The 112776-nt window shown below is 49.3% G+C and carries 120 protein-coding genes and 17 pseudogenes (2 of these 137 cut by a window edge); 105 read left to right on the top strand and 32 right to left on the bottom strand.

The window, feature by feature from the left end:
- From KWG61_RS10485 to KWG61_RS10440, 10 genes are all read left to right on the top strand, one after another.
- A protein-coding gene (locus tag KWG61_RS10485) for a hypothetical protein (RefSeq protein ID WP_242743687.1) crosses the window boundary here: on the top strand, positions 1 to 563 show its final stretch. Its footprint begins 997 nt before the window's first position; only the last 563 of its 1560 coding nucleotides appear in the window; the start codon falls outside the window, past its left edge; its stop codon occupies positions 561 to 563.
- 56 nt (positions 564 to 619) lie between these two features.
- A complete protein-coding gene (locus KWG61_RS10480) occupies positions 620 to 1072 on the top strand; it encodes a hypothetical protein (RefSeq protein WP_242743686.1) in 453 nt (150 codons plus the stop codon).
- Positions 985 to 1752 carry a hypothetical protein gene (locus KWG61_RS10475; protein ID WP_242743685.1) on the top strand — a complete coding sequence of 256 codons (768 nt, stop codon included), beginning with the start codon at positions 985 to 987 and terminating at the stop codon, positions 1750 to 1752. The genes KWG61_RS10480 and KWG61_RS10475 overlap by 88 nt, the downstream gene beginning before the upstream one ends.
- The gene (locus tag KWG61_RS10470) at positions 1749 to 3818 is read left to right on the top strand and encodes a GDSL-type esterase/lipase family protein (protein WP_242743684.1); all 2070 of its coding nucleotides are present in this window, start codon (positions 1749 to 1751) and stop codon (positions 3816 to 3818) included. Before KWG61_RS10475 ends, KWG61_RS10470 begins: the two co-directional genes overlap by 4 nt.
- Before the next feature lie 300 nt (positions 3819 to 4118).
- Positions 4119 to 4559, top strand: a complete 441-nt coding sequence (locus KWG61_RS10465) for a hypothetical protein (protein WP_242743683.1) — start codon at positions 4119 to 4121, stop codon at positions 4557 to 4559.
- Positions 4541 to 4714: a hypothetical protein gene (locus KWG61_RS10460; RefSeq protein WP_242743682.1), complete on the top strand. Its 174-nt coding sequence runs from the start codon at positions 4541 to 4543 to the stop codon at positions 4712 to 4714. Before KWG61_RS10465 ends, KWG61_RS10460 begins: the two co-directional genes overlap by 19 nt.
- Before the next feature lie 29 nt (positions 4715 to 4743).
- A complete protein-coding gene (locus KWG61_RS10455; protein WP_242743681.1) occupies positions 4744 to 5328 on the top strand; it encodes a LamG domain-containing protein in 585 nt (194 codons plus the stop codon).
- Between the two features lie 1135 nt (positions 5329 to 6463).
- Positions 6464 to 8299, top strand: a complete 1836-nt coding sequence (locus KWG61_RS10450; protein WP_242743680.1) for a GDSL-type esterase/lipase family protein — start codon at positions 6464 to 6466, stop codon at positions 8297 to 8299.
- 441 nt (positions 8300 to 8740) lie between these two features.
- Positions 8741 to 8995, top strand: coding sequence for a hypothetical protein (locus tag KWG61_RS10445; protein ID WP_242743679.1), 255 nt, complete (start codon positions 8741 to 8743; stop codon positions 8993 to 8995).
- Entirely contained in the window at positions 8992 to 9270 is a 279-nt protein-coding gene (locus KWG61_RS10440) for a hypothetical protein (RefSeq protein ID WP_242743678.1), read from the top strand. Before KWG61_RS10445 ends, KWG61_RS10440 begins: the two co-directional genes overlap by 4 nt.
- A 271-nt stretch (positions 9271 to 9541) precedes the next feature.
- Here the strand turns inward: KWG61_RS10440 and KWG61_RS10435 are convergent, their stop codons facing one another.
- Positions 9542 to 10750 carry an acetyl-CoA C-acetyltransferase gene (locus KWG61_RS10435; protein ID WP_230267894.1) on the bottom strand — a complete coding sequence of 403 codons (1209 nt, stop codon included), beginning with the start codon at positions 10748 to 10750 and terminating at the stop codon, positions 9542 to 9544.
- 1346 nt (positions 10751 to 12096) lie between these two features.
- Between KWG61_RS10435 and KWG61_RS10430 the strand changes: the two are divergent.
- The 7 genes and pseudogenes from KWG61_RS10430 (at position 12097) to KWG61_RS10400 (ending at position 18753) form a co-directional block, all read left to right on the top strand.
- A pseudogene (locus KWG61_RS10430) lies at positions 12097 to 13235 on the top strand (acyl-CoA dehydrogenase).
- 21 nt (positions 13236 to 13256) lie between these two features.
- A complete protein-coding gene (locus KWG61_RS10425; protein WP_230267896.1) occupies positions 13257 to 14054 on the top strand; it encodes an electron transfer flavoprotein subunit beta/FixA family protein in 798 nt (265 codons plus the stop codon).
- Between the two features lie 11 nt (positions 14055 to 14065).
- Entirely contained in the window at positions 14066 to 15127 is a 1062-nt protein-coding gene (locus tag KWG61_RS10420; protein ID WP_230267897.1) for an electron transfer flavoprotein subunit alpha/FixB family protein, read from the top strand.
- A 244-nt stretch (positions 15128 to 15371) separates the two neighbouring features.
- Positions 15372 to 15810, top strand: a pseudogene (locus KWG61_RS17580) (3-hydroxyacyl-CoA dehydrogenase family protein); the annotation flags it as partial.
- A 96-nt stretch (positions 15811 to 15906) separates the two neighbouring features.
- Positions 15907 to 16176 (top strand): 3-hydroxyacyl-CoA dehydrogenase family protein, encoded by a 270-nt coding sequence (locus KWG61_RS17575; RefSeq protein ID WP_242745660.1) that lies wholly within the window; start codon positions 15907 to 15909, stop codon positions 16174 to 16176.
- A gap of 233 nt (positions 16177 to 16409) precedes the next feature.
- Positions 16410 to 17189, top strand: a complete 780-nt coding sequence (locus tag KWG61_RS10405) for an enoyl-CoA hydratase-related protein (RefSeq protein WP_230267899.1) — start codon at positions 16410 to 16412, stop codon at positions 17187 to 17189.
- A 15-nt stretch (positions 17190 to 17204) separates the two neighbouring features.
- Positions 17205 to 18753: pseudogene (locus KWG61_RS10400) on the top strand (acyl CoA:acetate/3-ketoacid CoA transferase).
- Between the two features lie 850 nt (positions 18754 to 19603).
- Here KWG61_RS10400 and KWG61_RS10395 read toward each other — a convergent pair.
- On the bottom strand, positions 19604 to 20473 hold the full coding sequence (locus tag KWG61_RS10395) for a transposase (protein ID WP_242743677.1): 870 nt from the start codon (positions 20471 to 20473) through the stop codon (positions 19604 to 19606).
- Positions 20470 to 20913: a hypothetical protein gene (locus KWG61_RS10390; protein ID WP_242743450.1), complete on the bottom strand. Its 444-nt coding sequence runs from the start codon at positions 20911 to 20913 to the stop codon at positions 20470 to 20472. Before KWG61_RS10390 ends, KWG61_RS10395 begins: the two co-directional genes overlap by 4 nt.
- Positions 20914 to 21195: 282 nt before the next feature.
- On the opposite strand from KWG61_RS10390, the gene KWG61_RS10385 reads away from it, so the two are divergent.
- The 5 genes from KWG61_RS10385 (at position 21196) to KWG61_RS10365 (ending at position 25981) form a co-directional block, all read left to right on the top strand.
- Entirely contained in the window at positions 21196 to 22806 is a 1611-nt protein-coding gene (locus tag KWG61_RS10385; protein WP_230267370.1) for an alpha-amylase family glycosyl hydrolase, read from the top strand.
- Positions 22807 to 23137: 331 nt separating this feature from the next.
- A complete protein-coding gene (locus KWG61_RS10380; RefSeq protein WP_242743676.1) occupies positions 23138 to 23977 on the top strand; it encodes a low specificity L-threonine aldolase in 840 nt (279 codons plus the stop codon).
- Entirely contained in the window at positions 23974 to 24234 is a 261-nt protein-coding gene (locus KWG61_RS10375) for a hypothetical protein (RefSeq protein WP_242743675.1), read from the top strand. Before KWG61_RS10380 ends, KWG61_RS10375 begins: the two co-directional genes overlap by 4 nt.
- Positions 24235 to 24596: 362 nt before the next feature.
- The gene (locus tag KWG61_RS10370) at positions 24597 to 25370 is read left to right on the top strand and encodes a threonine/serine exporter family protein (protein ID WP_242743674.1); all 774 of its coding nucleotides are present in this window, start codon (positions 24597 to 24599) and stop codon (positions 25368 to 25370) included.
- Positions 25367 to 25981 carry a threonine/serine exporter family protein gene (locus KWG61_RS10365; RefSeq protein ID WP_242743673.1) on the top strand — a complete coding sequence of 205 codons (615 nt, stop codon included), beginning with the start codon at positions 25367 to 25369 and terminating at the stop codon, positions 25979 to 25981. Before KWG61_RS10370 ends, KWG61_RS10365 begins: the two co-directional genes overlap by 4 nt.
- Positions 25982 to 26195: 214 nt before the next feature.
- Here KWG61_RS10365 and KWG61_RS10360 read toward each other — a convergent pair whose 3' ends face one another.
- The 6 genes from KWG61_RS10360 to KWG61_RS10335 form a co-directional block, all read right to left on the bottom strand.
- On the bottom strand, positions 26196 to 26918 hold the full coding sequence (locus KWG61_RS10360; protein ID WP_242743672.1) for a hypothetical protein: 723 nt from the start codon (positions 26916 to 26918) through the stop codon (positions 26196 to 26198).
- Positions 26888 to 27307, bottom strand: coding sequence for a metallophosphoesterase (locus tag KWG61_RS10355; RefSeq protein ID WP_242743671.1), 420 nt, complete (start codon positions 27305 to 27307; stop codon positions 26888 to 26890). Before KWG61_RS10355 ends, KWG61_RS10360 begins: the two co-directional genes overlap by 31 nt.
- On the bottom strand, positions 27304 to 28062 hold the full coding sequence (locus KWG61_RS10350) for an alpha/beta hydrolase (protein WP_230267380.1): 759 nt from the start codon (positions 28060 to 28062) through the stop codon (positions 27304 to 27306). The genes KWG61_RS10355 and KWG61_RS10350 overlap by 4 nt, the downstream gene beginning before the upstream one ends.
- 5 nt (positions 28063 to 28067) lie before the next feature.
- Positions 28068 to 29219, bottom strand: a complete 1152-nt coding sequence (locus KWG61_RS10345) for an acetyl-CoA carboxylase biotin carboxylase subunit family protein (RefSeq protein ID WP_242743670.1) — start codon at positions 29217 to 29219, stop codon at positions 28068 to 28070.
- A gap of 179 nt (positions 29220 to 29398) precedes the next feature.
- Entirely contained in the window at positions 29399 to 29836 is a 438-nt protein-coding gene (locus KWG61_RS10340) for an NUDIX hydrolase (RefSeq protein WP_242743669.1), read from the bottom strand.
- Between the two features lie 393 nt (positions 29837 to 30229).
- Positions 30230 to 30955 carry an N-acetylmuramoyl-L-alanine amidase gene (locus KWG61_RS10335; RefSeq protein ID WP_230267384.1) on the bottom strand — a complete coding sequence of 242 codons (726 nt, stop codon included), beginning with the start codon at positions 30953 to 30955 and terminating at the stop codon, positions 30230 to 30232.
- 423 nt (positions 30956 to 31378) lie between these two features.
- Here KWG61_RS10335 and scpB point away from each other — a divergent pair, with 423 nt between their 5' ends.
- The 14 genes and pseudogenes from scpB to KWG61_RS10280 all read left to right on the top strand — a co-directional run bounded on the left by scpB (position 31379) and on the right by KWG61_RS10280 (position 41588).
- Positions 31379 to 32845, top strand: coding sequence for an SMC-Scp complex subunit ScpB (gene scpB / locus KWG61_RS10330; protein WP_242743668.1), 1467 nt, complete (start codon positions 31379 to 31381; stop codon positions 32843 to 32845).
- A 153-nt stretch (positions 32846 to 32998) separates the two neighbouring features.
- Entirely contained in the window at positions 32999 to 33736 is a 738-nt protein-coding gene (locus KWG61_RS10325) for a pseudouridine synthase (RefSeq protein ID WP_230267390.1), read from the top strand.
- Positions 33733 to 33954: a hypothetical protein gene (locus KWG61_RS10320; RefSeq protein WP_242743667.1), complete on the top strand. Its 222-nt coding sequence runs from the start codon at positions 33733 to 33735 to the stop codon at positions 33952 to 33954. Before KWG61_RS10325 ends, KWG61_RS10320 begins: the two co-directional genes overlap by 4 nt.
- Positions 33951 to 34474 (top strand): annotated as a pseudogene (locus KWG61_RS17570) (16S rRNA (uracil(1498)-N(3))-methyltransferase). The gene KWG61_RS10320 and the pseudogene KWG61_RS17570 overlap by 4 nt, the downstream one beginning before the upstream one ends.
- Positions 34475 to 34562: 88 nt before the next feature.
- The gene (gene mtaB, locus KWG61_RS10310; RefSeq protein ID WP_230267393.1) at positions 34563 to 35927 is read left to right on the top strand and encodes a tRNA (N(6)-L-threonylcarbamoyladenosine(37)-C(2))-methylthiotransferase MtaB; all 1365 of its coding nucleotides are present in this window, start codon (positions 34563 to 34565) and stop codon (positions 35925 to 35927) included.
- A 107-nt stretch (positions 35928 to 36034) separates the two neighbouring features.
- Positions 36035 to 36376: a Mur ligase domain-containing protein gene (locus KWG61_RS17565; RefSeq protein WP_367614197.1), complete on the top strand. Its 342-nt coding sequence runs from the start codon at positions 36035 to 36037 to the stop codon at positions 36374 to 36376.
- Entirely contained in the window at positions 36364 to 37227 is an 864-nt protein-coding gene (locus tag KWG61_RS17560; RefSeq protein ID WP_367614196.1) for a Mur ligase family protein, read from the top strand. Before KWG61_RS17565 ends, KWG61_RS17560 begins: the two co-directional genes overlap by 13 nt.
- Positions 37196 to 37411, top strand: coding sequence for a hypothetical protein (locus KWG61_RS17555; protein WP_367614195.1), 216 nt, complete (start codon positions 37196 to 37198; stop codon positions 37409 to 37411). Before KWG61_RS17560 ends, KWG61_RS17555 begins: the two co-directional genes overlap by 32 nt.
- Positions 37412 to 37814: 403 nt before the next feature.
- Positions 37815 to 37994 (top strand): 30S ribosomal protein S21, encoded by a 180-nt coding sequence (gene rpsU, locus KWG61_RS10300; protein ID WP_230267396.1) that lies wholly within the window; start codon positions 37815 to 37817, stop codon positions 37992 to 37994.
- A gap of 221 nt (positions 37995 to 38215) precedes the next feature.
- Positions 38216 to 38626, top strand: a complete 411-nt coding sequence (locus KWG61_RS17550; protein WP_367614194.1) for a hypothetical protein — start codon at positions 38216 to 38218, stop codon at positions 38624 to 38626.
- Positions 38605 to 39174 (top strand): PhoH family protein, encoded by a 570-nt coding sequence (locus KWG61_RS17545; RefSeq protein WP_367614368.1) that lies wholly within the window; start codon positions 38605 to 38607, stop codon positions 39172 to 39174. The genes KWG61_RS17550 and KWG61_RS17545 overlap by 22 nt, the downstream gene beginning before the upstream one ends.
- A 170-nt stretch (positions 39175 to 39344) precedes the next feature.
- Positions 39345 to 39509: a hypothetical protein gene (locus KWG61_RS10290; protein ID WP_242743666.1), complete on the top strand. Its 165-nt coding sequence runs from the start codon at positions 39345 to 39347 to the stop codon at positions 39507 to 39509.
- The gene (amrA, locus tag KWG61_RS10285) at positions 39455 to 40771 is read left to right on the top strand and encodes an AmmeMemoRadiSam system protein A (RefSeq protein ID WP_367614367.1); all 1317 of its coding nucleotides are present in this window, start codon (positions 39455 to 39457) and stop codon (positions 40769 to 40771) included. Before KWG61_RS10290 ends, amrA begins: the two co-directional genes overlap by 55 nt.
- Before the next feature lie 106 nt (positions 40772 to 40877).
- A complete protein-coding gene (locus KWG61_RS10280) occupies positions 40878 to 41588 on the top strand; it encodes a radical SAM protein (protein WP_367614366.1) in 711 nt (236 codons plus the stop codon).
- 97 nt (positions 41589 to 41685) lie between these two features.
- On the opposite strand, the gene KWG61_RS10275 is transcribed toward KWG61_RS10280, so the two are convergent.
- Positions 41686 to 41994, bottom strand: coding sequence for an ArsC/Spx/MgsR family protein (locus tag KWG61_RS10275; RefSeq protein ID WP_242745653.1), 309 nt, complete (start codon positions 41992 to 41994; stop codon positions 41686 to 41688).
- Between the two features lie 404 nt (positions 41995 to 42398).
- On the opposite strand from KWG61_RS10275, the pseudogene KWG61_RS10270 reads away from it, so the two are divergent.
- A pseudogene (locus KWG61_RS10270) lies at positions 42399 to 43120 on the top strand (YebC/PmpR family DNA-binding transcriptional regulator).
- 84 nt (positions 43121 to 43204) lie between these two features.
- Here KWG61_RS10270 and KWG61_RS10265 read toward each other — a convergent pair.
- Positions 43205 to 44101, bottom strand: coding sequence for a tRNA 2-thiocytidine biosynthesis TtcA family protein (locus KWG61_RS10265; RefSeq protein WP_242743665.1), 897 nt, complete (start codon positions 44099 to 44101; stop codon positions 43205 to 43207).
- 212 nt (positions 44102 to 44313) lie between these two features.
- Here KWG61_RS10265 and truB point away from each other — a divergent pair, with 212 nt between their 5' ends.
- The 32 genes and pseudogenes from truB (at position 44314) to KWG61_RS10105 (ending at position 65811) form a co-directional block, all read left to right on the top strand.
- A complete protein-coding gene (gene truB, locus KWG61_RS10260) occupies positions 44314 to 44967 on the top strand; it encodes a tRNA pseudouridine(55) synthase TruB (protein ID WP_242743664.1) in 654 nt (217 codons plus the stop codon).
- Between the two features lie 20 nt (positions 44968 to 44987).
- Complete coding sequence (locus KWG61_RS10255) at positions 44988 to 45266, top strand: hypothetical protein (protein ID WP_242743663.1); 279 nt, start codon at positions 44988 to 44990, stop codon at positions 45264 to 45266.
- A pseudogene (locus KWG61_RS10250) lies at positions 45208 to 46241 on the top strand (bifunctional riboflavin kinase/FAD synthetase). Before KWG61_RS10255 ends, KWG61_RS10250 begins: the two are co-directional and overlap by 59 nt.
- 14 nt (positions 46242 to 46255) lie before the next feature.
- Positions 46256 to 46789, top strand: coding sequence for a hypothetical protein (locus tag KWG61_RS10245; protein ID WP_242743661.1), 534 nt, complete (start codon positions 46256 to 46258; stop codon positions 46787 to 46789).
- Positions 46750 to 47202, top strand: coding sequence for a transcription antitermination factor NusB (locus KWG61_RS10240; protein WP_242743660.1), 453 nt, complete (start codon positions 46750 to 46752; stop codon positions 47200 to 47202). Before KWG61_RS10245 ends, KWG61_RS10240 begins: the two co-directional genes overlap by 40 nt.
- Complete coding sequence (locus KWG61_RS10235) at positions 47199 to 47618, top strand: exodeoxyribonuclease VII large subunit (RefSeq protein ID WP_242743659.1); 420 nt, start codon at positions 47199 to 47201, stop codon at positions 47616 to 47618. The genes KWG61_RS10240 and KWG61_RS10235 overlap by 4 nt, the downstream gene beginning before the upstream one ends.
- Positions 47597 to 48625, top strand: a complete 1029-nt coding sequence (gene xseA / locus KWG61_RS10230) for an exodeoxyribonuclease VII large subunit (protein ID WP_367614365.1) — start codon at positions 47597 to 47599, stop codon at positions 48623 to 48625. The genes KWG61_RS10235 and xseA overlap by 22 nt, the downstream gene beginning before the upstream one ends.
- A gap of 203 nt (positions 48626 to 48828) precedes the next feature.
- Complete coding sequence (gene xseB / locus KWG61_RS10225; RefSeq protein ID WP_242743658.1) at positions 48829 to 49032, top strand: exodeoxyribonuclease VII small subunit; 204 nt, start codon at positions 48829 to 48831, stop codon at positions 49030 to 49032.
- The gene (locus tag KWG61_RS10220; RefSeq protein WP_242743657.1) at positions 49022 to 49951 is read left to right on the top strand and encodes a polyprenyl synthetase family protein; all 930 of its coding nucleotides are present in this window, start codon (positions 49022 to 49024) and stop codon (positions 49949 to 49951) included. Before xseB ends, KWG61_RS10220 begins: the two co-directional genes overlap by 11 nt.
- A gap of 17 nt (positions 49952 to 49968) precedes the next feature.
- Positions 49969 to 50916, top strand: a complete 948-nt coding sequence (locus KWG61_RS17540) for a 1-deoxy-D-xylulose-5-phosphate synthase N-terminal domain-containing protein (RefSeq protein WP_367614193.1) — start codon at positions 49969 to 49971, stop codon at positions 50914 to 50916.
- Positions 50820 to 51721 (top strand): annotated as a pseudogene (locus KWG61_RS17535) (hypothetical protein). The gene KWG61_RS17540 and the pseudogene KWG61_RS17535 overlap by 97 nt, the downstream one beginning before the upstream one ends.
- 95 nt (positions 51722 to 51816) lie before the next feature.
- A complete protein-coding gene (locus tag KWG61_RS10210; protein WP_242743656.1) occupies positions 51817 to 52392 on the top strand; it encodes a TlyA family RNA methyltransferase in 576 nt (191 codons plus the stop codon).
- A gap of 52 nt (positions 52393 to 52444) precedes the next feature.
- Positions 52445 to 52585, top strand: coding sequence for a hypothetical protein (locus KWG61_RS10205; RefSeq protein WP_242743655.1), 141 nt, complete (start codon positions 52445 to 52447; stop codon positions 52583 to 52585).
- Between the two features lie 221 nt (positions 52586 to 52806).
- Complete coding sequence (locus tag KWG61_RS10200) at positions 52807 to 53370, top strand: AAA family ATPase (RefSeq protein WP_242743654.1); 564 nt, start codon at positions 52807 to 52809, stop codon at positions 53368 to 53370.
- Positions 53371 to 53477: 107 nt separating this feature from the next.
- Positions 53478 to 53657: a hypothetical protein gene (locus KWG61_RS10195; protein WP_242743653.1), complete on the top strand. Its 180-nt coding sequence runs from the start codon at positions 53478 to 53480 to the stop codon at positions 53655 to 53657.
- Positions 53654 to 54445 carry a hypothetical protein gene (locus KWG61_RS10190; RefSeq protein WP_242743652.1) on the top strand — a complete coding sequence of 264 codons (792 nt, stop codon included), beginning with the start codon at positions 53654 to 53656 and terminating at the stop codon, positions 54443 to 54445. Before KWG61_RS10195 ends, KWG61_RS10190 begins: the two co-directional genes overlap by 4 nt.
- The gene (dinB, locus tag KWG61_RS10185) at positions 54438 to 55664 is read left to right on the top strand and encodes a DNA polymerase IV (protein ID WP_242743651.1); all 1227 of its coding nucleotides are present in this window, start codon (positions 54438 to 54440) and stop codon (positions 55662 to 55664) included. The genes KWG61_RS10190 and dinB overlap by 8 nt, the downstream gene beginning before the upstream one ends.
- 253 nt (positions 55665 to 55917) lie before the next feature.
- Positions 55918 to 56595: a methyltransferase gene (locus KWG61_RS10180; protein WP_242743650.1), complete on the top strand. Its 678-nt coding sequence runs from the start codon at positions 55918 to 55920 to the stop codon at positions 56593 to 56595.
- Positions 56579 to 56824: a hypothetical protein gene (locus tag KWG61_RS10175; protein WP_242743649.1), complete on the top strand. Its 246-nt coding sequence runs from the start codon at positions 56579 to 56581 to the stop codon at positions 56822 to 56824. The genes KWG61_RS10180 and KWG61_RS10175 overlap by 17 nt, the downstream gene beginning before the upstream one ends.
- Positions 56825 to 56841: 17 nt before the next feature.
- Entirely contained in the window at positions 56842 to 57807 is a 966-nt protein-coding gene (locus KWG61_RS10170; protein WP_242743648.1) for a tyrosine-type recombinase/integrase, read from the top strand.
- A 308-nt stretch (positions 57808 to 58115) separates the two neighbouring features.
- Positions 58116 to 58864: pseudogene (locus KWG61_RS17530) on the top strand (Mrp/NBP35 family ATP-binding protein).
- A gap of 404 nt (positions 58865 to 59268) precedes the next feature.
- The gene (locus KWG61_RS10155; protein WP_242743646.1) at positions 59269 to 59703 is read left to right on the top strand and encodes a TetR/AcrR family transcriptional regulator; all 435 of its coding nucleotides are present in this window, start codon (positions 59269 to 59271) and stop codon (positions 59701 to 59703) included.
- Positions 59704 to 59711: 8 nt separating this feature from the next.
- Entirely contained in the window at positions 59712 to 59834 is a 123-nt protein-coding gene (locus KWG61_RS16320) for a hypothetical protein (protein WP_256460665.1), read from the top strand.
- Positions 59797 to 60447 (top strand): TetR/AcrR family transcriptional regulator, encoded by a 651-nt coding sequence (locus tag KWG61_RS10150; protein ID WP_242743645.1) that lies wholly within the window; start codon positions 59797 to 59799, stop codon positions 60445 to 60447. Before KWG61_RS16320 ends, KWG61_RS10150 begins: the two co-directional genes overlap by 38 nt.
- Before the next feature lie 225 nt (positions 60448 to 60672).
- Positions 60673 to 61191: a hypothetical protein gene (locus tag KWG61_RS10145; RefSeq protein WP_242743644.1), complete on the top strand. Its 519-nt coding sequence runs from the start codon at positions 60673 to 60675 to the stop codon at positions 61189 to 61191.
- 110 nt (positions 61192 to 61301) lie between these two features.
- Entirely contained in the window at positions 61302 to 61754 is a 453-nt protein-coding gene (locus KWG61_RS10140; protein WP_230267433.1) for a DUF3284 domain-containing protein, read from the top strand.
- Between the two features lie 225 nt (positions 61755 to 61979).
- Entirely contained in the window at positions 61980 to 62483 is a 504-nt protein-coding gene (locus KWG61_RS10135; RefSeq protein WP_242743643.1) for an exonuclease domain-containing protein, read from the top strand.
- Between the two features lie 5 nt (positions 62484 to 62488).
- On the top strand, positions 62489 to 63232 hold the full coding sequence (locus KWG61_RS10130; protein ID WP_242743642.1) for a hypothetical protein: 744 nt from the start codon (positions 62489 to 62491) through the stop codon (positions 63230 to 63232).
- Positions 63233 to 63884: 652 nt separating this feature from the next.
- Positions 63885 to 64025 carry a GntR family transcriptional regulator gene (locus tag KWG61_RS10125; protein ID WP_242743641.1) on the top strand — a complete coding sequence of 47 codons (141 nt, stop codon included), beginning with the start codon at positions 63885 to 63887 and terminating at the stop codon, positions 64023 to 64025.
- On the top strand, positions 64016 to 64582 hold the full coding sequence (locus tag KWG61_RS10120; protein WP_242743640.1) for a GntR family transcriptional regulator: 567 nt from the start codon (positions 64016 to 64018) through the stop codon (positions 64580 to 64582). Before KWG61_RS10125 ends, KWG61_RS10120 begins: the two co-directional genes overlap by 10 nt.
- A 114-nt stretch (positions 64583 to 64696) precedes the next feature.
- Positions 64697 to 65031, top strand: a pseudogene (locus KWG61_RS10115) (PTS lactose/cellobiose transporter subunit IIA).
- A 450-nt stretch (positions 65032 to 65481) separates the two neighbouring features.
- Entirely contained in the window at positions 65482 to 65811 is a 330-nt protein-coding gene (locus KWG61_RS10105; RefSeq protein ID WP_242743638.1) for a patatin-like phospholipase family protein, read from the top strand.
- Here the strand turns inward: KWG61_RS10105 and KWG61_RS10100 are convergent.
- Positions 65808 to 65990 carry a hypothetical protein gene (locus tag KWG61_RS10100; RefSeq protein ID WP_242743637.1) on the bottom strand — a complete coding sequence of 61 codons (183 nt, stop codon included), beginning with the start codon at positions 65988 to 65990 and terminating at the stop codon, positions 65808 to 65810. The genes KWG61_RS10105 and KWG61_RS10100 overlap by 4 nt on opposite strands.
- A 75-nt stretch (positions 65991 to 66065) precedes the next feature.
- Between KWG61_RS10100 and KWG61_RS10095 the strand changes: the two genes are divergently transcribed.
- The 5 genes and pseudogenes from KWG61_RS10095 to KWG61_RS10085 all read left to right on the top strand — a co-directional run bounded on the left by KWG61_RS10095 (position 66066) and on the right by KWG61_RS10085 (position 68595).
- On the top strand, positions 66066 to 66305 hold the full coding sequence (locus KWG61_RS10095) for a hypothetical protein (protein ID WP_242743636.1): 240 nt from the start codon (positions 66066 to 66068) through the stop codon (positions 66303 to 66305).
- A 227-nt stretch (positions 66306 to 66532) separates the two neighbouring features.
- Complete coding sequence (locus KWG61_RS10090; protein ID WP_367614192.1) at positions 66533 to 67516, top strand: Mur ligase family protein; 984 nt, start codon at positions 66533 to 66535, stop codon at positions 67514 to 67516.
- A pseudogene (locus tag KWG61_RS17525) lies at positions 67513 to 67847 on the top strand (DUF1727 domain-containing protein). The gene KWG61_RS10090 and the pseudogene KWG61_RS17525 overlap by 4 nt, the downstream one beginning before the upstream one ends.
- The gene (locus KWG61_RS17520) at positions 67844 to 68047 is read left to right on the top strand and encodes a hypothetical protein (protein ID WP_367614191.1); all 204 of its coding nucleotides are present in this window, start codon (positions 67844 to 67846) and stop codon (positions 68045 to 68047) included. Before KWG61_RS17525 ends, KWG61_RS17520 begins: the two are co-directional and overlap by 4 nt.
- A complete protein-coding gene (locus KWG61_RS10085; RefSeq protein WP_367614190.1) occupies positions 68011 to 68595 on the top strand; it encodes a type 1 glutamine amidotransferase in 585 nt (194 codons plus the stop codon). Before KWG61_RS17520 ends, KWG61_RS10085 begins: the two co-directional genes overlap by 37 nt.
- Positions 68596 to 68802: 207 nt before the next feature.
- Here the strand turns inward: KWG61_RS10085 and KWG61_RS10080 are convergent, their stop codons facing one another.
- Positions 68803 to 69369, bottom strand: coding sequence for a DUF1836 domain-containing protein (locus KWG61_RS10080; protein ID WP_230267443.1), 567 nt, complete (start codon positions 69367 to 69369; stop codon positions 68803 to 68805).
- Between the two features lie 343 nt (positions 69370 to 69712).
- On the opposite strand from KWG61_RS10080, the gene KWG61_RS10075 reads away from it, so the two are divergent.
- Positions 69713 to 70627, top strand: a complete 915-nt coding sequence (locus KWG61_RS10075) for a hypothetical protein (RefSeq protein ID WP_242743635.1) — start codon at positions 69713 to 69715, stop codon at positions 70625 to 70627.
- Positions 70628 to 71040: 413 nt separating this feature from the next.
- On the opposite strand, the gene KWG61_RS10070 is transcribed toward KWG61_RS10075, so the two are convergent.
- Both KWG61_RS10070 and KWG61_RS10065 read right to left on the bottom strand, forming a co-directional pair.
- Complete coding sequence (locus KWG61_RS10070) at positions 71041 to 71499, bottom strand: hypothetical protein (protein ID WP_242743634.1); 459 nt, start codon at positions 71497 to 71499, stop codon at positions 71041 to 71043.
- 2 nt (positions 71500 to 71501) lie between these two features.
- The gene (locus KWG61_RS10065; protein ID WP_242743633.1) at positions 71502 to 72152 is read right to left on the bottom strand and encodes a mechanosensitive ion channel family protein; all 651 of its coding nucleotides are present in this window, start codon (positions 72150 to 72152) and stop codon (positions 71502 to 71504) included.
- A gap of 777 nt (positions 72153 to 72929) precedes the next feature.
- On the opposite strand from KWG61_RS10065, the gene KWG61_RS10060 reads away from it, so the two are divergent.
- From KWG61_RS10060 to KWG61_RS10050, 3 genes are all read left to right on the top strand, one after another.
- The gene (locus KWG61_RS10060) at positions 72930 to 73364 is read left to right on the top strand and encodes a hypothetical protein (protein WP_242743632.1); all 435 of its coding nucleotides are present in this window, start codon (positions 72930 to 72932) and stop codon (positions 73362 to 73364) included.
- The gene (locus KWG61_RS10055) at positions 73352 to 74275 is read left to right on the top strand and encodes a transposase (protein WP_242743631.1); all 924 of its coding nucleotides are present in this window, start codon (positions 73352 to 73354) and stop codon (positions 74273 to 74275) included. Before KWG61_RS10060 ends, KWG61_RS10055 begins: the two co-directional genes overlap by 13 nt.
- 345 nt (positions 74276 to 74620) lie before the next feature.
- A complete protein-coding gene (locus KWG61_RS10050) occupies positions 74621 to 74875 on the top strand; it encodes a hypothetical protein (RefSeq protein ID WP_230267986.1) in 255 nt (84 codons plus the stop codon).
- A gap of 226 nt (positions 74876 to 75101) precedes the next feature.
- On the opposite strand, the pseudogene KWG61_RS10045 reads toward KWG61_RS10050, so the two are convergent.
- Positions 75102 to 77684, bottom strand: a pseudogene (locus KWG61_RS10045) (ATP-binding cassette domain-containing protein).
- Positions 77685 to 78484: 800 nt separating this feature from the next.
- Between KWG61_RS10045 and KWG61_RS10040 the strand changes: the two are divergent.
- A complete protein-coding gene (locus tag KWG61_RS10040) occupies positions 78485 to 79552 on the top strand; it encodes a discoidin domain-containing protein (protein ID WP_242743630.1) in 1068 nt (355 codons plus the stop codon).
- Here the strand turns inward: KWG61_RS10040 and KWG61_RS10035 are convergent.
- Positions 79549 to 79869 (bottom strand): hypothetical protein, encoded by a 321-nt coding sequence (locus tag KWG61_RS10035; protein ID WP_242743629.1) that lies wholly within the window; start codon positions 79867 to 79869, stop codon positions 79549 to 79551. The two genes, KWG61_RS10040 and KWG61_RS10035, sit on opposite strands and share 4 nt — an antisense overlap.
- A 123-nt stretch (positions 79870 to 79992) precedes the next feature.
- Between KWG61_RS10035 and KWG61_RS10030 the strand changes: the two genes are divergently transcribed.
- The 4 genes and pseudogenes from KWG61_RS10030 to KWG61_RS10020 all read left to right on the top strand — a co-directional run bounded on the left by KWG61_RS10030 (position 79993) and on the right by KWG61_RS10020 (position 84749).
- Positions 79993 to 81768: a LamG domain-containing protein gene (locus KWG61_RS10030; RefSeq protein ID WP_242743628.1), complete on the top strand. Its 1776-nt coding sequence runs from the start codon at positions 79993 to 79995 to the stop codon at positions 81766 to 81768.
- Positions 81746 to 83818: an InlB B-repeat-containing protein gene (locus tag KWG61_RS10025; RefSeq protein WP_242743627.1), complete on the top strand. Its 2073-nt coding sequence runs from the start codon at positions 81746 to 81748 to the stop codon at positions 83816 to 83818. The genes KWG61_RS10030 and KWG61_RS10025 overlap by 23 nt, the downstream gene beginning before the upstream one ends.
- Positions 83761 to 84039, top strand: a pseudogene (locus tag KWG61_RS17515) (InlB B-repeat-containing protein); the annotation flags it as partial. The gene KWG61_RS10025 and the pseudogene KWG61_RS17515, both read left to right, overlap by 58 nt.
- A 29-nt stretch (positions 84040 to 84068) precedes the next feature.
- Positions 84069 to 84749 carry an InlB B-repeat-containing protein gene (locus KWG61_RS10020; protein ID WP_367614364.1) on the top strand — a complete coding sequence of 227 codons (681 nt, stop codon included), beginning with the start codon at positions 84069 to 84071 and terminating at the stop codon, positions 84747 to 84749.
- 338 nt (positions 84750 to 85087) lie between these two features.
- On the opposite strand, the gene KWG61_RS10015 is transcribed toward KWG61_RS10020, so the two are convergent.
- The 4 genes and pseudogenes from KWG61_RS10015 to KWG61_RS10000 all read right to left on the bottom strand — a co-directional run bounded on the left by KWG61_RS10015 (position 85088) and on the right by KWG61_RS10000 (position 88157).
- Positions 85088 to 85603, bottom strand: a complete 516-nt coding sequence (locus KWG61_RS10015; protein ID WP_242743625.1) for a DUF3267 domain-containing protein — start codon at positions 85601 to 85603, stop codon at positions 85088 to 85090.
- The gene (locus tag KWG61_RS10010) at positions 85603 to 85770 is read right to left on the bottom strand and encodes a hypothetical protein (protein WP_242743624.1); all 168 of its coding nucleotides are present in this window, start codon (positions 85768 to 85770) and stop codon (positions 85603 to 85605) included. The genes KWG61_RS10015 and KWG61_RS10010 overlap by 1 nt, the downstream gene beginning before the upstream one ends.
- A 186-nt stretch (positions 85771 to 85956) precedes the next feature.
- Positions 85957 to 86723 (bottom strand): annotated as a pseudogene (locus tag KWG61_RS10005) (HAD hydrolase family protein).
- A 459-nt stretch (positions 86724 to 87182) separates the two neighbouring features.
- Complete coding sequence (locus tag KWG61_RS10000; RefSeq protein ID WP_230267980.1) at positions 87183 to 88157, bottom strand: diaminopimelate dehydrogenase; 975 nt, start codon at positions 88155 to 88157, stop codon at positions 87183 to 87185.
- Positions 88158 to 88690: 533 nt separating this feature from the next.
- On the opposite strand from KWG61_RS10000, the gene KWG61_RS09995 reads away from it, so the two are divergent.
- The 12 genes from KWG61_RS09995 (at position 88691) to KWG61_RS09945 (ending at position 98532) form a co-directional block, all read left to right on the top strand.
- Positions 88691 to 90640: an SNF2-related protein gene (locus tag KWG61_RS09995; protein WP_242743623.1), complete on the top strand. Its 1950-nt coding sequence runs from the start codon at positions 88691 to 88693 to the stop codon at positions 90638 to 90640.
- A gap of 2 nt (positions 90641 to 90642) precedes the next feature.
- Positions 90643 to 91509 (top strand): helicase-related protein, encoded by an 867-nt coding sequence (locus tag KWG61_RS09990; protein ID WP_242743622.1) that lies wholly within the window; start codon positions 90643 to 90645, stop codon positions 91507 to 91509.
- Positions 91506 to 91979, top strand: coding sequence for a hypothetical protein (locus KWG61_RS09985; protein ID WP_242743621.1), 474 nt, complete (start codon positions 91506 to 91508; stop codon positions 91977 to 91979). The genes KWG61_RS09990 and KWG61_RS09985 overlap by 4 nt, the downstream gene beginning before the upstream one ends.
- Before the next feature lie 22 nt (positions 91980 to 92001).
- Positions 92002 to 93087, top strand: a complete 1086-nt coding sequence (locus KWG61_RS09980; protein ID WP_242743620.1) for an ATP-binding protein — start codon at positions 92002 to 92004, stop codon at positions 93085 to 93087.
- Between the two features lie 128 nt (positions 93088 to 93215).
- Positions 93216 to 93824 (top strand): hypothetical protein, encoded by a 609-nt coding sequence (locus KWG61_RS09975; protein WP_242743619.1) that lies wholly within the window; start codon positions 93216 to 93218, stop codon positions 93822 to 93824.
- Entirely contained in the window at positions 93809 to 94927 is a 1119-nt protein-coding gene (locus KWG61_RS09970; RefSeq protein WP_242743618.1) for a VWA-like domain-containing protein, read from the top strand. Before KWG61_RS09975 ends, KWG61_RS09970 begins: the two co-directional genes overlap by 16 nt.
- Before the next feature lie 302 nt (positions 94928 to 95229).
- A complete protein-coding gene (locus KWG61_RS09965; RefSeq protein ID WP_230267976.1) occupies positions 95230 to 95748 on the top strand; it encodes a TRAP transporter TatT component family protein in 519 nt (172 codons plus the stop codon).
- 175 nt (positions 95749 to 95923) lie between these two features.
- Positions 95924 to 96133: a DUF6353 family protein gene (locus tag KWG61_RS17510; RefSeq protein WP_367614189.1), complete on the top strand. Its 210-nt coding sequence runs from the start codon at positions 95924 to 95926 to the stop codon at positions 96131 to 96133.
- A 68-nt stretch (positions 96134 to 96201) separates the two neighbouring features.
- On the top strand, positions 96202 to 96834 hold the full coding sequence (locus KWG61_RS09960; protein WP_230267974.1) for a hypothetical protein: 633 nt from the start codon (positions 96202 to 96204) through the stop codon (positions 96832 to 96834).
- Between the two features lie 22 nt (positions 96835 to 96856).
- Positions 96857 to 97375, top strand: a complete 519-nt coding sequence (locus KWG61_RS09955) for a hypothetical protein (RefSeq protein WP_230267973.1) — start codon at positions 96857 to 96859, stop codon at positions 97373 to 97375.
- Between the two features lie 332 nt (positions 97376 to 97707).
- Entirely contained in the window at positions 97708 to 98037 is a 330-nt protein-coding gene (locus KWG61_RS09950; RefSeq protein WP_242743617.1) for a hypothetical protein, read from the top strand.
- A gap of 180 nt (positions 98038 to 98217) precedes the next feature.
- Positions 98218 to 98532 (top strand): SH3 domain-containing protein, encoded by a 315-nt coding sequence (locus tag KWG61_RS09945; RefSeq protein ID WP_242743616.1) that lies wholly within the window; start codon positions 98218 to 98220, stop codon positions 98530 to 98532.
- Positions 98533 to 98748: 216 nt separating this feature from the next.
- Here KWG61_RS09945 and KWG61_RS09940 read toward each other — a convergent pair whose 3' ends face one another.
- Positions 98749 to 98967 carry a hypothetical protein gene (locus tag KWG61_RS09940; RefSeq protein WP_242743615.1) on the bottom strand — a complete coding sequence of 73 codons (219 nt, stop codon included), beginning with the start codon at positions 98965 to 98967 and terminating at the stop codon, positions 98749 to 98751.
- A gap of 99 nt (positions 98968 to 99066) precedes the next feature.
- Positions 99067 to 99705: a hypothetical protein gene (locus tag KWG61_RS09935; RefSeq protein ID WP_230267970.1), complete on the bottom strand. Its 639-nt coding sequence runs from the start codon at positions 99703 to 99705 to the stop codon at positions 99067 to 99069.
- A 551-nt stretch (positions 99706 to 100256) separates the two neighbouring features.
- On the opposite strand from KWG61_RS09935, the gene tnpB reads away from it, so the two are divergent.
- Positions 100257 to 100709, top strand: coding sequence for an IS66 family insertion sequence element accessory protein TnpB (gene tnpB, locus KWG61_RS09930; RefSeq protein ID WP_242743614.1), 453 nt, complete (start codon positions 100257 to 100259; stop codon positions 100707 to 100709).
- 163 nt (positions 100710 to 100872) lie between these two features.
- Here tnpB and KWG61_RS09925 read toward each other — a convergent pair whose 3' ends face one another.
- Positions 100873 to 101253: a hypothetical protein gene (locus KWG61_RS09925; RefSeq protein WP_242743613.1), complete on the bottom strand. Its 381-nt coding sequence runs from the start codon at positions 101251 to 101253 to the stop codon at positions 100873 to 100875.
- Positions 101254 to 101584: 331 nt separating this feature from the next.
- On the opposite strand from KWG61_RS09925, the gene KWG61_RS09920 reads away from it, so the two are divergent.
- The 4 genes and pseudogenes from KWG61_RS09920 to KWG61_RS17500 all read left to right on the top strand — a co-directional run bounded on the left by KWG61_RS09920 (position 101585) and on the right by KWG61_RS17500 (position 102695).
- The gene (locus KWG61_RS09920; RefSeq protein ID WP_242743612.1) at positions 101585 to 101866 is read left to right on the top strand and encodes an HTH domain-containing protein; all 282 of its coding nucleotides are present in this window, start codon (positions 101585 to 101587) and stop codon (positions 101864 to 101866) included.
- Positions 101754 to 102359: an IS3 family transposase gene (locus KWG61_RS17505; RefSeq protein ID WP_367614188.1), complete on the top strand. Its 606-nt coding sequence runs from the start codon at positions 101754 to 101756 to the stop codon at positions 102357 to 102359. The genes KWG61_RS09920 and KWG61_RS17505 overlap by 113 nt, the downstream gene beginning before the upstream one ends.
- Positions 102260 to 102607, top strand: a pseudogene (locus KWG61_RS09910) (DDE-type integrase/transposase/recombinase); the annotation flags it as partial. The gene KWG61_RS17505 and the pseudogene KWG61_RS09910, both read left to right, overlap by 100 nt.
- Positions 102540 to 102695, top strand: a complete 156-nt coding sequence (locus KWG61_RS17500; protein WP_367614363.1) for an IS3 family transposase — start codon at positions 102540 to 102542, stop codon at positions 102693 to 102695. The pseudogene KWG61_RS09910 and the gene KWG61_RS17500, both read left to right, overlap by 68 nt.
- 636 nt (positions 102696 to 103331) lie before the next feature.
- Here the strand turns inward: KWG61_RS17500 and KWG61_RS09905 are convergent.
- From KWG61_RS09905 to KWG61_RS09890, 4 genes are all read right to left on the bottom strand, one after another.
- Positions 103332 to 103787, bottom strand: coding sequence for a hypothetical protein (locus tag KWG61_RS09905; RefSeq protein WP_242743610.1), 456 nt, complete (start codon positions 103785 to 103787; stop codon positions 103332 to 103334).
- Positions 103788 to 103792: 5 nt separating this feature from the next.
- Entirely contained in the window at positions 103793 to 104530 is a 738-nt protein-coding gene (locus KWG61_RS09900; protein WP_242743609.1) for an AAA family ATPase, read from the bottom strand.
- 392 nt (positions 104531 to 104922) lie between these two features.
- A complete protein-coding gene (locus tag KWG61_RS09895; RefSeq protein WP_230267050.1) occupies positions 104923 to 105072 on the bottom strand; it encodes a hypothetical protein in 150 nt (49 codons plus the stop codon).
- A 224-nt stretch (positions 105073 to 105296) separates the two neighbouring features.
- Entirely contained in the window at positions 105297 to 105533 is a 237-nt protein-coding gene (locus KWG61_RS09890; RefSeq protein ID WP_242743608.1) for an HD domain-containing protein, read from the bottom strand.
- A 343-nt stretch (positions 105534 to 105876) separates the two neighbouring features.
- Between KWG61_RS09890 and KWG61_RS09885 the strand changes: the two genes are divergently transcribed.
- The gene (locus tag KWG61_RS09885) at positions 105877 to 106326 is read left to right on the top strand and encodes a hypothetical protein (protein ID WP_242743607.1); all 450 of its coding nucleotides are present in this window, start codon (positions 105877 to 105879) and stop codon (positions 106324 to 106326) included.
- 464 nt (positions 106327 to 106790) lie between these two features.
- The gene (locus KWG61_RS09880) at positions 106791 to 107159 is read left to right on the top strand and encodes a hypothetical protein (RefSeq protein WP_242743606.1); all 369 of its coding nucleotides are present in this window, start codon (positions 106791 to 106793) and stop codon (positions 107157 to 107159) included.
- 217 nt (positions 107160 to 107376) lie between these two features.
- On the opposite strand, the gene KWG61_RS09875 is transcribed toward KWG61_RS09880, so the two are convergent.
- The 4 genes and pseudogenes from KWG61_RS09875 to KWG61_RS09865 all read right to left on the bottom strand — a co-directional run.
- Complete coding sequence (locus tag KWG61_RS09875) at positions 107377 to 108144, bottom strand: prolipoprotein diacylglyceryl transferase (RefSeq protein WP_230267046.1); 768 nt, start codon at positions 108142 to 108144, stop codon at positions 107377 to 107379.
- Between the two features lie 208 nt (positions 108145 to 108352).
- Complete coding sequence (locus KWG61_RS09870) at positions 108353 to 108964, bottom strand: metallophosphoesterase (RefSeq protein ID WP_242743605.1); 612 nt, start codon at positions 108962 to 108964, stop codon at positions 108353 to 108355.
- A 400-nt stretch (positions 108965 to 109364) separates the two neighbouring features.
- Positions 109365 to 109490: pseudogene (locus KWG61_RS17495) on the bottom strand (choloylglycine hydrolase); the annotation flags it as partial.
- A gap of 125 nt (positions 109491 to 109615) precedes the next feature.
- Positions 109616 to 110365 (bottom strand): annotated as a pseudogene (locus KWG61_RS09865) (linear amide C-N hydrolase); the annotation flags it as partial.
- Between the two features lie 471 nt (positions 110366 to 110836).
- On the opposite strand from KWG61_RS09865, the pseudogene KWG61_RS16310 reads away from it, so the two are divergent.
- The 3 genes and pseudogenes from KWG61_RS16310 to KWG61_RS09855 all read left to right on the top strand — a co-directional run.
- Positions 110837 to 111547, top strand: a pseudogene (locus KWG61_RS16310) (glycoside hydrolase family 2 protein); the annotation flags it as partial.
- The gene (locus tag KWG61_RS16305) at positions 111548 to 112528 is read left to right on the top strand and encodes a glycoside hydrolase family 2 TIM barrel-domain containing protein (RefSeq protein ID WP_256460865.1); all 981 of its coding nucleotides are present in this window, start codon (positions 111548 to 111550) and stop codon (positions 112526 to 112528) included. It abuts the pseudogene before it with no gap.
- Between the two features lie 59 nt (positions 112529 to 112587).
- Positions 112588 to 112776: the 5' end (the start) of a hypothetical protein gene (locus tag KWG61_RS09855; RefSeq protein WP_242743603.1), read on the top strand. It continues 1236 nt past the right edge of the window; the window shows 189 of its 1425 coding nt (coding positions 1-189); it begins with the start codon at positions 112588 to 112590; its stop codon lies off the right edge, out of view.

Genomic DNA, 112776 nt, shown 5'->3' with positions numbered 1-112776 from the left:
TCGATGGATCTTCCTATTCGTTTATTGATACCGGTCTGACCAACGAAAAAGCGTACTTTTATAAACTCCAGAATGGAAATACGATCTCGAATGCAGCCGTAACGGCCACGCCGGGCAAAACCGCCTTTATCAAAAATGCGGAAGCGCATAAAACGCTGGCCGAAAACGAACAGAGCTTTGATGGATCCCGTACTGTTTCGATGAGCGATCAGCTCGATGCCGTTAAAGATCTCGAAGACGGATCGATCATTCTCCGCTTCAAAATGGACGAAGCTGGAGCGGAACGCTATGCCTTTACCGCCTCCAGCAGCAGGAACCTCATTAACAGCGGTCTTCCCAACGCCAATAACCTGCTTTATATGGGGCACAACGACAAGGGACAGGCACGGGTGAACATCAATGCCCTGCGCGGAGCAGCCGGAAGCAATCTGAGTGATGGACAGTGGCATACCGCCGTTCTCGCTTCCGATACCGCAAGCGGATTTGATGCGTATCTGGCTGTCGATGGCAATGAGATCCTCTCTTTGCGGATACGACCGGTACCAATGCGAAAGCCTTCCTGAAGGGAATTTCTGAACTCGATCGTCTGGAAATCGGCGGCTATACCGGCGCCAGCGGTGTGGAATCCGGCTTTAAGGGCGACATCGAGTACGTTTCAATTTCTTCCCAGAAACTGACGAAGGAACAGGCCAAGGCGCTTTCGATGGAATCTTCCGCCAATCTGCGCAGGGACATGTTCTCCAATTCCACCGAAAACACCTGGCTCTTTGTCGGCGGAGCGGATACGGAAGGCGACTTTGATCAGATCGGCGATATTCGTCCGTACTCCAATCAGTTTGAAGAATTCGTTCGCTGGGACAGACGAAGCGATAACGGCTTTGCGACGATGCGTTACGTCACAAACGGTGCAGCCGCCGGAAATGATCTGAAAAAACGATCGAAAAACTCGACCGACAGCTGCAGGTCGTTCATCCGCGCGCCGTTGTGTATCTCTCATCCAAAGAAGATCTGGATGCCTATGCGACCGCTTCGGACAAAGCCGCGTGGATTGCCGGCTATAAAGCCGACCTGAAGACGCTGCTGGACAAAGCGACCGCTTCGGACGGAGTGAATACGTATCTCGTTTTACAGACACCGTATGTTACCGAGGATGCATCCAATCCCGATGCACAGAAGGTACTTGCCGATGCGATGAAAGACTTCCGCAGTTCGCTTTCCAGCGAACTGGCCGGTCATGTTCTTATCGTCGATCATTCCAGTCAGCCGCTCGCCAATTCTGCCGATCAGCCGACCGTGAAAAACGGGCTTCTGACCGGACTTGGCCAGTACCGCCTCGCTAAACAGTTCGCACAGACCGTTTATGGATCCAGCAATTTCGCCTGGGGCGAAGACTATATTGACTCGCATGTCCTTTCGGATATTCCTGTCTATAAAGCTCTTGCAACGGCTCCGTTTACAGCCGATTTCACCGGGGCTGACGGACTGAACGTGACATTAGGTAGCGCTTCGGTATTTGAAGGCAGAAACTATGTTCTCGAAGCACAGGGCGAAGATCTGAAACTTACTGTTCCGGTCGAAGCGGGAAAGACAGTCACGCTTCCTGTATCCGAGGGCACCTGGACGCTGACCTGTGTCGAATCGAACAAGAATTCCCGAACACAGTCGTATTCCATTTCCAAAGGCCAGACTGCGGCTTCGCTTGTCCCCGTTAAAATGGACGAAGCCGACAAAACGGAACTGCAGAAAAAGTGACGGCCCTGCTCGAATCGAAGACGCCGCTGACCTGGCTGTTTATCGGCGACTCGATTACCCATGGCGCGCTCCATACCCATGGATACGACTCCATTACCCAGAATTTCCAGAAGTATCTCGACGATCCAAACGGTCTGAATCGTCCGGATGATCTCGTGATCAACACGGCGGTTTCCGGAGCGAAAGCTGTCGATACGATGACGGAACCGAACCTTTCGGCACGCATTAAAAACTATACGCCGGATATCGCCATTCTCATGCTGGGCATGAACGACAGCGGCATTTCGAAAGAACAGTACAAAATCAACATGCAGGCGAACATTGACGCGGTGAAGGAAAAGAACCCGAACGCGCTGCTCGTGCTGCGCATCTGCAATACCGTTCCCGGACGTGCGTCGGTATCGAATGCGAACGACAACTATCCGCAGGCGATTCGAGAACTGGCACAGACCAACAACGCGATTGTGGTTGATCACGCGATGACATGGGATACGTACCGTTCGCTGTATGGCACAACCGCTTCGGGCGGAGCAGCCAACTTCAACAATAACAATCTCCATCCCAACGGCATCGGTCAGCGCATGATGTTTGTCGATCTCATCCAGGCACTCGGCCTGTACGATGAATCCAGCACGATCTGTACACAGCGTTATGATTTTGCGACGGAAACCTCCAGTACAAAACCGAACGTCACCAGTCCGCAGCCGGGTGTTATTCAAGTCGATCTGACCAGTCTGGCTGCTGCGGATACGATTGGAACGGCAGAAGTCACCGTTACGGTTGACGGAATTGCCTATACCAAAAGGTATAACAAACTTTCTTCCGCCAGTACGACGATCGTCTTTGACAATCTGCCCAAGGGAAAGAACGCCGCAGCCGATGTGACCATCTCGAACTCCAGCACGAAAACGATCCAGTATGCGCAAAGCGATCCAGTAACGATCACGGATACGCTGGCTCCCTTTACCGCCGTACTTACCGATGCGAAAGGCGGCTATTCCAGCGTCACCCTGACCATGGAAATTCCAGCCGGCAAGCAGGTCAGCGTTCTTCGCAGCGAAAGCCGCAGCGGAACGTATACGGAAATTGGTACGGCAAGCGAAAGTGAATACGTCGACCATTCCGTCAGCCCGGAAAAGACGTATTTCTATAAACTGAAATGGACCGATACGACCGATCACGAAACGGAAGTCAAGGAAGTACAGACGGGCATGGATGCGTACAAAGCCAGTGCCGAAGTGTATCGCGGCCTCAAAGGAGAAAGCTTTGACGGTGCCAAAGTCATTGAACTGAATGCACAGGAAGTCAGTGCCATTAAAAATATGCCAAGCGGCAGCATCTTCTTCCGCATCAAGACATCTCAGCTTGCGGATATGGCGGTCATTTCCGGAAAAGCGGCAGCAGATACGGCGGTTCTCTATCAGTCCGACCAGTCTTCCAACATTGGCCTGAAAAATCTGAACGGTACGTCCGTCCTTCGTGCCGATCTCTCCCACACACGTGCCGAAAAAGCAGCAGCCCCGCAGCTGAATGATGACGAATGGCACAATGTCGTCGTGGTGTCCAATCCAGGCACATCGAAAACGTTCTGCGTCTACATCGACGGCAAGAACATCGGCTTCGAATTTGACGGCGCGAACAACGCCGGCCTTCTCAGCAAGCTGTCGAAAATGGATCAGATCACCATCGGCGGCGTCAAAAACGGAAATACGATTCTTGGCGGCTTCAACGGTTCGATCCGGGATGTAATCTTCTCCAAAGAAGCGTTCAGCCGCGAACAGGGCATGGCCATCACGGCAGAAAAATATGTCGAAGATACCGAGCCGGAACCGGAACCAGAACTGGATAAGCGTGTTCTGAAAACCACGCTCGACAAAGCACAGGCGCTGAAAGGTACCTTTTCCAATAAGGATCAGGCGTTTACGCAGGCAGTAACGAGTGCGCAGACCGTTTACGACACCGCTGCAGAGCAGACAGCAATCGATGCCGCGGCCAAAGCCTTAAACGAAAAACTGCTCGCTCTGCGCCTCGTCCCTTCCAAAGACGCGCTCGCCTCTCTTTCCTAATCGAAGAAAACGCATCAAAGAAACAAAATTCGTTTCGATGCTTCGAAGCACGTTTCCCGATTTTTAACGGCACAAATGAACCACAAAACCCCTCGTGATTGCAGACGAAGGGGTTTTTCGGTTTTGAATAAGGAGAAAACGATGGTTTGAAACGGCAATGATTCGAATAAAAAATCTGTGTGTAACTTTTGAAAACTTTGCGAAAACGGTTTCTTCTCTCTTTTATAATCGGTTTATCTTTGGCGGATTTCCAAAATTGACGCACTGGATCCGCTCTTACGAAAAGAGAAGGAGATTTCTATGAACAGAAAAACAGCTCGAACGAAATTTTCAGTCCTGGCGCTGGCGCTTTCCATGAGCTGCACAGCCCTCGGATCGTCCATGACTCAGGTTCTTGCGGCCGAAGCGATCCCGTCGGCGGTACATACACAAACAAAAACGAATACCCGTCCGGCCGCGCAGGAAACACTTCCGGCAATTGAGGCCAAAGGCGGATATGCCCAGGTACAGATTGCGATCGACCGGGCAGAAGACGATACGAATACGTATTCCATTTTGCGTGCGGACAGCGAAAACGGTTCGTATGTTTCCATCGGGAAACGACAGAATCGATCTGGATCGATACAATGGTTCAGACGGAAACGACGTATTTTTACAAGCTTCAAAAAGGCAGCAAAATCAGCAGCACGCCCATCGAAGCTTCCACGGGCAAGGAAGCCTATTTGCATCAGAGCGTACTGAACAAAGCACTGAACGAAAGCGAATCGGTATTTGACGGTACCAGAGTGGTCGATCTGAGCGATTCGATCGGTTCCATAAAAATCTGGAAGAAGGATCCGTTTACATTCGCTTCAAATCGGAAAACGCGACCGATTCGGCGCTGCGCCATCTATTGACGTATCACAATTGTGCCAATCCGGAAGATATGAGCAATACAAACGCTTCGTATTCAACCGACAAGATTTTCTATCTGGCCCTCGATTATCGAAACGGTACGCATAAACTTCGTGCGGATCTGACCGGAGGAGCCAAAGCGACAAACGGAAGCGGCTATGGAGATGGTCAGTGGCACACGCTCGTTCTGACCAGCCGCGCCGACAATCCGACGTTTGGCGTCAGCGTGGATGGGGTGAGCGTTCTCAGTTATTCCCAGGCAGCGTTCAAAGGGCTTTTTACCCGACTTGTGAATGCGGACCAGCTGCAGATTGGCGGCTACAAACCAGCCGATACGGTCTATGAAGGGTTTAAAGGAGAAATTTCTCAGGTTGCAATCTCTTCTGAAGCGCTGACGACGGCCCAGGCCAATGCCCTCACGTCGGCTGAACAGAGCCGGTTTAAAAAGACATGTTCTCGCTCGATGAAATCGGCAATACGTGGATGTTTGTCGGAGGAGAGGAAGTTGCTGCCAATTACGAGCATGTACAGGGCCTGCGCAGTTTTGTGTATCACTTTGAAGAATACGCCCGCTGGGAAAAGCCCAGACAGATGTCCACAGCTATCGAACCTTTAAAAATAGGGCATTCGCACTTTGTCGCCAATGCGGGTAAAACGGGAAATACGCTTTCGGATACCGTATCTGCACTGCCGGACAGCCAGAATGCTTTCCACGCCAGAACGATCGTTTACACTGCTGGAATCGAAGACATTCAGGAGTATGTGGCTGCACCGGATAAAAATGTCTGGAAAAACAGCTATCAAACGGCGCTGACATCGCTGAAAAACGCTATTCCTTCCAACGGCTATCTGGTGATTCAGACGCCGCACGCCTGCAAGGATGCCCAGAAAAATGCAGCCGCAAAAGAAATCGCTGATCTGATTCAGACGCATTTTGCAGCGGATCTGGGTGCCGAACCAAATGCGCAGAACGTGTTTGTGGTCGATCAGTATACGCATTCCAATACCGATACGTTCAAATCGACCTGCCTGAATGCAGACGATCAGCTCAATGGCTATGGTCATTTTGAAATCGCCAGAATTCTGGAAAACGTGACAGGACAGTCGACGACCAGCGACTACAATGCCGGAAACCTCGATGACTGCATTCCCGTGGATCAGCCCGCCTACCATGATTTAGCCAATGGCAAGGAAGCCCTTCAGGCCTCGTTTGAAAATGCTTCGCTTGAACTAACCCTCGCTTCGTCCGACGTTCTTGGCGGATCCGACTGGATTTTGCATGCGGAAAATGGGGAAGTAGAGCTGAGTACACCCGTTCAGGCGAACGCATCCGTTTCGCTTCCTGTAAAGGATGGCTCATGGACGCTGCGCCTGATTTCGGAAGATGGAACGGCGGAGCTGCCTGCTTATTCGATTTCGAAAGGAGAGGCCTCGTTAAAACGTCAGTCGACGCTGCCCGAAGAAACCGCACTTTCCGATACCCAGAAACGGATTCGGGATTTATTGAAATCGGACAAAAAGCTGAACTGGATTTTCTATGGCGATTCCATTACTCATGGATGCCGTCATACCCGCGGCTACGATACGATCGTTCAGCTCTTTGATAAATACATGCACGCGCCGGACGGACTGAATCGACCAGACGATCTGATTCTCAATACGGCCGTGAGCGGTGCGATTGCCCAGGATACGCTGAGCGATCCCCATAAAAAGCACGCATCGAATCGTATGTTCCCGATGTGGCGATCGTCATGCTTGGAATGAACGACTGCGCGGCATCCGGTATTACACCGGACGTGTTCGAAGCGCAGCTTAAGGAAAATCTCGCCACTATCAAAAAGCAGAATCCGGATGTGGAAATCATTCTCCGGGCCTGTAACGTCACCACAGCTTCCGGGCGCGGCAATCTGAAACAGTATATCGCCAAAGTGCGAAAAGTCGCCCAGGAAGAAAACTATATTCTTGCCGATCATGCCACAACCTGGGAGGCGGCGATGGCCAGACAGACGAATGCCAATCAGGGCGGAACCGGTAATCTGAACAGCGATGGTCTCCACCCCAACGGAATCGGGCATAAAGTCATGTTTGATGATCTGACCCGGGCCATGGGAATTTACGACACGTCCAGTCCAATCTGTCGTCTGCAGTACAAGATGAACCAGAAAAGTACGCAGTCCGACAGGCAGCCGGACTGCCAGACCGGGATTGGCGAACTGTCTCTGGATCTGACCGCTCTGGTCGATCCCGGAAAAACGGCAGGTACAGCGGAAGTTACCGTAACAGCAGCCGGCTTTTCGTGGACGAAAACATATGATATTGCGAGTCCAGACGACAGGACGACCCTTCGTTTTACAAATCTTCCGGCAGGAAAATCCGCCGTCGTGAACGTGAAGATTGCGACGACCGATGCGACCGTTACGACGTATACGCCAGCCACAGTGGAAATTCCATCGAAGACGGAGCCTGCGAATATCGTATTCTCCAAAGCCGAAGGCGGCTATGCACAGGCGGTACTCGAGTTTGAAAATCCGACAAACGCATCCGTCACGATTCTTCGCTCGTCTTCCTTAAACGGAACGTATGCGGAAATCGAAACCGTACAGTCCGGATCGTATACAGACCAAGTTGAACCGGATCAGACCTGGTTTTACAAACTGCGCTGGAACGATGGAGAAGAACAGACATCCCAGGCCAGAGAAGTGAAAACCGGCATGGAGGCCTATAAAGCCAGTGCCCAAGTCTACGAAGCCCTTTCTGGCCAGACGTTTGACGGTCAGACACTGATCGATCTTTCCGATCAGGCCGATAGTGTAAAAGCCATGAATGCAGGAAGTCTCTTCTTCCGCTTTAAGACGGATGCAGCAACAGATTCCATGGCGCTTGTCTATGGAAAAGAAGCGGGTACAACGACTAGCCTGATCCAGACAGGCGGCGGTCAAATGAATCGCCATTCGATTTCCCTTCGCCCGCTGCAGGGCAAGCTGTCGCTGCGCCCGGATCTGGCCCACACCAGAGCCGATGGAAACACGGAAGATCTTGGCGATGGACAGTGGCATAACGTCGTTCTCGTCTGCACTTCCGGTCCGGATCGAACCTTTACCTGGTATATCGACGGTAAGGAAGTTCAGGCCTTTTCCGGAGCTGGCAATGCCGGCTTCTTCTCCACGCTGGCCGGCCTGAATCAGCTGACGCTTGGCGGTTATTACAACGGGAGCAATATCACGACCGTAATCAACGGCTTTAAAGGCGAAATGCGCGATGTGATTTTCTCGACGGAATGTCTGAATCAGACCCATTCCCAGAAAATTACAGACGGTCTGTACAGCGAAACGGATCCAGAACCGGAACCGACGCTCATCACGGATCTTCTGGATGCGGCACTCCAGAAAGCCGATGCTCTAAACGGCCTCTATATAAATCAGGATCAGAACTTTGACGAAAAATGCACACAGGCCAGGTCGGTTCTGGAAAATCCGCAAAGACAGAGTGAAATTGATCAGAGTGCCAAAACGCTCAATCAGGCGCTGCTCGCTCTGCGTAAAGTTCCATCCGTAAATGCGCTCAGCAATTTGAAATCCGTTCAGTAAACCCGACGGCTGGATTTCTATCCTTGCCATCCAATGCGAAGGCCGAAGGAAATCCGTCCAAAATGAAATAGAAGAAAGGAGCTTTACAAGCCGCTTTATAAAAAGACCAGTTCTTTCGGATCTCAAAATCGGATTCGATCGAGCTGGTCTTTTCCATATATTGAAGAGGGAGCCTGCATAAGAGAAGGGGAGTCAAGCCCGCTCGGACGTGCAAAATCACGATGTTTCTGAAGATTGAATCGATATGATCAAAATGATGAAAAAGCTTATCCAAAACGGATTAAAAAATTGCGTAACCTGTTGCGTGAGCACTCGAAAATGGCTTATGTACAGCCTGTGTGAAAGCGCATTACATTAAGGACGCGTTAAACTTTGCCAGGAAACCGGGTACATTTCCACAGCATTATTGGAATTCGATGTGTTTCGGTTTATTTTATTGATATGAAATCACGTTCCGTTCAGGTTTGCGACTGTGCCTGCTACCTTGCTAAAAACATTCGCAGCGCTGAAGGCGAACTGCCCAGCGCACAGAGAATTCACAACCTCCTGTATCTTGCTACACGGGAAAGCACCTGCATTTTTGGAGAAGGTCTTGTTCCCTGCACCTTCCGCTGCACCGATGACGGCGTTCTTTGTGAGAACTGCTCTCATACCGTAGTCCATTCGGGCCGATGGATTCCTGCTGCACCAAAATGACCAAAAACGTTCTGGGTATTCTGAACTCGATTCTGGCAACGTATGGATCCTGGAATGAAAGCGAACTTCGACTTCACATCCTGCAGGAAAAAAGCTGGAATCACGCCAGAGAAACCGAAGAGGACGGCATTCTCAGTCAGGAAATGATTGCAGAAGATGCACAGAAAGTTTCCAGGCTGAATGCCCTCTGGTCGATGAGCCACTGCAGCTACGATCCAGTTATTCTGGATGACGCCGATCGCAGCGGATGCCTCTGCTTTGGTCTTCAGGCGTAAAACGGGAGGTCTGTAAGGAAAGGGCGAAACAGCAGACAGCCAAAGATACGAATCACTTTATATAAAGAGAAACAGATGGATCGGAAAGTCCTGCACAGGAAACTTTCCAGAGCGTCAGAACGATGGAAAAGAGAACATCGTCTGACGCTTTTCTTTGAAGTGCCTGGAAATTTCGAAGGGAAAGAGAAACCGCAAACCCTTTGTTTTCACGAAAACAGGACATGAAAAAGCCGGATCCAGGATCCGGCTGAAGATTTGAATTCAGATCTTCTTAGTAAACCATTTTAACGATTACAGCAACACCCATGCCGCCGCCGATGCAGAGGGAAGCGAGACCATAAGTGAGGTGACGTTTAGCCATTTCGTAGATCAGGGAAACGAGGATACGGTTTCCGGAAGCGCCTACTGGGTGACCAAGAGCGATAGCGCCGCCGTTTACGTTGGTAACGGACATGAGAGCTTCGCGATCGATGCCAGTCTTTTCAACCAGTTCGTGGATTACGCCAAGGGACTGAGAAGCGAAGGCTTCGTTCAGTTCGATCAGTTCCATCTGATCCAGAGTCATGCCTGCATTTTCAAGAGCGTGCAGGATAGCCGGGGTAGGACCAAGGCCCATTGTCAGAGGATCAACACCGCCTTGACCAAAAGCAACGATTTCAGCGATTGGTTTCAGGTTGTTTTCAGCTACAGCGGATTCGCTGGCTACGATACACATGGAAGCACCGTCGTTGATTCCGGATGCGTTGCCGGCTGTAACGGTTCCGTCTTTGATGAAGGAAGGTTTCAGTTTAGCAAGGAGTTCCATGGAAGTTTTTCTTGGATGTTCGTCGGTATCGAAGATAACGGTTTTCTTGCGTTCTTTAACTTCGATTGGAACGATTTCATCTTTGAATTTTCCAGCAGCGATAGCAGCAAGTGCTTTTTCCTGGCTGGCGAAAGCGAATTCATCCTGCTGTTCGCGGGTGATGTTGTATTTCTTCGCAATGTTTTCAGCGGTTACGCCCATGTGAACGTTGTTCATAGCATCTGTCAGCGCATCGTAAATCATGGAGTCAACAACTGTCTGGTTGCCCATCTTAACGCCCTGGCGGTTTTTGCCGGAGATCAGATAAGGAGCAGCGGACATGTTTTCAACACCGCCGGCTACGAAGATGCTTCCCCATCCAGCACGAATACGGATGGCTGCTTCGATTACAGCTTCAAGACCGGAGCCGCAAACCATGTTGATGGAATGTGCCGGAACTGTGTTAGGAATGCCAGCATCGATAGAAATGTGACGTGCGATGTTCTGGCCAAGTCCGGCACCAATTACGTTACCGATGATTACTTCGTTAACCTGTTCTGGTTTTACATTTGCCTGTTCAAGAGCTGCTTTCAGAACGGTAGCACCCATATCAGCAGGGGTTACATTTTTCAGAGAGCCCATGAATGTTCCGATGGCGGTACGTTTTGCGCCAACGATATAAGCTTTTTCACTCATTACGAATGACCTCTTTCTACTCTTACGAGATTTGCGATTTCATACTAGCCCACCCGCGAAGGAATATCAAACCGTTTTGTGAAAGAAATCACAGTTTCCCGGATTCCGACGCGATTGTTCGCCTTCCCAGATCGTGAACCGCTTTCAATTTAAAAAGAAAGCCGAATTGCCTTGTTTTTGGCCTTCGAAAGGACCGGATCGAGCAGGAAAACAAACGTGCGGACTGTTTGAATCTGTCTTTATCTTATCAGAGAGCCCCAGTTTCTAAACCATCATTTTTGACCGAGCGCTCAGACCAGAGGGAAAAGCCGCCTGGTGACGCTCTGAACCGAAAGGGATTTCAGCCAGATGTCACAAATTCTCAGAAGATTTTCCGAGCAGGCACTTTAAAGGGAACGACTGGATCTGAACTCCCGTATAAGAGTGAGATCACATACAGGATCATGTCCAGGAGAAACAGAAAATTGACCGGCAGATTCGAATGCCCGGCAACGGAAGAAGAAAAGAGAACTCGCAACTTCCTGACGGGCTGATCCACGAAATGGCTTTCCCATATAGAGGAGCACGCAAGCATAGAGGCACGCAAACCCAAAACAGGGAAAAGAAAACCGGATCCTGCGGGCGCGGCGAATCCGGAAAACGAGTATGGTCTGTCAGTCATCGTATAGAGAAGAGTCCGATCCAGTCTCTTTTATATAGACGATCTTATATTGGTGATCTGTTATAGCCGATCTGTCTGTATATGGACGCTGTATGGGCTGCTTTCTTCACTGCGAAGCAATTCTGAATGAGGACAGCGAGTGAACGGGAGGCGCAATCCGTAAGAAGTGTTCCCAGAAGAACAGGGGAGTGAGTGAACCGAAGCAAAACGAAATACAGCGTTTTGTCAGGCAGCCTGACCGTTTGAGGCGTTCCTTTTCGAAGAAGAAAGCTGTTCGAATCGGATGGAAAATACGAAATTGTGGGATGGAGCGAAACGGAAAACATTGAAAAAACGGGTTAAATTCTGAATTAATAAACAAAATGCAAAATGAAAGCGATATCATGGAGGTGGACCGCAGAAATGTGGGTATATTTTGCCCGCTTCGGGCCATTCTGGTCAAGGGCATGTCTGATTCCCTTTAGGTAGGCCTTTTATGTAAAGGAATTGACAGATTTTAAATACCGGAAGAGCTCCCACACTTTTGTGCTGACGTGTGAAAGTATTCACATTTGAAATTGACAGTACTTTGGAAAGGGCTATTAAAGGGCTATTATTGTGCTTAGTACAAAGAACGGGTACGTTTTCGTACGTCTTTGTCCTGGATCCTAAGTTCTATTTGAAGAGAAAGGAGAACTTCATTTTTATGGATTTCAATTTAACAGAACAACAGAAACTGATGCAGAAGTTGTTCCGGGAAGTTGCACAGGCAGAAGTCAAAGACAATGCTGCTGATGTCGACGAAAAGAACGCTTTCCAAAAGAAAACGTTGAAATTCTTCGTCAGGCAAAAATGCTTGGAATTCCTTATCCACGGGAATACGGAGGAGCTGGCGCCGATTATCTGTCCTACATTCTGGCAGTCGAAGAACTCAGCAAAACCTGCGCTACTACAGGCGTAGTCCTCTCTGCACACACCTCCCTGGGTACCTGGCCGATCGCTCAGTACGGTACGCCGGAACAGAAGGAAAAATACCTTCGTCCGCTGGCTTCCGGTGAAAAGCTTGGCGCATTCGGTCTGACCGAGCCAAACGCCGGTACCGATGCTGCCGGTCAGCAGACAACCGCCGTTCTGGTCGGAGACGAATACGTTCTCAACGGAACAAAGATCTTTATCACCAACGCTGGCGAAGCTGATGTCTATATCATTTTTGCCATGACCGATAAGTCCAAGGGAAACAAGGGTATTTCCGCTTTCATCGTTGAAAAGGATACTCCGGGCTTCACCATTGGACAGCACGAAAAGAAACTCGGTATCCGCGGTTCCGCGACTTCCGAGCTGATCTTCAACAACGTTCGCATTCCTAAGGAAAACCTTCTGGGCGGTGAAGGAAAAGGCTTCAAAGTTGCCATGTCCACACTCGACGGCGGACGTATTGGTATCGCAGCGCAGGCTCTTGGCATTGCCGAGGGTGCTCTCGAAGAAACCATTAAATACGTTAAGGAAAGGAAGCAGTTCGGACGTCCGATCGCTAAATTCCAGAACACACAGTTTGTCATTGCTGACATGCAGACTCGCATTGATGCAGCCAAGATGCTCGTTTACCGCGCAGCTATGGCCAAAGAAGAAGGCAAACCTTATTCCGTACTGGCTGCTGAAGCCAAGCTCTTTGCTGCAGAAACAGCTATGGAAGTTACCACAAAGTGCATCCAGCTGATGGGCGGCTACGGCTATACCCGCGATCTGCCAGTTGAAAGAATGTTCCGCGATGCCAAGATTACTGAGATCTACGAAGGAACATCCGAAGTTCAGCGCATGGTTATCTCCGGCGCAGCGCTTCGCTAGTGGAAAGGAAAACGGGATACTATGAAAATTGTTGTATTAGCTAAACAGGTACCTGACTCAACCGAAATTACAGTCGACAAGAAAACCGGAACCCTCGTTCGTGACGGCGTACCTTCCATCATCAACCCCGATGACCTCGCCGGTCTGGAAGCAGCTCTTGCTCTGAAAGACAAATCGGACGATGTAGTCGTTGAAGTCCTCTCCATGGGTCCACCTCAGGCTGCCGGGATGCTCCAGGAAGCCATCGCCCGCGGCGCTGACAAAGCGTACCTTCTGACTGACCGTCGTCTTGGCGGTGCAGATACCTGCGCAACCAGCCGCACCCTTGCTGCTGCGCTCGACAAAATCGGCTATGACCTGATCATTGCCGGACGTCAGGCGATTGACGGCGATACCGCTCAGGTTGGTCCGCAGACCGCTGAACGTCTGAACCTGCCCCAGGTAACTTATGTAGATGAAATTCTCGAAGTTGCTCCGGATCATGTTCGCGTAAGAAAATCTCTCGAAGATGAAGAACAGATCGTCGCTGTTAAACTGCCGGCTGTAATCACTACGCTTTCCGGCATGAACAAGCCTCGCTACATGAACTGCAACGACATTGTTGATTCCTTCAACAAGCCGGTTGTCATCATGACTTACGATGATCTCGCTGCAGATCTTCCGCTCAGCCAGATCGGTCTGGCCGGATCTCCGACCCAGGTTTACCGCACATTCACAAAGGATGTAACGGCTGAAACGGAAACCTTCAACCTGTCCGCTGAAGAAACAGGTAAGAAAATCGCTGAAACTCTCAACGAGAAACAGCTGATCAAGAAGTAGAAAGGATTGTCATGGCTACATTTCCAGATTACAAAGATATTTACGTATTTGTAGAACAGAAAAATTCCCAGCCTGCGGAAGTCGGCTACGAACTGATTAACAAAGCTCGTGAACTCGTTGATGCTTCTCCGGAACTTGGCTACAAAGTAGTCGGCGTTCTCCTTGGCGAAAACGTAAAAGACAAAGCAGCTGACGTCATCGCTCACGGTGCTGATGAAGTTATCGTTGTCGATGATCCGAAGCTGAAAGACTACTCTACTCAGTTCTACACAGACGCTCTGACTCAGGTTATTGAAAAATTCAAACCTTCGTCTCTGCTGACCGGCGCTACCGTTCTCGGCCGCGACCTTGCACCGCGTGTTGCTGCACGTATCAACGCAGGTCTGACCGCTGACGCTACCGGTATTGAAATTGGAAAGAACATCACCCTCGGCGGCGGCGCTGCTGCTCGTCAGATCCCGGATGATGACGCTCTCCTGCTCGTTACCCGTCCTACATTCGGCGGTAACCTGTTCGGTACAATCGTTTGCCCGAATACCCGTCCGCAGATGGCGACCATCCGTCCGAAAGTATTCGACATGGCAAAACCAGATACTTCCCGCAAGGGCGAAGTCGTTGAATTCACTCCAGAATGGAACGACACAGAAGCTGCAGTTGTTGTAGAAGGCATCGAACCAAAAGAAGCTGCCGGTGTAGATATCACCAAATGCGATATCCTCGTTGGCGTTGGCCGTGGTGCTGAAGGCGCTCTGCCTCTTTGCGAAGAACTCGCAAAACTGCTCGGCGGTGAAGTTGCCGGAACCCGTGCTGCTGTTGAAGACGGCTTCCTGGCTAAAGAAAGACAGGTTGGTCAGACTGGTAAAACCGTTCGTCCTAACCTTTACATTGCCTGCGGTATCTCCGGTGCCGTTCAGCATGTAGCGGGCATGGAAAAATCCGATTACATCATCGCGATCAACCGTGACCCGGAAGCAGAAATCTTCAAAATTGCCAACCAGGGCTATGTTGGAACCGTTGAATCCGTTCTGCCGGTTCTGATTGAAGAAATCAAAGCGATCAAAGCTGCGAAGTAATAAACCTTTCTCTTCTCCATACGGTACGTTCGTACCGCATGGATCTGCTTCGCTCTTTATATGACGTACGGATTCATCTTTTCGGATCATCCGCACCCTCAGAAATTTCAGACACAGAAACTCCCCGGCCGTTATGGCCTGGGAGCCTGTCGTCTTTGTTCTCATTATCGGACGGCGATCGATGACCGTCCCTGATCAAGGAGAGTAAAAACATGAAAAAATTGGTGTAGTTGGCGCTGGAACCATGGGGCAGGGCATTGCAAACGCATTTGCATCTGCCGGCAATAAAGTTACCGTCGTTGACGTTAAAAAGAATGGGCCGAAAACGGCATCAACAAAATCTGCGCTGGCAAGGACAAACTCGTTGCCAAAGGCAAAATCACTCCGGAAGCTGCTGAAGCTGCAAAAGCCAACCTGGCTGCCGGCGTTTACGAAGATCTCGCTGACTGCGATCTGATTGTTGAAGCTGCTCTCGAACAGATGGCTCTGAAAAAGACGTATTCTCAAAGCTCGATGAAATCGTTAAAGACGATGCCATCTTCGCTACGAACACTTCTTCTCTGTCCATCACAGAAATCGCTAACGGAATCAAGCATCCGGTAATCGGCATGCATTTCTTCAACCCGGCTGACCGCATGAAACTCGTAGAAGTTATCTCTGGCGCCAACACTCCAGAAGAAGTAAAAGACGAAGTTATCGCTACAGCCAAAGAAATTGGCAAAACACCGGTTGAAGTTAAAGAAGGACCTGGATTCGTTGTTAACCGCATTCTGATCCCGATGATCAATGAAGCTACCGGCATTCTTCAGGAAGGCCTCGCTTCTGTTGAAGATATCGATACCGCTATGCAGCTTGGTGCCAACCACCCCATGGGACCTCTGGCTCTTGGCGACCTGATCGGTCTGGATGTCGTTCTGGCTATCATGAACGTTCTCTATGACGAAACCGGCGATCCCAAGTACCGTCCGACAACTCTTCTCAAGAAGATGGTTCGCGCTGGCAAACTTGGCCGCAAAACCGGCGAAGGCTTCTACAACTACAAGAAATAAGCGCTTTGTCATCAAAGGGGAGACGTTCGTTTCCCTTTCTTTACCTTTTCTTTCTCTGTAATCCCCGCATTACAGGGTTCAAATTTTACCGTAAACCATATACTCGCTCAAATTATTCGGCCTGAAGCCGCGCAGTTTTTCTCTTTCAAATTTTTGCAGACGGTTTCACAGGTATGGATCTGTTTTCAGACTGTCCTGTTTTCGAATACTGAGCCGTGAAGAAAGGATCAATCATGGATAAAGTACTTCTCGAGAAAAACGGAAACGTTGCTCTGATCACCATCAATAACCCGAAAGCGCTCAATGCTCTTTCCACTGAAGTTCTGCAGGATCTCGAAGCTGCAGTAAACGACGTTAAAAACGATGACGAAATCCGTGCCGTTGTTATTACCGGTGCTGGAAACAAATCGTTCGTTGCCGGCGCAGACATCGCCGAAATGAAAGACAAAACCGTAGAAGAAGCTGCTGAATACGGCGCCTTCGGAAACAAAGTCTTCCGCATGATCGAAACCATGGAAAAACCAGTGATCGCTGCCGTTAACGGCTTCGCACTCGGCGGCGGAAACGAGCTGGCTATGGCCTGCGACATCCGTCTTGCTGCTGATACCGCTGTATTTGGTCAGCCGGAAGTCGGCCTGGGCATCACTCCGGGCTTTGGCGGAACCCAGCGTCTGGCTCGCATCGTTCCTGTCGGCATCGCTAAGGAAATCATCTACACCGCTCGTAACATCAAAGCGCCGAAAGCCCTCGAAATTGGTCTGGTAAACGCTGTATATCCAGCCGAAGAACTCATGGCAGCTGCTATGAAGATGGCAAACGGCATCGCGAAAAACGCTCCAAAAGCCGTTGCTGCGTCTAAAGCAGCGATCAACGAAGGTCTCAACGAAACGATGGATGAAGGCATCCAGACCGAAGTAGAAAAATTCTCCGGATGCTTCGCAACCGAAGACCAGAAATACGGCATGGACTGCTTCCTTAACAAAGTCAAAGACAAACAGTTCCAGAACAAGTAGTCAGGAGGACATTCAATGTCGAAAGTTATTACTCCAGCTCAGGCAGCGGATCTCGTTAAAGACGGCGACCGCATTGTCATGAGCGGATTTATTGGCATGTGCCATCCGCAGGAAGTAACGTATGCCATTGAAAAACGCTTCCTCGAAACCGGGCATCCAAGAGATCTTGATCTTCTTTTCCCGACAAACGTCGGTGACGGAACCGACGCGCTGGGCATGAACCATCTGGCACACGATGGACTGCTTCGTTCCATCGTCGGCGGACACTGGAACCTGGTTCCTGCCCTGCAGAAACTCGTTACGGAAAATAAGGTTCAGGCCTGGAACCTGCCGATCGGTACGCTGGCACAGCTTCTTCGTGAAATCGCCGGCAACCGTCCAGGCGTAATTACCAAAATCGGTCTGAACACGTTTGTCGACCCGCGTCTGCAGGGCGGCAAAATGAACGATGTCACCAAGGACGATCTCGTTGAACTGATGGTTATCGACGGAGAAGAATATCTCCGCTACAAATCGTTCAAGAAGATCAATGTCGGTGTCATTCGCGGAACTTATGCGGATGAAAACGGTAATATGACCATGGAAAAGAAGCTGCCTTCCTGGAAGCGCTGGCTATGGCTGAAGCCGTTAAAAATACCGGCGGTATCGTCATCGCTCAGGTCGAAGACGTAGTCGCGAACGGAACGCTCAATCCAAAAGATGTCAAAGTACCTGGAATTCTGGTGGACTACATCGTAAAAGGCACTCCGGCAAACCACTGGCAGAGCTATCTTGATCCGTATAAACCGGAATTCTCCGGACAGATCAAGCGTCCTCTGGATGCCCTGGAACCCATGCCGCTGAACGCGCGTAAAGTTATCAGCCGTCGTGCGGCAATGGAACTTACGCCAAACGCGATCGTGAACCTGGGTATCGGTATTCCGGAAGGCATCGCCAATGTCGCCAACGAAGAAGGCCTCCCTGGTCTGAAAATGACCGTCGAAGCCGGAAACATCGGCGGCGTACCAGCCAGCGGCGTAGGCTTTGGCGCCTGCACCAACCCGGAATGCACCATCGATTCGCCAGCCATGTTTGACTTCTATGACGGCGGCGGACTCGATCAGGCTTTCCTCGGTCTGGCGGAATGCGACAAAACCGGAAACATCAACGTTTCCCGTTTTGGTCCAAGAATCGCGGGCTGCGGCGGATTCATTAACATCACCCAGTCCACTCCGGTCGTTGTCTTCTGCGGTACATTCACTGCCGGCGGTCTGAAAGAAAAATTGGCGACGGCAAGCTGGAAATTGTCAACGAAGGACGCATCAAGAAATTCAAGGACAGCGTAGAACAAGTTACGTTCTCTTCTGAATTTGCAAAGAAAGCCGGACAGAAAGTTCTTTACGTTACTGAACGTGCCGTATTTGAATTGAAGGACGGCGTATTCACCCTCGTCGAAATCGCTCCTGGCGTTGACCTGCAGAAAGATATTCTCGATCAGATGGAATTCAAACCGGCGATCGCGGAAGATCTCAAGCTCATGGATGAGCGCATCTTCAAGGATGAGCCCATGGGCATGGTGAAATAAGCCTTACCTAACCCAATCTTTATGAAAAACGAACCTCTGGATTTTGAAAACAATCCAGAGGTTTTTGTGTGGTGGAGTGCAGGACTTTGGTTACGCGTTTTTCTGTGCGCGTTTTCAAGCATCTTTCCTGTCTGTAAAAATAAGTCCCAGACAATCGGCATAGGATTTCGAAAGGTTTCACGTATGCCGAAGCCCCGGAATTCGAGTAAGTCAGGGAGCGAAATGCTTTGAAAACTTGCTTTATGGATTTGGCTAAATTAGGGATCTGAACAGAGGAAGGTGTCTGTAAACGCCCAATAAGAATGCCCTTACAGAAGCGGGAAGGGAAAAGAAAACTCTTCGGCAAAAATCGGGAATACATCGGCATTCGATCGAATATTGTCGCATTTCTAAATAACTGTCCGGATTTTCTAAACAGAATTGAGGATATGTCCCTTATACGCAAACGGAGTGATTCATGATTCTTTAAGAACATCAGGTATAATGAAAATATCCAAAGTTCAAAGGATCAGCGCGTTTTGACAAGCCATCGTTCTGCAAAACGGCGCACAGATTCTGGTCAGAGCTTTTGGAATCCTGTTTTTATTCCATATATGTTAGGAAGAGACCACCCGCTTGCCTTGCTTTTGCGGGTGCTTTATAAAGAATTACCAGTACTTGTAAATCACATTCAATTTTGTCTGTTCAAATATGAGGCCTCCAATGTCATTAAGTTAAGGAGGGATAAAAATCGTATACCCTGTTCATGAGCGTTGTTATTTCTTATATTTTGCGTCTCAGGCATGACGAAAAGGATGATTTTCTACCTGTTGAAAAAATCATCCTGATGACTTTTCGGTTTTCAAATCTGTCACTTCTTCTTTCTGGTATCAGCTCTTCCTTCTCTGATCGGAGATATCCTGGCCAGAAGAAGATCTTCCAGTGTACTCAAGCTGATTCTGGCTTTTTTGAACAGCCACTGTTGAATCGTTTTGATGATGAATCCGAAATCTGCCTTCTGCTTGTGCTTTTTGGCCTGAGCGATGCGCTTCTGGTGCTGACGAGATCTTTCTACCTTGTTGCGCAAACGGGAACAAAGATTGTAGAGAGTCATTTTGGCATAGATCTCTGCCTGGACCAGATCAAGCTTCCTTGAATGAGTCCATTCAAGATCGGTGTTTCGTTTCAGTCCCCTGAAGCCGACTTCAACCTGCCAGCGCAGACGGTAGATCTGCTTGATGTCCTCGGTCCCAAACTCAGCTTCCGACAGATTGGTGCAGACGGTAATGAATGATTCATTCCCTTCGCAGGCAGCTTTGAACCTCACAACCCTGATATTTAAAGGGAGTTCAGTCGTTTGACCGTCAAATTCAGGCTGCTTCCTGTACGAAGAGATGTACTTATAGACATCCCAATGGTCTTTGACATGCCTGTTGTTTTTACTGGTCAGAATCACATTGAAAGGAATGTCATACTCTTCTGACTCGGGAGTCTTATAGTACTTGAGAATGCTTGTAGATGATGTCTCGTCTTTGATACGTATGACAAAAGGGACATGTTCCTTCTGCAGGCGATAGAAAGACATAAGAGCTTCGTATCCCCGATCAGCGATGAAGATGGCTTTCTGAAATGAAGAACGCTGAGCGAGTTCAAGAAGAGCTGAATCTTCATTCTTCTCAGAGCCGGGTTGAAGCAGCGCGTCAGTAAAGACGGAGTTGAGGGCGTCGAATTCGGCATTCAAATGAACAAAGTGCCTCTTCTTGCCTTTTTAGAAGCGCCATAGGTGATGTCATTGTCCTGTTCAGGAAGAACTTGAATCTCGCTTCCATCTACAGCGAGGAGGCGATAACCCTTGAAGGTTTTAACATCAGAGCTGGAAGTTGCCTTGTTAAACCGATTGAAGACGTTTTTATAAAGTGAAGAGTTGATTTTGGAACGGGCCTGAGACACAGCAGAGGCTGAAACAGATGATCCGCCCTTAAACAGGATCCAGGGAAAGGAAGCAGCGAGGGATTCCTCTGTCAGCTGAAACGGAAGAAGGACAAGCTCATGCAGGTCAATCTGCCGCTTACGGGTGAAGGCGGACTGAGAAGTAAAATTGGCAGGGTTCGCCGTTTCTGAGCTGATGATATTGAGGAAGGTGTTTCTGAAGAAAGAACATTCTTTGGCGATAGCAGTCATAGGGAAAACTCCTTTAAGTTCTCCCCATCGGCTGCGAAGCAGCATGCGCGGCGGCAGAAATTTGTCAATAGATTTTTAGAAAAAGTGAAAAACTCGAATCATTCGAGATTTGACTTGAAGAGTAGAAAAAGACCACATCACTGCTTAACGCTGATGTGGTCTGAGAAATCTTAACTTAATGACATTGATGAGGCCTCAAACAAAAAAGACGATCGCTTTTAACAACTGGATCCGGAAAGATCCATTCCATCTTGTTTACGGCCTTCAGACCAGGGGACTTTCATGAAAAAGTTTTTAATGGCGGCCCTTTCTACGGCACTTCTCATCAGTGCGGCAGGCTGCTCGAATCAAACGAAAGAAGAACCAAAGGTGACCGCCCTCAGCGTAATGGATACGGTCAACTCGAAAAATATCGTAAATTCCGAAAGCGACATGCGCCTTTGGTATCAGGTGAATCCGGCGCTGTTTACAGACCGGGCGACCGGGGCGGCCGGAACCATTTCCAGCATTCTTACCGATATCGAATACTTGTCGGACGGCGACATGGAGACGACTAACGATCTGAACATGAGCGGAATTCTGCTGACCAATCTCTTTGCGGTCGACGACCAGAACGCGCCAAAGGATTTTGTGACGATCGATCCCAATCTGGGAATCGATGACGATCTCTCTTCGCTTTGCAATCGCGGAGCAAGTCTGAACCTTCCGGTTATGGTTTCTCTGGAAATCGGCTATATTTCGCAGGAAAATGCGGATTTTAAAGCCATGTGCGATCTTGTGAATCAGAACCCGGATCATGAAGATCTCTTCAGTCTGAACCCGGATCTTTTCGACATGTTCTTTATTGAAAAGGACCACGGCGGACAGGACGGCTGGACCCAGATTGGAACAACGGCCTACTATTACCGTTCTCTGCCGCAGACATCCATTCCAAAACTCAACATGGGCAATATCAATGTCCGTGTACAGCTGCAGACCGGACTGCGCCATCTGATCAATCTTGGTGTCAGTGGGTTCTACATTCCTGATTTTGATGCCGTATTCGGTGAAAACCAGGAACAGGGCGCGGAATTCATGACCTGGATGAGCGAAAGCGTACAGGAAATGAACCCGAACGCCAAAGTCGTTTATTCGTATACAAACTGGAACGATGCGCTTGCGCCGATCCCCGCCTACAGTGCCTGCAAAGAAGGGGAAGGCGCACAGGGCATGATCGGCAAAGCCGTAACCGGTGCGATTCCAGCCAAGGATCTTGGTCTGTGGCTCGAGTCGGCGGTTAACCAGTCCAACGGAATGAACGCTTCCTTTATCAATTCCGACCAGAATTCTCTCGATCTGCTCAAAGTGAGCAGCCGCCTGCCGCAGTATAAAATGGCGCTGGCTTTGCAGATTATGACCAGCGGGCAGATCTTTATCCTTTCCGGCGATGAACTCGGCCTGACCAGTGAACAGACCGATCTGATTGTTGACGCTATTGAAATGCCGAAAGAAGACGAAGAAGAAAACACCGATTCCGAAACCAAAGGACAGGAAATCGATCTCGAATTCGCCTCGCTTTCCGAGCAGAAAGCGGACGGAAACTCGATTCTCAATTTCGTACAGCAGGCGATTAAGCTGAGAAACTCCTGGCTCGCCATTTCCGAAGGCACCACAACGTGTCTGCAGGATCTGTCCACTGATCAGGTTCTCGTTCTCGACAAGCGCCAGTCCAACTCGGAAGCGGTTCTGGTCTTCAACCTCTCTTCCAAAGAGGCGACGGTGGATCTTTCTTCCGTAAAGATCAACAGCCTGCCTGCGGAACTGGGCGGGGAACTGCTGACGGGCACTTCTCCCGTTACGCTTGAAAACAACATTCTGACTCTGCCGGCCAATTCCATGGCGCTCCTGAAATAAAAGAGGACAGCAGGAAAACAGGCAGGAAGCCAGAAGAAATTATTCGCAGCGAAAAATCGGACCGATTTTCAAAAGGAAAGCAGATGGCCAGATCGACATCGAACAGATCTGGCCATTTCTTTTGTCTGCACCCATGATATGTCGGACGAACGATGATTTTTGCATAAAGATTCATCCAAATGGATGTCCATTTAAATCGTACAATTCTTAGAATCCGATTTCGTAAGGGGAAATTCGGAAAATCATGTCGGCATACGGCGGTTTGCCGTTATAATTTGACTGACATCACAGCAATTTTTAGCTGAATACCAATGGGAAAAAGAGGGGACTTATGTTATTTTTTCGAAACGATTACGGTGAAGGCTGCATAGAGCCTATTCTTGACCTGCTTAAACAGGCCAACGACGAATCCAACCCTGGATACGGCACCGATTCTTATTCCAAAAAGGCAGCCGAACTGATTCAGTCCAAACTGCCAGACGTACCTTCCGATATTCATTTCGTCGTTTCGGGTACGCTGACCAACATTGTCATGATTCGCCGCGTTCTTCGCGACTGGGAAGCCGTACTTTCGGTCGATACCGGACACATCATTGAACACGAAGCCGGCGCGATTGAAGCGATTGGTCACAAAATTATTTCTGTTCCAAATTCCAATGGAAAAATGACCGCCTCGGTTCTGGAAAAGACCGTTGAGCGCATGCGCAAGGATCCAAACTATCTGATTGAACCAAGACTGGTCTACATTTCCAACGCGACGGAACTCGGTACCGTCTATACAAGACAGGAGCTCGAAGCGCTGAGTGCTGTCTGCAAGAAAATGGGTCTGTATCTGATGATGGACGGGGCAAGACTCGGCGCCGCACTGATGAGCGGCATTGACTACTCTTTGAACGATATCGCCAAATGGGTCGATATTTTCTCGATTGGCGGAACGAAGAACGGTGCGCTTTTTGGAGAAGCGGTCGTTGTCGTCAATCCGGATCTGCGTCCGTATTTCCGCTACGTAGCCAAGCAGTCCGGAGCCATTTTAGCCAAGGGCTGGCTGATCGGCATGCAGTTTATCGGTCTGTTTGAAAACGACGCTTTTACAAGAACGCGGGCTACGCCAATAAGCTGGGTGCGGAAATTCAGAACCGTGCCATTGAACTGGGCTATCCGCTGTTCATGAAGACGACGACGAACCAGATTTTCCTTGTACTCAACCGTTATCAGTTTGACTATCTGCGCGATAAAGTCGATTTTGAAATCTGGACATACTGGGATGACAACGTAGTTATTCGTCTGGTCACCAGCTGGCATACCTCGCAGAACGATGTCAAAACGCTCTGCCAGTATCTTGAACTGGCCATGAGCCGCTCCCGCCGCAATGACGAAGCCGTTCTGGCTGCCGAAGCGCAGGAAGAAACGCCTGAAAAAAGCCTTTAAGCCGACTTTATCGAAGTAAGGTATTGCTCATCTGATTATCAATTCATATCGCAAGTTCATCTGGCCGTATGGAAGCTTTTGCTTCTGTACGGCTTTTCCATATGTGCAGGATCTCGTTTACGTTGATACAGATTGTACGGAAAAGCCGCACCCTGCGGCTGCGGATCCGGCTGCGTATACGATTTTCGCTCTCGGACCCGCAGCCTTTTGAACGCCAGGGAATCCCGGTTGAAGCCGAACGTTCAATCGGCTATCGTAGAAGAATCTTCTTTTTCCGACGGGCGTAAAACCGCCCGCGAAGGACCTGGCATGAAAAGATAGGAGCGGGTGATGGCGATGAAAGAAATACGAGAGTGGAGAGAGTGGGAAAACTGGCTGAATCAGGCGGAAAAAGCGCGAACTGCGTCCTGAAAGCCGGGGTTCTGCTCATGTCTTCGGGTGCCGAGGTGTACCGCGTGGAAGAGACGATGAACCGTCTTGGCAATTCGATTCCCGGCGTCGACAGCAGCGAAAGCTACGTCATGGTTACGGGAATTATCTGCTCGGTGGAAATGGGCGGACAGACTGTTACGCGAATGGCCCGCATTCACGACACGTCTCGAAATCTGCTGGTGGTCAGTGCGGTCAATGAACTGAGCCGAAAAGCCGAATCGCATCACTATACGTGCGATCAGCTTCTCGAAAAAATCGAAGCGATTGAACATCTTCCCGATTATTCGTCAGGCTGGAAAGCGCTGTGGGGCGCGATTGGCGCCGCGGGCTTCTCCCTGTTTTTTGGCGGCGGATTTTATGAGCTGGGCTTTGTTTTTCTGATCGGTCTGATCGTTCGCTTCTTTTCCGTCGTCTGCGAAAAGATCCACATCAACAGCTATTTCGTAAACATGTTTCTCGCCTTTCTGACCGCGATTCTGGCGGTACTGTTTCATTGCCTAGTTCCGGAAGCGTCGCAGGATATTATGATCATCTCTTCGATCATGCTGCTGGTACCGGGTCTGATGATTACCAACGCGCTGCGCGACTCGGTTATGGATGAACCGCTCAGCGCCGTCGTCATTTTGATGCAGGCCGTACTGATCGCCTGCGCCATCGCCATCGGCGTTCTGATCGGTCTGTACGTGATGGAGGCACTGATATGAACGAACTGTTTGTCAAATGCCTCTGGGAAGGCTTCCTGGGCGCCGGACTGGCCACAATGGGCTTTGGCGTCCTGTTCAACGTCCGCTCGAAAAATCTTCTGCTGGCCGCTTTAACGGGCGCTGCAGGCGGTGTGGTCTATATTGCTCTTTCTTCTCTGAAATGGCCGGAAGGTCTGGCCAATTTCATGGCAGCCATGGTGATCGGCACACTCGGTGAAATTTTCGCGCGCAAATGTCGGACGACGGTGACGACCTTTACGGCTCCCGCTCTCATTCCGCTCGTTCCTGGAGGAACCGCGTACGAAATGATGGTGCAGTTTGCGACCGGAGAAATCGCGACGGGCATTACCAAGCTGATCTCCATGCTATCCATATCGGGAATGCTGGCGATGGGCATTCTGGTCGTTTCCACACTCACCCGCTTTTTCTTCTATTCCAAGCGACAGGTGAAAAAACGCATGAAAAGCTTATGCGCGTCCAGCAGCAGCTGGCCGGTCAGGAATTCGTCCAAAGACGAATGTACGCAAATCGGCTGCAGCTCTTATAGACGACGAAAAGCCGAAGGACGCGGGCGGATCAAACCCATGCTGCCCTGTGATTCCGGAAAATGAACTGGATCAAAATGTCTCCAATGCAAAAGAAAGGCATTTTCGGGAAGAGGATTTTCAGACATCCCAATATAAGATTCCTGAATTCAAAGACTCTTCCTCCAATTCCGACAACTGATTTACTCCATGCAATACCACTTGCCAAGTAGCCGTCCAAAGAACGTGAAAAGCCGCTTCGAAACGCGTCGAAGCGGCTTTTGACTGTTTATAGACAAGTTCAGCTGAGATCGAGTGGTCTGGCTTTCTGCTCTTCGCTCAGTTCCAGGTTGGAAATGTCCGTCCAGCCGAGAATGCTGTTTTTCTTGATCTGCGCCTTATGACCCCAGACGTTGACGAGATGAACGGTTTCGCCGGCATTGAGCGGCATTTCGTAGTTGGTGAAATTGCTGCCTTTGCCGTCGACGAGAAATTCATTGTCGATCCAGAAGCGGCGGTGCGCTCCCGGGGAATAGACAAGCGACTGCTTCTCGCGTTTTTCTAGAATCTGCAGCTCGGAATCCGCCCATGTGACATAATACGGCGCAAAGTTTTTCGGACGGGTCGTCCGTACGGCTTTGACCCGGTCGAGCAGATCGTCGCTGACGGTTTCCATATAGTTGCGGCTGATGATTAAAGCGTTGAGCTGTCCGGCAATTTTCACTGCGTTGCCGCCGTCGATGGAAATAATGTTTTTCTGATATTCGAGGCGTACAGAAAAATCGGCGCGTCGATGACAGTATTCGCTGACCGGCATATGACCGACCACGACGATATGGGAAAAGTGATGATCTTCTTCCTCAAAGTGATAGCGGGTCATGACATAGCGGAAATCGTCCGCGATCGTCTCTTCGTTTTCGATGCCGGAATGGGCAAAAATGTACGTCGGGGTAATAAGCACATGCGGCAGATCGTTCAGAAAGGAAAGCTCCTCTAAAAGCCTTTTCGAATCGTGGCCGCCCACGAATTCATATCCTGTACGTCTTCAAACGGACCAAGATTCAGCTTTGCGGCCATTTCGTGAATCAGCGATTCTTTTCGGTTGGTTAAGACCTTTCGCAAATAGTCCAGACGATAGGAATACAAAACGTTTTTGGCTACAAAATCGCAGTTTCCCATGATCGCATACACTTCCGGATACTTGGACAGTTCCATGATGTGATGCAGAATGTCGAGATTCTGTGTTCCTTTTTCTACGAGATCGCCAAGGAGAATCAGCCGGTCTTCTCCCGGTTTGTACGAGCATTTTTCGAGCAGTCGTGTAAAGAGGGTGTCGTTTCCGTGCAGATCGGAAATGACGATGGTCCGTCCGTCAAAATCGTGCAGATGACGGATTACTGGCTTGCGGTTCATGAAACCAGAAACCTCAGAAAGGAATCCGCCAGACTTTCCCATTCCGCCTCATCGTGTTCGCCCAGAGGTTTGACATGAAATTCCATCCTGACGCCTTTGGAAAGCAGAATGTTGGCCAGTTCCGTCAGGCAGGCCGTTTCTCCGACGAACTCATGCGCGGTATTGCCTTCTCGTGCACCCCAGGAAAGATAGAGAGAACTCGGCGAGTGAATGTAAACCTGATCGGCACAATAGAGAAGACTCGAATCGCAGGGCAGAACGTACGGGGACAGAGCCACGGCTTTGGAGAAAACGGACGAGCAGGTGCACAGGGCGTAAATTGCCATCAGGCCGCCGCAGGACGAGCCGCCGATCCATGTGTGCCGGCGATCCTTGCGGGCAGGGAAGTGATGGTCGACGTACGGCTTGAGCGTATGGAGAATGAAGTCCATCGTCGCATCGCCTTTTCCGTCAATGCCTCCGCCAAATTCAGCATCATAAAAATCGAAGGGCGCGTATTCGGAAAGCCGCTCATTGCCTTCGTGACTGCATTCGATCCCAACGACAATAATGTCCTCTTCAAGGGCGTACAGATGGTTGAGCAGCCGCCACGAGCGGCCGTAGGTCGCATCTTCGTCGAAGAAGAGATTGTGTCCGTCAAACATGTAAAGGACCGGATAAGTTTTGTGACTGTTCATGTAGTCATCGGGCAAATACATGTGAATAGTCACATCGCGCTCGAGACTGCTGGAATAAAGATCGTATTTAATAATCATGTCGGTTAATCGTTTTTCGCAAAGGAGTCGATGAAGAACTCATTTCGCCTTTCAGGGGTAGTAAAACGCGCTTTGATCGTTACGTCACCCATTGCGCTCGCAAACGCAGGCGGAAGAACTTCTACGCCAATCAGTTCGCTGGCGTACTTGCTCATTAACATTTCTACCGAATTGAGATAGTTTACGCCAGTACGACGGCCGACAAAACCGGCCGAATACGGCGCGGTAAGGTCCATCTCAATCGAAGAGCCTAAAGTGACCTGCGCCCACAGACGGTAAATATCCTGATCGAACGAATAGTTGATCAGATCCGGACAGAAGCCGCCTGGCGGTCGGAAGTTCATTTCCAGCGCGCAGAGATCGCCCTTCTTTCCAAGGCCCGGCTGATCTTCGGTCAGTTCAAAGTATTCGCCGTGGAAAAAGCGGCTCTTAATGCCGAAGGCGTCGATCACGCTCTGCGCGATTGCGGCGCGTTCTGCGGGAATAGCAAAGTTGTAGTACGTTCCGATCGAATCGTGATTCTGAACGGAGTCCATGCAGTTGGAAACGTAGGACATGCCGCAAAGAAAGCGGATCTTTCCGTTCTTGTCGGCCAGACCGTCAAGGGTTGTAACATTGCCGGCGACAAACTGCTCGAGAATCATCTGCATCGACAGATGTTCGGCTTCCTGCCAGTAGCGTTCGAGCTCTTCCGGATTATGGATGTGCCAGGTATAGCTGGCGCCGACGCCATGATCCGGTTTTAAAACCAGATTGTACCCGTGTACCTCAGCAAAGCCGACCGCTTCTTCATAGGAAGTCGGCAGGATGTAGGGCGCCGTAGGGATGCCGGCTTTTTCGTAATACGCCTTCATGGCGGCCTTGGACTGGAATTCTTCAACCTGTGCCAGACTGAAGCCGGATTTCACGTTGAAATCGTCGCGCAGTCTTGCGTCCAGATCGAGCCAGGCTTCGTTGTTGGATTCGATCCAGTCGGGCTTGCCGTACTTGCAGGCGAAATAGGCGACGCCTTTGTACACTTCCGAATAGTTGTGAAAGGAAGAGACGCGATAGCACTCGTCCATGTACGCCTTGAGTTCCGGCTTGAGCGAATCGTAGTCCGTATCGATAATGCCAAGAACGCGAGCGCCCATTTCTTTCAGGCCCCGGCAGAACATCCAGTAGCTTTCCGGGTAGTTGGGGAGATGAAAATAAAGTTTTCCAAACAGGGTTCTCCTCTCTTGTTCTCTCTTTTCTTAATCTTTCTTGTCTGATTTCTATATTGCCTTGGGAAAAAGAACAGGCTGCCTCAGCCTGCAGCGATTGTGAGGTCAGCGTTTTGTCCGTTTTCTTTCCGTTAAAAGAATGCCGATGATGGTTTTGGCATCATCGATTTCCCATTTATAACCATTTCCAGCGCTTTATCGAAATCCATCCAGAACAGATGAATTTCCTCGTTTTCATCCGGATCCAGCCGGTTTCTGGCCGCTCTGGCGTTCTGTCCGAGATAGACGTGCAGCTTTTCGCTGTCGTAGCCGGGGGTCGGATAAAAGGAACAGAGCTTTTCCAGAGGATCGCAGACATAGCCGGTTTCTTCGTTAAGTTCGCGCATGGCCGTCTGTTCGGGTGTTTCGCCCGGATCGATCATGCCAGCGGGAATTTCGATCATGACCTCTCCGGATCCGGCGCGATGCTGCCGGACCAGAAGAATCTGGCTGTCTTTTAATGCGACAACGGCGGCACCGCCGACGTGACGGATCACATCGCGTTCGACTTCTTTTCCATTGAGGAGCATGCCGGTTTTGATCAGCGAGAAAATGGGTCCCTGATAGATCGTTTTTCGTCCATAACTGCCTTTCTATCTGCTCTTTTCCTGAAACGGACGGGCTGTCTAAACTGGGCAGCCGGTCCGTTTTGCGAGGAATTTGTTTTGCGCAGAATTGATTTCAGGATCCGAATGCTGATTATACAGAATGCAGACCGTGCACAGAATACCGGTTTGCGTTTTCTTTTTCTCAGCCAGGGAATTTCTGCTGTTTTTCATTTTAAGTACTTTTTGATGCGTTGTTCATCCTTTCTGATTTTCTTTTGTACATAAGGCAGATTTTCGTAAAAAAGCCGCAGGGAAAGGGATTTCCAAAATCCCGTTTTCCCTGCGGCGTATGGTCTGAGGATGTCATTGAATAGGTCAGTCGACGGTATCGAGGAAGGCCTGCGTAATGGCCTGGGCGATTCGCGTCTGGAACTTGGTATCGCTCATGCGTTCATAATCCTGCGGATTGGTAATGTAGCCGACCTGAAGCAGAACGGCGTTGATGTCATCCGACTTTAAAATGGGGAAGGAATCGTAATGATCGGTATCGTGACCTTCATAGCGCGAGTAGCTGATCCGCTCCATTTCTCTGGCGATTTCTCTGGCCAGATCGTTGAGAACCGGCTTGTCGGGTCTTGTAAACAGGGAATAGCCCTGATGCAGGGAGTTGTCCTGATTGACCTGAAGTTCGAGAATGTAGTCCGCGCCGAGTTCTTTGGCTTTGTCCATGCGGGTCTGTTCGCATTCGTCCGTGCTTGAACAGGCGGGAACGTCGTCATACCAGCGGGAATATTCCACCCGGTAGCCGGCGTTTTCGAGCGCGCTGCCGATTGTCAGCGCCATCTGCATGAGCAGATCCTTTTCGCTCGTTCCGTTCTGGTTAATGTAGCCGGTATCCGTGCCTCCGCGGGCGGGATTGATGTAAATGAGCGGAGAGGACGAACTTCTTCGCGTATCGACGTCGTTGTTAGTACGCAGCGGCTGATTTTCGTCATAAACCGGAATCTGCGTACTTTCTGGTGAAAGGGAAGCCGACAGATTTGGGTCGATGACCAGCAAAATAAACAGTGCCGCAATCAGAAAGAAAATGGCGCGTTTCATGATCTGACTTCCTCCTTTCCTTACGCTGAATGCAAAGCGGGATCCGGCTCTGGCTCGTTCGCATTTCGCAAGATGGACCGGAATCGTATATAATCACAAAGTTATCGTCTGCTTAAAGCCTAGTCTGCAGACGCACGGATAAAAAACATGGATTTGGCTTTTGTTAAACCGAATTTCAATCTTAACAAAGCCGCTCTGGCTCTGCCACTCTTTCTCTAAAAATCTATCACGCCTGCAAGCCGAATCAAGTCTGCATGCCAGACGATACCGAGGATTTCCAAAGGAAAGGGCAGATCCGCAAGCGCCGTACGTTTTAGATAAGAAACGCTTCGTATTTCGTTTCATTCTCGTTTCTTATTCGTCTCTTATTTAAAGGAAATAGGCTGTTCTGGCCTGCAGATATACTGGAAAGGAGCAAAGCGCATGGAATTTAAAGTCTGTCTCGATCAGTTTGAAGGACCGCTCGATCTGATGCTGCATCTGGTCCGCTCGTCTCAGCTCGATCTGTTTGAGCTAAATCTCGATGTGCTCGCCAGCCAGTACTGCGCCTACATTCACGAAGCGCTCAAGCAGGCGCTCGATGTCAGCAGCGAATATCTTGTCGAATTCAGCAGCCTTCTCGAATACAAGTCGAAAAAGCTGCTTCCCAAACCGTGTATCGAAGACGATCCGGAAAGTACGTACGAAGAAGATCCCGCCGAGCAGCTGGCCAGACGTCTGCGCGAATACGAAAAGTGCAAGGCGGAAGCCGAAGTTCTCGCAAGACTGTACGAAAAGCGGGAAAAGCGGCTGAGCCGGGAACCCTCCAGTCAGATCGACGAATGGGCGAGCATGGTCAGCGACGAAACGCCGCTTACGATTGCACCCAACGCACTCGCTTCGGCGTTTCTTCGCGTGCTGCGCCGTCATCAGCTGCTTCAGCCCTACCAGACGAAAGTCGAAGTCAAGGAGCTGAGCGTAGAAGAGCGCATGGCGCAGATTCTCAATATGGAAATTTTTACGCCCACGCCCTTCCGATTTGAGCAGCTGCTCGACAAAGTGACGACGCTTCATGAAGCGATCGTGACGTTTCTTGCGGTTCTCGAACTCGTGCACGAAGGCAGCGCGGCGGTCTTTCTGCAGGAAAAGACGAAATCGAAGGCGATGCGAATACTTCCGAAGGAGAACGAGCGGACGGCTCTGGAAAGGACGAAATATGGATTCAGCAGGTACCAACGAATCATTAAAAGCGCTTCTGGAAGGGCTGATTTTTGTCAGCGGCGAAGAAGGCCTGACCCTTCTGCAGATTCAGTCGGTTCTCGACTGGTGCCAGCGTTCTACGCTTTTAGAAACGCTGGAAGAAATGCAGGCGGATACAAAAAGGAAGCGCGCGGCGTGGAACTCGTCCGCTATGGCGGCAGCTGGAAATACGTCGCCAAGGAATCCGTCTATCCCCTCGCGCAGAAGCTCTATTCGAAAATTCAGAGCGCGTCGCTGACGCCGTCTGCCATGGAAGTTCTCTCGCTGGTCGCGTACCGGCAGCCGATTACCCGGGTGGAAATCGATGAAATCCGCGGCGTCTCCAGTGACGCTACGCTCAAAAAGCTCCAGGCGCGCGGGCTGATTGAAACGTGCGGCCATCTCGACACGATCGGGCGCCCGCTGCTCTATCAGGTCAGCGAATCATTTTTCGATACCCTGGGCATTTCCGCCCTTTCCGATCTGCCGGCGGTGGAAGTTGAACAGAAGGAAAGCTCTCTTTTGAACGTGAAGAGGCACTTACAGTGGAAGATAAAGAAAAACAGCCGGAATCGGCGAACACTCCGCAGGCGTCAGACTCTTCAGAAGCCGCAGAAGAATCCGCTTCAAAGGCAGACCAGACGCCCGAGAGGCCGCAACAGGGTATTGTAGAAACAGACCAGACGAAAGAGACTTCGTCTGATCCAGTTTTCGAATCCAAATAAAAAAACCGGTGGATGCATCGGTTTGTCTAAATCTTAGCCGGACGCATCGAGATCCGATGCGCCGTTTGGCTTCATAAAAACAGGAAGGCAAGATAATCATATGGAAGAACGTCTTCAGAAACTCATTGCCCAGTCCGGCATCTGCTCGCGCCGTAAAGCGGAAGAGCTGATTCTGGCGGGAAAAGTAAAAGTCAATGGAAAAGTCGTCACGACTTTAGGCACGAAAGCCAGCAGTTCGGACCGGATTACGGTCAATGGCAAGGCCATTTCCAAAGACGAAAAAGTTTACTATGTCCTCAATAAGCCGAAAGGCTGCATCACGTCCATGAAAGACGAAAAGGACCGCCCGACGGTGATGGACTATGTTCCCTCCGATGTGCGCGTCTTTCCGATCGGCCGTCTGGACTACGATACAAGCGGCGTACTGCTGCTGACTAACGACGGCGATTTTGCCAACAAGATGATGCACCCGCGCTACCATCTGCCCAAAACATACGAAATCAACTTGCAGGGCATGCTCAGCGAGGACGATGTCCGCAAACTGCGTAAAGGGTTCAGCTACAATGGCGAAACGTTTGCGCCGGCCAAAGTCTTCATTAAAAACAAGGACGTCACCCGCGATCGCATGCTCGTGGATCTGACGATTTATGAAGGCAAAAACCACCAGGTCAAAAAGATGATGGAAGCGCTCGGTCATGAAGTGCGCCGTCTGAACCGTTCGGCGTTCGGCTTTGTCCGTGTTGATGACATGCGTCCAGGCGAATGCCGTCGTCTGAAACGCTACGATGTGCGCAAGCTCGAAGCCATGAGCGAGCAGGGCGGAAACAGTTCAAAATGAAACAGATTTTTTATCCGCTCCCTTTAAATGCGGGAGACCTGGTCGAACTCGATGAAGCGACGGCCCATCATCTCTTTGATGTGCTGCGCACCGAGTCCAAAGAAGACGTCCGCCTCATTAGCGGACAGGAAGTGTATCTGGCCCATACCGAGCAGAAGCCGTATTTGCGCATTGAAAAAAGCTCGAAAGCGCGGGCCAAAGCCAGGCAGCCGAACTGACGCTTTGCGCGGCGCTGATTAAGGCCGACAAGTTTGAATGGATGCTGCAGAAAGCAGCGGAACTTGGCGTAAGCCGCATCGTACCGTTTACGTGCGCCCGCTCGATTGTTCAGATCGATCCGAAAAAGGAAGCCAAGAAGCAGGCCAGATGGAATGCCATTCTTGAACAGGCCTGCCGCCAGTCCAACCGGACGAGCCTTGTGCATCTTGAACCCGTCTGCTCGATCAATCAGCTCGAAGCCTATAAAGGCGAGGTCAATGTCTGCGCCTATGAAAAGAAGACGAACATCATGTGCTGTACGATGTCCTGAAAAATCCGTTTTCTTCGGCCTGCTTTGTGATCGGGCCGGAAGGCGGGTTTGCGCCAGGCGAAGCGGAACGCCTTGAAGAAAAAGGCTTTGCGCTCTGTTCGTTAGGTACCGGTATTTTACGCGCGGAAACCGCCGCGTGCTTCGTGCTTTCGGCTGCGCAGTATCAGCTGCAGGCCAATGCCGCCAAAGACGGTTCGTCTGCCCTTTAAGACGATTTTCCATCGGCTAATTCAGAATCAGACAGGCGCCTTCCGGCGCTTGTTTTCTTGCGGCCGCTGAAAGGAGAAACCCCTTTTCATGAATAAAACGTTTGAAATTGAAACCCTTGGATGCAAGGTCAATGAATATGAATCCGCCTATTATGCCGAACAGCTCGAAAAGGCCGGCTTTCGCAAAGTACAGCCCGGCGAAACGGCGGATGTGCTCGTCATCAATACGTGCACGGTAACCAATACAGCTGCCGCCAAATCCCGGCGCAAAATTCACCGGGTAAAGCGGGAAAATCCGCAGGCGGTTACCGCGGCGGTCGGCTGCTACGTACAGGTCAGCTCAAAAGAAGAGCGCGAAGAACTCGGCGTTGACGTTCTGATCGGCGCTGCCCATAAAGATCAGCTGGCCCAGATTCTTCTGGAAACCATGCGCCAAAAGGAAGAACAGGCGAATGAAAATTATTCTGCAGGACCAGATGCAGAGACGGCCTTCTCCTCCAGGGATGGCGTGGAGGATCTTGTGGAATCCTCACGCGATCTGACGCGCTTTGAATCGATGCCGATCGGTCATTTTGAAGGCCAGCACCGCGCCTTCCTCAAAATTCAGGACGGCTGCAACCAGTACTGCGCCTATTGTCAGATTCCATTAGCGCGCGGACCGGAACGCAGCCAGATTCCCGAGGAAGTCGTTAAGAGCGCCGTTTCCCTGGCAAAAAGTGGCCATAAGGAAATCGTACTGACCGGTATTCATACCGGCCGCTATCGCTTCCGCCAGACGGATCTCAGCCAGCTTTTAAAGCGGCTTCTGGAAAATACACCGGAAGACGTTTGCTATCGCATTTCCAGCATTGAAATTACCGAAGTCAGCGACGCGCTTCTCGATCTGATGGCTGAAAATCCGCGCATTCTGCCGCACCTTCATATTCCAATTCAGGCCGGCGATAACCGGACCCTCGCACGTATGAAACGTCCGTATACGGTCGAAGATTTTGAAAAGCGTCTCGAAGAAATCCGCGCGCGCATTCCGCACATTTCGATTTCCACCGATGTGATCTGTGGATTTGTGCAGGAAAGCGATGACGAATTTGCGACAACCGTAAAAACGCTCGAAGACTGCCGCTTTTCCTTTCTGCATGTGTTCCCGTATTCGAGACGCAAGGGAACCGCGGCGGATGCGATGACCGGCTTTATTCGCGGCGATATCGCCAAAGCCCGCACCGATCAGCTGCTCGAGCTGTCCGCAAGGCTGCGCGAAAAGGATATGGACCGCTTTGACGAGGCACAGGTTTTAGTCGAACGTGCGGACGCGAACGATCCAAACCGGTATCTTGGGTATACATCCCAGTACCATCCGATCCAGATTCTCAGCGAAACGCCGCTGAATGGCCGCGTAAATGTTAAAATGACGGAAATCCAGGACGGCCATTACCTCGCCGTTTTAAAAGAAGAGTAGAAGAAGAGTAGAAAGGGATTTATGAGACTTTCAAAAATGTTCAAGGATACCCCGACCATCAACATCGAAGGGCTGTCCTTCGATACGCGAACGATTAAAAAGGCGATATGTACTTCTGCCTGCCCGGTCTGTCGAGCGACGGTCACGACTATATCGATCAGGCGATTGAAAAAGGCGCCATCGCGATTGTGCATTCCAAGCCGGTTGTACCGTCGGCTGCCGGCGTAGTCTATATCCGTGTAGACGATACGCTCGACGCGATGAATCAGGCGGCGCGGATTTTCTACAACCGTCCAAGCGACGATCTGCGCATGTACGGCGTGACGGGAACGAACGGAAAGAGTACCGTCACCAACATTATTCGCCACCTCAGCCAGCCGCAGACCCCTGCGGCTATATCGGAACCATTGCGATTTCCTATGGCGACAAGACGCTCGTGCCGGAACTGACGACGCCGGACGCGATCACGCTGCAGCGTCTGCTTCGCGATATGGTCGACGCGGGCATGAAAGCCTGCGCCATGGAAGTTTCTTCGCACGGCCTGGCGCAGAAGCGCGTGAAAGGCATCGATTTCGATGTGGCAGTCTTTACCAACTTCACCTACGATCATCTCGACTTCCACGGAACGATGGAACGCTATTTTGAAGCCAAATCCCTGCTGTTTTCCAGGCGTGTAAAAAGCGAAGGCGTCTCCATTCTCAACGCGGACGATCCGAAATGCGCGGATCTGGCTGCGCTCAGTGCGGCTCGCGTAAAAACGTACGGCATCAATTCACCGGCCGACTACCGCGCGATCAACGTCGTGCTCACGAGCACATCGACGTCCTTTGATCTCGTGTACGGCTCCAAAACGTATCCGGTCGTTTCCAACCTCGTCGGCGATTTCAACGTAGCCAACCTTCTGGCAGCCATTGCGGCGGTGCACGAAAGCAGCGATCCGCAGTCCCTCGAAGAAATTCTGACGAAAACCGCGAACATTCCGCAGATCGCCGGACGCATGGAGCAAATCAAGGAAGGTCAGAACTTCAATGTGATCGTCGACTTCGCGCATACGCCGGACGGTCTGGAAAAGATGTTCCAGTTTGGCCGTTCCATTACCAAGCCGGGCGGATCGCTGATCGCCGTCTTCGGATCGGCGGGCAAGCGCGACAAGCCCAAACGCAAAGTGTTCGGCGAACTGGCCGATCAGTTCTGCAGCATGGTCTATCTGACCGAAGACGACCCGCGCGATGAAGATCCAAAAAATTGCGGACCAGATTCGCGAAGGCATGAAAAACGTACCGAACGTTTTTGTTTCTGACCGCTATGAAGCCATTCGGCAGGCGATCGAAGCCGCCAATGAAGGCGATACGGTTCTCATTCTTGGAAAAGGGGATGAACCCTTCATGTACTATGAAAACGGACGCGGCCCATGGGTGGGCGACAATAACGCCGCCAGAGAGTGCCTCAAGCGTCTTCAGGGTGAAACCGTCGACGAAGACTAGCACTCTTTTCCGCATCAAAACCGAGAATTCAATCCACCATACAGAGGATGACGAAAAATCGTGATCCTCTTTGTTTTTGCCAATCCTGCCATTCGGTCATTCTTCTGGCGAAATCGTGAAATCCTTTCTACTATGTTTAAACAGCGCGGACCCAGGCAGGCGGGAACGCGCTGATTTTTATGTTTCGATATCGGATAGCGTTAGAATCCGCATAGACGATCCGGATTTTGGCAGTCCGCCTGGATCCGGAATACACGCGGCGACTAGGCAAAACTCCATGAGAAAACCTGGAGAGGCGGCGCCTCGGCCGCAGCGGAAATTTTCACATTTTTGAACGTTATCAGTTGAAATCTTTTCGTAGTCACCTATAATAGTGAATGTGATTCAGGAAGGGGGTTGTAGTATGCCAAAAGTAGTTGTTAAAGAAAACGAACAGCTGGATGACGCACTTCGTCGTTTCAAACGTCAGGTCTCCCGCAACGGTACCCTTGCTGAGGCCCGTAAAAGAGAATTCTATGTTAAACCGGGCGTTAAGAAGAAACTGAAATCCGAAGCTGCACGCAAGGTTCGCCGCGGCAAGTAATGCCAAACAATCTGCTTAGAAGCAGATTTTTTTACGAATATTTCATTCCGGTTTGCTTGAATAAAGCGAAAACGCCCAAAAGGAGCGGACGGATCCAGCAGGTTTGACCCCGCGCGAATTCGATTTTCGGCTTTTTAATGCAAGAAGGAACCAACCTCTGGCCGATCGGATTAAAATCGGCTTGAGTCCATAACAGGCTGCGGTCTGAAAAGGAGATTTTTATGGAAAAACTTCTCGATTGTTCCGAACTGCCCTATGACATTCTGGTCGCTCTGCCCGGATTTCAGGATGCCAATTTCAAAGTCATTGAAAAGGCCTTTCCGGTTCAGATTTTTCTGAAAAACCAGACGCTGAAAATTGTCGGTTCTTTGGATGCGGCGATTGAGAAAACCGAACAGGTTCTCGATGCCATGGTACAGTCGCTCGATCGAAACGGGCACATCGATCTTGATGAGGTGGAACGCCTCTGCTTCCTTTCCTCCAAGGGACAGACCGCGCTGATTGTCGACGGCGCAGAAGAAGCACCGATTGCCCGTACGCGCGCCGGAAAGCTTATTTATCCGCGCACGCCTCACCAGAAGGAACTGGCGGAAGCATTCCGCAATGAAAGATCATTTTCGCCTCGGGCGTAGCAGGTACCGGAAAAACGTATCTGTCGGTCGCGTTCGCGGTCGATCAGTTCAAAAAGGAAAAGATTTCCAAGATCATTCTGACCCGTCCGGCGGTCGAAGCCGGCGAATCCCTGGGCTTTCTGCCTGGCGACATGAAAGAAAAGGTCGATCCGTATCTGCGTCCGCTCTATGACGCGCTCAACGAAATGCTGGGCGCGGATACAGTCGAAAAGCTGCAGGAAAAGGAAATCATTGAAATCGCGCCGCTTGCCTTCATGCGCGGCCGTACGCTCAACGACGCCATCGTCATTCTCGATGAAGCGCAGAATACCACAAAAGCGCAGATGAAGATGTTCCTGACCCGAATGGGCAAAAACTGCCGCATGATCATTAACGGCGACGTCTCGCAGATCGACCTGATCCGCAAGGAAGATTCCGGTCTGATCGACGCCTGCAAAATTTTACAGGGCATTGACGGCATTAAAATCCTGTACCTGGATCAGAGCGATGTCGTACGAAATCCTCTGGTACAGAAAATCATTGAACGCTATGAAAACAGCGCCCGCTAAGCCGGACGCTTTTTCTTTGGATATCTGATTCTGGCCTGCGGCCTCTAGGTCAAACCAAAAACGGTGCAAGGTCAATACGGATACAATGAAAGCACTAAGAAATGTCCTTTGTGAATTCTTATCTCATCCGATTTGTACAGGACATTGTTCAGAAACAGGAGGGATTTGAAATGGAATCCAATACTGAAACGGTTCAAAATGAAAATCCGATTCTCGGAGCGGTTATGGTCTGTCATCCGCCCATTATCGTGCCCAACGTAGGGCAGGGGAAGAGCGCCGCATCCAGGACATTACAGACGCCTATGAGCAGGCGGCTGCAGAAATCGGCGCGATGAACCCGGACACGGTCGTCATCATCTCGCCGCACGCTCCAAGCTATTTTGACTACATTCAGCTGACTTCGCCGAAAATTTCCGGAGGCGATCTGAGTCAGTTTGGCGATCACGAAGATCACTACATTATCGATAATGACGTTGAACTCGTACAGGAAATGAGCCGGCTGGCCGAAGAACAGAATTTCCCGATGGGGACGCTTGGACAGCAGGGCGGAAACCTGGATCACGGAACCGTAGTTCCGCTGTACTTTCTCAATCCGCAGATCGGCCACCATACCCGGATCGTTCGGATGAGCATTGGCGGACTCAGTCAGCTCGATCATTACAAAGCCGGCAAAATTCTGGCCCAGGCGGCGAAAAACCTGAACCGGAAAGTGGCGGTTGTCGCTTCCGGCGATCTTTCACATTGCCAGAAGGAAGGCTCCAGCTACGGCTTTAAAGCCTGCGGTCCGGTGTATGATGCCAAAATCATGGACGTCATGGGCAAAGGCGATTTTAAGACACTCGTAGAAATGCCGGAAAACGAAGCCGAAGATGCCATGTCCTGCGGTCAGAAACCGTTCTGCGTTATGGCCGGCGCATTAGACGGTCTGATGCCAGAGTCGAAAGCCCTCGCGCACAGCGCGGAATTTGGCGTGGGCTATGGCATCTGCACGTATACCCATCTTAAGGAAGAGGAAAGCCGCAAGCTGGAAGAAACGATTGAAAACGACTTAAAAGCCAGACGGCACGCCAAGCGGATGAAAGAAGATGTCTACGTTCGGTTTGCGCGCAAGAACATCGAATCGTTTGTTCGCGACGGCAAGACGGTCAGTCTTTCCGCCCACAGCGGTCTGCCCGAAGAAATGTTAAAGGACCGTGCCGGTGTCTTTGTTTCTATCCATGAATTTGGAAACCTGCGCGGCTGCATCGGAACGATTGCTCCGGTTCATGAAAATATTGCCGCGGAAATCGCGGCCAATGCGGCTTCCGCCTGCTCCGCGGATCCGCGTTTTCCAGCCGTTCGTCCTGACGAACTCGATTACCTGGACATTAACGTCGATGTTCTGACCAAACCGGAACCGTGTACGAAAGACCAGCTGGATCCGAAAAAGTACGGCGTCATCGTCCGTCAGGGTAATAAACGGGGCGTTCTGCTTCCGGATCTGGAAGGCGTAAACAGCGTGGACGAGCAGATTTCCATCGCCATGCAGAAAGCCGGCATTCCGGCGCATGCAGACGATGTCGAACTGGAACGTTTTGAGGTCGTACGTCACGTATGAAATGCGACGTCTGCTTCCGGAAATGCGATCTGAAAGACGGCCAGATCGGGTTTTGCAAGGGGCGGGAAAATCGAAACGGTAAAATTGTTCCCGCAATTACGGCCGCATTTCTTCCGCGGCGCTCGATCCGATTGAAAAGAAGCCGCTTGTCGATTTTTACCCCGGCAGTCTGATTCTCTCGGTCGGCAGCTACGGCTGCTCCCTTCGCTGTCCGTTTTGCCAGAATCATGAAATCAGCCAGCAGGATCTGGAAGGGCAGTGTGAAACGGTAACTCCGCAGCAGCTCGTCGACAAGGCCCTTTCTCTTGTGCCGTACGGCAATATCGGCATCGCCTTTACGTACAACGAACCGCTGATCGGTTACGAGTTCGTACGGGACAGCGCCCGGCTTGCCAAAGAGAACGGTCTTAAGACCGTCCTGGTCACTTCGGGAAATGCGTCCGAAAAAGTGCTCGATGAACTGCTTCCGTATATCGACGCCTATAACATCGATCTCAAGGGATTTACCGACGACTATTACCGCTACGTCGGCGGAAATCTGGACATGACCAAATGCTTTATTGAAAAAGCCGCTAAGGCGGCCCATGTCGAACTGACGACGCTCATTGTTCCTGGAAAAACGATTCCGTTGAGGATATGGAACGCATGGCCAAATGGATCGCTTCGATTTCGCCGGATATCGTTTTGCATCTCAGTCGGTATTTCCCCGCTATCACGAAAAAGAAGACCCTACGCCGATCGAAACCTTGAAAAAACTGCAGAATACTGCGAAGAAATATCTGAAAACGGTCGTTCTCGGCAACGTCTGACACGTTAATTAAGTATTAAATTCAGATAAAGAAATCATCTCAAAAGACACGAAAAACCGGGTTCCCGTAAGAAGAATCCGGTTTATAAAATGGGTGACAAATGATCTAGTAAACGTAAGGATTGGCCAGGTCGCGACCTCTGCCGCGGCGGGGAATCAGGGCTGTGATTTCGTCGTGGTCGTATCCAACCGCCATGCTGCGTTCGGAAAGAAGAATCGGACGCTTGAGAATGGACGGATTTTCGTGGATGAAACTGGTCAGTTCAGAGATCGTCATATCGTCAATTCTTCCGTTAAGCAAAGCATAAGTCTTGGAACGGGTAGAAATGATGTCCTCTGTTCCGTTTTCGCAGCGGGCCATCAGATATTTAATCTCCTGCTCGGTCAGATCAGACGAGAAGACGTTTTTTTCAATATAATGAATATGATTTTCATCGAGCCATTTTTGGCTTTTCGGCAGTTTGAACAGCCGGGGAAGTATAGAACAATACGGTATTATTCATACGGCTGAATTCAGCTCCTTTCTTAGAGTTCTTAACAGCGAATTAATCCTATCCAAAGGGTAGGCAAGATACAAGACCGATTCAAATTTCACTTTGAAAAACCGCAATTTTAAAGATGAAAGCGCTCCGCATTTTTAAATTACGGAAAATTGTGTGATAGAGTGTTTTATTCACCCTCAGAAAACGATCGTAAGGGAATCGTTTCCTTCTTTATATAAGCGTCTTTTTCGAATCTTCTACGATCAAAGAGGCGGGTCAGATTGTACCTGTCCGAAAAAGTGATATATTAACAAAGTAATTTTTGAAAGGATGAATTATGGGAAGACATTTTGAAGTGCGTGCAGCAGCCATGGCCAAAACTGCCGCCGCCAAAGCAAAGGTATACTCCAGATACTCGAAAGAAATCTTAGTGGCCGCAAAGAGCGGTGTCCCTGATCCCGATATGAACCAGGCGCTCAAAAGGCAATCGCCCGCGCCAAGGCTAACTCCGTCCCCTCCGATGTCATCAAACGTGCCATTGATAAAGCAAAATCCTCTGCGGATGAAAGCTTCTCGGCAGCTCGTTACGAAGGATTCGGCGCCGGCGCCGGCTCCACCATCATCGTCGACTGCCTGACTGACAACGCCAACCGCACTATCGCAAACCTGCGTGCCTGTTTCAACAAGTCCCATTCCAAAATGGGCGTAAACGGATCCGTATCCTTCGGCTACGAAGATCTCGGCGTCATTGTTGTTCCGTTTGAAGACGAAGATGCCATGATGGAAGCCATGCTCGAAGGCGATATCGATCTGCGCGATGTGGAAGTGGAAGACGGCTACATGACCGTTACGGTCGATCCGACTCAGCTCGATGAAGCCAAGGAAGCCATCGATAAGCTGATTCCGGATGTAAAATACGAAGTTCTCGAACGCCGCATGGTTCCAAACGAAACCGTTGAGCTCGAGGGCGAAGATCTCGAACTGTTCCGCCGTCTGCTGACTCTGCTTGACGAAGTCGATGACGTACAGAACGTTTACCACAACGTATCCAATATCTAGTTTTCAAGGAAAACAGAGTTTAAACGGCTTTTCCATCGGATTCTCACGGCCTGCGTCCGGAAATTCGGCTTGAAAAAGCCGTTTTTATATTGCTCGAATGGTATGTCCGCTTATTGTTGAAGCGGAAGCAAAGGAACACGACGCAGACGGGAAAATTTCCGCTTCTGCGGCGTGTTGCTGCATATTCTGCCTGCGGCATGGAACTGAGCTCTGATCCTGAGGGCAGGAGTGTACGGCTTTACTTCTGGTCTTCGACTTTTGCCAGAGCCGGTCTTCCTTGCGGTTGGTCAGCGCAAGCTGAAAGTTTTCTTTAGCCATCGGATAGTGTGCATACAGCTCGTTTAAAAGCTCCTTCATTTCCTGACGCTGTGAATGGCCGTCGTTTGGACAGACGGGTTTCACGGCAGGAATCTCATTGTCCCGGCACGCTTTGATGATTTCTTCTTCCGTGGCGTAGACGAGCGGACGAATGAGCGTAACGTCCGTTCTGGACATGTACTGGCTGGGCGAGAAGCAGGCGAAGCGTCCGCCGTGAATGAGATTGAGCAGGATGGTTTCCGTCGCATCGTCGGCATGATGACCGAAGACGACTTTATTGCAGCCAAGCTTTTTGGCTTCTTCGATGAGTGTTCCTTTTTTGAGCGTGGAACAGAGCGAACAGGAAATCCGATCGCCCTGCAGATTTTCGGGAAGATTTAAAATATCGAAAATGCGGGTGTCGACAATGTGAAGTTCAAGATTGTATTTCTCGGCGAATTCTTTCATGAGCTCGGTTTCCTTGCTGGAAAAGCCGACGTCGATATGAATCGCGCAAAGGGAAAAATCCTTTCCCTTGAATTTCTGATACATGCTCAGCGCCAGCCACAGCAGCATGGAATCCTTGCCGCCAGAAAGAGCTAGGGCGAGCATATCGCCAGGTTCAATCAGGCGAAAGTCCTGATCGGCCAGGCGGATTTTTCGAAGTAGAGTCTGCAGTTTCATAAATATGGGTTTGTGTTTAACCTTTCGGGGAAAAGACAGACGGCAGGCTGCCCGAGCGGCATACGGCAAGGTCGCATGTGCCCCTTGAATGCTTTCCTGCATGGAAAACGTCACCAGCAATTTTTCGCAAATGCAATGGCTGAAGGGAGGGTGCGGAAAGGGGACAGGTCTGTCTGTTTTGATGTTTGTTCGGAATTGCTTAAAATAGCGGTATGGATGGAATTCTTGTAATCAACAAGCCGGCGGGGATGACGAGTTTTGATGTCATTGCCAGGCTTCGTAAACAATATAAACAGAAAAAATTCGGCCACGCCGGCACTCTGGATCCCATGGCTTCCGGCGTTCTGGTCGTTCTCGCCGGCAGAGCCTGCAAGCTTCTGCCGTTTTTAAAAGATACCGATAAAGAGTATATCGCGCGCTGCGAACTTGGCGCTTCTTATGACACCGATGACATCACCGGAAAGCTCGAAGCGATTCGCCCGGTCACTCTGGATTTTGATGTGCAGAGTCTTCTGGATTCCTTTAAAGGCGAGCAGCATCAGCTCGTTCCCAAAGCAGCAGCTAAAAAGGTGGACGGAAAGAAGCTGTATGAATACCTGCGAGAAGGTAAGGAAGTCCCCAAAGTGTATTCGGATATTACCATTTACGATATCCGTGCCCTGGATGCGCCCCAATGGATGGACGATTTCGTGACGCTTGCTTCTGAAGAAAAGACAGAAGCAACCGAGGGGAAGCGGCTGAGAAGGAACAAAATGAACAGATCGAACTGGAGGAAAGAGAATCCGTTCAGAAAGCGGATTTCTCGTTCTGGGTTTCATGCTCTTCCGGTACGTACGTTCGCTCCATCTGCCGGGATTTTGGCGTAAAGAGCGGAAACCTCGCCGCAATGAGCGCCCTGCAGCGAACAAAAGCCAACGGCTTTACGATTGAAGAAGCCGAAGACTTAGAAGCACCAGAACATACGCTTTATCCGATGGACCGGCTCCTGGATCTGCCCAAAGTCGATTACGAAACACCGGACGATATTCGAAACGGAAAAACGATCCATTTTCAAAGCGAATACGATCAGGTTCTGATGATGGACGGAAACGAAGTTCTCGCCATTTATACGCGAAAATTCAGGGACCGGGATCTGTTTTCCTGTACAAGGGGGCTCTGGCAATGAAAAGCATACGCATAGAATTCGATCAGATTCCGGCTTTAGAGAAAGCGTCTGCGCCCTTGGCTATTTTGACGGCGTCCATCGAGGACACCGGCAGCTGATGGAGACGGCGATAGCCAAAGCCAAAGCCGCCGGAATACAGAGTGCCGTCCTGACGTTTGATCCGGACCCCTGGCAGGTGCTGAAGCCGAATGCGGATCTGCATCATCTAAGCGATCTCGAAGACAAGGCGATGATTCTCGAGTCGATGGGCATCGACTGCTTTTACATCGTGAACTTTACCCGGGAATTCGCGGGCCTTTCCAACGAACAGTTCCATCAGTTTTTAAAGGATCTGAACATTACAGAAGTCGTCTGCGGCTTTGACTACACGTACGGGAAAAAGGGAAGCGGCAATATTGAAACGCTCAGAAAGGACAGCGGTCTTCCGGTCGATGTGATCGAACAGATCAGCGATCACGAAGAAAAAATTTCCTCCAGCCGGATCGAAGCGCTGATTCGCGAAGGCAATGTGGAAGAAGCCGGCGAACTGCTCGGCTATTTGTACACGATGAAAGGCACGGTGGAATCGGGCTTTCAGCGCGGCCGCAAGCTTGGCTTTCCGACCGCCAATCTCTCCTTTTCCAAAGAAGAGCTCTGCCCGGCTTCCGGCGTGTACGCAGGGTATGTTCTCGTAAAGAATCACGCGTACAAGGCGATGATCAATGTCGGCACCAATCCGACGTTTAACAACCGGGAAAAGACGATTGAAGCCCATCTGTTTGACTATTCCGGCTCCCTCTATGGCAAAAAGTGCGCTTTCTGTTCGCCAGGCGCCTGCGTTCAGAAATCCGCTTTGCGAGCGTAGACGATTTAAAGGAACAGCTCAGGCGGGACGAGAAGGCATCTTTAAAGGCACTAGCGTTGCCGGATGCCCGTCTGGACCATACAGTTAATTTATGGAGTTTGGATGGGCTCGATGGTATACTTGAACCGTGAAGTCAGGTGAAATTATGTCAAATCAAACTAGTGCAATGAAAGTAACGGACCAGTACGGCTCGATCGTATACAACCGTTCCGTTTTTTCTGCAATCGCCCGCAATGTGATTGATGAATCGAAAGACGTTGAAGTCGCAGAAAGCTCCAAAGTATTCCATGCCGACAAGCTTTCCTGGATTGAAGACGGAAAACTGTATATTTCCATTCCCGTTCGGCTTGGCGTAAATGCCAATGTTACGGATTTATGCGCGGCCCTGCAGAACAAGATTTACGAAAGCATTGAATACATGACCGACTACAAACCAGAATCGATTGAGATTCAGGTCGTCGGATTTATCTTTAGGGAAATCGGCGGATTTCCTTTTTTGAAAGGAATACAAGACACTATGAAACAGAAAAAGACCCTGGCCGATGTTGAGCCGATGAGCCCGGAAGAACTCGAAAAGGACTTTCGAATCTCTCTCCGTTTATTTATGACGCCATCAAGGATCGACTCGACGAAATTCCTGTGGAAATTCAGGAAGCGCTCGTACAGAAAATTCCGCTGAGCACCGATCTCATGCTGAAATACGGCATCCCGTTTAACCGTCACCAGATGCGCATTATCGCGCTGAAGGCGATCTATCAGAATCTGCTCGTCGGAACCGATATCCGCAAGGCGCTCTTTGATCTGCTTCATGGCCATAACGCCATTGACGGCTACCTGTATGAGCTTTCCATCGGCACTATGGAACACAAGGACGAATACATCGAACTGCTCTCCTCCAAGCTGCGCAGGGACTGGACCTGGAACCGCATGCCGGTTATTGAACAGGCCATCCTTCTGATGAGCACGCAGGAAATTCTGGAAGGAATCGCCCTGAAACCTGCGGTCATCAACGAAGCGATCACGCTTTGCAAGGAGTACAGCGAGCCCGGTTCTGCCAAAATGGTGAATGCGATTCTTGATTCGCTGAAATGAAAACTATAAAAGTTTCCCAGCTGGTCACGCTGGTCAGTCAGTTTCTGACGTCGAAAGTCCATACGGACAGCGTCATGATTTCCGGCGAACTTTCCAACGTTCGCTATGTCAGCGGCCACTGCTACTTTGATCTTAAGGATGAAGAAGGACAGCTTTCCTGTACTCTCTGGCGCTCGAATGCGAGCCGGGTAGGATTTACTCTCGAGGACGGAATGGCTGTCCTTGTTCATGGAACGCTCGATCTTTACGTAAAGCGCGGTCAGCTGAAGTTCAATGTCGACCATGTAGAACTCGGCGGCATCGGCGCGCTCTATCTGCAGCTTGAAGAGCGCAAGAAACGACTGGCTGCCGAAGGTCTTTTTGATCAGGGCCGCAAAAGCCAAGACCCGAGGAAATCAATAAAATCGCGATCGTAACGGGCAAGACGACCGCCGGCCTGCAGGATGCCCTGAAAACCATCCGTCTGCGCTGGCCGATGCTTCAGGCCACCCTGTTTCCCGCACCGGTGCAGGGAAATGACGCCCCGCCCAAAATTGTTGCGGCGCTCAAAGAAGCCGATGCGGCCGGCATGGATGCCGTTCTGCTCATTCGCGGCGGAGGAAGCTTTGAAGATCTCTTCTGCTTTAACGACGAGCAGATCGTCCGTACGCTCGCAGCCATGAAAACGTACACCGTCACGGGCATCGGCCATGAAATCGATACGTCGCTGGCCGATCTGGCCGCCGACCATCGTGCTCTGACGCCAACAGCCGCGGCGCAGTGGGTGACGCCCGATCAGAACGAAGTACGGGCCAGACTGGATGTGCTCACGCGCCAGATGGAAGAGCGGACACGCCGCCTGCTTCAGGTCAGCCGGCAAAATCTCCTGTATCTGGTCGGCTCTTCGCCCCTGTCCAATGTGCAGGGCTATCTGGAAACGCGAAGAGCACCCCTCAATGTGCAGATTCAAAAGCTTAACGGTGCCTTTGCGGCCATTCTGTCCAGCGCGCAAAGCCGTCTGGAAAAAGCTTCAGCCTTTTTGCCGGTCGAAATGGAAAATCTTTTGCGCACGCAGAAAAACCGGCTGTCGAGCACGACGTCCGCGCTCTATTTTGCAGCGCCCGTTCATCGCATTACTCTGATGCAAAATGAGATCGGCCAGAACGTGCAGAAAATGGAAAAAGCCATGGACTGGCACTATGAACGCAGCCGCAGTGCGCTTGATAAACTGGACGCGCTTTTGCAGGCGCTCTCCGTAGAGCGTACGCTTGAACGCGGCTTTTCCATCGTCCGCCAGAACGGACACGTTCTCTCTTCGGCCGATTCGCTCAAAGCCGGCGATTCGCTTGATATCCGCTTTGCGAGGGGCTCGGCTGTATCCGTGGTTCAGTCGGTTTCACCGGATCTGAAAACGGAAGGCGAAGCGCCGGACACGGATCAGTAAAAACGCCTGGGTTCATCCCAGGCGGCAAAGGACATAAAATTTCTGAAAATAGCGTTTAAACCAAACGTCTTTGCACAGTAACCGGAAGATTCGGTTCAGTCCTCTGGATCGAATCGTTTCGTTTCCCATACAGAAAGGAGCCATACTGCCATGGTTCAAAAACGACAGCGATCCCGGCACCGCTCGATGCCCAGGGTCAGCCCATGAGCTTTCAGAAAGCCATGAAGCGCCTGGAAGAAATTGTTAACCAGCTCAACGATCCCAATCTCGATCTGGAAACCGCGCTTGTTCTTTACAAGGAAGGCCTTCAGATTTCACAGTTCTGCTCGCAGCAGCTCGATCAGTTCCAGATGGAAATGAATCAGCTGAGCGCTCAGGCCAATCGAGGAGACGTCCATGAAGCCTGAACTGGAAACGTGTAAACAGGTGCTGGAAAAGCGCCTGGACGAAAGCATTGCCGCTTTAGAACCGTCCCGGATTCAGGAAGCCATGGGGTACGCCCTACTTGGCGGCGGCAAGCGGCTTCGTCCGCTGCTGCTCTTTGCGGCCCTTGAGGCGTATGGTCTGGATCCCTTAAAAGGTCTGGATATGGCGTGCGGCATTGAAATGATGCATACATACTCGCTCATTCATGACGACATGCCGGAAATGGACGACGACAGGATGCGCCGCGGCAAACCGTGCACACACATTCTGTTTGGAACGGATGTCGGCCTTCTGGCAGGCGATGCCCTGCAGACGCTGGCCTTTGAAATGGCCGCAAAGGCGGAAAATCCAAAAGATGCAGCTGCACTCTGCCGCCTGATGGCGCAGAAAGCCGGCGCCAATGGCATGTGTCTCGGACAGGATCTCGATTTGTGGAGTTCGGCTTCGGATGACGAAAGCCTGGAGCAGCTCGTGCGCATTGAAACGCTCAAAACCGGCTGTCTCTTTCAGCTGCCGCTCAGTTCAGCCGCTCTTATTGCGGATCATGAAGAAGATCTGGACGCGTGGGATGAAATCGGCAGGGAACTCGGCATTCTTTTCCAGTTACAGGATGATCTGCTGGAAATGACGAGTACCGAAGAGAAGATGGGCAAGTCCCTTTCGGATACGCGCAATGACAAAGCGACCGCCCTGACGCAGTACGGAATCGATCAGGCGACGCGCAAAATCGAAGAATGCTACGCGAAAATCGATCGTACGCTGGATGCGCTCGGTCTGCAGGATCAGACTCTGCGCGAACTTTTGATGAAATTCGCCATCGTACTCACTGATCCGAAATCAGGCTTCGGCCTGAAAAACAAACGAATTCAAAAACTCTTAGAATACGCCTTCAGGCGATAAGGGAAAGGAGTGTTGTGATGAATCTGACCGAGCTGAAAACCTGTGACGATCTGCGCAGACTTTCCCTGAAGGAGATGGAAGTTCTGGCGCGTCAGATCCGGCTGTTTCTGCTGTATTCCGTTTCGGAAACCGGCGGCCATCTCTCCAGCAACCTCGGCGTCGTCGAACTGACGATCGCCCTCCACTACGTCTTTGATGCGTCGAAAGACAAGCTGATTTTTGATGTCGGCCATCAGTCGTATGCGCATAAAATTCTGACCGGCCGTGCCGATCAGTTTTCCACGCTGCGCCAGTTTCACGGCCTTTCCGGCTTTCAGAAACGCAGCGAAAGTCCGGCAGACCCGTGGGAAGCCGGCCATTCCTCGACGTCCATTTCGGCGGGGCTCGGCTTTGCGGCAGCCCGCGATCTGCTTCATCAGGATTACGAAGTCGTCAGCGTAATCGGCGATGGCGCGATCGGATCGGGAATGGCGCTCGAAGCGCTCAACGATCTGGGCCGCCAGCGCCGCAAGATGATTATCGTCTTTAACGACAATACGATGTCCATTTCGCCTAACGACAGCGGACTGGAAAAATCGATTACTCGTCTTAGGACGTCGAAAGTGTACCGGGATACGAAAAAGGATCTCAGTCAGTCGCTTTCCAGCTCTGAAGCCGGACAGGAAATTTTGCATTTTCTCAAGCGCAGCCGGGACATGGTCCGGCAGGCCGTTGTCGACGCGCCGCTCTTTTCGCAGTTTAATCTCAACTACATCGGACCGGTGGACGGCCACGATATCGGCGCACTCATTTCCGCGTTTCAGACGGCCAGAGAAAAAGATGAACCGGTCGTGGTGCACGTTATTACGAAAAAGGAAAAGGCTATCCCATGGCCGAAAACGATACGATCGGTCTGTGGCATGGCGTCGGTCCGTTTGATGTGTATACCGGAAAGCCGCTGGCCGCACCGGTTCCCGGCGTTTTAAGCTGGTCGGAAGCGATCGCGCGCACGCTCATGCGTCTTCTGGCCCTCGATCCCAAGCTGGCCGTCGTTACCCCGGCCATGGCGACTGGAAGCGAACTGCTGCCCATTGCCCGCCGCTATCCGGATCGCTTTTTCGATACCGGCATTGCGGAAGAACACGCCATGACGATGACGGCGGCAATGGCTGCCGGCGGTCTGCACCCGTTTCTTTCGATTTACAGTTCCTTTTGCAGAGAGCGTACGATCAGGTTTTGCACGATACCGCACGCATGCATCTGCCGGTCGTTGTCGGCATAGACCGCGCCGGTCTGGTCGGCGCGGACGGAGATACGCATCAGGGCATTTACGACATCGCCTTTTTGTCGACCGTTCCTGATATCGTTCTGTGCCAGCCAAAGGATGCGCTCGAAGCGCAGGATCTCCTCTATTCGGGCTTCCATCAGAATATGCCCTGGTTTATCCGCTATCCGCGTGGAAAAGTACCCTTTACGCCAAAGGAGCATCTCGCGCTCATTCCCGCTGGAACGTGGACGGTGTATTCAACGTTTGCGGATCGGCCAGCCGATCAGATCGTGATCGCCTACGGTCCGGACGTCGATCGTATTCTCGACCGGGCTCGTCAGGAAAATCTGTCCCTGATGGTTGTTAACGCACGCTTTTTAAAACCGCTCGATGACGATCTGCTCAAAAGCTCTTTGAATCCGGCAAGCCGATTACCGTCTATGAAACGGATTCGTACGAAGGCGGACTGGCGATGCAGATTCAGGCCAGAGCCTCTGACTATAAGCGAGATATCGATGTGCTGACGTTAAAGGATGGCTTTATTGAGCAGGGAAGCGTGGAACAGCTCAAAAGGAGCAGCACATTTCGCTCGACGATTTAATGGAAAGGCTGAAAGATCATGCGTCTTGATCAGTATCTGGCCAAAGAACTGCAGACGCGCACCCGTGCAGCCGATGCCATCAAGCAGGGCCGCGTCTCGATCGCCGGAAAAACCATTACCAAGCCGGCGTATGAACTGAAGGAAGAAGAACAGGATCAGATTGAAATCCGTCCTGTCGAGCACGATTATGTCAGCCGTGCCGGCGGAAAGCTTCAGGCCGCCTTTGACGCCTTTCACATCGACGTGAAAGATCAGTGTGTTCTCGATATCGGCGCCTCCACCGGAGGTTTTACGCAATGCGTACTTGAACATGGTGCGCGCAAAGTATACGCTTTAGATGTTGGTCATCTGCAGCTTTCACCCGCGCTCAAAGCGGATTCGCGGGTGGTGGAGATGGAAGGCATGAACGCGCGCAGCATTTTAAAAAGCTGGTTTTCGGACAAAATCGACTTTATTTGCATGGATGTCAGCTTTATTTCCGCCCTTTCCATACTCGAACCGCTGTTTTTGCAGATGATGCCCGAGCATCTGTGCGTGCTCGTAAAACCGCAGTTTGAATGCACCAAAACGCACTCAACAAAAAGGCGTCATTAAAAATCCGAAATACGAAGCGCAGGCCGTAGAGAAAATTCAGAACGCACTTTTGATGCACTACGCAAAAGTACGCAAAATTCCCTCGCCGGTCGTCGGCCGCAGCGGCAATCAGGAATACCTCCTGTACGCGTGCCGGCCAAAAGAGATCCACAGCGCGCCTGAACCGACGGATGCTCCGGCAAAACCGGAATAACTCAAATAACCAGGATCGCGTCTGGACGTATAACGGAAAGAAGCCGAAAAGACGTTACGGCTGGATAGCCTTTTGCGGATACAACTGAAGACAATACAGTCAGCCGCCTGCCTCTTAGGAAGCAGGCGGCTGACTGACTAACGGAATATGGAAATACGGCCCGTTTTAAAGAAAACGAAAGTATTTCCAAAGAACAAAATCATTTAGAAAGAGGGATCACCATGATTGAACAGCTGACAGTCCAGGATTACATCCTCTTTGATCAGGCTCAGATCGATTTTGATCAGAACATGTCGGTCATCACCGGCGAAACCGGTGCCGGTAAATCGCTGCTCATTGATGCCATTCAGGCGATTTCCGGCGAACGCATCGGAAAAGGCGTCGTCCGTAAGGGAAAGGACAAGGCCATTTTGCAGATGGTCCTTTCCAACCCGTCTAAAGAAGTATGCCAGATGCTCGAGGAAAACGGATTTGATGTCGAAGATACGATCATCATTACCCGCATCGTCAGCGCTTCGGGAAAAAGTCGCATGCTTCTCAATTCCCGGACCACCACGAACAGCTTTGTCGCCAAAATTGTCTCCCGCATGGTCGACATCCATTCCCAGATGGATACCATCCGGCTGATGGATCCAGCTTTGCAGCTGGAAATGCTGGACCGCTTTGCAAAAATGAGGAGCGGCTGGCACAGACCCGCGCCGCCTATTCGCGTCTGCGTGCGGTTTCTGCCAAAATTCGCAAGCTCAAAAACGAAACGTTTTCGCAGGATCGTCTCGATTATCTGACCACACGGCTCAACGCCATTCAGAACGCGAAAATCAAGGAAGGCGAACTCGAAGCTTTAGAACAGAAAATCGCCAAAGCCGAACAGATTCAGGACGCGTTTGACTCGATGTCCGAAGCGCTCTATCTCTACCGCAAGGAAGGCGGCATTCAGGATCTGCTCGTCGAAGCGGCCGGCTGCCTGAAAAATCATCAGACTGAAGAAGAATTCGGAACCCGTCTGACCGATCTGGCTTTTGAAGTCCAGGATCTGTTTGAGCGGGTATCCGATGTAAAAACGAAACGATGATGCAGGAAGGCCATCTCGACAAAATGCAGGAACGTCTGTTTCTCATTAAGGATCTCTTCCGGGAAAACGGCGGCACGTACGAGTCGATGACCAAAGCCGCTAAAGATATGGAAGAGCAGATCGATCAGATTCTGCATCGTCAGGATGTCTTTGAACGTCTGGAAAAAGAACGCCGCCATGTCATGAGCGAATACACGAAGCAGGCGTCATTGCTGCATCAGGCGCGCAAGGCGGTCGTTCCTGCACTGAAGGAACTGGTGGAAAAGCACGCGCGGGATCTGATGCTCGAGCACTGCGTGTTCGACATTCATTTCGATAAAAAGCAGCCGTCAAGCGATGGTATGGATGCAGTGGAGTTTTACGCGTCCATGAACCCCGGCCAGGCTCCTTCCCCGTTAAAAGCTTCGGCCAGCGGCGGTGAGCTGTCCCGACTGATGCTGGCGCTGAAAGTCGTGTTCCAGGCCGAAGATGGCATCGGAACCCTGGTGTTCGACGAAATCGATACCGGCGTTTCCGGAAAAGTCGCACTGGCGATGGGATCGAAAATGCATGCGCTGGCCAAAGACTATCAGGTACTCTGCATTACCCATCTTCCGTCCGTTGCCGTATGGGCGGACGATCACTACTGCGTCTCCAAATCGACCGACGGAACGATTACGACAACCCAGGTGAGCGAACTGTCTCAAGAAGATCATTTTAAAGAGCTGGCCATCATGGCCAGCGGCAACGCCGATGAAGCCGGCGTTTCGAGCATGAAAGAGCTCGCCAGACGGGTACGCCATGGCTAGAGTGCTTTTTCATATCGATCTCAACGCCTTCTTTGCCTTCGCCGAAGAACTGCGCCATCCCGAACTGAAGGGAAAGCCGCTTGGCATTGGCGGCAATTCTTCGCGCGGCGTTCTGAGCACCTGCAATTACATCGCCCGTCAGGCCGGTCTGCATTCCGCCATGCCGGTCCTGCAGGCGAAGGAAATGTGTCCGGAACTGGTTTTGCTTCCGCCCGACGGGGAATACTACCGCAAGCTGTCCGGTCAGTTTTTCGCGCTCATCCGTCAGTACTGTCCGCGCATGGAAATTCTTTCCATTGATGAGTGTTTCGTCGATGCGACCGATGTCATTACGAAGTATCCAAGACCGCTCGATCTGGCCGTCGCCATTCAGCGTGCCGTTTATGAAAAGCTGGGTCTGAAGTGTTCGATCGGCGTGGCGCCGACGCGCTTCCTGGCAAAAATGGCTTCCGATCTGCGCAAGCCGATGGGCCTTTCCGTTATTCGAAAACGCGATATCCCGGCCAAGCTTTACCCGCTTGGCGTGGAAACGTGCATTGGCATCGGAACGAAAACCGTCCCAAAGCTGCAGGAAGCGGGCATTACAACAATCGGCGATCTGGCGGATCCGGAAAACGAAGCGCTCTGTGCGCAGATTTTCAAAAATTCCTGGCCGGAAATGAAGGCGCGAATTCATGGGCAGTCGAGCGACCAGCTCGTCTTCTCGAGCTCGCGCAAATCCATTTCACATTCCCGGACATTTCTGTCGGATCTGTACTCGCTCGAAGATCTGCAGAGCCAGTGTCGTACGCTCGTGTACGAGCTGGCGGAAAGCATGAAAAAGAAAAATCAGCGCGGCGCGCAGGTTTCGCTCGTTTTGCGCGATATTCACTTTCGCAATAAGGTGCGCTCGAAAAAGCTTTCCGGCTATACGAACGATCCGATCATTTTGTACGAAGCCGTCAGCGGTCTGCTCCAGAAGGAGTTTGATCCCGTCGGCTACCGGCATATCGGAGTAACCGTCGGTTCGCTGGCCAATGAAGAACAGATGCTGTTTCAGCCGACGCTCTTTGATTTCGACGCCGGCGCGCCCGATCATCTGCTTGAGTCCTTAAACCGCTCGCTGTCTAATGAAGAAACGGGCGGAAAGCTCATGACGCTTGGCGATCTCATGCGAAAAAGGAAGAAGAAAAAGCAGCGACAAGGCGGATGCCAAATCTCCGAAAGCCAATCCGGATGAGGAAAAGACAGCCGCGCCTGCGGCTTCGGAGAACGCGTATGCGTAAACGGCCGCCCATTCTCGATCTGCTTTCCGCTGCGCAGAAAGAGCGTCTGAATCAGGACGAGCTGCACTTTCTGCGCAGCGAAGCAAATTTTGCACTGGATTATTTTCTGGCCCCCTATAACCGCCTGATCCAGAACCGCACGCAGTTTTGCATCAACAGCGACAGTGCTGCGCTTGCATTGTTCGTTTCAAAATCCGCAATCGCAAAGTGCTTGAAATCGGCTGCAACAACGGAGCCATTCTTGCGTATATTTCCCAGGAAAATCCTGCCTTCCTTTGCGGCGTGGAACTGCAGGAAAGCGCCGCAAAGCTCGCGCAGATCAACATGAAGCTTTTTTCGAAAACGTCTTCGTTTGAAATTCGAAACGGTTCCATTCTGGATCTGAATGCGGGAGAGTTCGATCTGGTCCTTTGCAATCCGCCCTATTTTGCCCCGTCTCCTGAGCAGGCCGTACGACCCCTTACTTCACGGGAAATTGCTCGCGTAGAAGGCGATCTGAATCTGAAGACGATGATTGAAAGTGCCAGACGCCATTTGAAATCGGGCGGGCGGTTCTGCTTTGTCCATCGTCCTTCCCGGCTTACCGAGATTTTTGCATTATTGAAGGAAAACCGTTTTTCCATTTCCCGTCTGCAGACCGCCTACGATATTCGAACGTTTCAGCCGTGTGCCGTCCTGGTCGAAGCCGTGCTGGATCGCTTTGTTGATCCCGTACTGGAAACGGCTCTTCTTTATGATGGAACGTGCCGTCCGAAAACGATGGAAGAATATTTCCGGACTCACGATCTGAATGGATCGGCTGGCGGCGCAGAGATCAATCCAGAAAGTACGGACGGTACCTGTATGGTCAGAAAGGAAGGCGAGGAAAATGACGGAAAGCAATAAATCGACCGAAGAACGCCTGGATAAAAATCCCGCGGATGAAGATCTTATGCAGTCTTCTCTGACATCGGCTTCTTCAAAGCCGATGGATCCGATGCTCGAGTCGATCGTTTCCGACTACTTTTCACAGGCAGCCGGCGGACGCATGCTTTCTCAGTCTTCCATTCAGGCGCAGAAAAATGATCTGCGCCTCTTTTTGAAGAATGCAGGCAAGGAGAACTTTCCCTGCTGAATCTGAATACCAGCGAAATGCAGAGCGTCATCGACGGACTTGCCTCCGGTTATGCCCCTTCTTCCATCGCGCGTCTTTGTTCGACGCTTCGTTCGTTTTATTCCTATTTGTCGCTTCGTCTCGATCAGCCCGATCCGGCTATGACGCTGCGCGCGCCGCATTTAAGCCGGGCTTTGCCGCTGTGGGTGAGCGCCGAAGAATTTGAAAAGACGCTCGAAATCTTTGAAGCCGACGATAAGGGCATACTGGATAAAACGATTCTGATGACGCTGTACTGCTGCGGACTGCGTGTCAGTGAACTGTGCACGCTCGAAGAGCGGAACGTCCGTCTCGATCAGAAGCTGCTTCGCGTCATTGGAAAGGGAAGAAAGGAGCGGGTCATTCCGCTGCCCGATTCGCTTTGCACTCAGATGGACGAATACCGAAAGCGCGTACGGGATCCCAAAGCCGGCATGCGCAAGTTTTTCTTCGTTTCGCTCAAAGGCGAAAAGCTCAACCGGCAGTACGTCTATCGTCTGGTTAAGAAAGCGTCAATTCAGGGCAGTCTTCCGCCTTCTTCGAGTCCGCATACGCTTCGCCATTCCTTTGCGACAAGACTGATGGAGCACGAAAGCGATTTGCGCTCGCTCCAGGAACTGCTTGGACACAGCGATATTTCGACCACCCAGATTTACACCCATATTGATACAAACCGCCTGCTCAGTACGTACGATCAGGCGCTGCCCGATTTCGGCACCCTTGGCGGGATTGCGGATGGACAGGAAGAAGGAACGGTCGCGGAGAAAGACGCTCCATCGCTTTCACAAAACGTGTCTGAACCAAAAGAACGAGCCGATCGGCTGGAGTCATCTGTGTCGGATGCAAAATCGATCTCCAGTACGGATGTATCCTCTTCGATCGAACCGGCGAGTCAGGAAGTTCATGAGCGCAGACGGCTTTCGAGAGCGCAGCGAAAGAAAGCCGAAAAGGCGTCGAAACAATAGACGATGGAGTACTTTTGAAAAAATGTGTGTCCTTTTGTACGATCGAAGCCCTATACGCTCAGCCTCACGGACGGGCTAAATCGAAGAATAGAGACAGAAGTATGAAATCGTGGCAAAATGAAAAAGCCGGCCGCACAGGCCGACCAGAAAAGAGTCTTTCTCTTTTCTATTTTGAAAAGGCCAATCTGGCCGGGAGGAATAAGCATGAGTTGTGAAGGATGCCCTTCAAAAGGTAACTGTTCAAAAATCCGGAAAGCTGCGGACTGCAGCCCAATCCGGCTAATCATATCAAAGCCATTGTTCCGATCATGTCCGGAAAAGGCGGTGTAGGCAAATCCACCGTGACGGTTATGCTCGCACGCGCGCTGGCTGCCATGGGCAAATCGGTAGGTATCATGGATGCCGATGTGACTGGACCGTCCATTCCGCGTCTGTTCGATCTGCAGGATGAACAGGCGTACGCCAATGCCGAGAACTTCGTTCTGCCGGTAGAAACGAGCGATCATATCAAGACGATGTCCTTAAACTACATGATGGCCAACGAAGGCGATCCAGTCGTATGGAGAGGTCCGATCGTTTCCAATATGCTGAAGCAGTTTTATACGGACGTCATCTGGGGCGATCTCGATGTACTTCTGATCGACATGCCGCCAGGAACCGGCGATACTGCGCTGACGATTTTGCAGGAGCTGCCGGTAACCGGTGTCGTTATGGTCACCACGCCGCAGCCGATGGTTTCCATGATCGTTACGAAAGCTGTTCGCATGTGCAAAAGATGAATATCCCCGTACTGGGCATGGTTGAAAACATGGCCTACATGAACTGCCCGCACTGCAATGAACGCATCAATTTCTATTCGACCGATGAAAACGGCAAGTTTGTCGGCATGGAAGGCCTTGAAGAAGTCAAGATGTACGCGATGCTGCCGACCGATGATCTGCTGCGCCGTACGAATGATTTTGATACCTTTACCATCGCGCAGATGGATGAAGTCAAAGCGCTCTTTGTCGAGTTCGCTAAGGAACTCTGCGAAGATCTCGAAAAGCTCGAAAAGTAAGTTTCCGCCTCTTTCCGGTATGTCCTGTGCCTCAGGACGTACCGGTCTTTTATGGTGCAGGCGCAGGAAAGCAACGATTGTGAGAATAGGCAACATTGATGTTTCATCTAAATTTATTTGGGAAATATGCATATATTTGGGTAAATTCGGGACGACTCAGAAAAGCAGTCTTGGGATGGAGCTCTTATTTTGGATAAAATTGATTCACAGAAAAGACAATATCGTTTACAAAACAGATTGAGTCCGGCGCAATCGATATTCCTGTAAACCATTGCGAAACAGATCAGGCATTCTTTGAGTTGTTCGCGCATCACTCTGATAAATTTTTCTCATCCACCATTCACTCTGAAAAACACAGAAGGAGAATCGCTTTAAACATTGCCCGACAGAAGGGAGCGATACTTATGAGAAAGAAAAAGGCGGACCGCCGCCATATTTGCGAAATTTCAAAAGCCCTGTTTTTGAAAAAGGGCTATCAGGCGGTTACGATCGATGAAATCTGCGATCAGGCCGGAATCTCCAAACCGACGTTTTACGCGGCCAGACTGACGAAATCCGATCTTCTCGTCAACGTGTTCTGTCTTGACGAAAAGGAAATTCATCAAATTGCCAAATCGCCGCTTGGCGCTTTGGAAAAAATTGAAGCCCTTTGCGACAAGCTTTACGCGCGGCTTCTGCTTTCAGGCAAGAAGATACTGAGCGATCTGCTGGCGGTCTCACTGGAGCGGCCGGTTTTGAAATCATCATCAGTCCCGAATGGAAAAACTCGATTGTGGATGCTGTTCTCGATGCACAAAATGCGAAACAGATTCTCAGCACGATTGACCCTCTGCAGCTGACGCAGATTGTGGGCAGCTGGCTTATCGGCCTTTGCATGCAGTTTTCGGTTTCGCAGATCGAAGGTACGTTTGAAGAGATGCATGAAGGACTTCATGCGCTGCTTCGTCGCAATGGGGAGGCGACTGTATGAAAATGGAAGAAAAAGAGCGGCCCTGATTGCCGCCGGTATCGCCCTGTTCAAGGAAAAAGGCTATGAGAAAGTTTCGGTGGAAGAAATCTGCGCGCGGATCCATGTGACCAAACCGACGTTTTATAACCGGATCGGCCGCAAGGAAATGATTCTCATCCACTGGTTCAACGAACAGAGCGTGAATGCTTTGCCCGAAGCCCGGCAGATTCTGGAAGAAAAGGGTCCGCGCGCTGCTTTTCCTAAGCTCTTCTCCTGCTTTCATCAGATTGCGAACAGGATGGGTCCGGAACTGTATGCGGTCTATTCCAATTACATCCTTCAAAATCCGGACATCTATCATGTGGACTATGAAAAATGGCTGGATCTGGCCGCAGAATGCATTCGACAGCTGCAGGAAGAAAACGCGATCGAATCCCGCCAGGATCCGATGTCGCTCGCGTCTCTGCTCATGCAGATCAACGATGGCCTTTGCATCGTCTGGGCCAGTCAGGAAGGAAGTTTCGACTTGCAGGGCGTCTTCTGCCAGTGGTCGAGCGATCTTCTCGGCTTTCATGAGCCGTTTATCGATCCAAACCCGTCGTATTGTGCCCCGCGCATTTCTGAGCCGAGCTGACTGGATTCAGCCCGACGGAATCCCGGGCTTTTTATTTTGCTTTCCCTCCTTTCACGGTTTCAGGAGTTTTCTGCCAAGAGGGACCTGCATGTGGTCTCAGACTGCGACGGGTACAGGTACAGACAGCTCCAGACGAATCGGTTTGAATCAGAGAAGCGGTCAGTCCAGAAGCGGGAAGGAACTGCGCAAAAGGAATCAGAGGAGGGAACACAGTTCGCTTAAATCGTGCTAAGATTTGTCGTATATGAAAACGCCTCTGAAAAAACTCTGCTCTTCTGGCTCCTTATTCTTGCCGCCGCTGTAAGTGCCATTTTATGTACCCGCCAGTCTTCGTCCAGCCCGATCGCGCTGGCCGTTACGCTCGTCCTTCTTGGCTGGTATCTCTATCGCTATGCAGGCAATCGGCAAAAATCCGAAGCGCTGCCATCCGTTTTGCCGCAGGGTGCCAAGGATGCACTGGCCAGAGGCGAGATTCCGGCGTATCGCAGCGCTCTGAAATGCAAACCTGGAGAAACCCTGTACTGGGCGGATGCGATGCGTGTCGATTATGAAGGGGCGAAAGTGCACATTATTTATCTGACCGATCAGAGCCTGACCTGTCTGGATGAGGATTTCGCCTTTTCCTATCCGCTGAATCGTCTTGAACTGCGCCAGAACGGGGAACGCCTGAGCGTAAAAAGGAAAAGACGACACTCATTTTTCGCGTGGCCAGTCCGGAAGCGTTCAGACAGGCGCTCGCTCTGATTGAAGGCGGACAGACATCTCTTCCATCGGCAGACCAGAAAACAGGAATGCCCGATAAGGCGGAAACGAAACAATAGAAAAGACAGAACGATACAGGCAAAGGAGAACGCATGCAAGTAGAAGTCACCCGTATTTTTGAAACGCCCGGCGATGTCCTCTACGATTTTCTCATGGAAAAAATTGCCCGTCAGATCTCGGAGCAGTATGGCGTACGCATCGAACCGGAAGATCTGACGTCCGGCTATGCTCTGAAAACCCGTCTGCTTGACGATCGAAGAGGGCCCGTTTTGCGTCTGCGCATACTGCAGGCGGTTCGTGGAGAGTCCTTTAAACTGGTCACCCTGCTCGAAGGACAGAAAATCTCCAATGACTATCGTCTGGACGCGGACGGATCCAGTACGAAGCTCACCATTCGCCAGACGGTGGAATCCAACGATTTTTCCGGTGAGAAAGAAGGACTGAAAGCCCGCCTGGAAAAGCGGCGGCGGATTGCCCGGCTGGCCGCCATGCTCTCAAGCCTGAATGCGGACCTGACTAAAGCAAATCGCGATCAGAAACGCTAGTCGGACCTTTGTCCTGCTTTCTGGCTTTCGTGAGCGTGATTCTAAAAAGAACACAATGCCAACGCGTAGAATGAGGACAGAACCTGTGGATGTTTCAGACGGTTTATGGCTTTTTCTGCCTGCTGTACTAAATAACGATCGCCGCTGGAACGGGAAGGCGGTTCAGCTGCCTGTCCAATGGAGCAGCCGGATGACCAGTAAAGATTAGAATTTGGAGGATGGCCTATGCAAGATTTCCCCTATCCAGGAAAATTCACGTTTGTGGACGTGGAAATTCCAAACCTGAACAATGACTGTATTTGTGCCATCAGCATCATCGTTGTGGAAAATCATAAGGAAACGGAACGCCATACCGAACTGATCAATCCGAAAACGTTCTTTTCCGCACAGAACATTCAGATTCACCACATTTTGCGCAAGGACGTTCTAAACGCCCGTTCGCTGGAAGAATACTGGAAAGACTACGGCCGCTATTTTGAAGAGCCGTATATTCTCGTCGCTCACAATACGAACAGCGACATGTGCGTCATCAATAAGGATCTCTCCCGCTTCCATGAAAAAATCCACGCTTCCTACTACATCGATACGATGGATATCATGGAGCAGTTTTACTACCGCAAAAAGCAGAAAAAGGGGATCTGCGCCTCAACCATATTGCCGAGCGTCTTGGCATTGAAATCGATCATCACAATCCGGAAAGCGACGTCAACGTCTGCTTTGAAATTCTGAAGTACATGTACCGCTATTTCGATATGGATCTGATGCCCTTTATCAAGCCGATCCCGGAATATCGGCCAAAACCGCCAAAACCCTCGCATAAGCCGTCCCGCAATCAGATGAGTCAGTTTCTGACGTATACGCGCCGGCAGATTTCTCAAAACGGGGAAAATGCGCAGATCTCGAAAAAGAAAGCCAAGGCCAGAGGCGATCAGGCGTTTCGTGCCCAGGATTATGAAGGCATCATTTTCAACTATGAACTCGCCATCGCCAAAGAATCGCTCGCTCCCTCGGTTTACATGCGGCTTGCCCAGACCTACGAAGGATTGAACATGCAATACGATGCCATTCGGGTTTTAAACCGCGGCATTAAGCTGCTGCAGGGTCATGGGGTGAACTGGTACGGCTTAAAAGGCGTCCAGCAGAAAATCATTCAGATGCAGACATCCAAGCTTGAAAAGCAGAAAGCCAGATCCAGCCGTAAGCTCAAGGAACAGGTTCGGGTACACAATCCAGGTGGAGCGACGGATCCGCAGATGCCTGCCGCAAAAGTCAGCCTCGCTTCTGCATCAAAAAGCAGAATGCAAAACCGGCAAGACGAAAAGAAGAGAGCGGATCTGGTTTTCGGACGATGCTCAAACGGCGAAACAAAGAGCGCGCCAGTCAGACCAAAGGGACAGTTTCGCGCTGAGCGGATTTTTCTGGGGATTTTCTTCAAATTTTCTTTTCCTGTCTTTTCAATTCATACAGTTTTTCGATAAGCGTACCAAGACTATGGGAACGGTGCTTTACAGCCCGCTCCCTTTCTTTCGTCAGGGGAAGAAAAGAACAGATCCGCCGGAAATCCTGCCGCTGGATTTGATGGAGCATTGAGACCTGTGAATGCTGATAATTTTTGAAACATGCAACCGACTCATGTTTCAAAATACGTAAAAATCGCCTGAATCAACGGAATTTTAAAGGAAAATCGTCCGAATTCATTGAAAATGGCAGAAGCAATATTGCGTAACCTGTTGCTTAATTTACAATTCTCATTGGCTTTTTCGATGCTGTTTAATGACACGCGTAATCTGAATTTGACAGACAAATAAATTGTATTTCTGAATATTCGTGTCATATTTAATGGTTTTGAAACGTTTCAATAGCAACACTATTTCTGCTGTTAAATTTCAAATCGTCTTTCAATTAAATACATTTGTCCGTTATAAATGGACAGAATACCCGCTGTCAAATAATCCTACTATTTGACTAGACATATATTCATACAAGATAATTCTATCCAATATGTGTTTAACTTATAAATAATATGAGTTTCCTTCACCAGAACCCTTTGTAGGAAATCAAATGATGGGTATACTACTTATAGCAATATGACGAAATCTGTGAAAAGGTAACCGCTATGAAAAAAAGTACATGATGATTTATGAGGATGTTAAAGGCCGTATTTTAAGTGGAGAATACGAAGTAGGCGCTCAGATTCCGGATGAAAAAACGGTCTGCCAGAACTTTGGCTGTTCCCGCATGACCGTAAAAAAGCCTATGACATGCTGGTGATGGAAGGACTGATCTATCGCAAGCAGGGACAGGGAAGCTTTGTTCTTTCCAGTAAAATCAATCGTCCGGAAGTAGAAATCCAGGAGAGAGAACTCGTTGGATTTACTAAGGCAACCAATGGAGAAGGAACCTCCAAAGTCCTTCGTTTCCAGCTGATGTTCGCCACGGAAAAGATCGCCAAGGCCCTGAACATCCATGTGAATGATCCCGTTTATGATATTTGCCGTGTCCGTCTGCTCAATGATCGCCCCTACGTAATTGAACAGACGTATATGTCTCCGGCTGTAATTCCAGGCCTGACTCTCGACATCCTGAACCATTCGATCTATTCGTATATCGAAAACGATTTAGGCCTTCGGATCGGCGCTGCGCAGAAAACGACCAGCGCGGATATTTCCAATGAGACAGACCATAAGGAACTCGGCCTTTCCGAAGTGGAACCGGTTCTTGTAGTGGAGCAGATCGCTTTTCTGGATAATGGCGTACCTTTTGAATATTCCATTTCCAGACACCGCTACGATCTTTTCCGTTTCTCCGTCTACTCCATTCGCAGATAGACGATCTGGCTGATATTGTTCTTTTGTAAAGAATTGATGATTTGAAATCCGACGATCATGTGTTTTGCATGATCGTTTTGCTTAACGAGCGAAAAAGGAAGATGAGGATTCGCCATGAATGAATTCGAACAGATCTGCTTTGAAATGATCGCATCAAGCGGAAGCGCCAAGACGTTTTACATGAGTGCTCTTAAAGAAGCCAAGGATGGCCGGTTTGCCCAGGCAGAACATACGATGGAAGCGGGGATGAAGCGCTTCTCGAAGCACAGAAAGCTCATTCCCGTCTGCTTTCCAAGGAAGCCGGCGGAGCCCGGTATGAATTCAGTCTGCTTCTGATGCATGCCGAAGATCAGATGATGACCGCCGAAACTTTCCGTCTGTTTGTCAGCGAACTGCTGGATCTGTACGCAAGGCTTCAGATCCGTTCTTCCTGGAGCGAGATGGACTAAACAAGACTATTGATCTCTCTCTGATACGTCGCAGCAGTCTGGTTCTTCTGCGACATTTTCTTTCTCTTCTGATTCAAAAAGGGGTAAAGCTAGAAATTTTAGGCAAACTCAGTAAGAATGCAGTCATGAATGCCGACAGCTCAGAAGTTTATACAGAATCCTCAAATCGTTTGCCTCTGCTTTTCGACAGATCGGCGCAAGTGTCGAATGCTCCTGCAGGCGGCGCAGGGGTAAGACACTCGACTATCCTGTTACTATAGAAAACGAACAAGAAAGGCAGTGCTTTTTCCATCCCGTACTCTTTTCACGCACCCGCCTGCAGGGCTCTTTTCTTTTTGTCCCGAAAATCGTGGCAGCCCAACGAAAGGGGCTTAGGCTGAGCCGGCAGAGGACTTTCTTTTGAAAAGCGGCTGCGTGAGAAAAAAGCAGACTCATTTCAAAGGAGCGTACATGCAATCGTTTCATCTTACCCCTGCTATCCCTTCAAAATTGCCGGAATACACCCTCTGTAAAGGCCTTTGCCTGATTGATGTGGGCGGAGGACTGCGCGGTGTGTATGCTGCCGGCGTTCTGGACGGTCTTCTTGATCGCGGAATCATGGCCGAGCTGAACATCGGCGTTTCCGCCGGCGCAGCCAACCTGGCGACTTATATTGCCGGACAGAAAACACGAACGTACACGTACTATCACGACTATTCGTTTCGAAAAGAATATGCTTCCCTGCAAAACTTCATTTTTCGAAAATCGTTTTTGATCTGGACTACATCTATTCGGACTTAAGCAATTCCGACGGCGAATATCCGCTCGATGCGCCGGCTCTTCTTCAAAATCCCGCCAAACTGATTACCGTAGCGACGAACGCGCTGAGCGGGCGGCCAGCATACTTTACAAAGAAACACCTTACGCAGGATGAGTATTCCATTTTCAAGGCGTCCTGCGCTGTCCCGCTGATCTGTCATGCCTATACAGCCTTTGGCGTTCCGTGTTGTGACGGTACCGTTTCGGATCCGATTCCAGTCGATAAGGCGCTGGAAATGGGGGCAGAGAAGATCGTCATTCTGCTTCCGCGCAAAGCGTCCAATATCGAAGAAGACGAATCGGAAAGCCCAATGAATCGTCTTCTGGCTTACACCCGCTATGGAACGCATTTTCCCGCTGTGCTTGATGCGCTCAAGAAGCGTCCGCACGTCAATAATGCGTCGATGCGAAAAGCCAGAGAGCTGGAAGAGCAGGGAAAGCGCTCATCCTTTCTCCCGAAACGCTCCATCATGTAGAGTCTCTTATGGGAACACCGGAAGCCATCGACGCCCTCTATAAAGAAGGCGTTGCGGACGCGGCAAAGATTGAAGCGTTCCTGCAGGAAGATCCGGTAAAATAGAGGAAACCCTATTCGCAAAACGAATCTGGAAATTGATGTAAAATTCTATCCATCCTCTATTCCTGCAGACCGGCCCCAAAAGCGGTCTAATGCAAGAGGATTTTATAAAGGAGCTGAACACGTATGAGCAGACTCTCCATTCTGGGAGCGAAGACGTCGGCCGGACTGCTGTCTCTGATTGGACGGGGTGGATCCATGCCGGGATCGATCGCACTGAAAATCGATCCGAACTCGCTTTCCAGACTGAAGTTTCGCGGACCGGTCATTCTTGTGACCGGCACGAATGGAAAAACCTCGACGGCGAACATGTTATCGTCCGTCTTTGAAAAAGCCGGGCGCAAAGTCGTCACCAACCGCAAGGGCGACAACCTGAAAGCCGGCATTACTTCGGCACTTTTGCAGGCGGCGAAAATGAACGGGGAAATCGATGCGGATGCTGTCGTTCTGGAAGTGGATGAACTCAATATCCGCCACGTTCTCCCGGTCCTTCCGGTAAAAGCGCTGGTCGTCAATAACTTCTTTCGCGACCAGCTCGATCGCGCCAGAGAAATGGAGCAGCTGATTGATTCGATTGAAGGCGTTCTTCCCGAATACCAGGGCCTGCTCGTTTTAAACGGCAATGACCCGAATACTGTCCGTCTCGCGCTCAAGGCTCCGAAAGCCAAAGCCGTCTATTTTGGTCTGGCCGAAAACGCCTATTCCAAAAAGACGACAAACGAAGCGAGCGAAGGCAAATTCTGCCCGGTCTGCGGCGAGCGTCTCGAATACGATTTTTATCAGTATTCCCATATCGGCTCATTTCACTGTCCAAAGTGCGGCTTTAAAACGCCAGAGCTCGATGTCGAACTGCAAGATATCAATCTGGACGATCAGTCTTTTGTGTTTGAAAACAAGAAGCACAAAGGACCGTATGAGGGCCTGTATTCGATGTACAACTATGCCGGCGTACTGGCGGCCAGTCAGGCGTTTGGCGTAAGTGCTGATGCGTTTGATGCCATGGCCAGAAGCGCTCCGCAGCCGGCTGGACGGAATGAAAAATTCGAAAAGAACGGCAAGAGCGTCATTCTGAACCTGGTCAAAACCCGACCGGAGCCAACGAAGTCATGAAGGTCATCGAAAAAGACGACCGTGAGAAATCCATCGTTATCGTCTTAAACGACCGGGAACAGGATGGCACCGACGTTTCCTGGATTTACGACACCCAGTTTGAAAAGTTCATGAACGATCAGACGAAAAAGTCATCTGCACCGGACTTCGTGCAGGGGATATGGCGCTGCGCATGTACTTTGGCGGCTATACCGGAGACATGTCGATCGAGCACAATCTCGAACAGGCCGCAGCGCAGGGACTGCAGGCAGCGGATGTGGTGTACGTCATGGCCACGTATACGGCACTGCTCGAAAGCCGCAAAGCCATTGAAAAGGAGATGTCGCTATGAAACTGAAATGCGCATGGATGTATCACGACATCATGGACCTGTATGGAGACAAGGGCAATATCATGACCCTGCAGAGCCGCGCAAAATCGCGCGGCATCGATCTCGAGGTAACGACCGTCGGGATTGGTCAAAAGCGGATTTATCCGCGTTTGATCTGGTCTTCATGGGCGGCGGCGCAGACAGGGAGCAGATGGCGCTGATTCCGGATTTGCTGGCGCGGAAGGAAAACATTTTAAAAGCACTTGATGGCGGTACCTTTTTCCTTCTGATCTGCGGCGGCTACCAGCTGTTTGGTCAGTATTATGAGACCGCCGATCACAATAAGATTCCCGGTCTGCAGATTCTCGATCTGTATACAGAAACCGGAAAAGGGAAGAGCCGCTGCATCGGCAATATCGTGATCGATGCCGATCTCGATGGACAGACACTGCGTCTGATCGGATTTGAAAATCACGGCGGCCAGACCCTGAATGTCACCTCCCCATTAGGCAAAGTCGTAAAGGGAAGCGGAAATGCGTTCAATGCGGGCTTTGAAGGCTATTACGACGGCCGAATTCTCGGAACGTATCTGCACGGTCCGCTTCTGCCCAAAAACGGCCGGCTCGCCGATTTTGTTCTGGCCAAAGCGATTGCCCGAACCCATCCAGGATTTACCCTCAGCGATCTGGCTGAGCTCGATAATCCCTGGGAAGCGGAAGCCCGAAAAGCTCTGCTCGACCGATTCGGTCTGCAGGAACTGGACGCATAGCTCCGATCCAGAGCGTAGAAAAGCCAGTCCTCATTTTTCGATATCCATAATAAAAGCTGTGTTCTTATCCATTTTGGCTTTCCAAATGCCGGCTGCAGGCAGATCTGCCAGCCGATTCTCTGGAAAGCTGTGATGAGAGGACACAGCTTTTTGTATAGCCGATAAATAGGAACGGGGCGATTGGAAGTCTGTATACGGACCGGCGCCCTATTTGGATGGATTCTCCTCGTTTTCCATATTGAAGCGGTAAATCTGATACGTTCCGTACAACCGGCATACCGCCGCGCGGATCACATCCACCATGAGCGTCTGCTGCCAGGAAGGCTCATCGAAAATTTCCACGGCCGTATCGCCGCCCTCCATCACATTGTGCAGAAGGATTTCAAAGACGCGCACGAAACAGTCAAAGTCATGAGAGAAGCGGTCGCTTGAACTAATTTCGGTATAAATCGTAATCAGGGAGGCGATCTCCTGCAGCGTAAAGCACTGCTTGAGAATCATGACTACATACAGATAGGCCAGATGATACGCTTTGTAGCGTTTTTTCAGCGGGGGATGAACGATGGAGTTTTTCACGTAATTATTGATCATGCTGGAAGTGATGCATCCCGGCTTCTGGTTGAAATAGAGCGGATCGAGCCAGCGGTTGAGCAGTTCCACGACCTGATCCATGTACAGCGGTACATTCGGGAATTCGGCAAAGCGCGGTCCCTGATAGGTCGCCAGATTGCGGGCGATCTGATCGAGCTTTTCTTTTGATTCGTTGTCAGTCATAGTCTCAGTTTATCAAAAATCTAAACAAGGGCCGGCTGGTTTTGATAGAGAGCGGCACAATTCCCTGAAAGACGTTGGGATTCTGGAAAGGAAATACCCCTTTCTTGTCGTCTTTCCCCAAAAATCGCATCGAATGGGAAAAAGGAAGCGTCTTTGAATCGGGAAAGAAATTCTGAAAAGTCACGAAACCCGCCTTCAGGCTGCCATAAGACCTTCGGGTGTGGGAAGAAAGAGCAGGATAATGTGTACAATTGTGTTATAAAACCCGGTGCGGTTGAGCCCAATGACAGGAACCCTTACAATACGGATGGTGATTTTTATGAAAAAATGGATAAAACTGCTGATGGCTTTTTTACTGGCTTACAGCGCGGCAGCCTGTTCGAAGGAACAGGGCGCTTCGAGCGCACAGCTTCAGGAGGGGGTAACCCTTTCCATGGTAGATGTGCTCGAAGTCGATAACAAGTCGGCCAATACAGTCTTTTTCTACTTTCTGGCCGGCGTAGACAATAATTCCGATTCCGTCTATCACATGAGCAACCTGGTGTATTCGCTGCGGGCGAAAAACAGCAATGACTTCAAAACGATCAATCCGATCGATCAGTTCAAGACGATCGTTACCAACGATGTTCAGCCAGGCCTGTCGACGTACATTTACGGCTATATCGGCGTTCCCAAAACGTCAGATCGAAACCTTGGTCTTTACATCGAAAAGGATGATACTTTCCTTCCGTTCTCGTCCACAAGCATCCGTAAAATCGATGATTCCAAAATCAAGAATTCCGATGAAAAGAAATTCACGATTTATGAAGATGAATATTACGAATTTGATGTGGATGCATCACAGCTTTCCTATCGTTATGAAAACGGAAAGTCGATCATCGAAGGCTTGAAAATTAACTACCGCAATAAAACGGATCAGCGCCTGGTTGTTCCGTATCTTTCCCCGATCTGCACGATCGACGGCTACGATTTCTCCGGTATGGCCAACGCCGACGAGCTCCGGGCAATGAGTCAGGAGCAGATCGAACAGTACGCGTTTACCGATAAAGGTCTGCCGGCAAAAACCGAAAGCATTCGCGCACAGTCGTACGGCTATGAGCTGTTCTATCTCGGACCGCAGCAGGAAGTTTCTGCTTCGATTCTCTTTGAAGCGCCGGATTCCGTTCCAGATTTCGCGTCCAAACTCCACAATGGAATTACCGTCAATATCAATTCGCCGTCTTTAGGCTATCGACAGATTCTCAAAGTCGACTACTAAGTCCAGAGATTTCTCCATCACAAATGATCTATAAAAAGCAGGGAGTCCTCCCTGTTTTTTTATGGACTGCCCAAAACGATTCAAGCGTTCAAATTGGCATGCATACGGCTTCTTTTACAATGAAACACGTAAACAGAACAGATGAAAATCTGGCCGCAATGGCTGACCACTTTGCGGCGCTGTTACAGACCGGATAGAAGAAGTCCCTCATTCTTCTGCCCATTATCCCTCACGAGTCGGCGCGCGAGCGCAATGGCTCACGCATCAGGACTCCTGTTCGATTCCGGAATCATCCCGGCTAAGAAGGCGGAGTCTTTTCTTTTGCCAAAAAATTAACCCTCTTCCTGAATTTCGAAGAGGGTTAAGCGGTTATATTGGAGAAAAGATCGGTTCAGTTCGTTTGGCCGATCGGTTCAGTTGCCGGGTTTCGTTTCGTCGCTGGAGCTGCTTCCGGCTGCGGACAAAGAGGAAGAGGGCCCTGATCCATTTTGCGATTTGCTGCCTGACTTTGATTTGCCTGATTTCAGAGAAGCAGCGGACTGGCCAATGGGCGCGCCGCTGCAGGAGACTGCAGCGGCAGAAGAAGCGGAGGATGCAGAAGATGCCTTCTTTTCTACAGTCGCGTAAGATACTGTCTCTGGATGCAGCTCTGGACGCGTTTCGAATTGCGTTTCTGGACTGAAGGTTTCACTTGCTTTGGAATCGGTCTTATCGCTTTGTTCTTCCGTCTCTTTCTCTTTGTGAACGAGTTCGACTTCTTCTATGGAAGCGTGCTGCGGCTTATAGATCGAAAGATTGAGCGCAAACGTTTCAGCCAGCTGATGGCTGCAAAGTTCATGGTCCTTTACCTGGACGTAGCCAATGGCTTCCATGGTCACATAGCCGGAAGAAATCTCCCGAACGGTAATGTAGCAGGGCTGGCTTTTTCCAGAAGCGTATTCTGCTTCATCAGTTCCAGCGCCTCCGTGCGGATTTTTGTCATATCGTTGCCAACCGCGACGGAGAAGGGTACTTTTACACGTACATATGGATATTTGGTATAGTTTGTGATCGTATCTTCTACAATGGTGGCGTTCGGGATAACCGCCTCTTTCTGATTGTCGGTACGAATCGTTGTAAACATGAGTTCAATAGTCGTGACATACCCGCGATGGCCGGCCACCTGAATGTAGTCCCCGATTTTAAACGGTTTTGTCACCAGAATCTGAATGCCACCCGCAACATTGGCCATATTGCCTTTTAAGGCAAGTGCAACGCCAAGACCTAAAGCCGATACGAGCGAGACAATGCTCGATACTTTAATACCTAAAGCTTCGGCAGCCATAATGAACGATAAAGCGATGATCGCTATATTGGCTGTAGAGCCCAGAAACGTCATCAGCCCCTTATCCTGCGACTTATCTGCGGCTTTCACGATCATCTTTTTCACGCGCGGTCCGATCAGAATGCCAGCCGTCACTTCCACAATGGGAATCCAGGCCGTCTGAAGAAAATGAATCAGATCGGCGGACCAGTTGATTTTCATAAAATGCCCCCTTACTCTTCCATTTTAGAATCCCCGCAAAAATTCCCTTCTGCCTGCCCGTTTACCCCTGATTGGAGGAGAATAATTGTACGTGGGAAAGATCGAGTGGATTTTGCTGCAGCGGATCAGTGCGCCATGGGAGAAACAAGGACAAGGATTGAGTTTATTTGAAAGATTCGAAGATTTTTTCGGTTTACACGTTTATGGTCTTGACAGGATGATTCTATGGTTGAAGTAATGAAATAGAACTTTCCCAATGAGCTTAACTATACAAATCGCTCGTTTTGAAATTTCATCCCATCAGAGAGCCTTTTTCCGAGGCTCTCTTTTAATTTTCCCTGGCTCAATGACCATAACTACGATTAACGAGCTTTATTAAGCAAAATTATAAATCAATTCGATTCTGAGAAATTTCATTTTGAATATAAAAATCCTCCCTGTATAGGTCATTTAATGGTATAATAATGATAGAATTACACTATACAAAAAGGAGCCGAAAATGTCTGTCCCAGCTGATATCCGGGCCGTCGCCCGTCCCAAAAATACGATTGTTTACGCTTATGGAAAAACAAAGATCGATACGCTGTCAAACAGCGAGTCGGCTGTATTCGCAAGAATGGCCATTGTTATCCAGTCGATGGTCCTACTATCGGCCACATCATTAATGGCAAATTCGTACCTCTTGAAGAACCGACTTCTCCAGCGGTTCATACATCTAAGACAGTTCTTAAAGACTGGGCCAATGTTGAGCTCTGTTACAGGCAGTCCGCTGAATTGATGGAAGAACTGCTTCAGGTCTATAACCGTCAGGACGCCGATAAGATTCTGTGCATGGCCATTCTTCGCGTCTGCTATCCGCATATCAAAGACTGCGAACTCAAAGAGAGTTACGATGAGTCGTTTCTGACGGAGCTGATGCCAGAAACCGCGATGAGCAAGAATACGATCAGTACATTTCAAAAAGATCTTGGTAAAACATGCAACCGAATTCTGAAGTTCATGAAAAACCGGGCAGCCAAAGTTGGGATTGATGATCATCTTCTGATCGATGGAACACTGAAGTCGAACGACTCCAGACAAAACACGCTCTCGGAGTTTTCCAGAAAGGCCAGACTGAAAGGAAGACGGGATATTTCCGTACTTTATGCATTTGATCTGGAAAAATGGAGCCCATCTGTTCGCAGTGCTTTCCCGGCAATATGCTCGATCTGACATCCTATGACAGTTTTGTGAAACAGAACGGTATTCAAAGCGGAATTATGGTTGGTGATAAAGGGTTTCCCGTCAAATCGATCGAAGAAGTCCTTAAAGACTGCCCGCAGCTTCATTACTTCAACCCGCTTCATCGGAATGCCAAGCTTGCCTTCGATCATGAGATGTATAACTTCGAGGGCGTGATCGAAGGCTGCTGCGGCTTTCTTGGGCAGATGGAACCGATTCAGTTTAAGAAAGAGAAGCTGTCCAATAAGGGAAAATGGCTCTACAGTTTCCGTGATCCGAGAAGAGCGGCTCAGGAGGAGACGGACTGGCTGGATAAGCATCGTAAAGATAAGTACGATTTCGAAGAATACGAAAAGAAAAAGCGTACATTTGGAACAGTGGTCTTTGAATCAGATGTCGATCTGTCTCCGGAAGATGCCTGGAAGACCTATAGTTATCGCTGGCAAATCGAGATCGTTATGCGGTACTACAAGAACGCCCTCGGCTTTGATGTAACCAGAGTCCATGATGACTACTCAGTGATCGGCAGCGAATTCATTGATTTTCTGTCGACCGTCATCACGTTCAGACTTTTGAACCTGTTCGACGAAAAAGGCCTCCTTGAGGACATGAGCTATAAGAAAATCATGCATATCCTGCAAAGAGGCAAAAGAATAAAAAATGATAATGAGTGGGAACTGATCAAGATGAATCCTGGTCAGATAGAAATTCTTCAAAAACTGGATCTGATTCCACGACCAGATCCAGTAGACCAGCCCAAAGGAAACGTGGTCGTCCACGCAAAAATCCGACCGTATAGTTTAGCTGATTGGGAAAGTTCTAATGAAACATATTTTCATTTTCGTCAACATGGAGATGAAAACGCAACTAATCATTTGGGCTTGACTTCTAAAACTATTTGAAATTATTCATAAAACCAATACGTATTAGATTGGAGAAGAAATAAAACAACCGGCAAAGGGTTCAATTCTCTTCGATTGATTCCTTCTTTGATAGATAATAACCGCTTACAAATTTCTAAATTACGACATTATTCTTATGAATTGTACGAAAATTCCGAATATTTTCGAATTTTATCGACTATTTCATGTGAAATATCCATAATTGTAATAGTTACAGGACAATCAGTTAAAGATTAATGAGATCTGCTATATAATTTATTCACAACAGATTGAATTGAGTTCAGTACGATGAAATAATGGTCAGATTGTTTCTGGAGCCGATTAGAACTCAAGGAGGACTCACTCATGAGTAAAACCAACAAAATCAAGAGCCTGCTCGCACTCAAAGGTGTGAAGAGCGTTGACTACACCTACGCGCTCGGTCTTTCCCGTCCGCAGGCCCTCAACACCAAATATTCCCGGGATGCGTTTTCGGGCGATGACCTGATCCGCCTGGCAGAACTGACAGGCACTCGTCTTGCCTTCGTAGACCCCTTCACAAGAGAAACCCTGGTCATGTTTGACTCAGGCGACGTAAAGCCGAAAGAGACTGAAGAATAAACTGAGTTCCAATTGGTGAAGGAAACCGGATCGTAAGCGGAAAGCATAATCGCATGCTTTCTGCTTTTTCATGCTCACGGGTCGTAAATTTGAAAGAAAACAGGACAGACCCGTAGACAGCAGCTTTGCAGGCGATATAGAAAAACGTCCCTTTCTTCGACTGGAAATTCGATAGGGAAGGGACGTAAGAATTGTCAGGTTTTGACCAGAACGCCTGCAGTGAAGTTTATTCGGTGCGCAGCGCTTCGACCGGATTCTTGCGCGAAGCCATCGAGGCAGGAATGAGTCCGGCAATCATGGTCAGCGCGAGGTTGATCAGAACCAGAATGACCGCTCCGTTAACCGGGAGACTGGCAATACCCGCAACACCGGTCAGGTTCTGGACGATCATGGAAATTGGAATGTCCAGCAGTGCAGTAATTCCAATTCCAAGCAGACCGGAAATCAGACCGATGATAAAGGTTTCCGCGTTGAATACTCTTCGAATATCCCGTTTGGAAGCACCCAGGGCACGGAGAACGCCGATTTCCTTGATGCGTTCGAGAACGGAAATGTACGTAATGATTCCGATCATGATCGAGGATACGACCAGCGATACAGAAACGAAGCCCATCAAGACGTAGGAAATCAGGTTGATGACCCTCTGTACGCCGGAAAGCATTACGCCCACGGTATCGGTATACGTGATAATGTTTTCCGGTTTTCCTTCATCGTTCTGAACGTTGTTGTATTCGGTGATCAGATCGCCAAGCTTTTCCTTGTCATCAAAGCTCCTGGCATACAGCTTGATGCTGGATGGTTCGTTGAGATCGATGACGCCAAGATCCGAAAGGTTGGAATCGTAGGTGGCGTTGATGTTGTTGTTATAGGTGGTGATGTAACTGGGCAGCTCTTCCTGGGGCATGCTCTGCATCTGCATCATCTGTTCAGGGGTAAGCTGATCCATCGAGAACTTCTCGCCGTTGGTAAATTCGCGTCCGGTAAAGACGTTGATTTTCGGATCGGCTTTCTGTTCCTTAACGATTTCGGAGGCATCCGCTTCGTCGGCTGCCCAGTTGCGCAGGGAGGAATCGTAAAGAATTCCACCTAATGCGGTTGAGGAAACGGTCTTTTCAGCCGGTTTCACGATACCGACAATTTTCACCGACTTGGCTTCCTTTTAAGCGCGTCCTTGATGAAGTCTTCGTTGTCGGACTGATCAATCCAGAGACCGTTGACTTTCTGATACAGCGCGGAGTTTGGCAGGACGGAAAGCTCCATGCCGATGAAGTCTTCGTTGGTGTAGTTTTTCGTTTCGGAAACTTCAATCTTGTCGGTTTTGCCATCTAAAACGTTCTGATAGTTTTTCACCAGTTCGTCCTGATCAAGCAGACCGGCAGAGTAGAGGGCGTAGTCGGTAATTTCGTTGTTCTTATCGACAGCCAGCAGAATTTCACTTTCGTCTTTTGGCCAGGCGCCGTCGATCAGCTGGTAATTGTCTTCGCGCAGAGCCTGGGAATCCGGCATCTGGGTCCAGATTTCCTGGTTCATCGGCGAACTTACCCCAAACGCGGACTGAACCTGGCCCATCTGACTAAAGCCGAGCTTATCGATCAGTTCGTTCGGCGATACGCGTACCAGACCATAATCCGAATTGGAATTGAAGACAGTCATATCCATGCCGTACGAATATTCAATGGCTTTTGCGGTGGATGTGAATTCATCCCCTGATCCGATTCCAGATATTTCTTGAATTCGGCGAGGTTGTTCGTCTTGGATGAAGAAATGGAATCCAGAATGGATTCGACCATTTTCGAGGTCGTGATTTTTCCGTCTTCCATTTCGCTGGCTTCTGTCTCGTCCTGCATATCCATCATCGCACTCATCATGACCGACATGTTCATCGTGTTGTCTTTCAGCTCAATCGGATAGTCCGCCATCGTATCGTTCTCAACGCGGGTAATATAATCCTGAACCCCGTTGGAAAGGGACATGATCAGACCGATTCCGATAATGCCGATGGATCCCGCAAAGGAAGTCAGAAGCGTTCTGCCTTTTTGGTCATCAGGTTGTTGAACGAAAGGGAAAGGGCTGTCCAGAAGGACATACTTGGCCGTTTGAGCTTCTGCTCTTTGGCTTCTTCCTTTACTTCTTTAACCGGCATGGAATCGGAAATCATCTTGCCGTCCTTAAGGCGGACAATTCGGGTGGAATAGCGTTCGGCCAGTTCCGGGTTATGGGTAACCATGATGACCAGACGATCCCTGGCGATTTCCTTAAGCAGTTCCATGATCTGCACAGAAGTCTCGGAATCCAGCGCACCCGTCGGTTCATCGGCCAGAACGATTTCCGGATCGTTGACCAGAGCACGGGCGATTGCGACACGCTGCATCTGACCGCCGGACATCTGGGTCGGCTTCTTGTTGATCTGATCTTTCAGACCGACTTTTTCAAGCGCAGCGATTGCCCGCTTCTTTCTTTCTTCCTTAGGAACTCCGGAAAGCGTCAGGGACATTTCGACGTTCTTGAGTACGCTCTGATGCATGATCAGGTTGTAGCTCTGGAAAATAAATCCGATTCGATGGTTTCGGTATGTGTCCCAGTCTTTATCTGTATATTCCTTCGTGCTTTTTCCATTGATGATCAGATCGCCGCTGGTGTACTGATCGAGACCGCCAATGATATTCAGAAATGTCGTCTTGCCGCAGCCTGAAGGGCCGAGGATGGAGACGAATTCATTGTCCCGGAATGTGACGCTCAAGCCGTTGACCGCATGAACGATCTCATCGCCGGAGTAATACTCTTTGACAATATTTTTAGACTGAAGCATTATTCGCTCCTTTCATGAATTCTTAGATAGAGTACAGGAAAAATGTGGAAATTCCATGGCATACGTCCAGCAAGATCTGACATTTAATTTTCTGTTAAGGAAATCAACCGATACGGCCGCTGCTCTTTTGTGGTATCGATCTTTTTCTTTTGAAAGAACTCGAACCTATATAGAAATACTATATAGAGTATCTATTGATTTTTCCGATCTCCCCGTTGGAAAACAAGAACAATCCTGCATTTCAGCTGTCGCGGACGATGGAATTTTGATGAACCGTCCTGAGTTAAAAACGAAGCAGATTTCGCCAGAAAAGCGCCTCCTTATCTCGTAAAGATAAAGAGGCGCTTTTCCATGAGAGTCAGTTATCCACTCTCCGGCCAGAACGAAATCGGTTTGAGGGAAGGAATGAATCGCTGTATGCAAAATGCGGCATTAGCATATTTGAGATCGGATTATCAAAAATTAGTAATTTTGAGAATTTAAACAATCGAGATATGTAAACGATTACAATTACACTAGTGATTACTTTTTCGTGATTACAGCTGGTCCTGTTCCGAAATCCGGGCAAGCTTTTCGGATCTGGATCAGTTCCTGACTCCTGAAAAGGAGAATCGCCGCAAAGAATCTAGAAGCCATTTCATCCTGCGCAGGGCAAGGCGAAGGATAAGTTGTGCTTTTGCGGCCGAATCGGTCTTCTTCTATTCCATTGTCACTCGTGACAGACTGGCGAACTCCGGGCAGTTTCCAACTAAGAAGACTGATTCAAAAGAGAAAAAAGGCTCTATATAGAAAGGAAAAACATGAAAAAACATTCACGCATTTTTCTTCAGGTTCTCTGCAGCGGATGCATGGCTTTTGGAAGCGTTACTTCTTCCCTTATGCCGGTCTTTGCGATTGAAGAAACAGATCCAGGTGCACTATCCGAAGTTCCTGTCGCAGTGCCGAATCTTACCAAACTGCCCCTCACGGTGGATTTAGAAGGAGAGTCCTGGGGAAGCGGCAACGGGGCAGACAAAGCAATCGATGGCGATATGGGCACCATTTTTGACGGCCTGAAGAACAGTTACATGGTATTCGATCTTGGCGAAGAGAAAACGATCGCCGGTATTGGATACTGCCCGCGCACCAACGCAGGCAACAATAATTATGCCGCCAGAACGCAGTATGGCGTGATCGCCGGAAGCAACGATAAAGAGACCTGGACGGATCTTTATACCATTCCGGAAGTCCCCGCTCAGAACAAAATTACCCAAGTACGCGCTTCTTCGTTTAATGAAGGCGTTTCTACATCCTATCGCTACATCAAATATTACAAAAATGAACGAGGAACGAACCCCGATGCTGATTATGTAAACATTGCAGAATTTGAAGTGTATGGAGAAGGTACTGATTATGTCCTTTCGGATCTTTGCGGTTTTAAAGGAAACGTTTCAGCGCTTCCGCAGTCTGTTATAGCTGGCGGAGTAGAAAGAAACGTAACCTGGCAGATTCCGGATCTTGACGGTCGGATTCCGTTTTCGGTAATCGATGTAACTGGAACCGTTGAGGCAGCGGAAGGTCTTCCAGAAGGGGCCATTACTGCGAAAGCCTGGCTGTATCCTGCAGATCTTGAATATCTGATCAATGGAAATGCAGCAGAGAATGATCCGCTCTGGACACTGGCTAAAAAACTCTATCCAGGACTGCTCAATACAGAAGCCGCAGATCAGGGATGGGAAGAAGGAAAATCCTGGGGCGTCATCGGTGAAAAACCACAGGCACTGCTGCCAGCGACGGCGATTACGGAATTACTGGATCCAATTCCTCCCTTAGTCCATATGACTATGGCTGGTGGGCTGGAACGAAGAATGAGGATTCCCAGAATTTAAAGATTAAGCTGACGCTTCCAGCCGGAAAGCATACGATTCAGGTCGGTACCCATGGATACTGGTGGAATTCGGACAGCCGGCGCGGTCAGAAGGCGTACTGGCGTCTGGAAGACGGAACGGAATACGAACTTGGCGACTGCAGCAGCACCGAAGAGAATGCGCAGGCTTTCCGTTATGAAATTGATCTGAATACTGACCAGACGGGAACGCTCGTATTCAAAAAGACTGGAGAAAAAGAGCCGACCATTGCCTGGGTTACTGTATCCGGAAAATACGATGGACTGGATCGTTCCACTCTGAATACGTTCTATGATCATGTAAAAGATTACGAGTCCGCACAGTACAGCGCGCCTTCCTGGGAAGGATTCCCCGACGCGCTTGCAGCTGCCGCAGAGGCACTCAAAACTCCGCTGCCTACCGAAGAAGCAGTAAGTGAAGCTTTGACCAATCTGCAAAGAGAAGCTGCTGAACTGAAGCGTCTGTTTACGCTGACGTTTAAAAACGGAAACGAGATCTTCTATACAGTAGAGAATGCTGTAGAAGGCGGCCCGCTTAGCAGCTATATCCCTGCGGAAATCCCGACTGGACCTGAGGGCAGTGTATTTATCGGCTGGGGCATTCAGGACGGAGATGTCCTTTCCGGCAGCCGCCTTGAATTTACAGCCCAGTTCAAAGGGGATACGACCAATCTGGCAAAACTGGTAAGCGATAACGAAAACAAACTCGGTACGGATGATCAGATTCCGGATATCTATACAGATGAATCCTATACTGCGTTCAAAACGGCCATGGATGCTGCTAAAGCAATCACAGAAAAAGAACTGCCTACAGTGGATGAAGTGAAATCCGCTGAAGAAGCGCTGACAACTGCTGTAGCGGGACTGAAAGATGCGGTTATCTTTACCTTTAAGACCACGGAAGAGGATGCTTCTCCAGTAAAAGTAAAAGTGGAAAAAGATTCTGCTCAGTCCGTCTGGGAAAACAAAGTTCCTTCTTTCACCCGTGAAGGATTTGTCTTTACCGGCTGGGATGCTGAGCTTCCTCAAACAGCCATGGCTTCGACCACATTTATCGCCCAGTGGAAATCTGCTCTTGTCAGTCCGGTCGCGTATTTCCCGTTTAACGGAAACCCGAACGACCACGTTGGAAACTGGGATGGTGTTTCGATTGCGGAAGATGGAATTCGCTATGATGACGAAGGCAAAAATGGCCAGAGTATCCATATCGATCCCAATAAAGGCCTGAAATTTGAAAATACTTTCGGCATCGACGATGATTCTGACTGGACCATCAGCTTCTGGGCCAAATCCGATCTCGAATATTCTACAAGTACTTCCGATCTGAGAACGTATTCCATTATGCAGGATCAGACTGAATCCACAGAGCTTGCTCTGCGCCTTGGTCAAACAAGAGCTGGGTTTGGCATTCGTGTCAATCCGGAGAGTGGAGGCGTCCTTTCTTTAAGCCAGGAACCTTTTTTAAATAAAGACGCGTGGAATCATTTTACCTATGTTCATGATGAAACTGCAGGTCAGGTGAAAGTATATGTTGATGGCGTACAGAAGGGCGTAACGCTGGATGACGAACGAACCGGATGGAAAATTCATTTCCCGGGATACTATCTTGGAAAATCCGATTTCCAGGGATCGGTAGATGAACTGCGAATTTTTAATAGAGCCTTGACCCCGGAACAGATCACGGATGTCTTTAACGACCCGCAGCAGACGACGAAGATGTACACGATCACGTTCAAATATGGTAATGACGTCCTTGCTTCCGATGAATATGCGAAAGCCACATCTGCATCGGAGATTCAGGCAGCTGCTGAAAAAGCACTTGAAGACAACAACATCACGGCAGAAGCAGGCACGATCGCTTCCTGGAATAAGGAATTTGCGGACATCGACGCAAACGAAGAATACGTCTTAACTTTTGTTGCGGATAAAACGGATCTTCAGAAGGCCTACGATGACTACTCTCTTTTGAGTAATGCAGATCGCGCATGGACGGATGCTTCTTTTGCGGCATTGACAAGTGCTCTTACGAGCGCAAAAGCAATCCTGGATAAGGCAGATGCATCTGTTGCTGAAGTTGGTGATACTCTGAGCGCCCTCAATTCGGCCCATGCGGGACTGAAAGAAGCTGTGAAGGTTACCTTTGATTCCAAAGACGGATCTGCAGTGGGTCCAGTTTATGCTCCAAAAGGGAAGTTTTGAGGCTCCAGAAAATCCGACACGCAGCGGATTCGAATTTGCAGGCTGGTTTAAAGATGAAGCCTTCGAAACCCAATTTGTATTCGGTACAGATACCGTCGAAGAAGAGACGACACTGTACGCAAAGTGGGTAGCAACCGATAAAGCGCCGCTTGGTAAAGCACTTGATCTGGCAGCAGATGTTCTCAAGAGAAATCTGATGAGCGCAGCAGATCATGAGGCTCTCAATACATCCATTACCGCCAATCAGGAAGTTTACGAGGCAGTGGATTCTACGGTAGAACAGATTAATGCTGCAGTTCAGGCGGTTCTCAACGTGCTTCAGGATACGGATGCAACTGGTGTAGCCATCACAGGCGTATCTGGCATTGCTTCTAAGAGTACGAAAAATTCGACTACAGAAGGCCGCAATTCCAGAATTGAGGAAACACTCGACAATGATCCGCAGTCTTATTACCACTCGGATGACAGTACAAGCGAGCTGGTTGCCAAAGATCGAAACCTGTTCTATGACCTTGGCGAATCGAAAGATCTGTTTGCGATCAGCTTCCTGCCCAGACAGTACACTTCTCCGATTAACGGAGACCTGTTTAATGTTGAAGTATATGCGGGAGAATCTGAGGAAGAAATGACATGCGTAGGTACCTATGCGTTTGACCATGCAGTCGATGGCAATGAGGCGTATTTCAGCAATGAAACGCGCGACCAGTACCGCAACATGTACTTCACCCCAGTTCACGCTCGTTACGTCAATCTGGTGATTAAAGCCACTGGAGGAAAGTCTCAGCCTGTGAACACGACGGCAACCGTGGCAGAAGTAAAATTCTTCTCGCCAAGTGATAAGACGGATTTGAATGCCTCGATTGAAGCAGCAAAAGCAAAATCTGAAGATGCTTACACTGCCGCTTCCTGGAAGGCTATGCAGGACGCACTCGCAAAAGCGGAAGCTGCTGCTGCAAATCCAGCCGCTTATCAGACGGGAGACAACAGCGTGGATGCAGCTAAGGCAGCGTTAGATACGGCTGTTGAAGGACTGGTTGAGAAAGTTACCGTGACATTCGATGTAGACGGTACGGCAACCTCTCAAACTATTGATCCAGGAACTCCTGTCGATAAACCTGCTGATCCAGAAAAGACTGGCTATACCTTCGACGGATGGTATGCTCCAGAAGCGGACACGGCCTTTGATTTCACAACGAAAATCGACACGAGTGTTACGCTGACGGCACGCTGGACGATTAACAGCTACACGGTGACGATGAATGCGGATAACGGTTCTGAAGCGACAACCGTTAAAGCAGACTACAACACAAAGATCACTGCTCCGACCGAACCGACAAAGACTGGCTGCACCTTTGCTGGATGGTTTGCGGAGGATTCCGAAACCGCGTTTGATTTCAATACGCCAATTACTGCGGATCTCACGCTGACAGCCCATTGGACGATTAACACCTATACCGTGACGATGAATGCGGATAACGGTTCTGAAGCGACAACGGTGAAAGCAGAGTACAATACGAAGATCACAGCGCCGACCGCTCCAACAAAGACTGGTTACACCTTTACAGGCTGGTTTGCGGCTGGTTCTGATACCGCATTCGATTTCAATACGCTAATTACTGCAGATCTCACACTGACTGCGCATTGGACGATCAACTCGTATACGGTCACCTTCGAATCGAATGGCGGATCGGATGTTGCTGCTGTTTCAGCCAATTACCACACGACGATTGAAGCGCCGACCGCGCCCACAAAGAACGGCTATACGTTCGCAGGCTGGTTTAAGGACGAAGCACTCACACAGACTTTCAACTTCGCTTCCGATAAGATCACGGAAAGCACGACCCTCTACGCGAAGTGGGAAGCTCCTGTTGAAGAGAAAGTAACCATTACCTTCAATACCGGAAAGGGCAATCCAATTGATTCTGTCCAGATTAAAAAGGCGAAACGTATACTCCTCCTGCAAACGCAACGCATCCAACCGAAGGATACCGTCTGGTCGGCTGGTTTACGGATGCTTCCTGCTGGGACCGCTACGTACCAGGTCCTGTAAATTCTGATCTGACGCTTTATGCGAAATGGTCAAATATTTATACGATCAAGTTCAATACGGGTGCTCCGGATACGACTGTCGCACGACCTGTACGCTATAACGAAAAAGTCACTGTACCGACCGTTACTGCACCTGAAGGAAAAGTTCTCGAAGGCTGGTATACCGACAAGGAATACACGCAGAAATTTGACCTGGATGCTCCGGTTACTGCAGATCATGAACTCCATGCCAAATGGGTAGATGAGGAAAAATCACTGTCACCTTCAATACCGGAAAGGGTAATCCAATCGATCCTGTCCAGATTAAGAAAGGCGACACGTATACTCCGCCTGCGAACGCCACGCATCCAACCGAAGGATACCGTCTGGTCGGCTGGTTTACGGATGCTTCCTGCTGGGACCGCTACGTACCAGGTCCTGTAAATTCTGATCTGACGCTTTATGCGAAATGGTCGAACATTTATACGATCAAGTTCAATACGGGTGATCCGAATACGACTGTGGCACGACCTGTACGCTATAACGAAAAAGTCACTATCCCGACCGTTACTGCACCTGAAGGAAAAGTTCTCGAAGGCTGGTATACAGACGAGAACTATACACAGAAGTTTGATCTGGATGCTCCGGTTACTGCAAATCATGAACTCCATGCCAAATGGGTAGATGCAAATCCGGAAGAGCAGCTCGACAAAACGCTGATCACGATGGCGACGGATAAAGCCGCATCCATCCTCAACGCTCTGACCAGCTTCCATAACGAAAGCGCCAAAACAACTTTCGCAGAGAAGAAGACAGAAGCAGACAGCGCAAAATCGTCTGCCACAACACAGAAGGGGCTCGATGATCCCGCAAAAGCTCTGAATGACGCAATGCTGAAACTGCGCAAAGCGCCATCCAAAGACACGCTGGATACACTGAAATCTTCCAAATAAACGGTTTCAAAGAAAAGAATGTCAGGGCGTCTGCCGATCTGATCGAAGAGGATGAGCAGAAACGCGAGTTCCTGCTGAATTCAAACAATCTGACGGATCCGTCCTGGTAAATCGGATTTACGCAAATCTTCATTCTTTCAAAAAAGGAGAGTCTGTTTCTTCGGAAACGGGCTCTTTTTATCTGCTGCGCATGAACTGCGACAGAAATCAAAACGAGGTTCGGATTTCCCTCCAGACCATTTCGGAATGGAAAAATCCGAACCTCGTTCTTGTTTTTTGGTTCACGGTGTTTGATTGGCGGGTACGTAAATTCATACCATGCCTTTTATCAAGCCGCCTTAATGCTTTTCCTCTTCAATTGGCGCGTAGAAGATCTGGGTAGGACCGTCATCTTTCATAAGCAGACCTTTCTGGCGATAGTCAAAAAGGATCAGCCAGGTATCGTACAGATCGCCAATGCAGCCGCCAATGTGGGTCAGAAGCAGAAGCACAAAGACTGGCTGCATCCAGGCAACGATCGGGTGATAGCACAGGATTCCAAAGACAATGTCAAAGACCACAAACGGAGCGAGCAGAGCGGTCAGAGCAGTGGCTCGATTGACATAGACATTGGGAACGCCGCACCAGGCGATCATTCCATTAAAGCCAAAGCAGAGTTTCCTGCGTGTGGCTAAGGAATACACGATTCCGTGTGTCAGCTCGTGGAGAACGATGTAGACGACGTAAATGAGGCAGTACCAGAAAAAATCTCTGTTGAACTGTGCATAAGGCAGATCGTTCTTAAAGAAATAAATGATGTACCAGAGAAAGCCGGCAGCAGGCGGAATTGAACCAATGATATTGATCCAGAGCATCAGCCTTTGGTCCTTGAAATCGGTACGGCCGATTTCTTCATAGCCAGCGGGAATGCTGGACGTTTCTTTTCCGCTGCTTCCGTCTTTGGCTCTGCAGCTGCAGGAGGGGCAGGTGGTACATCGAGCTGTTTCTTCGAAGAAGAAACGCTGTCACTGTTTTCTTTCATAAACTACAATTTCCTTTTCTTAAACGTATTCGTTTGAAGCGGTTCCATTCCGTCTTTGATAAAAGCGTAATGCGGGGTGAAACGGAAAGCAAGGTGAAGAAAAAGGAAATTAATCCGGCATTCAGACACGCGCATCTGACCAATATCGCCCGGATCAGATGGAAGCGGAATGGAAGAATTATGGAATTATCTGGATTTGATCAGGCCAGCCGCTTCAAACGCTTTGTATAAGCCGTCGTTATCGATCGTATCGGTAATCCAGCTGGCCGCAGCCTTGGCTTCCTGTGTCCCGTTACCCATTGCAATGGCCAGATCCGCAGCTTCAAACATCGGAAGATCATTTGCGGAATCGCCAATCGCGATCGTAGTGAACTGTTTATACAAAGCGTCCTGAATGGACTGAAACGCGGTGCCTTTGTTCAAATCTTTCATAGTAATTTCACCAGAGAGCAGATCCTTAAAATCCAGATTGCTGAAAAGCGTCAGAACCATACCGTTTTCCTGCAGGAAGGAATCAATCTCGCCAGGTTTAAGACCATGAACGGAAATCTTCATGACGTTTTCCCAGTCTTCATCGCGCATATCCTCGTAAAACGGGACGTGAAGATACCGGCTGGAAATGCCTTGTCTGGCAGCGAGCTGCTGGAGATAGTCTCTGGTGATCTGGTCCGAAAAACTGGAATCAGATCCTTCAATCATGATACCGCAGCCCGTTGTCTGCAGGCGATCAAAAGCGCCTTTGCCTTATGGGAAGGCATGGGACTGTAGAAAATTCGCTTTCCATCCATCCAGATTTCTGTACCGGCGGAATAGACCTGACCGCTGGTCGGCACAGACTGAATGGACTGAATCGCACCGTCTTTGCTGCGGCCGGTATTGACGAAAATCAGATGACCGTTTTCTCTGGCTTCGCGAATTGCTTTTAATGCGGAATCGGGAATGATTTCATGCATCCAGAGCGTTCCGTCCAGATCCAGAAAGACGATCGCTTTCTGTTCCGGGCTGGTAAGAAACGGCTTCTTGCTCAGATCGATTTTTCTTTGGAAACGGAATTAGTAAGGGAGTATTCGGATTTGCGGTCATAAATTTTCTGCTTTCTTCCTTTCTGACAATCATTGAAATACGGATGTTCTGAAGAATCCTCATCGAAGAAAAGCCGGAATTCTGGCTGGTCATTCAGACTTCCTTCTGGTGTTTATACAGGATGGATTTTAACCCAGAGGATTTTTAATAAGGATAACAAATCCGCATACTTGATACGCTTATAAGAGCGCCGCAGAAATGGGACGGCTACCATTTCAAGAGAAAGGGACACTTTCAACAATTCGCTCAAGAACAGTCTTCTGGCTCGGTTAAACGCAAAAACGAAAAATACCCCCTGTCCGCCAAAGACAGAGGGTGAGAATTAATGTTTAAAGAAGAGTGGAACGAAGTTCTTCGCCGGTTTTCCAGGAAAGGTAGCTTGCCGGGATGTCGAAGATTGTCTTCGCGCCGGTAAGACCTTCCTTGTTCATGCGGACAACTGCGCGCGCTACAGCGGTCAGAACAGAGGAGGTGAATTCCGGATTGGAATCCAGAGTGAGTGAGAATTCGATGAGATGCTTATTCTCACCGGTTGCTCCGCTGCGCAGAACGAATCCGCCATGGGGAAGCTTTGCATGATCGCGGTTCAGTTCTTCCTGAGAGATGAAGTATACCGTCGTATCGTAATCGCTGAAGTAGTTTGGCATCGTCTTGATTTCCTGTTCGATACGATCCGGATCGGCGCCTTCTTCGATGACGACATAACATTCGCGCGTATGTTTCTGACGGGTAGTGAGCTGAGGTCTTTCGTTTGCGCGAACGGCTTCGAGCGCTTCGCTGCGCGGTACAGTGTACTGTCTGGCATCCACGACCCCTTCGATGCCGCGGATCGCATCGGAATGGCCTTGCGATACGCCTTTGCCCCAGAAGGTGTACGTATCGCCGTCGGGAAGAATCGATTCAGAAAGCAGACGAACGAGAGAGAAGAGTCCTGGATCCCAGCCAATAGAAATGGCTGCGGTTTTGCCGCCTTCTTTTGCGGCCTGATCTACATTCGCAAAATGTTCTGGAATTCTGGCATGCGTATCGAACGAATCCACCACATTAAACAGTTTAGCCAGCTGCGGAGTCTGAACGGGAAGGTCCGAAGCCGAACCGCCGCAGAGAATCAGAACATCGATATCTTCTTTGAATTTTTCAAGATCGTCCATGGAGTAGACGGGCGTATTTGAAACGGGATGAACACTTTCGGGATTACGGCGGGTAAAGATGCCTGCCAGCTCAAGATCTGGTGCAGCCTGAATGGCTTTTTCTGTACCTTTTCCCAGATTGCCGTAACCGACAATACCAACACGAGTTGTCATGATGCAGTTCCTTTCACTGAATGACCGAATACGATCTGAAGATGCCTGTCTGGCGATCAGCCTTTCCTTTGTTCAAAGCAGCGGTTCAGGCAGATCGGATATGAAATTTCATGTCTTTGCCTGGATGCGATAGGGAGATCGATACAGCAGGTCCGATCCGGTCTCATTTTTTCTGTGTTTCATCATGCCTTTCTGAAACACCGCAATCAATTTCCGAAAATAAATTGAAATAATGTTTTTCTGCTTTCGTATGAAAACCGCTCTTTTTTGACTGGGGATCGCGATCGAAGAATTTCGAATAGTCCGTTAGCAGAGAAAGAGTACCTTGTCTTCCTTTTACTGGAAAACGTGCGAAAATAAAGCATTGCGCAGGAGAGAATCCGATTTAAACAATGCAGAGATGAAACGATTCCGATCGAAATTCATAATCCGCAAACCGTTTTGGATTGGATGATTTGAAAGCTTGTGCCAGAGAAGAAAAGGGGAGCGTACGATTCGGATATGCAGTATGAAGAAATGGATCTTTTTATGATATGGATCCAGAGGAAGAGTCAGAAGAGGCATCTGCCCAGGAAGAGATTCCAGATCCTTCCGTACAGATTCCAGAAGGATCTGCAGGGGATGCGCTGATCGGCAGTCTTCGTGAAAATGGACGCGTCGATCTCAAATGGATGAGCAAAGCTTCCGGCCTGAGCATCGAAGAGCTGATTGGACGTCTTCGCGGCCACGGCATTTTCCAGGATCCCGATCATATGAAGATTTCGGAAGAATACGATCTCAGTGACGGCTGGGTACTGGCCGCAAGCTATCTGAACGGAAACCTCCGTCAGAAACGGATGCGTGCCGATGCTTATGAGAAACGCTGCCCGGGCTATTTTCAGGCCAATCTGGACGCGCTCGATCGCAAGCTGCCGCCCAGAATTGATATCGAACACATTCATATCACGCTGGGAGCCACCTGGATTCCAGAAGAAATGTATACCGATTTCGTTAAGGAACTTCTGGGCGTATTCATGGAAGGATCGGTAATTTATGAACCGACGCTCGGCTTATGGCGCGTTCAGTTCAAATCCGGAGAAGTATTTTCCGTACTGAACGAAATGGTCTACGGTACCATGGACATTTCCGCTTTGAAGATCATTGAACAGACGATGAATGCGCGAACGGTAAAAGTCTATGATCGAAAAGTCGTTTACGAAAAAGGCGACTTTGTTACGAAATCCTTTCTGAACAAGGAAAAGACGCAGGAAGCGCAGGAAAAGCAGCAGAAAATCATTGAAGCGTTTGTTTACTGGTGCAAATCCGATCTCCACCGTATGGAAGAGCTCGAAACGGCGTATAACGAAGAGTTTTCTTCGTATGGAACGACGGAATTTGACGGAACCTTTCTCGAATTCCCAGATCTGAACCCGGATATTCATCTGTATCCGCACCAGATCAACGCGATCGCGCGAATCCTTCTTTCGGATGAAAACGTACTGCTCGCCCATGAAGTCGGAACGGGAAAAACGTACGAAATGATTTGCGGCGCGCATGAACTGCATCGACTCGGTCTGGCCAAACGCATTCTGATTACAATGCCAAACCAGGTGTATCAGGAATTTCTGGATGCGCATGAACTTCTGTATCCAGAAGATGACATACTCGCTATCGGGCCAGCGGATTTCCGACCGAAAAACCGAGAAGAGACACTGGAAAAAATCCGGACATCGGATTTTACAGTGTGTTATATTCCGCATTCCATTTTTGACCGCATTAAAATGACGCCTTCTTACTGGGTGGAAATGCAGCAGGAGGAAATCCAGAAAGTCCGTCAGAGCTGGCTGAATACAAGAGGACCGATGCGTGCCAAACTGGAAAGCAAGCTCGAATCGATGACACGAACCCTCGAGCGCTACCGTGATAAGGTGAGCGAAAATCCCAATCCCGGACTGGGATTTGATGATCTGGATTTTGATGTTCTCTTTGTGGACGAAGTCCATAAATACAAAAACATCCCGCTCTTCTGCAAAGCCGATAATGTCGTCGGACTTCATTCCGAAGGGGCGGTCAAATGCAAGGAAATGGTCGAGAAATGCAAAACCGTCGACCGCATGATTTTTTCGACCGGCACGCCTCTGACCAACTCGCTGGCGGATCTGTTCGTTTTGCAAAACTATCTCCAGCCTGATGCGCTTGAAGATCTGCAGATTTCCAGCTTCGACCAGTGGATCAATACATTTGCGCAGCGTGAGACTAACTTTGAAGTTGATGTGGATGCATCTTCGCTGCGACCAGTGACGCGCTTTTCCACGTTCCACAATTTACCGGAACTCATGTCGCTCTTTTCGACCATCTGCGACTTCCATTACGCGGACGCCCATGAAGATCTTCTTCCGGCATTTAGCGGCTATACCGATATTCAGGTCAAAAGACGTCTTCTCAGGAAGCGTATCTGGATGTACTGGCAGATCGTACCGAACAGGTTCGTATGCATCGGGTAAAGATGAAAGACGATAATCTTCTCAAAATCACCAATGACGGACGCCGCTGTGCCCTCGATCTGCGTCTGCTCGACATCGATATTCCCAAAGAAGAAATCGCCCAGTCGAAAATCTCCACATGCGCCGATCAGATCGCAAAAATCGCGGAACAGTATCCGGACCGGGCACAGATTGTGTTCTCGGACATCGGAACCCCGAAAAAGGAATTCAACGTCTACGACGAACTGAAAAAACAGCTGATCGATCGCGGCTTTAAACCGGAAGAAGTAGCCTTTATTCACGATGCGCCAACCGAAGCGGCACGCAAAAAGCTGTTTGCGGCTGTAAACAAAGCCAAAATCAAAGTCATTATCGGCTCAACGGAAAAGCTTGGAACCGGCGTAAATATTCAGGAGCGGCTGGTTGCTCTCCATCATCTTTCCGTGCCCTGGAGACCGGCGGACATGGTGCAAAGAGAAGGCCGTATTATTCGACAGGGAAATACCTCGCCGGAAGTCTTCATCTGCCGGTATATCACCGAAGGCACCTTTGACTCGTACAGCTGGCAGCTTCTCGAAAACAAGCAGCGCTTTATCGGATCCTTCCTGTCCGGCTCTTCCAAAAGCCGCGACATGGACGATATTGCGGATACGGTACTGAGCTACGCGGAACTGAAAGCTCTGGCGATTGGCAATCCGCTGATCAAGGAACGCGTGGAAACCGCGAACCGTCTGGAAAAAACTAAGGCGCTCTCCCGTCAGAGACAGCGCCAGCTGCAAAACCTTCAGGCGGAAGTGGATCAGGTGCCAGAAAAGATCAAGATGGAACAAAACGCCATTCGACGCGTGAAACGGGATATCAAACTGTATCAGGAAAGAATCGCCCCATGACACGACAGGAGCGTCACGAGTTAGGCGATGAGCTTCTTAGCAAGCTTCGCGCCTTTTCCAATAACTGGTACTACACCTCTTTTCCTAGACAGATTGGCTACTACAAAGGGTTTTTAATCGTTCGAAACCCAAGCCATTCCAGCGACTATGATCCGGGAGCCTTTGAACTGACGCTGTATGGCCACTACAAGACGTATGGTTACGATCTGAAAGTCAAACCGTCGAACGGAGCCGGTCTGCTGCAGAGTCTGGACTATGCGCTTTCGCATCTGTCCGATCGAATTACCGAATCGGAACAGGCGATTGTGCGCTATAACGAAAACGCGGAAAACGGAAACCTGGAGCTGGCGAAAGGCAACCCGCACGAAGCCAGAATTGAAAAGCTCGAAGAAAAACTGGCCCGTATCGATGCCGTTCTGGAAGAAGAAGCTCAGGCAAAAGAAGAGGCCAGAAAGGCGGCATACAGCTGATTGCAGAAGCAGGCTGGCTGAAATGCCGGCAACGAAAGTGCCGATTCTGCGCGATCAGAACGAACAGGTAAACCAGACGGTGAACCAGAGTGAAGCACAACCTTATACGCAAAGAAATAGAAATGGAGAGGATCGACGCATGGCTGTAAAACTCGATAACAAATCCAGCGGAATGCCAGCGCTCTATACCGGCGAGCTGGTGGAGCGGCTGAGCGATCTTTACATTCGCGCAATTGAACTGGGAATGCCCCTGCATACCGTTCCAGCGGTCTTTCTCTGGGGAAAGCCGGGTATCGGTAAATCCGAGGGCGTAAGACAGGCAGCCCAGCGTGTGGAAAACCTGACCGGCAAGCGTGTTGTTGTTACGGATGTTCGTCTTCTTCTCTTTTCTCCAATCGATCTGCGCGGTATTCCAGTCGCCGATGCGGCCAGCGAAAGCGCCCTCTGGCTTAAGCCGAAAATCTTTGCGATGGATCCGTCGGAAGATGTCGTTAACATTTTGCTTCTCGATGAGCTCACCGCCGCTCCGCAGTCCATGCAGGCGGCAGCGTATCAGATGTGTCTGGACCGTAAAGTAGGGGAGCATCAGCTGCCCGACAACTGTCTGGTCATTGCAGCCGGCAACCGGACAACGGATCGCTCCGTCGCTTTTCAGATGCCAAAAGCGCTCTGCTCGCGTCTTCTCCATTTCCAGGTCGAACCAAGCGTACGCGACTGGAAGAAATGGGCAGAAGCCAATCAAATCGATTCCCGTATTATTGGCTTTCTGGAACAGGACCAGACTCGGCTTTGCGCTGATCCAGGCATTAATGACATCGCTTATCCATCCCCGCGTACCTGGACTTTTGTCAGCCAGCTGCTGTCTCTATATCCGTCCGAGCCGCCAAAGAAGATGGTGGCACTCATTGCTTCCGCAATTGGACTCGATACAGCTGTGGAATTCCTTTCGTATTGTGAGGGGCTTGGACTGAACATTTCTCTGGAGGCGATTTTAAAGGCGAATGCCGCACGTATCCCAAAACGTCCGGTCATCTTTTTCGCTCTGCCAGTCCCTGAAAAAGCAGCTGGAAAGCCGGAAAACATCGCTAAAAGTAACGCAGGCGGATAATCTGGCTGCGTATGTATCGCATTTTCCGCCTGATTTTGCCCAGTCCATGTTCAACGATCTGCTTCAGATTCATTCGACGAAAAAGCCGATGATCAGTTCCGCTTACTACAAGGAATGGAAAAAGAAGTATGGAAACAGCTGATCGCGAAGCCCTGAAAAAGCAGCGGATGCGCGTCTCGCGCCGTCTGACGCTGGCCAGGAGGTCTTTGTTAGGGAAAACTCCGTTTTATGGCCGACTGCTTCTGCGAACGCCTTTTGCCTTTGCTCCCTGCAAAACCGCTATGACCAACATGGAACAGATTCTCTTTGACCCGGAATTCGTCGATGAAATCGATGATGAACAGCTCGAATTCGTTTTGCTTCATGAAATTCTGCACTGTGCGCTCGGTCATCCGCTGCGGGCAGGAACGATGAATTTTGATCTGTTTCAAATTGCCTGCGATATCGTTGTGAACTCCGTAGCGCTTGAAGAGCTCCATCTCCACACCATTCTGTTCGAAAATCAGCCGGTGATGTGCATCGCGCCAGACGGTCTTCCTGGACGCGTCCATACCGCGGAAGAAGTGTATAAACAGCTGCTCGATCAGCTTCCAAAGGATTTCGATTCGCAAAGTTCTTCGGACAGCGGTTTGACTCCCGAAGACGAAGATTCACAAACTGAACAGAGGGGCGGGCAGGGAAGTCGGATAACGAAGAAAGCCAGAAGGGTACTTCCGACGAAATGGACCAGACGATAGACCGTAATAATCAGACGGAAGATGATCAAGCGGTCCAAAACGAATCCAGACCAGAGGAAAACAGCTCCTCAAAAGAGGAGTCAGAAGAAGACGAAGAAGATTCCTCTTCTGATCCAAAACAAAACGTATCCTCCAGCATTCTATCGGTTCGAAAACCGAATCTGGGCAACAGAAAAGAATCCAATCTTCAAAATTCAAATCCAGAGCTTTCGAATTCTTCGCGTAAATCCGAAATTCAGGAAGAGCTGGAAGAAGAGGAACCGTCTGCTCTGCAGCCATTTCAGCACAACACACCCGAAATCCCGTCTGAGGTTGAATCGACTACCAGAAAGCCCGTAATGCATCAGAACGACCCGTTCATGGAAGTATTCGATCATCCCGCAGTGGATTCTCATGATGCCTGGAAAGAAATTGAAGACTTCTCTTCACTCGAAATTCAGTGGTCAAAAGCTATTGAAGAAGAAGCGGAATGGGCCAGACAGACCGGCTCTCTGCCTGGAACCATGGAACGCTACATTAAAGCTCTGGAAGACGAAGGAAAGGTAGACTGGCTGACGATTCTCAGTCAGCTTTTCCATCACAATATTGCGGACTATTCCTTTTCCAGACCCGATCGGCGGATGAAGGGACCGGCGATTCTGCCCGGCTATTTAGACGATCTGAGCGGAAATGCGGTCGAAAACATCTGGGTTGTGGTCGATGTCAGCGGTTCCGTCTTCGAATGGGAACTGGAAGAATTCATTAATGAGATTCGATCCATGATCCAGCAGATTGACTCCGTCGAAGGGTACATTTCGTTTTTCGATATCTTTCTTTCACGCCCGATCCCGTTTTCGAAATACGAAGATATCGAATTTCTATCCGTCCGGGGCGGCGGGGGAACGAGCTTTGAGCCGATCTTTGATCGGATGAATGAACTGTTTGAGCAGCTTCCGGCAATGATTCTGATCTTTACGGACGGCTACGCACAGTTTCCTCCCGAAGAGATGGCTCAGGGCATCCCCGTAGTCTGGCTGATTACATCGCCAACGATCGAAGCACCCTGGGGCTATACGCTGCATCTGGATCTTCCGCAAACACAGGCGCTTCTGGATGCGCTTTAGATCAGCTCATTCGCGATTCACAGCGGGACGACAGCGTATGTCACTTTGTGAATCGCTTTTTAGTCTGTGATTTTATGAACAAATTCACTATTATATATATATATATATAATATGATTTAATATTATTCAATATATACAGTGAAGCTTGGCATTGGAGTACTGGCGGAAAAAGAGGGAAAAAGAGGCCGTATCAAACAGGGAAGAAAATGGGTAAGCTTTATTTGACGTCGATCAGACGTTTTTACCGGAATTTTGGACAGTATGATGGGTACATCCATAAACCCGAACTAAAGGAGGCTGCAATGAGTCAGGAGTATTTTGAGTATCTGGCTGGTTCAGTTCTGAATCGACAGCTTCCGGAACGTGTTTATTCCAGGCTGTTTCTTTATCTGAACGACAAAAAGTTCGATAAGTATCTGATCGACCGAGATCGAAACCGGGCTCAGGACGGGATCTATTTACGATATTTATTCAATGGAGATTTATCAGATTATCCCGATGAAGACTGCTCAATTCTGGAAATGCTCATTGGAGTCGCCAAAAGGACTGAAAATGTACTGTACGACTGGGAAGCTGGAGACCGGACACCGACGTGGTTCTGGATGATGCTCGATAATCTTGGACTTTCCAGTATGGATAATTCTGGATTCGATCCATGTATTGCGGATGAGAAGATTGAACGGATGATGAACCGTGCGTATGAACCTAATGGCGCAAACGGAGCACTGTTTGTGGTAAGCCATCCATCTGAAGACTTCAGAACAATGGAAATCTTCTTTCAGATGAATGCATTCGTCTGTGAAGTATCGGGCTACGAGTAAAGCAAGGCAGCTGGTCAAACATGCATAAGAGGATGAAACAGTCGTAAAGTCTATCCAATATTATGTTACAAGCCGTAAAAAGACGACTTTTTCCTGAAATCTGAACCTGAAAATAGCTTTATATAAAGGATATATCCGTAAGTTACATAATCCGGATTTTGACAAAGATCCATTCTTGGTTGAGCAATGGTTGAAGGTCAAAACATCGGTGCTGAACAACAAACTTCACCGAGACGGATTCCTATTCCTCAACACGGTATATCGAGAACTTGGCTTTGACGAAACGAAGGCCGGCCAGGTTGTTGGTTGGATCGACAATAAAAAGACGGAGGAAAAGACTGTTATGTCGATCTCCGACCAACGGAATTCGGAGATGGGTTCCTGATCGATCCGAATGTTGAGGGGAAATCATTGAAAACGTACGAATGCGAACAATTTAATATAAGGAGAGATATGAACAAAGTTACTTCATTTCTACTGGGTTTGCTGGCAGGAGGTACGATCAGCTATTGGCTGACAAATTACTTTATAAAAGATAAATATAGTAAGATTGGCAGTGAGCAGGTTAACGAGGTCATTCAGTATTACGAAGGTTCTAACGAACCGGAAGAAACGGAGATTACAACCGATCTGCAGGAGAATAGTCAGTCCGATGAGGTTGTGTCATTGGAACCGAACGAAACAAAAACAAAAGCTCAGGTCGTTGACTATTCAGCCAAGAGCAAACAAGTGACGGAGATGCCTAAAACACAACCTCCCGAAAACGACCAAAGCGTTCCACATCGGGTGGAGATCCGGGATATTATTGCGGATGACTATAGGGATGATGCGCCCATCTATGAGGAGATCAAGATCACCACCGATGAGGTCTTCATCGATGAGGATGATTTCATCATTGATAGGGACTTCGCGAATGAGTTGTTCGGAAAAGATAATCTGGATGCGTTCCTTCAGGACTGTATGGATGCTTCCATGTATATCCGGAATCCCGATCTTGGCCAAAACTTCGCCATCGGGAAGATTATGGAATCATATGATGAGTATGCTGACCATATTCCTGAGTCGAAGCGGTATCAGAATCAATAAATCCTGAGTTGAAGGAGGACTATTGAGTCAGGAGTATTTTCAGTATTTGGTTGGTTTAGTTCCGAATCGGTTGCATCTGGAACGGGACTATTCCAACCTATTCTTTTATTTACAGAACAAAAAGTTCGATAGATTTCCGATTGAACGAGATCGCAACCGCGCCCAAGATGGTATTTATTTACGATATTTATTTAATGGAGATTTATCGGACTATCCAGATGAGGACTGTTCTGTTCTGGAGCTGCTCATCGGAGTAGCACAGAAAACCGAAAGTCGATTGTATGACTGGGAGGCCGGAGACCAGACTCCAACTTGGTTCTGGATGATGCTTAACAACCTCGGTCTTGCCGATATGGACAACTCTGTTTTTAATCCGTTCGATGTGGATCAGAAAATCGAGCGAATGATGAACCGTGACTACGAACCCAACGGAGAGAACGGAGCCCTGTTTGTCGTGAACAATCCATACGAAGACTTCAGAAATCTGGAAATATGTTCGCAAATGAATGCGTTTGTTTGCGAAGTATTTGGTTATCAATAGGTAAAAGAGTTATCAGGATGGTATCGCTAAACAAATTCGGACATCTTTTATATCAACGGGACTGATAAACCAATCTTCATATTGTTGCTGCTAACGCATCTTCCTAAGGTCGATCAGCACTCAACCACCCTGCCAACACGGTTGACCGATCAGTTCTTGAAATCACCTGTGGCGAAGCACCATTCATTGTATCCCGATACAACGCGTCAACCGGACAGATCATTCCTGTTGAAGAACGAATCGGGATTCTTGATCGAAAGCTGCGGGTTGTTACGGAGAACACAGACAATGAAGAAGACTGGATCAAGTGGGCGACGCGTGCCTATGAAAGTGTGTACGGCTATGAGTACCAGGGCGACAATTTACTCATTGGCCGCATCAACCTGCTCATGACATTTGTTGATTACTACCAAAGCGTTTGGAACAAAGAAGCCGATAAAGATCTTCTTACTGCCATCACAAACATCATCACTTGGAATTTCTGGCAAATGGACGGATTGAACGGAACTGTCCCATTGGGTGTTCCGCAGCCAGTCTTTGAGCAGATGACCCTTTTCGATATTGAAGACAAACCAGAAGAAAAAGCTCCACTTTGTAAAGTACGAAAGTGGAGAGCGAAAAAACGATTCGATACAAAGAGATTGAAAGGAAAGAAGGAATAGATATGGCCAAAAAAAGTGGGACATCGTGCTGGGAAACCCTCCTTTTATACTTGACTGACAGCAATAAGGCAGCTGGCAAGGTTAAGTACAAAAGCCGGGCCTCCCCTGCCGGATCGAGAAAGATCGCAGAGAACCGGCAGGGGAGGCCCTACATCTGTTTCGTTCACAGAACACTTGAGGTTGGCGTATTTTGTCCTGCTGACCGGAGATGCCAGCTGCAACTTTTCAATTGATCAAACTGCAATTTTTCAGTTGACACCAGCAAGGGTTACTGTTGATGCAATCAAGATTAGAGAAGCACCTTCTGTTGCCGGCAAGGATACCGGGCTGACCTACAACAAAGGCATGAGTGTCAATTATGATGGCTATGTCATCCGTGAAGGTTATGTCTGGATCTCCTGGATCTCTGCAACAACTCACACCAGACGCTGGATGGCTTGCGGCAAAGCAAATTCTGCTGGAAGAAACTTTGAGCCCTGGGGAACATTTCACTAGACAATATGAAAGCCCATCAGGTATGGCAGGAATTGATCCTGTCTGCCTGATGGGCTTATTTTACTGTGAGCGCTCTAAGCGATGTCCAAATACATCAGGGCTCAATTGTTTGTAGGTATCTGCATTATTTAAGCTTTCGGAAAGATTTCACTATAATATCCGACAATATAGCCGCTGGTATAATGCACGCTAAGGAGCTGATCCAGTCATGGTGACTTAAAAATACAAAAGAGCTATCGCTACTCCGACAACTGCAGCAACAATCAAACACAACCCCCATTTGTTAGTTGATTTTACACATACAGATAAAGCTAACGTCAGGGCTGTTAAGATTATAGCGATCCCACTATTTGGAAATCCATTGGCAAGAAGCAGGAAACCAGTCGCTAAGATGAGTAGAGAGACAAAAGTTTGTTTAATCTTTTTGTTCGACATAATCGTTATGATGATGTTAATATACATCAAAACTATCGAATTCCCCAGTCTGCGAACCAAGATACGTCCATCCACCAGAAGAATTACGAACATAAGTACCTACCACACACTCACAATGATAACCGAACACTCACAATGATAACCGATGAATCCACCCGAAGATTTCTCCGTCATCTCATACCAATGTCGCGTTGTGACAATTTTCGTCTCTACAGGTGCAGCATTTGCTGCGAAGATCATAGAGGCTATGCCAGTGATTGTTGAACCAGGTAAACCTAGATATCCAAGCGTACCAGAAACCGCAGCTAGGATAGTTGAATATGTGTTGTTTTGCGGAGTGAGGTAATCGGTTGAAGAGACAGCCTTCATATACCTGTAGTTATACCCTGCTACCCGTCCATAGAAGCGTCCATCATTCGCTCTTAGCTCTCCTTTTACTGCTTGAAGGAGAAGTTCATAAGAACCAGTTTGGTTGAATGTCTGGGTTACTCCATCTTCTGTAATAGTCAGGAGTACATTATTGTTTTCGAATGTTTCACGATTGACGAAAATTGTATCTCCGTTGACATTAACTTCGATCGACTCGACGATGGAATTTTCTGTTAGTGAAACTGAATAGCTATCAGCTTTTTCTTCGGTGATAGAATAATCGTTTGCAGAAATCGGAATTCCTCCGATCACCCCAAGAATCAGCGACGAAGATAAAGCAGAGGAAAAAATCTTTCTTTTGAATTTCATACCTTTCTCCTTTCGATTCTATGAAGCAAGTACGCTAGCTGTTAACAATTTATCGCAATTTGCGTTCGGGTAATATTGAATTAGCTTTTGACCTCGCATATTTTTAACAGAACTATTATTGATTTGATAATAGCACAATATTGAGTGGCGGTGAATCGGATTTAGGTAATATTTAGAAAGTGTTTACTATTTGTTCTTTAATTACGCTCGGTCTTGATTTGTAAGCGTCAATTCATTGACATCTTAAATTAACAGGCCCTCCTTGAGAAACTATTGCCAAGGAGGGCCTGTTTTTATGACCAGATATACAACTTACCAGAAATGGAAACCATTGATTGATGAATTCAGAGAGTCTCACTGCGGCTCCGTTTTGAGCTTTTGCCAAATGAAGCAGATCAGCTACAACAGCTTTCGATCTGTTCTGCGCAGCGAGAAGTTTGGACTCATCAAGCCTCCGCCTGGTGCATCACCCCAGCCACATCTGAATCGGTCAGCACGTTCCGATCAGCACATCACGTTTTACAAAGTCGTCATCAGAAAGGACTAAAACCATGAATCTCTCATTTGATATATCCGGCATCTATATTGCCAAAGAGCCGATTGATTTTCGAAAAGGCATCAACACACTTTGTCAGTACGCAGCTGATCAGTTTGGCATTAATCCATGCGATCAGTCGCTGTACATCTTCACCAACCGTCATAAAGACCGGATCAAGTGCCTGTTTTACGACGGCACAGGATTCTGGATGTTCTCTAAAATCCTCAACGAAGGGCATTTTGACTGGCGTATGGAAGGAGATGGCATGGTTTCTGTTACAGAGCAGCAGCTGATGTGGCTGCTGAACGGGCTATGTGTCGACACAGGAACAGTATTTAAAAATCTTATCCTATATATATTTAAGCGTTTCACTGTTATTTATCAGTTTATAGCGCTTATTATAAAAGGTTATTCTCGGGCAGATCGTTGGATGAAGATATCGGTTTTTCCTATACTTAAAGCATGAATGTCCAACTCGATTCCCTGATTTATGCCGATGACCTTGATACCAGTGAGCTGAATCAGCTGCTCAACAGCCTGACAGAAGAAGAACTTCGGTCCAATACCGAAGATCTGATCTATCTGATCCGGCAAATTCTCAGCAAGAAACGCCGTCTTACCAACATGATTTACGACTCTTCGACTGAACAGATCCCCTCTTTGAGACAGAACCAACAGAGCAGGAAAAGCTGGAGAAGCAGGCTGCCGAAGAAGAAGCGGAGCAATACACTGTCATTCAGGAGCATATCCGCAAGAAGAGAAAAAGCAGACGGGAGTCGATTGATCAGCTCCCAGTCAGAGAAAAGGATGTTTATCCTGATGATCCCCGATTTCTGGAAATCAAAGACCAGTGCCGAGAACTTGCTCCGACAATCTGTGAAGAAATTGGATACCAGTGCGCAGAGATTTATAACAGCAGAACCATTATTCATCACTTCGCCTGGACAGACGAAAACGGTGATACTGTGATTTTCAGCGGGGATAATCCCAATCCTAAGCTGATCCCGCACAGCTACATTTCACCATCTCTTCTGGCTCATATTACCTGCATGAAAACCATTCTCGGTCTTCCGCTGTACAGGCTGGAGAAGAATTTTAATTACCAGGAGATTCCGTTTTCCAGGCAGAATCTGTATATACCCCTATAAACTGTACCCCAGAAAGTGGACAATTTTTTTAGAGTCAACCTATTCCAAGGACACCCGATTAGCAGCGACCCCAACTACTGGACGATCGTTTTGATCTGTTCCCTAATTGCGGACACTTTCTAATCGACGTTCTTTCGCTGATCACTTTCAGCCCGCATACTGTTCGTGACGGAAATCCCCAAAGGAGACCATTATGAACAGAAATCGCTTCAGCGAAGAACAGATGTCAGCTCTGGCAGCCAATCCATACACAAAGGCTGTCTTTCCAACCACGCTCAAATTCACTGACGAATTCAAGGCCGAGTTCCTTCGCCTTTACAACCAGGGCTGCCTTCCACGGGAGATCTTTGTGAAGCTCGGATATGATCCGGCAATCATCGGGGAGAGCAGAATGTCCAACACTGCCTATCTCATCTCCCAGAGCCAGAAAAAGACCGGTGATAATGGATCCGGAAAATGTCCTGACTGTGACTGAGCTGTGTGCAATGAACGGTGTCAGTCGTTCAGGTTACTACAGCTGGTGTGCTCAGACAGAAAGCCGTGAACAAAGAGAAGCCCGGGACAGAGCAGATTTCGAACTGATTCTGCAGGCTTTCCGGAAAGCGCGCGGCCATGCCGGTGCCAGACAGATCCAGATGATCCTTCTCCATCAAAGCCCCAGTATCAGGTTCAACATGAAAAAGATCCGGAGGCTCATGAGGAAGTTCAACCTGGAATGTCCGATACGTAAAGCGAATCCTTACCGCCGTATAGCGAAGGCGCTGCGTACGGACAATGTCAGTGAGAACCTTGTCCGTCGGGAATTCGAAGAGCACGGGCCCAGAACGATCCTGCTGACTGATATTACTTACATCCCTTACCAGGGAAGTTTGCCTATCTTTCAACGATTCTTGATGCCTGCACCAAACAGGTCCTGGCTTACAGAGTCAGCGACAATCTCAAGGTTGACTTTGTTCTGGAGACAGTAAAGCAGCTGGTGGAGAATCACGGAGACGAGCTGGAAACAGATGTGATTGTGCACTCAGATCAGGGGTGTTACTACACAAGTGTCGGGTTTCGGGAACTGCTCCGTCAGAAGAAACTGCGCCAGTCGATGTCACGCAGAGGAAACTGCTGGGACAACGCTCCTCAGGAAAGCTTCTTCGGCCATATGGAAGTGCCGGACTTTCCAGGAGATCTGTTCGCTGCTGGACGAGCAGATCCGCTACTACAATGAAGAGCGGTATCAGTGGGATCTGGCGAAGCTGTCACCAGATGAGTTCTACAAATACGTAACAACCGGCCGATATCCTCTTTCAGAATGAATGGGATTTAAGGGGGCGCAGAATTTTTCTTCCACTCGGTCCCTGCGGGACCGTCCTTGACAGCAGGGCCCTTGCCCCTGGACCCACAAAGCCGCCTTCAGCTGAATGGTTCACCATTCAGCTGAAGGCTCAGCAGTGTACCAGGGGCAACCCTCTGTAAAGGAGCGCTTCAGAAAAACTCTGAGCCCATCGCTTCATCGGATTTGTTCACAAATCCTGCTCAAACAACAGACAAACAGATAACAGGGATAACGTGTCCGAACAAAGGGTTCTCTCTAATTATCGTGTCCTTGACATGGGGTACACTTCATCTGCCATACCCATTACTGGGAGGGCAAAAACGTAAAGATTGTTCAGTATCTTATGGGTCATAAGAACGCTGCAACAACCCTAAACGTGTATTCCCATATTATGTTACAAGACGTAAAAGACGCCATTTTGTAGAAATCAATGGTTGAAAACGCTTTACATAAAGCAGATATAGACACGTAACATAATATAGATTATACGAAGTTGTTGATGTGTGATGTTACATCTCCTTATATACGACAATACCCGTCAGGATCCCCTTCTGACGGGTATTTCAGTATCTTTTCCATAGTAATTCGTAGATGGAGGCCCATCCCGTTTATAGATTCATTCCTTTTCCAGCAGAAACGACAGCAGTTCCTGAAACCGAATGCCTTCGGGCAGTTCTGCCTGCGGATCGAGTGTCATCATGACGCGATCGCAGTTGTCATCCAGGCTTTCGAGAGCTTTCAGCTTTTCTTCAAAGAGTTCGGTTTCATGAACCGATGCTAGCAGCTGCCAGCACGTTCTCATTCCATCTTTCTCAGTGACAAAGTCGATAATGGAATGTCGGTTCCTTCCGGTCATGACCGAATAGCCTCTTCGACGGAATTCGAGCCATACGATATTTTCCAGAACGCCCTGCGGTGAAACCTGTCCATCGCTGAGCAGACTGCTCAGCAGTCCAGTATCCGCAAAGTAATATTTTCTTTCCCGTTCGAAGATCTGATTGTTCAGTAGATTGCGGCATTTTACAACGTTGATCAAATAGGAATTTTGTAAGGCTTCCATATAGGCATTCACTGTGTTTACGGAAGCTTTTTGACTCTCGTTCTCAGCAGGTGACTTGTCCCCCGCCCTGAGATGTATTCTCCCGACTGGCTGGCCATATAGACGGTCAGCTGCTGCATGAGTTCTACATCCGCATAGCGCAGATTTTCGACTAAGGAATGCAGAAGAATGGAGTCATACAGATTTTCGAGAACATCCTGGCGCTCTTTTGCGGAAACAGAAAGCGCAAGCGGCAGTCCGCCCTGTTCCATATAGTCCAGAAACAGCTCGGACAGACTTTCCCTTCTTCCCTCGCAGTATTCCTTAAAGGAAAGCGGAAAGAGTTTAATCGTCTCGATCTGATCGCGCAGCGGTGAACCTTCCCTCTCCGGCAGCACATCAGCCTGTGAAGTCAGAACAAAGAGATCGAGATCTGACCAGTGGAGCAGTCCAGCCAGCGCATACTCCAGATCTTCTACAGCATCTGGTTCATTGATCAGAATTGCTGTCCGGCTCCAGGGCCGATACTCACCGATTTTATGGATTATATATTCATACAGGTCCAAAGCCGTTTTTGGCAGTGTATTGGCGGGTCCGGAATAGTCGAGTTCAATCCATCCATTCGGATAAATGGAATGGTCTTTACAGTAAGCCTGGTACTGTTGGATTACATATCTTTTTCCGACCGAACGAAGACCGCAGAGTTTACTGATCTTTCGACTCTGAGAAGCGTCCATCAGCCGTTTGAAAACCGCTTCGGTTCGATGATCTGGCATACTTTCAACCTCCTGAAGAATGTGAATCCCCTTTTGTTCAGGATACCATTGAATCCGCTTTCTCATACCCTTCTAAGGGAAAAGAAATGCAGAAAATCATAACGCGAGCAGCTTATACAAGATTCATTTTATTGAAATATAAAAACAACGAACGCAAAGATGGAACAGTTCGCCGGTTTCAGCATGATGAAAGTAAATGGTTTTTGGGGTACTTCGGTCGTTAAGGCTTCTTCCCTTTTCTGTACGGAGGAATTTTGGAGACTCTCTTTCTTTTTGTTTGACTATTAATAAATAAATTTCATTTTATCCTGGAATTATTTTCAACATTCAGTTAAATGAAAAAATGGCAGAACAAAAAGTCCTGCTCATTCCCTTGTTTACGCGCTCGCCAATTAGAAAAGCAGGACGACGATCAGCGTTCCAATCAGCAGGAACAGGCAGATCTTTTTCAGGGTTCGAATCGGATGAAAAATAAAGGAGAAAAGAAACAGAAACGCCAGAATGACGTACCAGAGCCAGATGAAGGACAAAAGTGTAAACATATGCGTACCTCTCTTTGCCTCGAACTATACGCTTTGATTCTGAATATCGAATTAGAATTTTCTAAATATCCAAAATGGATTCCGTAATCCGTACAGAGATCAGTATTCAAGAGGATCTGGATCGATTGACAGTTCCTGCATGACGTTTTGAAGTCTTACTACGCGTTCCGGCGGTATGACTCCGCCAGGATTGCTTGACCACCCGGCCAGACAGTCCGCATCTTTCAGAGCTTCAGCCAGAGGACTGTCGACATTGAGCTTATTGAGTGGACTTCAATCGCCGATGCGATTTCCTCGATTTCTTCCGGCGTAAACCGGTCCAGTCCTGCAAGCAGCTTTCGCGCAGCGGCAGCCCCAGAGCGAGCATGGGAACGGGATGGCTGATTCTCCAGAAATTTTCCAATATCGTGCAACACGGCCGCAATTTTCCCAGGCTCTGGATCCAGATTTCTCTTTTGCACAAAATAGACATATAGGCATCGACCATGGATGTGTGACTCAGCGCAAATGCGCGAAGAACCGGATTATAAATTTGGGCAAATGCCGCATACACTTCGTCCCGTACAAGCGGATATCGATCAAAGGTTCTGTATTTTTGGTTTGAATTCATTCTCATTTTTCCTGCCTTTGTCCTCATTCTAACGAGATTTCCACTCGATGGGCAGAGCGACGACAGAGTCTTATTTGTATACCTGCATCCATTTACCCCTGAATTTTGAGTACTTTTCACAACGTCTAAACTGACAGGTGCTCGAATATCCTGAATGTCAGAATACCCTGAACAATTTATAAGGAGCTCACCGTATGAACACTTCAAAATTTCAATGGCTTAATTTGTCCGACGAAGATCTGACAGACCCTTCCCTTTCCATGGAAGATCTTTTAGGTTTTTCCATACATCTTTATCATTATCCGAAAGAACTGCATCCGATTGAGACGATGTACGACTGCTGGGAGAACCTGAAGCATCGAGATAAAGAGACGTTTGGCTTGTTGGAGCGGATGCACGCTATACAGACTGGCTGGTACCTTGCCTACTCTTTTTACAGACTCAGCGATATTGATCATGCCAAAGAAGCCTGCCAGTATGCGTACAGCCTGACCGATACAGATCTGCTTGCCGGAGACCGAATCAGCTCACTGCTTCTTTCTGCAGTGATTTCCTCCTTTGTCAGGAAGCAGCCCAAACAGAAAAGAGTCTGGAGGAGGTCCGATACCTGCTTTCCCAGCGATCCGATAAAGTGGATGGTCTGAATTTCGAATACGAGGTCGTCGCTATGCGTTTTGCGCTCAGTCAAAATGATCTTCCAGCGGCTCAGAAACATGAAAAAATGCGCTTAGCATTGATGATCCAAAACTGTTTCCGTCTTACCAGGATGCTTCTGAATCTTTTGTGCCCGGCTGGCGGATTTCCAATCTCGACTGCGGCGAATTGCGATACGCGACGAGCCTGCTTGCCTTTAAACAGGGTGAACTGGATAAAGCGCTTGGCGAATCTTCCAGGCATTCGATGCCTGTCCAAACGCTCTAGAATACTGTTTTTCCTTCCTATAAATATTGCTCATCAGAAAGCCGTTCAATCGTTCCGGGAAAGCTATTCCATTCGACTTAAGCATTACGGTTCGAGGTATCTGCTGACCTGCAGCTCTTACCAGAACTTAATCAAAGCCGGACTTGCGTCGATTTCTTCAAAGAACAGGACGCTGGATGATGAAGAAGTGATCGCCTACAAAACGATGTATGCAGAGCTTTTGACGAACCTCCACGCGATGGAAGGTGATCAGGCTCGCTTTCGGGAAAATCTGGCGCGGCTGGACTACTCGAACTTTCTGACCTCGATTCACGAAGAAGACGAGGCTCTGGTTCTTCTTGAGGAATTGCTGAAATGCTTTGAAGATACCCAAAACTGGTACTATGTCGTCATTGTTTACAAAAACCGCGCTCTTCTTCCTGGTCGGACGATCCAGGAGGTACAAGAGGACATTGAACAGGCTTTGGATCTGATCGAAACCCGATGCAAAGGATCTCACTCCCTGAAGCAGACGCTTCTGGATCTCTCCAGTACCTATATGAAAATGCCTGAGTAATTCAATTTGCGGTTGGAAGTTCCTTTCCATTTTGCTTATACGCAGAGCCTTTCTCTTTCGCCGGCAGATTGGTGTCCAGGAATTCCCTCTTTTTCAAAGAACCTGACTCCCCTTCTGGCATTAAAAAGCTTCCTGTATTGAGAATAGACAGCGGATCTGTCTGGTTCTTCAATCAGGAAGCTTTTCATATGCCTGTTTCTCTTTTCTTAAAATCTGTCTATTTCTGGTCTTTGTTTTTAAGCCGGGAGCGTCCCGCTAAGAGCACAGCCAGCGCAAAGGCGAAGACAAAGAGCGAAATATACTGTGATGTGGAAAGACCGTTTACGACACCGCGAACCATATCGCCGCGGACGAATTCAATCGCAAGACGTCCGGCGGAGTAAGCGATCAGATAGGCTGCACCGACTTCTCCGTTGAACTTTTTCTTCTTCGAAAACCATTCGAGAAAGAGATAAAGTCCAAAGTCGAACACGGACATGACAATCTGTGACGGAAAAAGCGGAACGCCCGCCGGTGCTTCGGATCCTTCCGGGAACACGATGCCAAAACCGTTTGTCATTTCAATGCCATAGCAGCAGCCGGCAAGCAGACAGCCAATACGGCCAAAGGCCTGAGCTAAAGCGACTTCCGGAATGATCAGGTCAAACCATTCCCAGAAATTCATGGCATGCAGCTTGCAGTAGTACCAGCCGCTGATAAGACCGCCGATAATGCCGCCGTAAACGACCCAGCCGGAACCCAGATCGGTAAAAATCGTTGGGTCTGTAGCCATATCGGGAATACGGGTAATCCAGTAAAGGACTTTGGCGCCGAGCGCACCGCCAGCCAGTACCGTAAAGACCAGCCATTCCAGCCGCCTGGGATCATACCCTTTCGCTTTGACTTTCTTTTCAGCCAGTGAATAGGCGACCAGAATGCCGATCGCAATCATCAGTCCATAGGAATAGACGTGAAGAGAGCCAATCGAGAAAAGAATCGGATACATAAATTCCTCCTTCTTGTTTCGTTCTGTATTGCTAGTTCAAATCTTTGTCCGTTCTGAACCGTTCCCTGCTCGAAGAGAAGAAATGAAAAGACGGTCAGAACCGACACGTGCTCTATTGTATCGGGCCTGGATCAGGAAGAGCAATGAATGGGTCCGGATTGTCGAATCGTCTAAATCCATACCGTATTTGAAACCCATTCCGATACGATTATTTCTTTTCCGGCGCTCTTCTCAGCGTAATCAAAAGCAGCTGCGGACGATTATACAGACGCGGGATAATCATCTGATCGCCCAGTCCCCGGCTTTCGATCATTTTCATGCCATCGGGCTGTTCGAATAAGCCGCTGTCGTATTTGGGAAAGAAGCGGGAGCCGTTTCCATCGTTTGGCTGCAGAAACCCTTTTCCAAACAGTCGGATATGTCCGCCATGGATATGTCCGCTGAAAACCAGATCGGCCTGCGTCTTCTCCAGATAATCAAACAGATCTGCACGATGAAATAACAGAAGACGACAGGCTTTCTTTTCAGGAAGCTTTCCGATGTCTTCATTCAACTGTTCAAGACGCCGATCAAAAGACCAGCGGTAATGAAAATCGGGATCCTGAATGCCCGCGATTTCCAGCGGCTGTCCTTCTTTATACAGAGTCATCACATCGTGATCGAGCAGCGTTATGCCAAGCTGATCCAGATTGGCGGCCCGTTTTTTCCATTGGCCGCTGTAATATTCGTGATTGCCGCTGACCATATAGACCGGGGCGATTTTTGAAAGGCTGGAAAGAACTTTATTGGTCGTATCCGCATGCTGGACACCATCATACACATCCCCGTCGCAAAAATGAGTTCGGGATGATCGTTCTCAATCGCTTCCATCATGCTTTTGGGATTGTTTCCGTGCAGATCCGAAACATGAGCGATTTTCACGCCGTCCCAGGCTTCTGGCAGATCGGAAAGTTCGATCGTCATCCCACTCACTTCCAGGTCGTTTCGAAACGCCCCGCTCGAAAACAGAATTCCAATCAGAATCGCCAGTGCACATAAAAAAATCAGAAAAATTCGCAATCCATTCGAAAAATTCATGGTATCAGTATACCAATTTCTCCGATTCGAATCGTTTATGGACCGTCCTTCGCAGGCAGATAAAAAGCCGCCTGTGCATGTGCGCACGGACGGCTTATTCGGCATATTGGGTATACGCAATTCTGTAGAGTTTGCGAATCTGCTTATTTAGCGTTCTGTACCGGGATGTTCAGATCACGAACCACTGGATAAACGATCAGCTTATCGCCTTCGAGATCTTCGTTATGCATATCGACGGCAGTAATGTTCTGGTTCCAGTAGGTCGTATAATAGAAACGGCCAGTTTCGAGGTTTGCGCCGCAGGTATAAAGGGTAACTTCGTATTCACCCTTTTAACCTGATCGCAGCCACTGGTCTGATACACGCTGTAAAGGATATGGAAGAATTCCTGGATATTGGCTTCTTCGGTATTCTTTTCGATATTCGAATTCAGACGTGTAAAGGCAACGCGGACAAAACGGGAAATGGAATCCAGACCGCCAGGCAGTCCAGCCGATCCCATGCCGGCACCGAGTTTAACGAAATCCGGGAAATTCGGAGAGAAACGAGTGGAATCGAATCCGCGGATGGCGTTGGATACGTTGCAGTAGTAAAGCAGATTTTTCTTGTGGAACGGGAATTCCGGTTCGTTGGTCAGAACGTTATACGGGTTGTCGTAAACTTTCAGACCGCGTTCTTTGGTCTGTTCGACAACGATCGTCCGTTTGGCATCGGAAATGATCCAGTGCAGCGGGCTTGGCGGGAATTTTTCCGAGAAACCGGTATTGCAGATGTTGATTTTCTTGAATTCTTCTTCGGCTTCATCGACGCTGGAGCATTTGCCCAGGATATAAGGGATCAGCTCGAACGAAGCGATGTTCAGCTTGTCTTCCATGACTGGGAAATAATGGCAGCTGGTCCAGAAAGCCAGACCGGCCATGCCCAGTCCTTTATCGTTGATTCCCTCGAAGTACAGAGGGTAGTTATCAATCGGCATAGCCATACCGATAATAGCGTTATGGCTTTCCATGGCGTCGGTGTGACGGAATTTAAAGGGGACGTTGTGCGGTGTGATGACGACATCGACTGGATAATCGATTTCCAGATCCAGGTTGCGTCCGAAGTAGTGGCTGTTTCCATTGGAATAGGAAAGACCTGTACACATTAAGCGAGTACCTCCTGATCATACGTATCTTTTTGCTTTGTACGATCTTTAATTACAGTCTTCATTATAAAGTTCCGCTTTTCGGATGATCCCTCCAATGACCGAAATACAGCGGCCTCTTCCCTTTCTCTGTTTTGTCTGCAATCTGAGTATTGTTGAATCTTCCAAAGCGTCTGGAATCGCTTTCAGGTCGTCTATACTGAAAACAGACAGACCGATCCGACAATATTCGGGCAATTTTCGCGATCAGCCTGGAGAAGAAAGAGAGAAAAGTATGAAAAGTATTCAGAAGGTATGGATGTATCTCCTTTCTGTCCTTACGTTTCTGAGCCTTATGGCGCCTCCTGCCCTGCTGCAGGCAAAAGAAGCCATTGATCCCCGGCCCAGACCAGCGTACGCAAAGAGGAAAACTTCAACCGCGGCTGGAAGTTTGTCCGCAGAGATGAACCGCAGGCGTACCAGAGCGATTTTAACGACGCGAACTGGTATAACGTCAGCCTGCCGCACGATTTCAGCATTCCCTATTTCATGGAACAGAAGTTTTACACTGGCATCGGCTGGTATCGAAAGACATTCGAAGTCAGTGCCGAATCGCTTCAGAACAAAATCAAGATCGATTTTGACGGTGTCTTCCACACCATCGATCTGTACGTCAACGGCGATAAAGTCGGCAGTCATCAAGGCGGCTATACCGGCTTTGAATTCGACTTGAGCGAGTATCTGCACGAAGGAACGAACGTCCTCGCCGCAAAAGTTGACAACACCTGGAATCCGCAGCTTGCTCCGCGTGCTGGCGACCATAATTTCACCGGCGGTATTTACCGCGATGTAAAGCTGATTTATGAAAACCCGGTTCATGTCGCCTGGTACGGTACGTTTGTACAGACGCCAAACGTATCCAGATCGTCTTCCGATCTGCGCATGCAGGCGGAGGTAGAAAACCAGAACGAAACGGCTGCCGAGGTTCGTGTACGCCATACACTGCTGGACGCCAACGGCCAAGCCGTCGCTCAGTTTTCTTCCAGCCCCAAAACGATTGAAGCTGGACAGAGCGCCATCTTTGATGACACGTATACTGGAATTTCCAAGCCTCATCTGTGGAGCATGGCCGATCCCTACCTTTATACGGTCGTTACCCAAGTCTACAGTGCAGACTCGCTGGTCGACTCCGTTCAGACGAGCATGGGCTTTCGCTGGTGCGAATGGACAGCCAATCAGGGCTTTTTCCTGAATGGCGAACACGTCTGGCTCAACGGCGTAAACGCCCATCAGGATCACGCCGGCTGGTGCAATGCCGTCAGCGATTCGGCTCTGGTTCGTGACGTTCAAATGGTCAAGGACGGCGGATTCAACTTTATCCGCGGCAGTCATTATCCGCATTCTCCTATCTATACGCAGGCGTGCGATGAACTCGGAATTGCCTACTGGTCCGAAGCTGCCTTCTGGTTTATCGGCGGCGCCGGCGGCGAAGGAAATCTGGAAAATCCAGGTTCGTCCGATTATACCGCCAACGGCTACCCGACACATGTAAAAGATCAGGCAGCGTTTGAAGACTCCTGCATGCAGATGCTGGAAGAAATGATTCGCATTCACCGCAATCATCCGTCCATCATGGTCTGGAGCATGGGAAACGAAACGTTCTTTCAGAGTGTAAACGATGACTCCGGCGCCAGCACGAATGATAAAAAGCGCGCCCTGATTACCCGCATGGCCAAAAAGTGCAAAGAGCTCGATCCGACCCGTGCAGTTGGCCTTGGCGGCACGCAGCGCGACGGCTATGACAAAATTGAAGGCGTTGAAGTCGCCGGCTATAACGGCGACGGCGCTTCGATTGGCGCCTGTCAGAATCCAGGCGTACCGAACATGGTTACGGAATACGGCTCGCATACCGCTAACCGCTCTCAGGGCGACACCTATGCACCGCATTACGATCATGTACAAAGCCAGAACGATCGCCCGATCGAATACGCCTGGCGAAGCGGCGTTTCCCTCTGGTGCATGTTCCATCATGGAACGGTCGCTGCGAGAAGCTATGGCGATATGGGCATCGTCGACTACTATCGACTGCCTTTAAAAGAATGGTACTGGTATCGCCATGAATTCCATCCGGATCATCCTGAGCCCGAATTCTCGAAGTCCGGACCCCGACAAAAATCGAACTGACCGCCTCCGACACCGTTCTTCGCGATGACGGCACGCAGGATACCCATCTCATCGCGACTTTGAAAGACGATGAAGGAAACTGGATCGGCGTAAAGCGCAAGATCACGCTGAAAGTCGTAGCAGGCCCGGGTATTTTCCCGACCGGCAAAACCTTTGTTCTCGATCCGGATTCGGAAAACAAATCCATGCTTGATGGAAAAGGCGCCATTGAATTCCGCTCCTACTACGCCGGCATCACCCGCATCGTC

Origin of the sequence: Allobaculum sp. Allo2, from assembly GCF_022701175.1 — a bacterium.
GTDB lineage: Bacteria > Bacillota_I > Bacilli_A > Erysipelotrichales > Erysipelotrichaceae > Allobaculum > Allobaculum fili.
This window is presented reverse-complemented; position numbering and strand designations above follow the sequence as displayed.

What these genes read in the sequence shown, in the direction of transcription:
- KWG61_RS10075 (WP_242743635.1), top strand. Translation starts at nt 69,713, where the DNA reads ATGGCTTTTTTACTGGCTTACAGCGCGGCAGCCTGTTCGAAGGAACAG.
- KWG61_RS10200 (WP_242743654.1), top strand. Translation starts at nt 52,807, where the DNA reads ATGATTGAACAGCTGACAGTCCAGGATTACATCCTCTTTGATCAGGCT.
- KWG61_RS17540 (WP_367614193.1), top strand. Translation starts at nt 49,969, where the DNA reads ATGAATCTGACCGAGCTGAAAACCTGTGACGATCTGCGCAGACTTTCC.
- KWG61_RS10340 (WP_242743669.1), bottom strand. Translation starts at nt 29,836, where the DNA reads ATGCTCCTCAATGGAAAAGAAGTCGAACGCGATGTGATCCGTCACGTC.
- KWG61_RS10450 (WP_242743680.1), top strand. Translation starts at nt 6,464, where the DNA reads ATGCTTGGAATGAACGACTGCGCGGCATCCGGTATTACACCGGACGTG.
- KWG61_RS10170 (WP_242743648.1), top strand. Translation starts at nt 56,842, where the DNA reads ATGCAGAGCGTCATCGACGGACTTGCCTCCGGTTATGCCCCTTCTTCC.
- KWG61_RS10120 (WP_242743640.1), top strand. Translation starts at nt 64,016, where the DNA reads ATGCTGGTGATGGAAGGACTGATCTATCGCAAGCAGGGACAGGGAAGC.
- KWG61_RS09970 (WP_242743618.1), top strand. Translation starts at nt 93,809, where the DNA reads ATGGACCAGACGATAGACCGTAATAATCAGACGGAAGATGATCAAGCG.
- KWG61_RS10425 (WP_230267896.1), top strand. Translation starts at nt 13,257, where the DNA reads ATGAAAATTGTTGTATTAGCTAAACAGGTACCTGACTCAACCGAAATT.
- KWG61_RS10265 (WP_242743665.1), bottom strand. Translation starts at nt 44,101, where the DNA reads ATGAAACTGCAGACTCTACTTCGAAAAATCCGCCTGGCCGATCAGGAC.
- KWG61_RS09980 (WP_242743620.1), top strand. Translation starts at nt 92,002, where the DNA reads ATGCCGGCAACGAAAGTGCCGATTCTGCGCGATCAGAACGAACAGGTA.
- KWG61_RS10130 (WP_242743642.1), top strand. Translation starts at nt 62,489, where the DNA reads ATGTACCGCTATTTCGATATGGATCTGATGCCCTTTATCAAGCCGATC.
- KWG61_RS10125 (WP_242743641.1), top strand. Translation starts at nt 63,885, where the DNA reads ATGATGATTTATGAGGATGTTAAAGGCCGTATTTTAAGTGGAGAATAC.
- KWG61_RS10070 (WP_242743634.1), bottom strand. Translation starts at nt 71,499, where the DNA reads ATGGAAGCCATTGGCTACGTCCAGGTAAAGGACCATGAACTTTGCAGC.
- KWG61_RS09885 (WP_242743607.1), top strand. Translation starts at nt 105,877, where the DNA reads ATGAACACTTCAAAATTTCAATGGCTTAATTTGTCCGACGAAGATCTG.
- mtaB (WP_230267393.1), top strand. Translation starts at nt 34,563, where the DNA reads ATGAATAAAACGTTTGAAATTGAAACCCTTGGATGCAAGGTCAATGAA.
- KWG61_RS10435 (WP_230267894.1), bottom strand. Translation starts at nt 10,750, where the DNA reads ATGAGTGAAAAAGCTTATATCGTTGGCGCAAAACGTACCGCCATCGGA.
- KWG61_RS17575 (WP_242745660.1), top strand. Translation starts at nt 15,907, where the DNA reads ATGATCAATGAAGCTACCGGCATTCTTCAGGAAGGCCTCGCTTCTGTT.
- KWG61_RS10245 (WP_242743661.1), top strand. Translation starts at nt 46,256, where the DNA reads ATGTCAAATCAAACTAGTGCAATGAAAGTAACGGACCAGTACGGCTCG.
- KWG61_RS10015 (WP_242743625.1), bottom strand. Translation starts at nt 85,603, where the DNA reads ATGCTCTGGATCAATATCATTGGTTCAATTCCGCCTGCTGCCGGCTTT.
- KWG61_RS10255 (WP_242743663.1), top strand. Translation starts at nt 44,988, where the DNA reads ATGAGCGCCCTGCAGCGAACAAAAGCCAACGGCTTTACGATTGAAGAA.
- KWG61_RS10235 (WP_242743659.1), top strand. Translation starts at nt 47,199, where the DNA reads ATGAAAACTATAAAAGTTTCCCAGCTGGTCACGCTGGTCAGTCAGTTT.
- KWG61_RS10375 (WP_242743675.1), top strand. Translation starts at nt 23,974, where the DNA reads ATGAAGACGACGACGAACCAGATTTTCCTTGTACTCAACCGTTATCAG.
- KWG61_RS10060 (WP_242743632.1), top strand. Translation starts at nt 72,930, where the DNA reads ATGGAAGAACTGCTTCAGGTCTATAACCGTCAGGACGCCGATAAGATT.
- KWG61_RS10155 (WP_242743646.1), top strand. Translation starts at nt 59,269, where the DNA reads ATGAGAAAGAAAAAGGCGGACCGCCGCCATATTTGCGAAATTTCAAAA.
- KWG61_RS09985 (WP_242743621.1), top strand. Translation starts at nt 91,506, where the DNA reads ATGACACGACAGGAGCGTCACGAGTTAGGCGATGAGCTTCTTAGCAAG.
- KWG61_RS10220 (WP_242743657.1), top strand. Translation starts at nt 49,022, where the DNA reads ATGAAGCCTGAACTGGAAACGTGTAAACAGGTGCTGGAAAAGCGCCTG.
- KWG61_RS09900 (WP_242743609.1), bottom strand. Translation starts at nt 104,530, where the DNA reads ATGCCAGATCATCGAACCGAAGCGGTTTTCAAACGGCTGATGGACGCT.
- KWG61_RS17520 (WP_367614191.1), top strand. Translation starts at nt 67,844, where the DNA reads ATGAAACTGAAATGCGCATGGATGTATCACGACATCATGGACCTGTAT.
- KWG61_RS10320 (WP_242743667.1), top strand. Translation starts at nt 33,733, where the DNA reads ATGAAACAGATTTTTTATCCGCTCCCTTTAAATGCGGGAGACCTGGTC.
- KWG61_RS09975 (WP_242743619.1), top strand. Translation starts at nt 93,216, where the DNA reads ATGGAAACAGCTGATCGCGAAGCCCTGAAAAAGCAGCGGATGCGCGTC.
- KWG61_RS09895 (WP_230267050.1), bottom strand. Translation starts at nt 105,072, where the DNA reads ATGTTTACACTTTTGTCCTTCATCTGGCTCTGGTACGTCATTCTGGCG.
- KWG61_RS10325 (WP_230267390.1), top strand. Translation starts at nt 32,999, where the DNA reads ATGGAAGAACGTCTTCAGAAACTCATTGCCCAGTCCGGCATCTGCTCG.
- KWG61_RS10000 (WP_230267980.1), bottom strand. Translation starts at nt 88,157, where the DNA reads ATGACAACTCGTGTTGGTATTGTCGGTTACGGCAATCTGGGAAAAGGT.
- KWG61_RS10135 (WP_242743643.1), top strand. Translation starts at nt 61,980, where the DNA reads ATGCAAGATTTCCCCTATCCAGGAAAATTCACGTTTGTGGACGTGGAA.
- KWG61_RS10345 (WP_242743670.1), bottom strand. Translation starts at nt 29,219, where the DNA reads ATGTTCTGCCGGGGCCTGAAAGAAATGGGCGCTCGCGTTCTTGGCATT.
- KWG61_RS10355 (WP_242743671.1), bottom strand. Translation starts at nt 27,307, where the DNA reads ATGAACCGCAAGCCAGTAATCCGTCATCTGCACGATTTTGACGGACGG.
- KWG61_RS10095 (WP_242743636.1), top strand. Translation starts at nt 66,066, where the DNA reads ATGGGGGCAGAGAAGATCGTCATTCTGCTTCCGCGCAAAGCGTCCAAT.
- KWG61_RS10420 (WP_230267897.1), top strand. Translation starts at nt 14,066, where the DNA reads ATGGCTACATTTCCAGATTACAAAGATATTTACGTATTTGTAGAACAG.
- KWG61_RS10100 (WP_242743637.1), bottom strand. Translation starts at nt 65,990, where the DNA reads ATGACAGATCAGCGGGACAGCGCAGGACGCCTTGAAAATGGAATACTC.
- KWG61_RS10350 (WP_230267380.1), bottom strand. Translation starts at nt 28,062, where the DNA reads ATGATTATTAAATACGATCTTTATTCCAGCAGTCTCGAGCGCGATGTG.
- KWG61_RS10105 (WP_242743638.1), top strand. Translation starts at nt 65,482, where the DNA reads ATGCAATCGTTTCATCTTACCCCTGCTATCCCTTCAAAATTGCCGGAA.
- KWG61_RS10150 (WP_242743645.1), top strand. Translation starts at nt 59,797, where the DNA reads ATGCGCTGCTTCGTCGCAATGGGGAGGCGACTGTATGAAAATGGAAGA.
- KWG61_RS10090 (WP_367614192.1), top strand. Translation starts at nt 66,533, where the DNA reads ATGAGCAGACTCTCCATTCTGGGAGCGAAGACGTCGGCCGGACTGCTG.
- KWG61_RS09940 (WP_242743615.1), bottom strand. Translation starts at nt 98,967, where the DNA reads ATGTCGAACAAAAAGATTAAACAAACTTTTGTCTCTCTACTCATCTTA.
- KWG61_RS10290 (WP_242743666.1), top strand. Translation starts at nt 39,345, where the DNA reads ATGGAATCCAATACTGAAACGGTTCAAAATGAAAATCCGATTCTCGGA.
- KWG61_RS10175 (WP_242743649.1), top strand. Translation starts at nt 56,579, where the DNA reads ATGACGGAAAGCAATAAATCGACCGAAGAACGCCTGGATAAAAATCCC.
- KWG61_RS10385 (WP_230267370.1), top strand. Translation starts at nt 21,196, where the DNA reads ATGAAAAAGTTTTTAATGGCGGCCCTTTCTACGGCACTTCTCATCAGT.
- KWG61_RS10140 (WP_230267433.1), top strand. Translation starts at nt 61,302, where the DNA reads ATGCAAGTAGAAGTCACCCGTATTTTTGAAACGCCCGGCGATGTCCTC.
- KWG61_RS10380 (WP_242743676.1), top strand. Translation starts at nt 23,138, where the DNA reads ATGTTATTTTTTCGAAACGATTACGGTGAAGGCTGCATAGAGCCTATT.
- KWG61_RS10210 (WP_242743656.1), top strand. Translation starts at nt 51,817, where the DNA reads ATGCGTCTTGATCAGTATCTGGCCAAAGAACTGCAGACGCGCACCCGT.
- KWG61_RS10065 (WP_242743633.1), bottom strand. Translation starts at nt 72,152, where the DNA reads ATGAAAATCAACTGGTCCGCCGATCTGATTCATTTTCTTCAGACGGCC.
- KWG61_RS10055 (WP_242743631.1), top strand. Translation starts at nt 73,352, where the DNA reads ATGCTCGATCTGACATCCTATGACAGTTTTGTGAAACAGAACGGTATT.
- KWG61_RS09935 (WP_230267970.1), bottom strand. Translation starts at nt 99,705, where the DNA reads ATGAAATTCAAAAGAAAGATTTTTTCCTCTGCTTTATCTTCGTCGCTG.
- KWG61_RS09990 (WP_242743622.1), top strand. Translation starts at nt 90,643, where the DNA reads ATGAAAGACGATAATCTTCTCAAAATCACCAATGACGGACGCCGCTGT.
- rpsU (WP_230267396.1), top strand. Translation starts at nt 37,815, where the DNA reads ATGCCAAAAGTAGTTGTTAAAGAAAACGAACAGCTGGATGACGCACTT.
- KWG61_RS10085 (WP_367614190.1), top strand. Translation starts at nt 68,011, where the DNA reads ATGGGCGGCGGCGCAGACAGGGAGCAGATGGCGCTGATTCCGGATTTG.
- KWG61_RS09965 (WP_230267976.1), top strand. Translation starts at nt 95,230, where the DNA reads ATGAGTCAGGAGTATTTTGAGTATCTGGCTGGTTCAGTTCTGAATCGA.
- tnpB (WP_242743614.1), top strand. Translation starts at nt 100,257, where the DNA reads ATGAATCTCTCATTTGATATATCCGGCATCTATATTGCCAAAGAGCCG.
- KWG61_RS10080 (WP_230267443.1), bottom strand. Translation starts at nt 69,369, where the DNA reads ATGACTGACAACGAATCAAAAGAAAAGCTCGATCAGATCGCCCGCAAT.
- KWG61_RS10365 (WP_242743673.1), top strand. Translation starts at nt 25,367, where the DNA reads ATGAACGAACTGTTTGTCAAATGCCTCTGGGAAGGCTTCCTGGGCGCC.
- KWG61_RS10205 (WP_242743655.1), top strand. Translation starts at nt 52,445, where the DNA reads ATGCACTACGCAAAAGTACGCAAAATTCCCTCGCCGGTCGTCGGCCGC.
- KWG61_RS10335 (WP_230267384.1), bottom strand. Translation starts at nt 30,955, where the DNA reads ATGAAACGCGCCATTTTCTTTCTGATTGCGGCACTGTTTATTTTGCTG.
- KWG61_RS10190 (WP_242743652.1), top strand. Translation starts at nt 53,654, where the DNA reads ATGATGCAGGAAGGCCATCTCGACAAAATGCAGGAACGTCTGTTTCTC.
- KWG61_RS17550 (WP_367614194.1), top strand. Translation starts at nt 38,216, where the DNA reads ATGGAAAAACTTCTCGATTGTTCCGAACTGCCCTATGACATTCTGGTC.
- KWG61_RS10195 (WP_242743653.1), top strand. Translation starts at nt 53,478, where the DNA reads ATGTCCGAAGCGCTCTATCTCTACCGCAAGGAAGGCGGCATTCAGGAT.
- KWG61_RS10040 (WP_242743630.1), top strand. Translation starts at nt 78,485, where the DNA reads ATGAAAAAACATTCACGCATTTTTCTTCAGGTTCTCTGCAGCGGATGC.
- KWG61_RS16305 (WP_256460865.1), top strand. Translation starts at nt 111,548, where the DNA reads ATGGGCTTTCGCTGGTGCGAATGGACAGCCAATCAGGGCTTTTTCCTG.
- KWG61_RS10390 (WP_242743450.1), bottom strand. Translation starts at nt 20,913, where the DNA reads ATGACTGCTATCGCCAAAGAATGTTCTTTCTTCAGAAACACCTTCCTC.
- KWG61_RS17565 (WP_367614197.1), top strand. Translation starts at nt 36,035, where the DNA reads ATGTACTTCTGCCTGCCCGGTCTGTCGAGCGACGGTCACGACTATATC.
- xseB (WP_242743658.1), top strand. Translation starts at nt 48,829, where the DNA reads ATGAGCTTTCAGAAAGCCATGAAGCGCCTGGAAGAAATTGTTAACCAG.
- KWG61_RS10445 (WP_242743679.1), top strand. Translation starts at nt 8,741, where the DNA reads ATGAAATCACGTTCCGTTCAGGTTTGCGACTGTGCCTGCTACCTTGCT.
- truB (WP_242743664.1), top strand. Translation starts at nt 44,314, where the DNA reads ATGGATGGAATTCTTGTAATCAACAAGCCGGCGGGGATGACGAGTTTT.
- dinB (WP_242743651.1), top strand. Translation starts at nt 54,438, where the DNA reads ATGGCTAGAGTGCTTTTTCATATCGATCTCAACGCCTTCTTTGCCTTC.
- KWG61_RS10440 (WP_242743678.1), top strand. Translation starts at nt 8,992, where the DNA reads ATGACCAAAAACGTTCTGGGTATTCTGAACTCGATTCTGGCAACGTAT.
- KWG61_RS10035 (WP_242743629.1), bottom strand. Translation starts at nt 79,869, where the DNA reads ATGATCATAGAACGTATTCAGAGTGGAACGATCCAGTCCATCGTATTT.
- KWG61_RS09875 (WP_230267046.1), bottom strand. Translation starts at nt 108,144, where the DNA reads ATGTATCCGATTCTTTTCTCGATTGGCTCTCTTCACGTCTATTCCTAT.
- KWG61_RS17505 (WP_367614188.1), top strand. Translation starts at nt 101,754, where the DNA reads ATGATCCGGCAATCATCGGGGAGAGCAGAATGTCCAACACTGCCTATC.
- KWG61_RS10465 (WP_242743683.1), top strand. Translation starts at nt 4,119, where the DNA reads ATGAACAGAAAAACAGCTCGAACGAAATTTTCAGTCCTGGCGCTGGCG.
- KWG61_RS10405 (WP_230267899.1), top strand. Translation starts at nt 16,410, where the DNA reads ATGGATAAAGTACTTCTCGAGAAAAACGGAAACGTTGCTCTGATCACC.
- KWG61_RS09995 (WP_242743623.1), top strand. Translation starts at nt 88,691, where the DNA reads ATGGATCCAGAGGAAGAGTCAGAAGAGGCATCTGCCCAGGAAGAGATT.
- KWG61_RS10455 (WP_242743681.1), top strand. Translation starts at nt 4,744, where the DNA reads ATGAGCAATACAAACGCTTCGTATTCAACCGACAAGATTTTCTATCTG.
- KWG61_RS10010 (WP_242743624.1), bottom strand. Translation starts at nt 85,770, where the DNA reads ATGAAAGAAAACAGTGACAGCGTTTCTTCTTCGAAGAAACAGCTCGAT.
- KWG61_RS17555 (WP_367614195.1), top strand. Translation starts at nt 37,196, where the DNA reads ATGAAAAACGTACCGAACGTTTTTGTTTCTGACCGCTATGAAGCCATT.
- KWG61_RS09920 (WP_242743612.1), top strand. Translation starts at nt 101,585, where the DNA reads ATGAACAGAAATCGCTTCAGCGAAGAACAGATGTCAGCTCTGGCAGCC.
- KWG61_RS10050 (WP_230267986.1), top strand. Translation starts at nt 74,621, where the DNA reads ATGAGTAAAACCAACAAAATCAAGAGCCTGCTCGCACTCAAAGGTGTG.
- KWG61_RS10025 (WP_242743627.1), top strand. Translation starts at nt 81,746, where the DNA reads ATGCTCCAAAAGGGAAGTTTTGAGGCTCCAGAAAATCCGACACGCAGC.
- KWG61_RS09960 (WP_230267974.1), top strand. Translation starts at nt 96,202, where the DNA reads ATGAACAAAGTTACTTCATTTCTACTGGGTTTGCTGGCAGGAGGTACG.
- scpB (WP_242743668.1), top strand. Translation starts at nt 31,379, where the DNA reads ATGGAATTTAAAGTCTGTCTCGATCAGTTTGAAGGACCGCTCGATCTG.